The 92,487-nt window shown below is 68.3% G+C and carries 88 protein-coding genes and 4 tRNA genes; 56 read left to right on the plus strand and 36 right to left on the minus strand.

Annotated elements, in window-relative coordinates; genetic code table 11:
* The 3 genes from MQH31_RS00005 to MQH31_RS00015 all read left to right on the plus strand — a co-directional run.
* A partial coding sequence (locus MQH31_RS00005; protein ID WP_243010473.1) for a response regulator occupies positions 1 to 1,446 on the plus strand: 1,446 nt, incomplete at its 5' end.
* Positions 1,447 to 1,632: 186 nt separating this feature from the next.
* Positions 1,633 to 3,165, plus strand: coding sequence for an alkaline phosphatase (locus MQH31_RS00010; protein ID WP_243010474.1), 1,533 nt, complete (start codon positions 1,633 to 1,635; stop codon positions 3,163 to 3,165).
* 11 nt (positions 3,166 to 3,176) lie between these two features.
* The gene (locus MQH31_RS00015; RefSeq protein WP_243010475.1) at positions 3,177 to 3,725 is read left to right on the plus strand and encodes a hypothetical protein; all 549 of its coding nucleotides are present in this window, start codon (positions 3,177 to 3,179) and stop codon (positions 3,723 to 3,725) included.
* 223 nt (positions 3,726 to 3,948) lie between these two features.
* Here MQH31_RS00015 and MQH31_RS00020 read toward each other — a convergent pair whose 3' ends face one another.
* The 4 genes from MQH31_RS00020 to MQH31_RS00035 form a co-directional block, all read right to left on the minus strand.
* Positions 3,949 to 5,778, minus strand: a complete 1,830-nt coding sequence (locus MQH31_RS00020; RefSeq protein ID WP_243010476.1) for an HNH endonuclease signature motif containing protein — start codon at positions 5,776 to 5,778, stop codon at positions 3,949 to 3,951.
* Positions 5,779 to 5,888: 110 nt separating this feature from the next.
* Positions 5,889 to 7,673 (minus strand): APC family permease, encoded by a 1,785-nt coding sequence (locus MQH31_RS00025; RefSeq protein ID WP_243010477.1) that lies wholly within the window; start codon positions 7,671 to 7,673, stop codon positions 5,889 to 5,891.
* A gap of 174 nt (positions 7,674 to 7,847) precedes the next feature.
* The gene (locus tag MQH31_RS00030) at positions 7,848 to 9,467 is read right to left on the minus strand and encodes a carboxylesterase/lipase family protein (protein ID WP_243010478.1); all 1,620 of its coding nucleotides are present in this window, start codon (positions 9,465 to 9,467) and stop codon (positions 7,848 to 7,850) included.
* A 62-nt stretch (positions 9,468 to 9,529) separates the two neighbouring features.
* Positions 9,530 to 10,267, minus strand: coding sequence for a flavodoxin family protein (locus MQH31_RS00035; RefSeq protein ID WP_243010479.1), 738 nt, complete (start codon positions 10,265 to 10,267; stop codon positions 9,530 to 9,532).
* 83 nt (positions 10,268 to 10,350) lie between these two features.
* Here MQH31_RS00035 and MQH31_RS00040 point away from each other — a divergent pair, with 83 nt between their 5' ends.
* The 3 genes from MQH31_RS00040 to MQH31_RS20780 all read left to right on the plus strand — a co-directional run bounded on the left by MQH31_RS00040 (position 10,351) and on the right by MQH31_RS20780 (position 14,617).
* The gene (locus MQH31_RS00040; RefSeq protein WP_243010480.1) at positions 10,351 to 11,736 is read left to right on the plus strand and encodes an MFS transporter; all 1,386 of its coding nucleotides are present in this window, start codon (positions 10,351 to 10,353) and stop codon (positions 11,734 to 11,736) included.
* A 101-nt stretch (positions 11,737 to 11,837) separates the two neighbouring features.
* Positions 11,838 to 11,910: transfer RNA gene (locus MQH31_RS00045), tRNA-Arg, on the plus strand.
* 211 nt (positions 11,911 to 12,121) lie between these two features.
* Positions 12,122 to 14,617 (plus strand): bifunctional lysylphosphatidylglycerol flippase/synthetase MprF, encoded by a 2,496-nt coding sequence (locus tag MQH31_RS20780; protein WP_243010481.1) that lies wholly within the window; start codon positions 12,122 to 12,124, stop codon positions 14,615 to 14,617.
* 18 nt (positions 14,618 to 14,635) lie between these two features.
* Here the strand turns inward: MQH31_RS20780 and MQH31_RS00055 are convergent, their stop codons facing one another.
* A complete protein-coding gene (locus tag MQH31_RS00055) occupies positions 14,636 to 15,241 on the minus strand; it encodes a helix-turn-helix domain-containing protein (RefSeq protein WP_174775063.1) in 606 nt (201 codons plus the stop codon).
* A gap of 78 nt (positions 15,242 to 15,319) precedes the next feature.
* Between MQH31_RS00055 and MQH31_RS00060 the strand changes: the two genes are divergently transcribed.
* Positions 15,320 to 15,979 (plus strand): class I SAM-dependent methyltransferase, encoded by a 660-nt coding sequence (locus tag MQH31_RS00060; protein WP_243010482.1) that lies wholly within the window; start codon positions 15,320 to 15,322, stop codon positions 15,977 to 15,979.
* Here MQH31_RS00060 and MQH31_RS00065 read toward each other — a convergent pair.
* The 3 genes from MQH31_RS00065 to MQH31_RS00075 form a co-directional block, all read right to left on the minus strand.
* Positions 15,957 to 17,063: a DNA alkylation repair protein gene (locus tag MQH31_RS00065; RefSeq protein ID WP_243010483.1), complete on the minus strand. Its 1,107-nt coding sequence runs from the start codon at positions 17,061 to 17,063 to the stop codon at positions 15,957 to 15,959. The two genes, MQH31_RS00060 and MQH31_RS00065, sit on opposite strands and share 23 nt — an antisense overlap.
* 203 nt (positions 17,064 to 17,266) lie before the next feature.
* Positions 17,267 to 20,059, minus strand: coding sequence for a cation-translocating P-type ATPase (locus tag MQH31_RS00070; RefSeq protein ID WP_243010484.1), 2,793 nt, complete (start codon positions 20,057 to 20,059; stop codon positions 17,267 to 17,269).
* 65 nt (positions 20,060 to 20,124) lie between these two features.
* Positions 20,125 to 20,523: a DUF7882 family protein gene (locus tag MQH31_RS00075; RefSeq protein WP_243010485.1), complete on the minus strand. Its 399-nt coding sequence runs from the start codon at positions 20,521 to 20,523 to the stop codon at positions 20,125 to 20,127.
* A gap of 229 nt (positions 20,524 to 20,752) precedes the next feature.
* On the opposite strand from MQH31_RS00075, the gene MQH31_RS00080 reads away from it, so the two are divergent.
* Positions 20,753 to 21,199 (plus strand): PLD nuclease N-terminal domain-containing protein, encoded by a 447-nt coding sequence (locus MQH31_RS00080; RefSeq protein ID WP_243010486.1) that lies wholly within the window; start codon positions 20,753 to 20,755, stop codon positions 21,197 to 21,199.
* Here the strand turns inward: MQH31_RS00080 and MQH31_RS00085 are convergent.
* The 6 genes from MQH31_RS00085 to upp all read right to left on the minus strand — a co-directional run bounded on the left by MQH31_RS00085 (position 21,143) and on the right by upp (position 25,641).
* On the minus strand, positions 21,143 to 22,177 hold the full coding sequence (locus tag MQH31_RS00085) for a DNA-3-methyladenine glycosylase family protein (protein ID WP_243010487.1): 1,035 nt from the start codon (positions 22,175 to 22,177) through the stop codon (positions 21,143 to 21,145). The genes MQH31_RS00080 and MQH31_RS00085 overlap by 57 nt on opposite strands.
* Before the next feature lie 124 nt (positions 22,178 to 22,301).
* On the minus strand, positions 22,302 to 22,472 hold the full coding sequence (locus tag MQH31_RS00090) for a hypothetical protein (RefSeq protein ID WP_166792595.1): 171 nt from the start codon (positions 22,470 to 22,472) through the stop codon (positions 22,302 to 22,304).
* 169 nt (positions 22,473 to 22,641) lie between these two features.
* Complete coding sequence (locus MQH31_RS00095; protein ID WP_134534475.1) at positions 22,642 to 22,833, minus strand: DUF1918 domain-containing protein; 192 nt, start codon at positions 22,831 to 22,833, stop codon at positions 22,642 to 22,644.
* Between the two features lie 45 nt (positions 22,834 to 22,878).
* Positions 22,879 to 23,346 (minus strand): MarR family winged helix-turn-helix transcriptional regulator, encoded by a 468-nt coding sequence (locus MQH31_RS00100; RefSeq protein ID WP_243010488.1) that lies wholly within the window; start codon positions 23,344 to 23,346, stop codon positions 22,879 to 22,881.
* A 408-nt stretch (positions 23,347 to 23,754) separates the two neighbouring features.
* Positions 23,755 to 24,456, minus strand: coding sequence for a winged helix-turn-helix domain-containing protein (locus MQH31_RS00105; RefSeq protein WP_134534474.1), 702 nt, complete (start codon positions 24,454 to 24,456; stop codon positions 23,755 to 23,757).
* A 552-nt stretch (positions 24,457 to 25,008) separates the two neighbouring features.
* Positions 25,009 to 25,641, minus strand: a complete 633-nt coding sequence (gene upp / locus MQH31_RS00110) for a uracil phosphoribosyltransferase (protein WP_243010489.1) — start codon at positions 25,639 to 25,641, stop codon at positions 25,009 to 25,011.
* A gap of 33 nt (positions 25,642 to 25,674) precedes the next feature.
* Here upp and tadA point away from each other — a divergent pair, with 33 nt between their 5' ends.
* Positions 25,675 to 26,154 (plus strand): tRNA adenosine(34) deaminase TadA, encoded by a 480-nt coding sequence (gene tadA, locus MQH31_RS00115; protein WP_243010490.1) that lies wholly within the window; start codon positions 25,675 to 25,677, stop codon positions 26,152 to 26,154.
* On the opposite strand, the gene MQH31_RS00120 is transcribed toward tadA, so the two are convergent.
* Together MQH31_RS00120 and MQH31_RS00125 are read right to left on the minus strand one after the other, a co-directional pair.
* Entirely contained in the window at positions 26,123 to 26,869 is a 747-nt protein-coding gene (locus MQH31_RS00120; RefSeq protein ID WP_243010491.1) for a glutamine amidotransferase, read from the minus strand. The genes tadA and MQH31_RS00120 overlap by 32 nt on opposite strands.
* Positions 26,866 to 27,828, minus strand: a complete 963-nt coding sequence (locus tag MQH31_RS00125; protein ID WP_134534471.1) for a cation diffusion facilitator family transporter — start codon at positions 27,826 to 27,828, stop codon at positions 26,866 to 26,868. The genes MQH31_RS00120 and MQH31_RS00125 overlap by 4 nt, the downstream gene beginning before the upstream one ends.
* A gap of 58 nt (positions 27,829 to 27,886) precedes the next feature.
* On the opposite strand from MQH31_RS00125, the gene proC reads away from it, so the two are divergent.
* The 3 genes from proC (at position 27,887) to MQH31_RS00140 (ending at position 29,629) form a co-directional block, all read left to right on the plus strand.
* Positions 27,887 to 28,756, plus strand: coding sequence for a pyrroline-5-carboxylate reductase (gene proC, locus MQH31_RS00130; RefSeq protein ID WP_243010492.1), 870 nt, complete (start codon positions 27,887 to 27,889; stop codon positions 28,754 to 28,756).
* A gap of 204 nt (positions 28,757 to 28,960) precedes the next feature.
* On the plus strand, positions 28,961 to 29,410 hold the full coding sequence (locus tag MQH31_RS00135) for an ArsR/SmtB family transcription factor (protein WP_134534469.1): 450 nt from the start codon (positions 28,961 to 28,963) through the stop codon (positions 29,408 to 29,410).
* 120 nt (positions 29,411 to 29,530) lie between these two features.
* A complete protein-coding gene (locus tag MQH31_RS00140) occupies positions 29,531 to 29,629 on the plus strand; it encodes a 30S ribosomal protein bS22 (protein WP_003792170.1) in 99 nt (32 codons plus the stop codon).
* Positions 29,630 to 29,675: 46 nt separating this feature from the next.
* Here MQH31_RS00140 and MQH31_RS00145 read toward each other — a convergent pair whose 3' ends face one another.
* On the minus strand, positions 29,676 to 30,413 hold the full coding sequence (locus MQH31_RS00145) for an HAD family hydrolase (protein WP_243010493.1): 738 nt from the start codon (positions 30,411 to 30,413) through the stop codon (positions 29,676 to 29,678).
* A 53-nt stretch (positions 30,414 to 30,466) separates the two neighbouring features.
* Here MQH31_RS00145 and MQH31_RS00150 point away from each other — a divergent pair, with 53 nt between their 5' ends.
* Positions 30,467 to 30,736 (plus strand): glutaredoxin family protein, encoded by a 270-nt coding sequence (locus MQH31_RS00150; protein WP_134534467.1) that lies wholly within the window; start codon positions 30,467 to 30,469, stop codon positions 30,734 to 30,736.
* Between the two features lie 8 nt (positions 30,737 to 30,744).
* Positions 30,745 to 31,029, plus strand: coding sequence for a Dabb family protein (locus MQH31_RS00155; protein ID WP_243010494.1), 285 nt, complete (start codon positions 30,745 to 30,747; stop codon positions 31,027 to 31,029).
* Between the two features lie 127 nt (positions 31,030 to 31,156).
* On the opposite strand, the gene aspS is transcribed toward MQH31_RS00155, so the two are convergent.
* Entirely contained in the window at positions 31,157 to 32,485 is a 1,329-nt protein-coding gene (gene aspS, locus MQH31_RS00160; protein WP_166792594.1) for an aspartate--tRNA(Asn) ligase, read from the minus strand.
* Positions 32,486 to 32,549: 64 nt separating this feature from the next.
* Here aspS and MQH31_RS00165 point away from each other — a divergent pair, with 64 nt between their 5' ends.
* From MQH31_RS00165 to ccsB, 5 genes are read left to right on the plus strand one after another with little or no spacing between them, the layout of a single operon-like run.
* Positions 32,550 to 33,194, plus strand: coding sequence for a histidine phosphatase family protein (locus MQH31_RS00165; RefSeq protein WP_243010495.1), 645 nt, complete (start codon positions 32,550 to 32,552; stop codon positions 33,192 to 33,194).
* Complete coding sequence (locus MQH31_RS00170) at positions 33,191 to 33,832, plus strand: TlpA family protein disulfide reductase (protein WP_243010496.1); 642 nt, start codon at positions 33,191 to 33,193, stop codon at positions 33,830 to 33,832. The genes MQH31_RS00165 and MQH31_RS00170 overlap by 4 nt, the downstream gene beginning before the upstream one ends.
* A complete protein-coding gene (locus MQH31_RS00175; protein ID WP_243010497.1) occupies positions 33,829 to 34,590 on the plus strand; it encodes a cytochrome c biogenesis CcdA family protein in 762 nt (253 codons plus the stop codon). The genes MQH31_RS00170 and MQH31_RS00175 overlap by 4 nt, the downstream gene beginning before the upstream one ends.
* Positions 34,574 to 36,265: a cytochrome c biogenesis protein ResB gene (gene resB / locus MQH31_RS00180; RefSeq protein WP_134534463.1), complete on the plus strand. Its 1,692-nt coding sequence runs from the start codon at positions 34,574 to 34,576 to the stop codon at positions 36,263 to 36,265. Before MQH31_RS00175 ends, resB begins: the two co-directional genes overlap by 17 nt.
* 51 nt (positions 36,266 to 36,316) lie before the next feature.
* Positions 36,317 to 37,321: a c-type cytochrome biogenesis protein CcsB gene (gene ccsB / locus MQH31_RS00185; RefSeq protein WP_243011638.1), complete on the plus strand. Its 1,005-nt coding sequence runs from the start codon at positions 36,317 to 36,319 to the stop codon at positions 37,319 to 37,321.
* A 38-nt stretch (positions 37,322 to 37,359) separates the two neighbouring features.
* Here the strand turns inward: ccsB and MQH31_RS00190 are convergent, their stop codons facing one another.
* The 4 genes from MQH31_RS00190 to MQH31_RS00205 form a co-directional block, all read right to left on the minus strand.
* Entirely contained in the window at positions 37,360 to 38,379 is a 1,020-nt protein-coding gene (locus tag MQH31_RS00190; protein WP_243010498.1) for an o-succinylbenzoate synthase, read from the minus strand.
* A 176-nt stretch (positions 38,380 to 38,555) separates the two neighbouring features.
* The gene (locus tag MQH31_RS00195; RefSeq protein ID WP_243010499.1) at positions 38,556 to 38,819 is read right to left on the minus strand and encodes a hypothetical protein; all 264 of its coding nucleotides are present in this window, start codon (positions 38,817 to 38,819) and stop codon (positions 38,556 to 38,558) included.
* Positions 38,816 to 39,148: a DUF7882 family protein gene (locus MQH31_RS00200; protein WP_243010500.1), complete on the minus strand. Its 333-nt coding sequence runs from the start codon at positions 39,146 to 39,148 to the stop codon at positions 38,816 to 38,818. Before MQH31_RS00200 ends, MQH31_RS00195 begins: the two co-directional genes overlap by 4 nt.
* 168 nt (positions 39,149 to 39,316) lie before the next feature.
* A complete protein-coding gene (locus MQH31_RS00205) occupies positions 39,317 to 40,354 on the minus strand; it encodes a sigma-70 family RNA polymerase sigma factor (protein ID WP_372488087.1) in 1,038 nt (345 codons plus the stop codon).
* Positions 40,355 to 40,734: 380 nt separating this feature from the next.
* Between MQH31_RS00205 and MQH31_RS00210 the strand changes: the two genes are divergently transcribed.
* The 3 genes from MQH31_RS00210 (at position 40,735) to MQH31_RS00220 (ending at position 44,213) form a co-directional block, all read left to right on the plus strand.
* A complete protein-coding gene (locus MQH31_RS00210) occupies positions 40,735 to 41,646 on the plus strand; it encodes a 1,4-dihydroxy-2-naphthoyl-CoA synthase (RefSeq protein ID WP_243010501.1) in 912 nt (303 codons plus the stop codon).
* A 16-nt stretch (positions 41,647 to 41,662) separates the two neighbouring features.
* A complete protein-coding gene (locus tag MQH31_RS00215) occupies positions 41,663 to 43,078 on the plus strand; it encodes an AMP-binding protein (protein ID WP_243011639.1) in 1,416 nt (471 codons plus the stop codon).
* 85 nt (positions 43,079 to 43,163) lie between these two features.
* Entirely contained in the window at positions 43,164 to 44,213 is a 1,050-nt protein-coding gene (locus MQH31_RS00220) for a 1,4-dihydroxy-2-naphthoate polyprenyltransferase (protein WP_372488122.1), read from the plus strand.
* On the opposite strand, the gene MQH31_RS00225 is transcribed toward MQH31_RS00220, so the two are convergent.
* Complete coding sequence (locus MQH31_RS00225) at positions 44,187 to 44,630, minus strand: DUF4229 domain-containing protein (protein ID WP_243010502.1); 444 nt, start codon at positions 44,628 to 44,630, stop codon at positions 44,187 to 44,189. The genes MQH31_RS00220 and MQH31_RS00225 overlap by 27 nt on opposite strands.
* A gap of 90 nt (positions 44,631 to 44,720) precedes the next feature.
* Between MQH31_RS00225 and MQH31_RS00230 the strand changes: the two genes are divergently transcribed.
* The 3 genes from MQH31_RS00230 to MQH31_RS00240 all read left to right on the plus strand — a co-directional run bounded on the left by MQH31_RS00230 (position 44,721) and on the right by MQH31_RS00240 (position 48,200).
* The gene (locus MQH31_RS00230; RefSeq protein ID WP_243010503.1) at positions 44,721 to 45,206 is read left to right on the plus strand and encodes a PLDc N-terminal domain-containing protein; all 486 of its coding nucleotides are present in this window, start codon (positions 44,721 to 44,723) and stop codon (positions 45,204 to 45,206) included.
* A complete protein-coding gene (gene menD / locus MQH31_RS00235; RefSeq protein WP_243010504.1) occupies positions 45,199 to 47,250 on the plus strand; it encodes a 2-succinyl-5-enolpyruvyl-6-hydroxy-3-cyclohexene-1-carboxylic-acid synthase in 2,052 nt (683 codons plus the stop codon). Before MQH31_RS00230 ends, menD begins: the two co-directional genes overlap by 8 nt.
* Before the next feature lie 74 nt (positions 47,251 to 47,324).
* The gene (locus MQH31_RS00240; RefSeq protein ID WP_243010505.1) at positions 47,325 to 48,200 is read left to right on the plus strand and encodes a polyphosphate kinase 2 family protein; all 876 of its coding nucleotides are present in this window, start codon (positions 47,325 to 47,327) and stop codon (positions 48,198 to 48,200) included.
* 156 nt (positions 48,201 to 48,356) lie between these two features.
* Here MQH31_RS00240 and MQH31_RS00245 read toward each other — a convergent pair whose 3' ends face one another.
* Positions 48,357 to 49,583 (minus strand): isochorismate synthase, encoded by a 1,227-nt coding sequence (locus MQH31_RS00245; protein ID WP_372488123.1) that lies wholly within the window; start codon positions 49,581 to 49,583, stop codon positions 48,357 to 48,359.
* Between the two features lie 111 nt (positions 49,584 to 49,694).
* Here MQH31_RS00245 and ubiE point away from each other — a divergent pair, with 111 nt between their 5' ends.
* From ubiE to MQH31_RS00260, 3 genes are read left to right on the plus strand one after another with little or no spacing between them, the layout of a single operon-like run.
* Positions 49,695 to 50,420 carry a bifunctional demethylmenaquinone methyltransferase/2-methoxy-6-polyprenyl-1,4-benzoquinol methylase UbiE gene (gene ubiE, locus MQH31_RS00250; protein ID WP_166792593.1) on the plus strand — a complete coding sequence of 242 codons (726 nt, stop codon included), beginning with the start codon at positions 49,695 to 49,697 and terminating at the stop codon, positions 50,418 to 50,420.
* A 30-nt stretch (positions 50,421 to 50,450) separates the two neighbouring features.
* Positions 50,451 to 51,521, plus strand: a complete 1,071-nt coding sequence (locus MQH31_RS00255) for a polyprenyl synthetase family protein (protein WP_243010507.1) — start codon at positions 50,451 to 50,453, stop codon at positions 51,519 to 51,521.
* Between the two features lie 10 nt (positions 51,522 to 51,531).
* The gene (locus MQH31_RS00260) at positions 51,532 to 52,992 is read left to right on the plus strand and encodes an FAD-dependent oxidoreductase (protein WP_243010508.1); all 1,461 of its coding nucleotides are present in this window, start codon (positions 51,532 to 51,534) and stop codon (positions 52,990 to 52,992) included.
* A 123-nt stretch (positions 52,993 to 53,115) separates the two neighbouring features.
* On the opposite strand, the gene MQH31_RS00265 is transcribed toward MQH31_RS00260, so the two are convergent.
* Positions 53,116 to 53,604 carry a YajQ family cyclic di-GMP-binding protein gene (locus tag MQH31_RS00265; RefSeq protein ID WP_243010509.1) on the minus strand — a complete coding sequence of 163 codons (489 nt, stop codon included), beginning with the start codon at positions 53,602 to 53,604 and terminating at the stop codon, positions 53,116 to 53,118.
* Positions 53,605 to 53,795: 191 nt separating this feature from the next.
* On the opposite strand from MQH31_RS00265, the gene MQH31_RS00270 reads away from it, so the two are divergent.
* The 5 genes from MQH31_RS00270 (at position 53,796) to MQH31_RS00290 (ending at position 60,265) form a co-directional block, all read left to right on the plus strand.
* Positions 53,796 to 55,019, plus strand: a complete 1,224-nt coding sequence (locus tag MQH31_RS00270; RefSeq protein ID WP_243010510.1) for an efflux RND transporter periplasmic adaptor subunit — start codon at positions 53,796 to 53,798, stop codon at positions 55,017 to 55,019.
* Positions 55,012 to 55,740: an ABC transporter ATP-binding protein gene (locus tag MQH31_RS00275; protein WP_134534449.1), complete on the plus strand. Its 729-nt coding sequence runs from the start codon at positions 55,012 to 55,014 to the stop codon at positions 55,738 to 55,740. The genes MQH31_RS00270 and MQH31_RS00275 overlap by 8 nt, the downstream gene beginning before the upstream one ends.
* Complete coding sequence (locus tag MQH31_RS00280) at positions 55,737 to 56,969, plus strand: ABC transporter permease (RefSeq protein WP_134534448.1); 1,233 nt, start codon at positions 55,737 to 55,739, stop codon at positions 56,967 to 56,969. The genes MQH31_RS00275 and MQH31_RS00280 overlap by 4 nt, the downstream gene beginning before the upstream one ends.
* Positions 56,970 to 57,084: 115 nt before the next feature.
* The gene (locus MQH31_RS00285; protein ID WP_243010511.1) at positions 57,085 to 57,954 is read left to right on the plus strand and encodes a hypothetical protein; all 870 of its coding nucleotides are present in this window, start codon (positions 57,085 to 57,087) and stop codon (positions 57,952 to 57,954) included.
* Complete coding sequence (locus tag MQH31_RS00290) at positions 57,947 to 60,265, plus strand: RND family efflux transporter (RefSeq protein WP_243010512.1); 2,319 nt, start codon at positions 57,947 to 57,949, stop codon at positions 60,263 to 60,265. The genes MQH31_RS00285 and MQH31_RS00290 overlap by 8 nt, the downstream gene beginning before the upstream one ends.
* A 156-nt stretch (positions 60,266 to 60,421) precedes the next feature.
* On the opposite strand, the gene MQH31_RS00295 is transcribed toward MQH31_RS00290, so the two are convergent.
* Positions 60,422 to 61,441: a LacI family DNA-binding transcriptional regulator gene (locus tag MQH31_RS00295; RefSeq protein ID WP_134534445.1), complete on the minus strand. Its 1,020-nt coding sequence runs from the start codon at positions 61,439 to 61,441 to the stop codon at positions 60,422 to 60,424.
* 168 nt (positions 61,442 to 61,609) lie between these two features.
* On the opposite strand from MQH31_RS00295, the gene MQH31_RS00300 reads away from it, so the two are divergent.
* The 3 genes from MQH31_RS00300 (at position 61,610) to MQH31_RS20785 (ending at position 64,193) form a co-directional block, all read left to right on the plus strand.
* Positions 61,610 to 61,694 (plus strand) — tRNA-Tyr (locus MQH31_RS00300).
* Between the two features lie 81 nt (positions 61,695 to 61,775).
* A complete protein-coding gene (locus tag MQH31_RS00305; protein ID WP_243010513.1) occupies positions 61,776 to 62,606 on the plus strand; it encodes an inositol monophosphatase family protein in 831 nt (276 codons plus the stop codon).
* A 291-nt stretch (positions 62,607 to 62,897) separates the two neighbouring features.
* Positions 62,898 to 64,193 (plus strand): M23 family metallopeptidase, encoded by a 1,296-nt coding sequence (locus MQH31_RS20785; RefSeq protein ID WP_308196396.1) that lies wholly within the window; start codon positions 62,898 to 62,900, stop codon positions 64,191 to 64,193.
* 36 nt (positions 64,194 to 64,229) lie between these two features.
* Here the strand turns inward: MQH31_RS20785 and MQH31_RS00315 are convergent, their stop codons facing one another.
* Together MQH31_RS00315 and MQH31_RS00320 are read right to left on the minus strand one after the other, a co-directional pair.
* Positions 64,230 to 65,150, minus strand: a complete 921-nt coding sequence (locus tag MQH31_RS00315) for a GTP pyrophosphokinase (protein ID WP_308196397.1) — start codon at positions 65,148 to 65,150, stop codon at positions 64,230 to 64,232.
* A gap of 148 nt (positions 65,151 to 65,298) precedes the next feature.
* Positions 65,299 to 66,966 carry a glycoside hydrolase family 13 protein gene (locus MQH31_RS00320; RefSeq protein WP_241976193.1) on the minus strand — a complete coding sequence of 556 codons (1,668 nt, stop codon included), beginning with the start codon at positions 66,964 to 66,966 and terminating at the stop codon, positions 65,299 to 65,301.
* A 175-nt stretch (positions 66,967 to 67,141) separates the two neighbouring features.
* Here MQH31_RS00320 and MQH31_RS00325 point away from each other — a divergent pair, with 175 nt between their 5' ends.
* The 6 genes from MQH31_RS00325 to MQH31_RS00350 all read left to right on the plus strand — a co-directional run bounded on the left by MQH31_RS00325 (position 67,142) and on the right by MQH31_RS00350 (position 73,174).
* Positions 67,142 to 68,380 carry a sugar ABC transporter substrate-binding protein gene (locus MQH31_RS00325; protein WP_134534437.1) on the plus strand — a complete coding sequence of 413 codons (1,239 nt, stop codon included), beginning with the start codon at positions 67,142 to 67,144 and terminating at the stop codon, positions 68,378 to 68,380.
* 121 nt (positions 68,381 to 68,501) lie between these two features.
* A complete protein-coding gene (locus MQH31_RS00330) occupies positions 68,502 to 70,124 on the plus strand; it encodes an ABC transporter permease subunit (protein ID WP_243010514.1) in 1,623 nt (540 codons plus the stop codon).
* Between the two features lies 1 nt (position 70,125).
* Positions 70,126 to 71,034, plus strand: a complete 909-nt coding sequence (locus tag MQH31_RS00335; RefSeq protein ID WP_134534435.1) for a sugar ABC transporter permease — start codon at positions 70,126 to 70,128, stop codon at positions 71,032 to 71,034.
* 8 nt (positions 71,035 to 71,042) lie between these two features.
* Positions 71,043 to 72,914, plus strand: coding sequence for a glycoside hydrolase family 13 protein (locus MQH31_RS00340; RefSeq protein ID WP_243010515.1), 1,872 nt, complete (start codon positions 71,043 to 71,045; stop codon positions 72,912 to 72,914).
* 81 nt (positions 72,915 to 72,995) lie between these two features.
* A tRNA-Thr gene (locus MQH31_RS00345) sits at positions 72,996 to 73,067 on the plus strand.
* 33 nt (positions 73,068 to 73,100) lie between these two features.
* Positions 73,101 to 73,174: transfer RNA gene (locus MQH31_RS00350), tRNA-Met, on the plus strand.
* Between the two features lie 157 nt (positions 73,175 to 73,331).
* Here the strand turns inward: MQH31_RS00350 and MQH31_RS00355 are convergent.
* The 4 genes from MQH31_RS00355 to MQH31_RS00370 all read right to left on the minus strand — a co-directional run bounded on the left by MQH31_RS00355 (position 73,332) and on the right by MQH31_RS00370 (position 75,027).
* The gene (locus tag MQH31_RS00355) at positions 73,332 to 73,853 is read right to left on the minus strand and encodes a hypothetical protein (RefSeq protein ID WP_243010516.1); all 522 of its coding nucleotides are present in this window, start codon (positions 73,851 to 73,853) and stop codon (positions 73,332 to 73,334) included.
* Entirely contained in the window at positions 73,850 to 74,182 is a 333-nt protein-coding gene (locus MQH31_RS00360) for a PadR family transcriptional regulator (RefSeq protein WP_134534420.1), read from the minus strand. The genes MQH31_RS00355 and MQH31_RS00360 overlap by 4 nt, the downstream gene beginning before the upstream one ends.
* A 95-nt stretch (positions 74,183 to 74,277) precedes the next feature.
* The gene (locus MQH31_RS20945; protein ID WP_134534419.1) at positions 74,278 to 74,586 is read right to left on the minus strand and encodes a TFIIB-type zinc ribbon-containing protein; all 309 of its coding nucleotides are present in this window, start codon (positions 74,584 to 74,586) and stop codon (positions 74,278 to 74,280) included.
* A gap of 183 nt (positions 74,587 to 74,769) precedes the next feature.
* Positions 74,770 to 75,027 (minus strand): hypothetical protein, encoded by a 258-nt coding sequence (locus MQH31_RS00370; RefSeq protein ID WP_134534418.1) that lies wholly within the window; start codon positions 75,025 to 75,027, stop codon positions 74,770 to 74,772.
* 182 nt (positions 75,028 to 75,209) lie between these two features.
* Here MQH31_RS00370 and MQH31_RS00375 point away from each other — a divergent pair, with 182 nt between their 5' ends.
* From MQH31_RS00375 to MQH31_RS00395, 5 genes are all read left to right on the plus strand, one after another.
* Complete coding sequence (locus tag MQH31_RS00375; protein ID WP_243010517.1) at positions 75,210 to 75,575, plus strand: RNA polymerase sigma factor; 366 nt, start codon at positions 75,210 to 75,212, stop codon at positions 75,573 to 75,575.
* A 119-nt stretch (positions 75,576 to 75,694) separates the two neighbouring features.
* Positions 75,695 to 76,231, plus strand: coding sequence for a hypothetical protein (locus tag MQH31_RS00380; RefSeq protein ID WP_243010518.1), 537 nt, complete (start codon positions 75,695 to 75,697; stop codon positions 76,229 to 76,231).
* Between the two features lie 276 nt (positions 76,232 to 76,507).
* Positions 76,508 to 77,071: an RNA polymerase sigma factor gene (locus tag MQH31_RS00385; protein ID WP_243010519.1), complete on the plus strand. Its 564-nt coding sequence runs from the start codon at positions 76,508 to 76,510 to the stop codon at positions 77,069 to 77,071.
* Positions 77,061 to 77,861, plus strand: a complete 801-nt coding sequence (locus MQH31_RS00390; RefSeq protein ID WP_243010520.1) for a hypothetical protein — start codon at positions 77,061 to 77,063, stop codon at positions 77,859 to 77,861. Before MQH31_RS00385 ends, MQH31_RS00390 begins: the two co-directional genes overlap by 11 nt.
* Positions 77,862 to 78,029: 168 nt before the next feature.
* Complete coding sequence (locus MQH31_RS00395; protein WP_243010521.1) at positions 78,030 to 78,566, plus strand: hypothetical protein; 537 nt, start codon at positions 78,030 to 78,032, stop codon at positions 78,564 to 78,566.
* A 115-nt stretch (positions 78,567 to 78,681) separates the two neighbouring features.
* Here MQH31_RS00395 and MQH31_RS00400 read toward each other — a convergent pair whose 3' ends face one another.
* Positions 78,682 to 79,260 (minus strand): beta-class carbonic anhydrase, encoded by a 579-nt coding sequence (locus MQH31_RS00400; RefSeq protein ID WP_134534412.1) that lies wholly within the window; start codon positions 79,258 to 79,260, stop codon positions 78,682 to 78,684.
* A 319-nt stretch (positions 79,261 to 79,579) separates the two neighbouring features.
* The gene (gene deoC / locus MQH31_RS00405; protein WP_243010522.1) at positions 79,580 to 80,275 is read right to left on the minus strand and encodes a deoxyribose-phosphate aldolase; all 696 of its coding nucleotides are present in this window, start codon (positions 80,273 to 80,275) and stop codon (positions 79,580 to 79,582) included.
* A gap of 196 nt (positions 80,276 to 80,471) precedes the next feature.
* Here deoC and MQH31_RS00410 point away from each other — a divergent pair, with 196 nt between their 5' ends.
* Complete coding sequence (locus MQH31_RS00410; protein WP_243010523.1) at positions 80,472 to 81,086, plus strand: cation efflux transmembrane domain-containing protein; 615 nt, start codon at positions 80,472 to 80,474, stop codon at positions 81,084 to 81,086.
* 31 nt (positions 81,087 to 81,117) lie between these two features.
* On the opposite strand, the gene MQH31_RS00415 is transcribed toward MQH31_RS00410, so the two are convergent.
* Positions 81,118 to 82,581, minus strand: coding sequence for an HNH endonuclease signature motif containing protein (locus MQH31_RS00415; protein ID WP_243010524.1), 1,464 nt, complete (start codon positions 82,579 to 82,581; stop codon positions 81,118 to 81,120).
* Between the two features lie 170 nt (positions 82,582 to 82,751).
* Here MQH31_RS00415 and MQH31_RS00420 point away from each other — a divergent pair, with 170 nt between their 5' ends.
* Positions 82,752 to 83,825 carry a DMT family transporter gene (locus MQH31_RS00420; RefSeq protein WP_243010525.1) on the plus strand — a complete coding sequence of 358 codons (1,074 nt, stop codon included), beginning with the start codon at positions 82,752 to 82,754 and terminating at the stop codon, positions 83,823 to 83,825.
* Here the strand turns inward: MQH31_RS00420 and MQH31_RS00425 are convergent.
* Positions 83,773 to 84,039 carry a response regulator transcription factor gene (locus tag MQH31_RS00425; RefSeq protein WP_308196398.1) on the minus strand — a complete coding sequence of 89 codons (267 nt, stop codon included), beginning with the start codon at positions 84,037 to 84,039 and terminating at the stop codon, positions 83,773 to 83,775. The two genes, MQH31_RS00420 and MQH31_RS00425, sit on opposite strands and share 53 nt — an antisense overlap.
* Before the next feature lie 147 nt (positions 84,040 to 84,186).
* On the opposite strand from MQH31_RS00425, the gene MQH31_RS00430 reads away from it, so the two are divergent.
* The 7 genes from MQH31_RS00430 (at position 84,187) to MQH31_RS00455 (ending at position 92,382) form a co-directional block, all read left to right on the plus strand.
* Positions 84,187 to 84,858 carry a sulfocyanin-like copper-binding protein gene (locus tag MQH31_RS00430; RefSeq protein ID WP_243010526.1) on the plus strand — a complete coding sequence of 224 codons (672 nt, stop codon included), beginning with the start codon at positions 84,187 to 84,189 and terminating at the stop codon, positions 84,856 to 84,858.
* A 273-nt stretch (positions 84,859 to 85,131) separates the two neighbouring features.
* Complete coding sequence (locus tag MQH31_RS00435) at positions 85,132 to 87,111, plus strand: oxidoreductase (RefSeq protein WP_279238367.1); 1,980 nt, start codon at positions 85,132 to 85,134, stop codon at positions 87,109 to 87,111.
* A gap of 217 nt (positions 87,112 to 87,328) precedes the next feature.
* Positions 87,329 to 87,457 (plus strand): hypothetical protein, encoded by a 129-nt coding sequence (locus MQH31_RS20495; RefSeq protein WP_255454357.1) that lies wholly within the window; start codon positions 87,329 to 87,331, stop codon positions 87,455 to 87,457.
* Positions 87,457 to 89,139 (plus strand): mannitol dehydrogenase family protein, encoded by a 1,683-nt coding sequence (locus tag MQH31_RS00440; RefSeq protein WP_243010528.1) that lies wholly within the window; start codon positions 87,457 to 87,459, stop codon positions 89,137 to 89,139. The genes MQH31_RS20495 and MQH31_RS00440 overlap by 1 nt, the downstream gene beginning before the upstream one ends.
* Positions 89,136 to 90,206 carry a mannonate dehydratase gene (gene uxuA / locus MQH31_RS00445; protein ID WP_243010529.1) on the plus strand — a complete coding sequence of 357 codons (1,071 nt, stop codon included), beginning with the start codon at positions 89,136 to 89,138 and terminating at the stop codon, positions 90,204 to 90,206. The genes MQH31_RS00440 and uxuA overlap by 4 nt, the downstream gene beginning before the upstream one ends.
* 85 nt (positions 90,207 to 90,291) lie before the next feature.
* Entirely contained in the window at positions 90,292 to 91,002 is a 711-nt protein-coding gene (locus MQH31_RS00450) for a GntR family transcriptional regulator (RefSeq protein WP_243010530.1), read from the plus strand.
* Positions 91,003 to 91,248: 246 nt separating this feature from the next.
* On the plus strand, positions 91,249 to 92,382 hold the full coding sequence (locus MQH31_RS00455) for a metalloregulator ArsR/SmtB family transcription factor (RefSeq protein WP_243010531.1): 1,134 nt from the start codon (positions 91,249 to 91,251) through the stop codon (positions 92,380 to 92,382).
* Positions 92,383 to 92,487 lie beyond the last annotated feature (105 nt).

Here is a 92,487-nt window from a genome sequence, read left to right on the forward strand (position 1 = left end):
GACGCGTCGACGACGCGGGTGTATGGCGGGTCGGGTTTGGGCTTGGCGATCAGTCAGGCCCTGGTGGAGATCATGGGAGGCCGGATCGAGGTGACGAGCACGGTCGGGGTCGGCTCGACCTTCGCATTCACCATCGCCTGGCGGGAAAGCCCGTCTCCGGAGCGCCGCGTGACCGAAACAATCTCACTTGCGGGACTCCGCGCACTGATGGTGGACGACAACGAGGCCAACCGTCGGATCTTGTCCGGTCAGCTCTCCCGGTGGGGGATGAAATGTACCGTGACCGCGACATCCGATGAGATGATCGCGGACGCCAGGAACAGCCCGGTTCCCGATATCGCGATCCTGGATATGCAACTGCCGGGAATGGACGGCGCTGCCGTCGCCCGGGTTCTGCAGGACCTCCCGGGCTGGCAGGACACCCCGATGATCCTGCTCACGAGTATGAGCGCGACACTGAGCAAGGCGCGCAAGGCGCCGTTCGCCGCGGTCCTGACGAAGCCGGTGCGCAGCGCCCAGCTGCAACGCGTCGTGATCGAAGTGCTCTCCGGCCAGGTCGCTGCGGGTGACGAAACGCCCGCTCGTGCGGACGCCGTTTCCGGACTGCGGATCCTCCTGGCAGAGGACAACCTCGTCAATCAGAAGGTCGCGCAATTGATGCTTGCCAAGGGCGGCCACCGCGTCGACACCGTCAGTAACGGACTGGAAGCCGTTCACGCAGCTCAACTGGGCGACTTCGACGTCGTGTTGATGGACGTGCACATGCCGATCGTGGACGGCCTCGAGGCCACGCGGTTGATCCGGGTGCTGGGCGACAGCATCCGCCAGCCCATGATCATCGCCCTGACGGCGAGTGTGACGGCGGAAGCTCGCCGGGCCTGTCTCGATGCGGGCATGGACCAGTACCTGAGCAAACCGATCCGCGTCCAAGAACTCGCGGACGCCCTGGCCCTCACCCTCAGGGTTCCGGCACGTCAGTCCGTCCCGGCCGTGACCGTGGGCGCGTTCAGCGAGTGGAAAGACGACTCGGCGCCGGTGCCGAGTCCGACGCCGGAACCCGCAGCCAGCGTCCTCGCGACGCCGACGGCCGAGAGCGCGCCGGTGCTCGATCCCGAGTTGTACGGTTACCTCGACGAGATGGGCGCCGAGACCAAGGCCGTCCTGCTGCAGCACTTCCTCGACGAGAGCGGCGGCCACCTGGTGGCCCTTCGGGCCGAGCTCGACCGCGCCAACCTGGTTCAGGCAGCATTCGTCGCCCACCGGCTGCGCGGGAGCAGTGCCACGATCGGTGCCAGCGAACTGGCCGCCGTGTGCGGGGAGATCGAAGCGCGCGCCAACGAGGGCGGACGCATCACGGAGGACCAGCTGACCCGGTTGGAGGCGGCCATCGCCGAGGTGACGGCCGTGCTCGCGACCGACCTCGCGGCCACTCTCGACGCGGGGTGATCCTGCTCGTCGACCTGGACCGGCTGTTCTCCTGACCGCGCCGGGCCGGCCACCGTGGCCCGGCATCGGTCAGAGTCTGTTCACCGGGGTGACCCGTCGCTGTTACCGGCGCGCCATACGGTGTGAGCAGTGGCAACATGAGCTGCCGCTCCGAACGCTCCATCGCACAGCTTTGGGAGAATCCTCATGAAGAGACAGACCTCCGTTCTCACGTCGACCAGCCTCGTGACCGCACTCGTCGCGAGCGTCATCCTCACCGGACTCGGCGGTGCCGCGTTGACGGCCTCGGCCGATGACGGAAACGACAGGGCACGCGCCACCAACGTCATCTACCTCCTGGGCGATGGCATGGGCCGTACCCACGTCACGGCCGCCCGCGAACGCTATTACGGCGCCGCTGGGAAGCTGGCCATGGAGACCCTGCCTGCTCAGGGCTTCGTCAGCACCTACGCCGTCGAGAAGCTCTCCGGGCAGCCGGGCGCCGCCGACTTCAAGCCCAATCCCGTCACCGATTCGGCCTCCGCGGCGACGGCCTGGTCGTCCGGTGTCAAGACCTACAACGCGGCACTCGGCGTCGACGCCAAGGGTGCTGTCGTTCCCACGATGATGGAACTGGCCAAGAAGGCCGGCTACCGCACCGGCAACGTCTCGACCGCTGAGATCACGGATGCCACTCCCGCCGGCCAGATGAGCCACGCCCTCGCCAGGGGGTGCCAGGGCCCGGTGTACTCCGATGCGGCCTGCCAGGACCTGTCCATCACAGGAGTCGCCCTCCCGACGAGTGACATGCGGGTCACCCCCATCGCCGACCAGATCGCCCGCAACGGAACGGCCGACGTCATCCTGGGTGGTGGGCTCAGCCGGTTCGATGCCGCCGACGAGACGGCGCTCAAGGGACAGGGCTATTCGGTCCTCGGCTCCATCGCCGGCCAGTCGACCGCCACGAAGGCAGATCTGGCCGCCGCCTCCGGCGCCAAGGTCTTCGGACTCTTCAACAAGGGCAACCTGACCGTCGAGAAGACCAAACAGGACAACCCGTCTTCGGTCCAGGCACAGGAACCGACCCTGTCGGAGATGGCGAGCAAGGCCATCGACCTGTTGCAGAAGGGCAAGAGCAACGGAAACAAGGACGACCGGAGCGGAAAGGGCGGCAAGGGGTTCTACCTCCAGATCGAAGGCGCACTCATCGACAAGCGCTCACATGCCAACGATGCCGCCCAGACCCTCGGCGAAATGAAGGCGTTCGATGACGCGGTCGCGGTCGTCAAGGACTTCGCCAAGCGCGACGGAAACACCCTGGTCATTGTGACCGCGGACCACGAGTGCGCCGGATTCAACATCATCGAGAAGGGCACCTTCACGAACGCCGAGGCCGGGACCCCGCCGGCCAACGTCGACAGCGGGAACACCGCGAACAACTCCACCCCGACCCGGCCGTCCAATTCGAAGGATGCCGCGCGTTCAACGGGCATCGTGAACGGTGCCGGCGCTGCAGACCCGAAGAACTTCGGGCCGGCGACCTTCCGCACCCCCACGGATGCGGCGGGTGTCGTCGACGGATCTCCGGATGCCGGACTCTGGTTGACCTATCTCTCCGGTAACCACACCGGGGCGGATGTCCCGGTGTTCGCCACCGGACCGGGGTCGGAACAGCTCCAGGGCACGGTCGACAACACGGCGCTCTTCGGAATCGTCGGACGCGCGCTCCGCGTCGTGTAGTCGGACCCGGCATGAAGACCCGAACCGGAATCGCCGCGGCGCTGAGCGTCGTCGCCCTCTGTGCTGTCGTCGGAGTCACCGTGTATGCGGCGGCCGCCGGAGCAAACGGTGACGCGCGAACGGTCGCCGCGATGGAGGGACCCGTGACGCCGTTCACTCCCCAGGCGACGTTCGCCGGACTGACGCCGGCGACCGGGGACCCCGAGCTGGAGAGCCTGGTCCAGGTGCACCCGAGCCCGGGGGCGATCGTTGCGGCGGCCGGTCCGTTCGACGACCGGTTCGTGCTCGAGGACCTCGCCTTCGACGGGGGTTCGGTCTCGGGTGCCGTACGCGTGACGAGCGACGTGAGTGACGTGCTCGACCTCGAGGTGCTGGCCGGGTTCTATGACGCCAAGGGTGTTCTGGTCGGCAACGCGCGTTTCGTCCACCACCTGGTCGAGGACGCCACTCACGCGGAGCCACCCGAAGAGCGCCTGGAGTTCACAATCGCGGTACCCGCGGACGTGTCCGGTCGGGCCGTGGCTGCGTCGATCGGGGTCCCGGTCCTCGTCAACGAATGACCTGCGACCGAATGGCCTGCGACCGAATGACCCGCCACCGAACGACCCGCCACCGAACGACCCGTCACCGGATGGGTCGAGAGTAACCGAGTCGACTGCGAACGCTCCATCTACGAACGCGGCCGGGCCGGGTGCCTGTGCACCCGTTCCGGCCGTCGTCGTCGATTCTCGCAGCGTGCGTCCGCCTGGTGCCGTGGACCTGACGACGTGAGCTTGGCCAGGATCAGGGCTGGCCCTCCTCGGGCCGGATCGGGCTCGTGCTGGTGAGGAGGATGGGCGTCTGCTCGGGGTCGAGTCGGGGCGGCGGGGTGAGCCAGTAGCGGCCGGCGTCGTCGCGGGTGATGCGCCAGTGCTCGTTGTGGAGTCTGAGGTGGTCGGCCCGGCAGAGCAGGATGCCGTCGTCCAGGTTGGTTTGCCCGGTGTCGTCTTTCCAGTGTTGGATGTGGTGGGTTTCGGTCCAGGAAGGTGGTCGGTCGCAGCCGGGCCACATGCAGCCGCCATCGCGGATGGCGAGGGCGGCCCGTTGGGCGGGGCTGAAGGTGCGTTGCTCGCGGCCGAGGTCGAGGCCGTGTCCGTGGTCGTCGAAGGTGACGTCGAGGAGTCCGCTGTCGCAGAGGCTCCGCTCCATGGTCTCGGAGGAGACCGTGACCGCGGTCCCCTCGATCACGCCGGGCTGGAGCGTTGGCGTCGGGGCGCGGTGGCCTACTCCGGCATCGACGCTGGTATCGGTTGTGGGAGCGGCCGAGGGTTCGGGAGCTGGCCCGCTCGGTTCGGTCCCGGTGGCCGCGACCCCGGTGGATGTGGTCCCGGCCGACGTGGCCTCGGCGGGTGTGCTCCCGGCCGTCGGGCTGGTCGGTGAGGTCCCTGCGGGTGTGGTGCCGGTGGGGCGGATGGTGACCATGCGGACGGCGGGGTTGCGGCCGCCAGCGATGCGTTTCGGGTCGGCTTTCACGCCGAGTTTGGTCAGGGCGAGGAACGCGTCCGCGGTGAGCTGCTCGGTCGTGCGCGGGTCGTCCTGCACCCGTTTCGCCCACGCTGCCTGCTCCTTGTCCACGAACCTGACCCCGCCGCGGCGGGGGCTGGTGATGGCGTCGTAGGTGCTCATCAGGTATTCGCCGTCTTCTGGTGCGAACAGGCCGACCATGCGCACCTGGCCCGTGTGGAGGCGGTAGAACCGCAAGGACCGGTCGTCGTAGGCGGCTTTCTCGCGGGCGGCAATGCCGGCCTCATCGAGCACGTCCCGCACCCTCCGGGCCCGCTTGAACAGCTGGTCCGCGTTCAGGGTGCGCGCCTCGGTGAGGAGGCGGGTGAGGGCGGTGGCGAGTTTCTCGGGGGTGATCGCTCGGTCCAGATCGCCCAGGCCTTTCCGGAGCGCGTCGGCCTTCTCCACGCTGAGCCAGCCCTCGCCGAGGGCCCGGCCGATCGGGGCGTGCCAGGGTGGGACCGCGGCCGCCGGCAGCGGTGGCAGGTGCGGGGCTGTCCCGTCGAGGGGCGGCTGCCCGCCGTTCCCGTCGATCCCCTCGCTCCCGTCGTTCCCGTCGCTCCCGTAACGCCCGTCGATCCCGTCACGTCCGCCATGCCCGTCGAGTGTCGGGGTCCCGTCGAGTAGTTTGTGCGCCTCGGCGGCTTCCCGGGCGGCTTTCTCGGCGGCGTCGGTCTCGACGAGCAGCCGGCCCACGCCGAGCAGTTTGACCGCGTCGCTCTTGCTCGATCCGGAGGCGGCCTGCAGCAGGTCTTCCGGAGAACGGAACCCCTGCCGGGCCGCGAGACCTCGCCCGCCGAGCTCGGGCCGGGACCGCCGGGCCAGGGTCGCCGCGAACCACGCCGCCTGGGTGTCGAGCGCCCGCCGGGCACCGGCGATGAGCACCTGCCCCTCCAACACGGCCTCATCGGTGAGCGTGTCGACAGCGGCGGACGAGCCGCGCAACCCGGCGACGACATCCGCCATCGACCGCAACCCACCGAGCCCGTCGCCGTCCGCGACGTCGCCGCCGGGCACCCGGTCGCCCAGCTGCTGATCGGGTGACGCGGGCGATACCGGGAGGTTGGTCATGCCCCCACATTACGACCGACCACCGACACTCTCTGAGCATGGCTCAGGTCTGTGGAAACTCTCGGTGATCAGGTGTCTGTTGAGGACAAAACCGTTCGATCACCCGCCGGTTATTGGTCGTCGCTCTCGGCGCGCGGGTGCCGCTGGGTGTCGGTCGGGGGCAGTGCGCCGGGTCTGGTGACCTCTTCGCCGGTTTCGGCATTGACGGCCGTCTGGCCGGGCGGAAGGTTCGACAGGTCCGGCGCGATCATGGTCGGCATCAGCTTGGAATCCGGCAGGCCGAACCGTGGAATCGACTCCGCTTCGGTCGTGGCGAGCACGAGGTCGTCTGTCTGGCGCGGCAGGGTGCGGCCGCGGAAGAAATTCGGATTCATCGCCCACCAGACCAGCATCACGACCACACCGAGCACCAGCGCGCCGATCCCGACGACGGCGACGGCGCCGATGCCGAAGATCGTGACGTTGTCCCCGTTGTCGTCGGTGAGCCAGTCGACCGTGGCGTACTGCTGCAGTCCGTAGACGAAGGCCGCGGTCAGCATCAGGCCGCCGAGCAGGGGGAACAGGCCGCGCATGATCACGTTCCGGAACGACGACCACATCGTCTTGCGGTAGTACCAGACGCACGCGAATCCGGTGAGCCCGTAGTAGAAGGCGATCATCAGACCGACGGAACCGATCAGTGCGCCGAGCAGCTGGACGCTAATCAGGGTGAAGAGCAAATAGAAGCCGATCGAAACGCCGCCCATGGCGAGGGTGGCCCAGGTCGGGGTGAGGTACCGCGGGTGGATCTTCGCGAAGCGTGCGGGCAAAGCGCGATAGACGCCCATCGACAGGGCCGTGCGGGCGGTCGGCAGGATCGTGGTCTGCGTCGATGCGGAGGCCGAGGTGAGGATCGACGCCGAGAGGAGGAGCATCGCGAGGTTGCCGAGGGTGCTGTCACCGAACAGGGCCGGCCCGATCGCGGCGAAGACGTCCGCCGAGTTCGCGTCGTTGCCGAGGCCAACGCCGTCGGTGCCGACGCCGGCGAAGGCGACAGCTGCGACGGTCACGAGGGCGTAGGTGCCGAGCAGCAGCAGGGTGCTGATGATGGCGGCGCGGCCGGGGGTCTTGCTCGGGTCGGCCGTCTCCTCGTTGACCGAAACGGCCGTGTCCCAGCCCCAGTAGATGAACACGGCGGTCAGCACGGCCGGGGCGATCACACTGCCGAAGTCGAGCGTGAACGGGTTGAACCAGTCGAGCGTCGGGGTCAGCGAGTAGCTTTCCGCACTCCCGGTGTAGACGCGAATGAGCGCGAACACGGCGAACATGATCAGCACGACAACCTCGATGCCCAGGAGCACGTACTGGATGCGGGCCGAGAGCTCGATGCCGCGGTAGCAGATCCAGGTCATGATGACGATCCAGATCACCCCGGCGACCGTCGACCAGAACTGGTCGTTCGCGAGGTCGGCGACACCGGTCAGTCCGAGGTCGCCCATGAAGGTGAAGGAGTACGAGCCGGCGACCTGGGCGAGGTTGGCCATCACGATGACGTCCGCTGCGATGATGCCCCAGCCGCCGAGCCAGCCGGTGATCGGGCCGAACGCTCGGGTCGCCCACGTGAAGGTCGTCCCGCAGTCCGGCTCCGCCTTGTTGAGTTCCTGGTACGCGACGGCGATGAGGTACATCGGAACGAAGGCGAGCAACACGATGCCCGGTGCCTTGACACCCGCGAGGAGGGCGCCGCCGCTCGCGACGATGAACCCGAGGCTCGCGGCGAGGCTGTAGGCGGGGGCCGTCGACGCCATCCCGACGACCACGCTCGACAGCAGGCCGAGCGCTCCGCCTTTCAACCCCTTGCTGTCGACCTGGTCTGAACGTTTCTCGCCGGCGTGGGACGAAGCGCTATCGGTCATCAGTACTCCCCAGATGAGGGCCGACCGGGGCCGGCAACAGTGCGGAACAGGGCGAACGCGGTCCCTCAGCGGTGAGCGATCGTGATTGACACCGTTCTACCCCCGTTTCTCACGGCCCGCACCTGCAGAATGTTCCGGTTTCGCATGTCTTCGAGCCGCGGGCGGATCCCACGATCACCAGTCGGGCAGGAATTCCTGCCACACGGCACGCCGGTCCCCGCGGGGATCCGACTCGACGCGGTCCTCCGCGTCAATGATCAGGGTCAGTCGGTCGTCTTCGGTGTAGCGGGGCCAACCGGTATCGGGACGGCCGGTGACCGCGAAGTGCAGCCAGTGCCGGCGCATCCGCTCGCCCGCGTTGATGAAGGGCTCGCGACCGCCGAGCATGCTCATGATCCGCGCGACGGGCAGGTCCGCCTGATCGAACAGGGCGAAGAGCTCGATGCCGTGGGTCGCGCCGAAGCCGAGCATGTGCATCAGGCGCGGAGCGAGGTCGAAGCGGTAGACGTAGACCGGCGCGACCCGGGAGTGCAGCTCCCCGAGCTGCAGGCTCGGGTACCAGAACACGAAGTCGCTGCCGAAATCGACGGAGCCGCGCAGCGGTGACAACCCCGCGTATGCCGCACGCATCGCCTCGTGCGAGCTCTGCGGCGCCTGCTCGAAGATGGCGCTGATCCGGGGAGCCGAGCGCGGCAGGATGTCGACCCTGCCGCGGAAGAGGGTGCCTTCCCGCTCGTTGGAACCGATGATGAGCGGGACCCGGTGTTCGCGGCCGGCGCGGAAGGCGTCGACCGGTCGTTCCGGCAGGAAGTCGCCGTCGACGACCGGCACGAGGCAGAAGGTGCCCGGGTTCGAGTCCGGGGTCCGGGTCTGCACCGCGACGACGGCTTGGGAGATCACGTCGGCGGGCGCCAGAGCGAGCAGCTCGTCCGGAGAAAGGCCGACCGCTCCGGCGTCGGCTTCCGTGAGCGTCCGCACCTCCTCGAGGACCTCCTCGGCCCAGGCCTCCGTGAGTTCGCGCGAGAACGCGGCGTTGGACGGCGAGCTCTGGGCGATCGCACGCGCGAAGAGACCCTCGGCCGACGGTGTCGCCATCAGCGTGACGACCGCGTTCCCGCCGGCGGATTCCCCGAACACCGTCACGTTGTTCGGGTCGCCGCCGAAGGCACGGATGTTGTCCCGCACCCAACGGAGGGCGGCGACCTGGTCGCGCAACCCGAGATTGCTCTCGAAGGGGTGCTCGGGTGTCGAATACCTGGTGAAGTCGATGTAGCCGAGCGCACCCAGGCGGTAGTTGAAGCTGACGTAGACGACATGGCCGCTCCGCACGAAGCGCTCGCCGCGGCCCGTGAAGTCCTGCGAGGACCCCACGCTGTAGCCACCGCCGTGGATGAACACCATCACCGGCAGGCCAAGGCGGCGCCGGTGTACCGCGGCAGGGCGCATCACATTGATCGTGAGACAGTCTTCCCCCGAGGCACTGCGCGGCCCGTGGGCGCGAAACTGACCGCGATGCGGTTGCGAGGCGATCTTGCCGAACCTCGAGGCATCGCGGATACCCTCCCACGGTTCCACCGGACGCGGTGCCCGGAGCCGACCGTCACCGACCGGTGGTGCCGCATACGGGATCCCCCGCCAGGCCAGGATCCCGTCCTCGTGCACCCCGCGCACGACCCCGCCGGTGACGCGGACGTCGAGGCGACCGCGGGGGAGGGGAACGGAGCGGAGGGGTGCTCCCAGGCCGGGGTTGGGGCCTGGATGCGGCTCGTCGTCGAGGGTCACTGCTGTGGACATGCGGTCCTCCTCGTGGGAATCTTCTGGAGTTGTCTGGGTCCTTCGTCTGGCCGGCTGCCGGGTCAGCGGTATTCGGGATTGGGCTCGAAACCGAAACGCTCTCCGGTGTCCCACTCCTTGCGGAGATTCCCATAGGCGGGGAAGCCGCCGTTGGCCTTCAGGATCGCCGCGAGGTGCATCAGATTCCAGGTCATGAAGGTCGTGTTGCGATTGGTGAAGTCATTGTCGGGGCCGCCGGACCCGGAGTCCAGGTAGCTCGGCCCCGGCCCGATCTCACCGATCCAGCCCGCATCAGCGGCCGGCGGGATCGCGTAGCCGATGTGCTGCAGGCTGTAGAGGATGTTCGACGAGCAGTGCTTCACGCCGTCCTCGTTGCCGGTGATGATGGCACCGCCGACCTTGCCGTAGTAGACGTACTGGCCCTTCTCGTTGAATTCCCCGCTCATCGCGTAGAGCCGCTCGATCACGCGCTTCGTCACCGAACTGTTGTCGCCGAGCCAGATCGGGCCGCCGATGACGAGGATGTCCGCGGTCTGCACCTTGTCGAAGAGCGCCGGCCAGGCATCCGTCTTCCAGCCGTGCTCGGTCATGTCGGGATAGACACCGGTCGCGATGTCGTGGTCGACCGCCCGGATCGTCTCGGCGTAGACGCCCTGCTCGTGCATCAGGTTCATGCTCAGGTCGATGATCGCCTGGGTGTTGCTGGCTTCGGGGCTGCGCTTGAGCGTGCAGTTGATGAACAGCGCACGCAGTCCGGAGTAGTCGTATGAGGCCTGGGTGTTGCGGCTCGGCGGGGTCATGGCGCCAGTGTTGCACCCGCTCCGCGCACCGGCTACCCCGGGTTCGGGTTCACTTTGCCCCGGATCCGGGGTTGAATTGCCGGGTGACTCCTCGCGAACGCCGGATCCTGATCGTTGCCATCCTCTCCTCCTTCGTCGCGTTCCTCGACGGTTCGATCGTCAACGTCGCGCTCCCCGCGATCTCCCGCGAACTCGGCGGCGGCCTCACCCTGCAGCAGTGGGTCGTCGACGGTTACCTGCTCTCACTCGGCGCCCTGATCCTCGTTGCCGGCTCGCTCTCCGACACCTTCGGCCGGGTGCGCGTGCTGCGCGTCGGACTGATCTGGTTCGGGGTCACCTCGCTCGCCTGCGCCGTCGCACCCTGGGGCGCCGCGCTCGTCGTCGCGCGGATCCTGCAGGGCGCTGCAGCCGCCCTGCTCGTCCCGAGCTCCCTCGCCCTCATCACCTCGACGTTCACCGGACCGGCGCAGGGCCGCGCGATCGGAGCCTGGACCGGCTGGACCGGCATCGCGGGCATCGCCGGCCCCATCCTCGGCGGCGTCCTCGTCGACACGAGCAGCTGGCGACTCGTCTTCGCGATCAACGTGCTGCCGATCGCGGCGACGCTCATCGTGCTCGCCGGGGTCCGGGAACCGGAACGCACCGGTCCGACCGCCCGGATCGACGTCGCCGGGGCGTGCCTCGCCGTCGTCGGCCTCGGCGGTCCCGTCTTCGCGCTCATCGAGCAGGGCAGGCTCGGCTGGGGCAGTCCCATCGTCTACCTGCCCCTGATCGTCGGGCTGCTCTCCCTCGCCGCCTTCCTCTGGTGGGAGGCCCGCGCCCCGCACCCGATGATGCCCCTCGGCCTCTTCCGGGCGCGCAACTTCTGGGCGGGCAACCTCGCGACCGTCGGCATCTACGGCGCGCTGAGCCTCGGCTTCTTCATCTTCGCCGTCTACCTGCAACAGGTCGGCGGCCTCTCGGCGACGAGCGCGGGACTCGCGGGCATCCCGGCGACCCTGATGATGCTGTTCTTCTCGACCCTGTTCGGCGGGCTCGCGGCCCGGTTCGGCCCGCGGCTCTTCATGACTCTGGGCCCGATCGTGGCCGGCAGCGGCTTCCTCCTCCTCACCCTGGCCGTTCCCCCGGTGGATGTCTGGCGCACCGTGATCCCCGGCATCGCCGTCGTGGGTCTCGGGCTCTCGATCACGGTGGCGCCCCTGACCGGCGCCGTGCTCGGTTCCATCCACCCCGAGCAGGCCGGAATCGGCTCGGCGATCAACAACGCCGTCTCCCGGGTCGCCGGCCTCATCATGATCGCGCTCGCCGGCACGATCGCGGGCGAACAGCTCGGTGTCGCCGGGTTCCAGCGGGTCCTGGTGGTCACCGCCGCGCTCATGTTCGCCGGCGCCCTCGTCTCCTGGCTCGGCATCCGCACCCCGAAGAGCATGACGGATGCCGGGACCCCGGCGGCCGGAGAGCGCACCTGAGCGCAGCATCCGTGTGTCTCTCGCAAGCCCTCGAACGGGAGGGCCCCGGAAATCTGTTATAGTTTCTAAGTTGTCTTCGCGAAGGATTTCGCCTGGCACATGCGCTCGTAGCTCAACGGATAGAGCATCTGACTACGGATCAGAAGGTTGGGGGTTCGAATCCCTTCGGGCGCACAGTACAAAAGCCCCGTGCAGAGGAGAAATCCTGTTCACGGGGCTTTTTGCATGTCCAGCCACCGGTCGGGAGCGCCTTCGAGCTCTCAGGGAATCCTTGTACGCTGAACCCCGTCATCAGGACTGTGATCGTACCGGGGGGAAGTGTGTTGGACGTCTGCAGGTTGTGCGTTCGGGTCGGCGGTTGTTGTGCCCGTTCCGGGGACGAGACGTGAAGCACGCTCGGCGTTACGTCGGCCGTTATCTGATGTCGATGCCGGTGAGTCTGCTGTTCCTGTGCTCTGTTCTTGTCGCATCCGGAATCGCGGGCACACTGTTCGGTCCCCTCTCCCCGATTACGGCGCAGTCGTGGGGCGCCGACGCGGATTCGACGATCGGCTCCGGTCGTTGGTGGTCGATCGTCTCATCACTCGTCATGGTGGACAGCCCGGCCCAACTCATCGTCGTCGTCTTCGCGTGCCTCGTGATCCTGCCCCAGGCTGAGCGTTCCCTTGGCCATGCCCGACTACTGCTGGCCATGACGGTCACGGGTCTCCTCGGTGTCGGTCTCGGGGTGCTCCTCCAGTGGGGCGGCGGACGCATCGGCGAGTGGTGGTCGACTGACATGAACTTCGCGGCGACTCTGGACCCCGTGATCCCGATCGCGGGAGCAGCGTTGGCCGCGAGCGCCTTCGCAGGGCCGCTGGTGCGGAGGAGGATTCGTGTCTGGGGTTTCGCGACTCTTCTCGTCCTGGCGCTGTACGGGGGAACCTCCGCCGACGCCTATCGGCTGATCGCCGCCGTTCTCGGACTCTTCCTCGGCGAGATCCTGCACGAGCGTCGGGCGCGGTTCAATCTCCACAGGAGCACGCACACGGAGACCAGGACTCTGGTTTCCCTGGCGGTGGCGATCAGTGCGATCGGACCCGCAATCTCAGCGGCGTCGAACGGCTCAGGGGTGTTGTCCCTGTTCGGCTGGATTTTCGGCGACCCGTTCCCCGCGATCGAGGACGTCCGCGATGCCTGTGCACAGGAGACCGTGCTGGCCTGCGCGCACGACCAGGCCTTTCTGGCGATTCACAGCCCCGGATCCGTCGTCATGCTCTTCGTTCCCCTCGTCCTGCTGCTCGTGTCCGCCTATGGTCTCCGGCAGGGGAAGCGGGCGGCGTGGTGGCTCGCGATCATCATGAATGTCGTCCTCGCCGTCCTCTCGACCGTTTATGTGGCCAGCGCCCTGGATCAGGGGGATGGGTCGGCGACCGCGTCCTCCATCGACATCGTCGAGATCATCGTCTGGATCGGCGGCCCGATCCTTATCCCGGTCAGCGTGGCGGTTGTGCTCATCGTCACGCGCCGGAACTTCCGCCTGGTCTCGACTTCGCGTCGAATCGGTCAGTTCTGGGTTGTGAGCGGGGCGGCACTCGTCGCGCTCTCGGCGAGCTATTTCGTGGTGGCCCGCGCCACCATCGACAGCTTCGCGCCCGCACTCGAACCCGGGAACCTCGCCCTCGGCATCCCCCTTCGATTCGTACCGGTGAACTTCGTCCTCTCACGCGACGTGTTCTTCATGTCGAGGGACCCCCTCACCCAGTTCGTGTCCCAGTGGATGGGACCGGTCTTCTGGGCCATCGTGTGTGTCTGCCTCATTCGCCTGCTGATCTCGACCGTCGTCCCTGCGGATGCGACGATGGGGCAGGACACGATCCGTCGCTTCATCAGGCGCGGGGCCGGCACCTACGGATTCATGGCCACGTGGGACGGCAACCGCTACTGGTTCAGCGACACAACCGACTCCGCCGTCGCCTACCGACTCGTCGGGGGAGTGGCGATCACGGTGTCCGACCCGCTCTGCGCCAGCGGAACGGAACGAGACGCCATCCTCGAATTCATCGCGTATTGCGACAGCCAGAACTGGGTCGTGGCCTTCTACAGCATTCACGAGGAGTATCTCTCCTACTTCGACGAACTCGGGTGGTCCTCGGTGCCCGTCGGCGTGGAGACGCTCATCGATCCACTCACCCTCTCCCTCACGGGCAAGTCGTGGCAGAACGTGCGAACACCGCTCAATCGCGCACTGAAGCAGGGCATCACGGCGCAGTGGGTGACTTACGCCGACCTCTCCAGCGACTCGCAAACCCAGGTGCGGGCGATCTCAGAGCAGTGGGTGAGCGAGAAGGCGCTCCCGGAGATGGGCTTCACCCTGGGCGGTCTGGAGCAGCTCAAGGACCCGGACGTGCGGCTCATGCTCGCCGTCGACGCAGACCATCGCATCCAGGCGATCACGAGTTGGCTGCCGGTCTACCGGGATGGCGCACCAGTCGGATGGACGCTCGACTTCATGCGGCGCGCGGACGACAGCATGCCCGGAATCATGGAATTCCTGATCGCCTCCGCCGCCCTGCGCATGCAGAAGGACGGTCTCGCGACCCTCAGCCTCTCCGGCGCACCGCTCGCGACCATGCCGCCGTCGGCTGGGGAGGAACCCGGTACGCCGACCCCGTTGGCCGATTTCATGAACCTGGTGTCGCGGATGCTGGAGCCCTCCTACGGATTCGCCTCCCTGTTCAGATACAAGTCGAAGTTCCACCCGTCCTACCGGAGTCTCCACCTGGCGTATCGTGACCCGCTCACGCTCCCCCTCATCGGCCGTTCCCTGGCCAACGCCTACCTTCCTGACCTGACAACGGCCCAGACAATGGATTTGCTGCGCAACACCGGGGCGCGGTGAGAGGCTCGCGGCCGCGAGTCACTCGCCCAGGCGTCCGGGCGGAGCCGCGCGCACGTGCATCCGCTCGCCCTGCCGGCCGAAGAGGGTGAGGAACTCGACGTCGCCCGGCCCGACCCGGCCGAACCAATGCGGCGTGCGGGTGTCGAACTCGGCGGCCTCCCCAGCCGGGAGCACGAGGTCGTGCGCGCCGAGCACGAGGCGCAGGCGGCCGCGCAGCACGTAGATCCACTCGTACCCCTCGTGCACCCTCGGATCCGGCTCCCGCTCCGCCACCGAGGCGGGGATCAGGTGCTTGAAGGCCTGCGGTCCGCCGCTGCTACCGCGGGACAGCGGCACGATCGTCTGGTCGCGGTGCCGCGTCGGCCGCAAGTGGATGCGCGGGTCACCCGTCTCCGGCGCCCCGACCAGTTCGTCGAGCGGAACGGCATACGCCCGGGCCAGCGGCAGGAGCAGCTCGAGCGCGGGACGCCGCTGCCCGGATTCGAGCCGCGACAGCGTGCTGACCGAGATGCCCGTGATGCCGGACAGCTCGGCGAGTGTCATGCCTTGTTCGGTGCGCCGGGCCCGCAGGAGCGGGCCGACGGCCGCGAGCATCGATTCGGTCGAAGCGGACGTGTCTTCCATGGGTCGATCTTGCCACTTCGGCAAACGGGCTTGGCGATTCCGTTTCTCCTGGCCGAGCATCGGAGCAGGAGGTCTGCCATGACACACGAGGAACACCCGTTCGGCCGCGACTACTGGGAGGACCGCTACGCCGCCCCCGGGCTGGCGTGGAGCGGCGACCCGAATCCCGTGCTGGTGTCGGACGTCACCCCGCTCGCACCGGGCCGGGCCCTCGACATCGGCAGCGGGGAGGGCGGTGACGCGCTCTGGCTGGCGCTGCGCGGGTGGCACGTCACCGGCGTGGACATCTCCACGAACGCGCTCGAGAAGGCGCGCGCCCGGGCGGAGTCCGTCGACGGACCGGCCGCGGCGCGCATCCGCTGGGAACAGCACGACCTGACCGCCTGGTCGCCTCAGCCCCGCTCATTCGACCTCGTCACGTCGCAGTTCATGCACCTGCCCGGCTCCGCCAGGAGCCAGCTGTTCCGGGCGCTCGCGGCGGCCGTCGCGCCGGGCGGCACCCTGCTCATCGTCGGCCATGACGTCTCAGAAGCCGATGTCGGCGAACACCGGGCGCACTTCCGCGAGCTGATGTTCGGGGTCGACGACGTGCTTGCCGCGATCGCCGGCGAGGACCTCGAGGTCGAGGTCGCCGAATCGCGCGGACGGGCGGCGCCCGCCGCCCACGACGACGCGACCCCCGTGCGCGACGTCGTGGTCAGGGCGATCCGGCCGGTCAGGCCTCCGGCAGCAGGGTGAAGGGGGTCTTGCCCGACGGCACGCCGTTCACCTGCAGTTCGACGGCGTGCTCTCCGGGGTAGTACCTGCGCGTGGTGATCGCCCGCAGCGAGTGCCCCTTGGTCAGGAGCACGACCTCGCCGGGCTCCAGGGTCAGGGTCGTGAGCTTGAACGTCTTGCCGCTGAGGCTGCCGTTCGCCTTCTGGTGGTGCATGACATAGTCGACCACCAGGCGGGTGGTGACCCGGGCATCGTTGCGGATGCTGGCGGTGAAGTTCACCGTTCCGCCGAACGGCACGTTCGTCTCGTCCAGCACCGGGCCGGCCACCGTCACGTCGGCGGCATGGAAACCGAGCTGTGCGAGCGCGGCCGGGTTGCCCCGCTTCACGAGGGTGCGCAGCGCGTGTCGCACGAGCCGGGCGGTGTTCGCGTCCGGGTCGGCGAGCCAGGCGGCCGTCGTGGCGACCACGAGCTCCGGCTGCTGCCTGCTGAGGTCGTTGAGGTGGTTGGCGACGGACCGGCGCACGACCTCGTCCTCGTCGCGGTACAGCGCGTGCAGGATCGGCAGCGTCGCGGTCGGCTCGGCGAGGATGCCCGGCACCCGGCGTGCCCACGGCAGGAACGGCCGGGTGCCCTCCGACGCCAGCCGGCGCACGTCGGCGTCGCTCGAGGCGGTCCAGCCCAGCACGACCGGGAGCGCCCGGTCGAGGTCGTGTTCGAGCAGGATCCGGATCGCGAATTCGGAGCTGAGCCGGCCGGTGAGCTCGGCGAGCATACCCAGGGCGTCGTCGAAGGCGGCATCCGTGCCCGCCTCGATGCCCTTGACCGCGATCGCGGTCGACACCGGCCAGATCAGCCAGCCCGTGAACGGCGCGGGTCCCGACGCGGCGGCGCGGATGGTCGCGGCGAACGAGGTGTAGTCGCCGGGCAGGTCGGCCAGCAGGGCGTCGCGCAGCAGGTCGCTCCGCTCACGAAGCGAGAAGGGGGCGAGCATCCCGGTGGCTTCGTGCAGGGCGGTAAGCGGCGCGTGCGGCGTGACGGCCTGGATCGCCGTGGTGAGGGCGACCGCGGTCGGCACTCCGATGAGTTGGTCGGCGAAAGGCATGGAACTCCTGGTGCTGGTGCTGGTGCTGGTGCAGCGGTGTACCCCTCCAGCGTGCCAGATCGCGGCCGGGACCGACACCGCACCGGTTTCGGCAGGGCGCGCCCGAAACGGCGGGCGCGGTGTGCGGAAACCGGCGCGGGCGCGGTCGCGGGCCGCCGAAACCGGCGCGGGCGCGGTGCCGGCCCCGGTGCGAAGCGGATGCTTCAGGCCCGGAGGACGGGTACGCTCGCGCGGCGGCGCCGAAGGGCCGCACCACCCTCACGGATGCCGAGGAACACGACGGCGGTGCAGAGGACGAAGAACCAGTCGAGGACACCGAGCCCGCTCGTGCCGAAGAAGCCCGCGACCAGCGGCACGTACACGATGACGAGCATGATCGTGAGCGCGAGCGCGATGGCGTACCAGAACGAGGCGTTGGTGAACTGATACCTCGTGAAGAACCCGTGCACGCTGCGGCGCTGGATGATGCTGACGAGCTGGCAGACCATGATCGTGACGTAGGTGATCGACATCGCCTGGGCGAGCGGCACGGCGGGCACCGCCTGGCTGAACGGGTCGATTCCGTTCCGGGTGAAGAAGGCCAGGTAGTTGACCATGGCGAAGGCGCCGATCAGCGACCCGCACCAGACCACGTCGACGATCGACCGCCCGTTCAGGATCCGCGCGCGGGAATCCCGGGGCGGGTCCTTCATCGTCTCCCCTTCCGCGGGGTCCTTGCCGAGCGCCGCGATCGGGAAGATCTCCCCGAGCAGGTCGATCGCGAGGATCTGCAGCACGTTCAGGGCGAGGGGCACGCCGAACAGGGAGGCCAGGGCCAGGCTCGCGGTGTTCACCACGAACTCGGCGATGTTCGAGGTCAGGCAGCTCAGCACGCCCTTGGTGATGTTGCGGTAGATCGTCCGGCCCTCGGCGATCGCGTTGACGAGGGTCGCGAAGCTGTCGTCGAGCAGCACGATCTCGGCGGCCTGCTTGGCCACATCCGTGCCGGAGGCGCCCATCGCGACCCCGATGTTCGCGTGCCGCAACGCCGGCGCATCGTTGATGCCGTCGCCGGTGACGGCGACGATGTGGCCGGAGGCCTTGACGAGGTCGACGATGCGCACCTTGTCCTCCGGTGCGACCCTGCTGAACACGGTGCCGCCGCCGAGTGCGTGACGGAGCACCTCGGCATCGGGCATCTCCGCGAGCTCGGCGCCGGTGACGATGCTGAGACCGTCGTCGCCCGACAGTCCGGCCTGGTGCGCGATGGCTTCGGCCGTGAGGGAGAAGTCGCCCGTGACGATGTTGACTTTCACCCCGGCGGCGAGCACGGTCGTCATGGCGGCGGGGACGGCGTCGCGGATCGGGTCCTGCATCGAGACGAGGCCCAGGACGGTCAGATCGCGTTCGATGACGGTGATGTCGCCACTGACGGCATCCGCTTCGGTGAGCACCCGCGTCGCGAAGACGAGGTTGCGCAGCGCGCGGCTCGCCTTCTCGGTGTGCCGGGCGAGCAGGGCGGAACGGTCGGCGTCCGTGAGCGAGCGGACGGAGCTGCCGTCGTCGATCAGGGTGGCCCGGGCGAGGAGGCTCTCCGGGGCGCCCTTCGAGTATGCGGTGACGGCTCCGTCCGGGCCCCGGCGGATGCTGGTCATCAGTTTCCGGGTGGAATCGAACGGCAACTCGCTGATTTCGGGGGAGCCGGCGCGCAGGGCCTCGAGGTCGATTCCGGCCTTGCCTGCCGCGACCAGGAGGGCGCCTTCCGTCGGGTCGCCGAGGATTCGCCAGTCGTCGTCTCCGGTCGGGGCGACCAGCCGGGCGTTGTTCGCAAAGACCCCCGCGGTGAGGAACGCGCGCAGCCGGTCCGTTGCCGCGCCGCTCCGCGGCTCCGGCTCGAAGACGCCGAGCGGCGCGTAGCCGATTCCGGTGACCCGGTAGTCGGCGCCGCCGACGACGAGCTCGCTGACCGTCATCTCGTTCTTGGTGAGCGTGCCGGTCTTGTCGGTGCAGATCACGTGCGTCGCCCCGAGCGTCTCCACCGAGCTGAGCTTCTTGACAAGGGCATTCTGTCGGGCGAGGGTGCCTGCGGCCGCGGCGAGGGCGGTGTTGACCTCCGCGGGCAGCCCCTGGGGGATGAGGGCGCAGGCGAATCCGACGGCGAAGAGCATCGCTTCGCGGAGCGGAAGTTCGGACTGCACGGCGATGACGAGCACGACGAGAGACACCACGGCGACGCCGTACGTGACGTACTTCGCGATCTTGCCCGTCTCGACCTGCAGCGGGCTCCGGGTCTGCGGGGCCGACTGGCTGAGCCGGGCGATCCGCCCCAGCTCGGTGTGCATCCCGGTGGCGGTGACGAGGCCGAGCGCCTCGCCGGTCGCAACGCTGGTGCCCGCGAACGCCAGGTTGTGGCGGTCCGCGAGCGGAACCTCGTGTGGGATCGGCCGGGCGAACTTCCTGGTCGGGTCGCTCTCGCCGGTCAGGGCGAAGTCGTTGGTGGAGAAGGCGGTGGTGTCGACCAGCCGCACGTCGGCGGGCACGGAGGCGCCTTCGGTGAGTCGCACTACGTCGCCTGGCACGAGTGCACGGGACTCGATCTCGGTCAGGACGCCGTCCCGATAGACCTGGGTGGTCGGGTCGACGAGCCTCTCGAGCGCCTCCATGGTCTTCTCCGCGCGGTTCTCCTGCACGAAACCGATCAGGGTGTTGAAGCCGACGAGGGCGACGAGGACGCCCGCGGTGCCCAGGTCGCCGAGGAACCCCGTGATGGCGGCGCTCGCGAGGAGCAACACGATCATCCAGTCCGCGAACTGGCGCAGGTAGCGCCTCAGCGTGGACTCCTTCTTGAGGGCGACGATCGCGTTGCTGCCCGAGCGGATGCGCCGCTCGTCCGCCGCGCCGGTCGTCAGCCCTGAGCGCGAGCTGCCGAATGCGCTGAGCACCTCATCAGCCGTTTCCCGATAGATCGACGCGACGGGGTCAGTGGAATCGGCAGGGTGGAGCTGCGGCAAGCTCATGGTTCAAGGCTACGCTTCGCCCCGGTCACCGAATTCCCGCGCCCACCGGCCAGAGGCATCCGCGCTCAGTCTCCGCGGGCGGTGATCTCCTGCGTCAGCGGGGCCGCGTGCTCGAGGTATCCCTCGGTGCGTCGGTGGGGAAAAGATGCCTGCCGTGGACCTGCAGCGAGGAGGGAGTCCTCTTCTCCGATCACGACCAGACCGGCGGAACTGTTCGCCGATTCGCTCAGGCAGTGCAGCCATCTCTCGTTGAGGCTCGGAGCGTGCCCACCACTGAACCGGAAGTAAAGCGGGATCGACGGGTGCAACCACGCCGAACTGTGACCGCCGGATTTCCCGGCATCGGGCCAGGAGAGCAGGAAACTCTCGCCCCTGCGGAGCTTCTGCACGATCACGATCTGCAGGTGAGCGAGAAGCCGATCGTCGAAATCGACGATCATCCCCTTGTACATCAGGTATCCCATGGCTCGCCATTCCCGATCGGCCTGAGGCTCAGCGCCATCGATGTCGCCTCGAAGCATATTGCCCAGTTATACGCGTGAGATTTTCTCAATACAACCAATCAAGCGAGCTTCTAAGCAACCTGCGGATCACGGGGATGTCGGCCTGGCAGGGCGTGCGGGCGGGGCCGGCGGACCGGGCGTACGCTGTGGTCGTCGGCTGCCGCAGAGGGCGGCACCGGGGGAGGATCGTATGACATCGGCCAGGAAGACCATCTCGAAGCGATCGGCGCGGAAACGGGCCTGGAGCGACCTCAGTCCCCGGGAGCAGACCGGCGTCCTCGTCGCCGGATCGGTGCAGCTGGCGCTCGCCGCGACCGCGTGGGCGGACCTGGCGAAGCGGCCCGCCGCACTCGTCAACGGACCCAAGCTCCTGTGGGCCGCCGTCATCGGACTGAACTTCGTGGGGCCGATCACCTACTTCGTCTGCGGAAGGCGGAAGGCGCCCGCGGCAGGCGCTGTGCCGGCAGCGGTGACCACGCCCTCGGCGCCCGCGGAGCCCGAAGTGGCTCCAGCGCCCGCAGCGCCGCCGGCAACCGAAGTGTCTCCAGCATCGGCAGCGGCTGCAGAACCCGGGTCCGCCTCAGTGACCCCTGTGGTCGACGAAGGCGAGCCGGGGCCCGTGACGGGGCTTGCCTAGGGTCCCGGAGGCCTCGAGCAGGCGGACGACCCGGTAGCGGTGCGGCTGCCAGATGCGCATCGCGGCGACCATGAGCGCGTCGTCGAAATCCGCGTCGAACAGGGTGTGGCCGATCGCCCCGGCGAGATGATAGTCGCCGACCGAGAGCGCATCGGCGTCACCGAAGGCCCGCTGGGCGACTTCCGCCGCCGTCCATTCGCCGATCCCCGGCACCGCGCGCAACCGTGCGCTCGCCTCGGCCGCCGTCAGGTCGCTCGCCGCTTCCAGCTGCCGCGTCACGGCAAGGCAGACCATCACCGTGCGGGACCGCTGCGGGTCGACACCGGCCCGATGCCATTCCCAGGAGGGGATGAGCTGCCAGGCCCTGGCCGACGGCGGCACGCGCATCCCCGCAGGTGCTGGACCGGGCGCCGGCGTTCCATGCGCGCGGACGAGGGCGCGGAACGAGGCCGTCGCTTGCAGGCTGATGACCTTCTGTTCGAGGATCGCGGGGATGAGCGATTCGATGACCCGCCCGGTGCGGGGGATCCGCAGGCCGGGCCAGCGCCGGTGCGCGTCTCGCACGAGCGGATGCTGCGCGACGAACCCCGAGGGATCGTCGCGTTCCCCGAGAAGGTCCGGAGCGCCTTCGAGGGCCTCCCGCGCGCCCTCGCCCCACGCCTCGCAGCGTAGCTCGGTCAGGCCGGACTGGGTGAGGCGGAGGGTCGCCGGCCCGGACCGGGTGAGCGTAGTGCGCCACACGGCACCGTCCTGGCTCACCTGGAAGGTGGGGTCTGACCGGCCTCGGCGCAGGCGCGAGAGGGTGAGACCGACATCCGTCGGATGGGCCGGCCGCCACCGGCTCGAGCAGTCCGGGGACGGCGCGCGTTCCGGCGCCTCCCGCTGCGTCAGGTCCGGCGCGACTGCGGGCATGCCGGGCCCTGCGGGCGCGGCGATTGACGGCGCCGTTCCCTCGTCACTCCCTGCAGCTGTTCCCACCCTGACAGCCTAGGGAGTGCGTCCGACAGGGCGGACACATCCGCACGATCACGACCGGATGCTCAGGGCGCTTCGGGTGCGCTTCGAGCCTCGGGTCCTGGACCGTCGTACACCGGGTTCCGGGTCAGTGCGCCCCGACCGTGAGGTGCTGCTTGCGAACCGGCTCGATCCGCACACTCGTGCGTTCGCAGCCCGAGCACTTGAGCACGTAGAGCGGCAGGGTGATCTGCTTCGCGTGCGCGGCGTTCGGCGTGAGCTGCGCCGGCGAATGACAGAACGGACACGTGATCAGCATGGTTAGGTCCCCTAATCCTCTTACCCGCCACGGTTTGTAACGTGTACTTCAACGCTAACTCTCGAAACCCGTCGCGGTACCCCCTAGACGGATGTGTCGAAGTATGTATCCGTACAGGAAAGGAACCCCGCCGCCGGTCGTGCCCGCCGGTGGTCCGCCGTCAGGGGCGTCAGTCCGTGTCGGAGCGCTCGACGACGAAATCGGCGCCGGGGTAGACGACACTCTGGTGGCCCTCGCCGAAGCGGACCAGGTACGGCGGCTCACCGTCGGGCCCGCGCACCTCGACGATCTCCCCGTGTTTGTCCGGTGTCTCGACCGTCCGGCCGCGAATGATGATCCTGTCGCCGATGATTGCGCGCATGTCCACGCACCTCCTGCGGTTCAAGCTACGCCCGGGCCGCCGTTCTCAACAGGGCAGGTCTTCCGGCGGCGGGCAACCCGCCGGCCCGATCCTGAGCCGGTCGCAGAGGGCGGTGAGCTGCTCGAGTTCCTCGTTGGAGAGGGCGTCGCCGAACCGGGCGGAGATCGAGCCCATGTGATCGACCGCGACACTGCGGAACAACGCGTACCCGGAATCCGTCAGCTCGACGATGGCACCGCGCCCGTCGTTCGGGTCGGTGACCTTGTGGATGTACCCACGCGAGGCCAGGCGGTCGATCAGCCGGCTCACGCTCGGCTGGGTGAGTAGAACGTGCTGGTTCAGGTCGCGTAGGCGGATGCGCCGATCCGGCTCCCTGGACAGGTTGAAGAGCACGTCGTACTCGTTGAAGGAAATCTCGCGGGAGGGAAAGTCGCTCGCGAGGCTGCGCATGATCGCCACTTGCGCGCGAAACAGCGATTCCCAGGCGGATACTGCGGCCGCTCGATCCGTCACCGGTCCTCCTCAGTCGTGTCTCTCCAGACTAGAGAATCTACGCCAGCCCTCGCTGCACGGCTCTTGGCGAATTCGCAGAAAGAATACAGCCGCACAGCTAGCTTTCCGTTACCGGTTCGTTATATATTCGTTGTGCGTCAACCGTTTGCTGTGGCGGAAGACGCGAAATGTGATTGCAGGACACTCTTGGTGCAAGGGAAGAGGGTCGGTCGTTAAGCCTCTACGACCGGCCCTCAATCACGTTAACGCGCGGTCCGCGTCACGAATCCGCCCACGCCCGCGCAGAGGCCTCGGGCATTCTCAGTTGCGGTGAAGACACGTTCGTGCGCGCGGCGACGGCGCTGTGTCCGCAACTCACTGCGGATGAGAGTCGGTGCGGGGCCCGGGGCCCGGGGTACGGGGGAGAACCTAGAAGACGTCGGGGCTCGGCGTCGTCGACTGGCGGATCGAGACATCCGCGTGACGGTCGAAGCGGTAGCCGACGCCGCGCACGGTACGCACGATGTCTTCGTAGCGGCCGAGCTTGGCGCGCAGGCGGCGCACGTGCACGTCGATGGTGCGCTCGTTGGGGGCGTCCTCTTCGTCGGCGGCGTCCCAGAGCTTTTCGATGAGCTCGGCACGCTCGATGGTGCGGCCTTCACGCAGCACGAGGTACTGCAGGAGTTCGAATTCCTTGTAGGTCAAGGCCGCGGTCTCGTTGTCGAGCACCACGCGCTTGCGGGAGATGTCCACGACCACGCCGCCGGCGGCACGGTCCGGGTCGGCCACCGTGCGGTGGCGGGCCAGGGCGGCCGGGTCCTGGAGGGCGAGGCGCACGACGTCGACGTCGCGGCCGCCTGCCCCCGCCGGGGCGAGTGCCACTGCGGCGTGGGTCTCTGCGTTCGGGGCCAGTTCCTCGGTGAGGGCCTTGAGCGCCTCGACGATGCGGTGCAGCGAGGTGCCGGCGGCGGCGGCCTTGGCCTCGTCGATGCCGACGTAGAGCACGAAGCCTCTGGCCTCTGTGCCCTCCGGCACGGCGCGGATGCGGGGAGCGGCGGGGGCCGGTGCCAGGGCGAGTGCCGGGCGGGCGTTGTGGATGGAGCGGGCGGTGTCAATGTGTGCGAGCGACATGGCAGGAGTCCTTGGGGGTGATGATGCTGGGGTGAACCCGGCGCTCTGCGCGGTTGCGGGTTCGGCAATGGTCGTTGTGACCGGGTACGGAGCGTTGGAGAGGCTCCGGGAGTTCAACCGACCGACTCAGAACCGCGGGGTGCTACTGCACGGGGTTCTGAGGCGAGAGGGGAGCTCGGCGAGGGTGTCGCGGTTCAGCGGCACATTCGGCAACACTCGGCGCGCATGCCGGGCATCATCATGCCGGCAGTCCCAAGGGCCTCGAGGGAGGTCAGGGGGCGGTGAGTGGTTGTCATAACTGTGAGTAAAGCCCACTGTTACGGCGTGTGTCAACTTTGTGACGCAGGAAGCCGGGAGGCCTGCTGCATCACGTTCGGCCCGGTCGGGTCGAACGGGAGGATCCGTGCCCGATGGGCACTTCGTCACATGTTCCTCGATGAAAAGGCACTTCATCAAAGATTCGTGAACCTACTGCGCTGCAACGCTCGATGGTCGCAGGACCTGCGCGTTCCGCCGGCGTGGTATCAACCGGCGGAACGGGCGGAGTGTGTTCTAGACGAGTCCGTAGAGACGGTCGCCGGCGTCGCCGAGTCCGGGAACGATGTAACCGATCTCGTTGAGGCGTTCGTCGACGGCGCCGAGGATGATCGAGACCTCACGACCGGGGAACGCCGCCTCGACGGCGGCGAGGCCCTCGGGCGCCGCCAGGATGCAGATGGCCGTGACGTCGACGGCGCCGCGGTCGAAGAGGAACTGGATGGCCGCGATCAACGAGCCGCCGGTGGCGAGCATCGGGTCGAGCACGAAGCACTGGCGGTCGGAGAGATCGTCGGGCAGGCGCTCCGCGTACGTGGTCGGCTGGAGGGTCTCCTCGTTGCGGGCCATGCCGAGGAATCCGACCTCTGCGGTCGGCAGTAACTTGACCATGCCCTCGAGCATGCCGAGACCGGCGCGCAGGATCGGCACGACGAGCGGCTTCGGGTCGCTGATCTGCACCCCGTGGGCCAGCCCGACCGGGGTCTCGACGGTAATGTCTTCGACCCGTACCCCGCGGGTTCCCTCGTAGGCGAGGAGCGTCATCAGCTCCTCCACGAGGGACCGGAAGAGCGGTGAGGAGGTGCGTTTGTCCCGCAGAACCGTCAGTTTATGGGTGATGAGCGGATGGTCGGCTACATGGACTCGCATAGGCTCAATCTACTAGCTGGGGGAGGTATCCGGATGGGCGAGCAGGATCGCGAGCACCGCGAATGGATGCGGCTTGCCCTCCGGGAGGCCCGCGCGGCCCTCGAGACGGGCGATGTCCCGGTCGGCGCGGTCGTGCTCGATCCCGACGGCGTCGTCATCGGCCGCGGCCGGAACGACAGGGAGGCACGGCAGGATCCGACCGGTCACGCCGAGATCGTCGCCATCCGGGCAGCGGCTGCCGCCCTCGGCGACTGGCACCTGACCGGCTGCACTCTGGTCGTCACGCTCGAGCCCTGCGTGATGTGCGCCGGTGCGATCCTCGCCGCACGGATCCCGGTCGTCGTCTTCGGCGCCTGGGACGAGAAGGCGGGCGCAGCGGGTTCCGTCTACGACGTGCTGCGCGACCGCAGGCTCAACCATCGCGCCGAGGTGTACGCGGAGGTCGACGCCGAGGAGTGCGGCGCCCTGCTCCGGGAATTCTTCAGCGATCCAGCCCGTCGAGCCATTCGCTGAACAAGGCGCGGGAGGCATCCTGCATCGAACCGGCGTAGAGGTCGCGCTCGGCGCGCAGGGTTTCCGGGTCGAGGCCTGCCTCGGTGAGTTCCGCGGCGGATGCGCGCAGCCAGACCTCGTGCATGGCCGGTGTCACCTCGGGGTGGAACTGCACCGCGAGCGCCCAGTCGCCGATGCCGAACGCCTCGTTACCGTACTGCGGCGAACCGGCCAGGCGCGTCACGCCCTCCGGAAGGTCGAAGGTGTCGCTGTGCCACTGCAGCACCGGGACGCCGGCCACATGGCGGAGCGGCCCGGTGGCGCCGAGACCCGTCGGTTCAACCGTGCGGAAGCCGATCTCGTTCGTCGGCCCGGGGTAGACCCTGGCGCCGAGCGCGTTGGCCATCAGCTGGGCGCCGAGGCACACGCCGAACACCGGTCGTTCGGCCGCGAGCCGGTTCCGCAGGATCGAGATCTCGTCGGCGAGGGCGGGGAAGGCCTCGGTCTCGTACGCGCCCATCTCCCCGCCGAGCACGACGACGAGGTCGGCGGCGGTCGGGTCGATCGTGCCGAGGTCGTCGCTGAGGATCTCGACGTAGTCCACGGTGTAGCCGTGCTCGCGGAGCACGGGTTCGAGGTTGCCGAGGTGGATGGTGGCGTCGTGGCGCAGCACGAGCGCCGTCTTCACCGCGACCGGCGCGGCATCCGTGGCCGGTACGGCCTGGACTGCGCTCATTCCCGGCCCCGGATGATGATGGTGTCCGTGAGCGGGCCGGGCTGGCTCGGGTCGTGGAACACGTCGGGCTCGAGGTAGATCGCGCGGGCGCTCGGCATCGCCGCCCGCACGCGTTCCTCGATCACGTCGATGGACGCCGCGACGTCGGAGAAGGGCAACTCGGCGTCGAAGGCGAGCTTCGCGGCCACGAGCAGTTCGTCCGGTCCGAGGTAGAGCGTCTTCATGTGGATGATGCGCTGCGTCTCCGGGCCGTCCAGGATCGCGCGCTGGATCGTCGCGGTGTCAGCCGGTCGGGCGCCCTCGCCGACGAGGAGGCTCTTCGTCTCGACGCCGAGCACGATCGCGACGAGCACGAGGAGGACACCGATGCAGATGGTCCCGATCGCGTCCCAGATCGGGTCGCCGGTCACGATGGTCAGGCCGACGCCGAGGAACGCGAGCACGAGCCCACTGAGTGCCGCGACGTCCTCGAGCAGCACGACGGGCAGCTCCGGAGCCTTCGCGTGCCGGATGAACTGCACCCAGGTCTCCCCGCCCCTGGTGTGGTTCGATTCCTTGATCGCGGTGCGGAGCGAGAACGATTCGAGGGCCATCGCGACGAGCAGCACGAGGATCGGCAGCCACGGCACGTCGAGGTGATGCGGGTCCTGCAGCTTCTGCACCCCTTCATAGAGGGAGAAGACGCCACCGATGGAGAACAGGATGATCGAGACCACGAAGGCGTAGACGTAACGCTCGCGGCCGTAGCCGAACGGATGCTCGGTGTCGGCGTCCTTCCGCGACTTGCGGCCCCCGAGGAGCAGCAGCAACTGGTTGCCCGAATCGGCGAGGGAGTGCACTCCCTCAGCGAGCATCGAGGACGAACCCGAGAGCCCCCAGGCGATCAGTTTTGTCGCGGCGATGCCCAGGTTCGCCCCGAGTGCCGCGATGATGGCCTTGTTCCCCGACGATGCGCTCATGGAGCAATTGTAGAAGGCCCCCGAGACTCCGAAACGCCCCGAAAAGTAGACTGGCCGCATGACCGAGACTGCCGCCACTGCGGCGACCCCCACCGTCCTGCCCACCATCGCGTTCCTCGGAGCCGGATCGATGGCGCGTGCCGTCCTGACCGGGCTGCTGACCCCCGCCGTCACGGTCGAGGGCGGCATCCGGGCCACCAACCGCACCGCGGAGAAGGCCGCGGAGCTGCGCGACCTTCCCGGCGTCACCGCGTGGGCCACCGCGATCGATCCGGACGCCAACCGCACCGCGGTCACCGGGGCCCGCATCGTCGTCGTCGCGGTGAAGCCGGCCATGGTGCCCGACCTGCTCCGCGAGATCGCGCCGTCCCTCGAACCGGGCACCCTCGTGGTGAGCGTCGCGGCCGGCGTCACGATCGCCACCTTCGAGGCGCTGCTGCCGGCATCCGTCGCCGTGATCCGGTCGATGCCCAACACCCCCGCCCTCGTCGGCAAGGCCGTGACCGGCCTGAGCGCAGGCACCCGCTCCACTCCGGCCGACCTCGATCTGGCCCAGGCCCTGTTCGGCACCGTGGGCTCGGTGCTCGTCGTCCCGGAGGACAAGCTCGACGCCCTGAGCACGATCAGCGGCTCCGGCCCGGCCTACGTGTTCTACCTGATCGAGGAGTTCACCCGCACGGCCATCGACAAGGGCTTCACACCTGAGGAGGCCGCCGTGCTCGTCAACGGGACCTTCCTCGGCGCGAGCACCCTCCTCGAGGCAAGCCCGCTGTCGCCCGGTGAACTCCGCCGCCAGGTCACGAGCCCACACGGCACCACCGAGCGCGCGGTCTGGGAACTCGAGAAGGGCGGTCTCAAAGACCTGTTCGACCGGGCGACGGATGCCGCACTCGCCCGCGCCCGCGAACTCGCCGCCCCCACCGACTGACCCTGTTCCGAATTCAGGAGTTGAGCCCGGTTCGGGGCGGCCAAGACGGATGTGCCGCACTGTTCCGGGGGACGGGCTGCGGCCGCGGGGGCAACTCCTGAATTCGGAACCACGCGGGGTAGCGCAGGGCCCGGGCGCTGCGGGTGCCGGGCCGGTATGTCGGTCGTCGTAGTATCCCTTCGCGGGAATGACTAGCCTAAAGGTATGGCAGACATCTTCGGCGTGGTGGCGGACTCGACTCGACGCGAAATATTACGCATTCTCCTCGAGCGATACAACCAGTCCGGGGCGGTCGGCGGCGAGCTCAGCGTGTCTGACATCGTCGTGCAACTCGGCCTCAGCCAGCCGACCGTCTCCAAGCACCTCAAGGTGTTGCGCGAGGCTGGACTCGTCGGCGTACGTGAAGCAGGGCAGCACCGTTATTACCATCTCGACTATGCCCCCCTGGAGGAGATCGAAGACTGGCTGATTCCCTTCCTGAGCGTCGATTTCGACGCCGCAACGGAGGAGGAAGCCGAAGAGGCCGAGGGCCTCAAGGAAGAACAGCGGGCGTTCGCGACCGCGATCGGCAAGGTCTTCGCCGACACCTCATTCCAGGTCGCGCATGCGGTCAAAGACGTTAAACCGCGCAAATGGCGGAAGAACGAACAGTAGAACCAGCAGTACTCGACCGGCAACCGCCGGCCGAGCGTCGAGCGTCGCGCTTATCCGCTAGACTGGCACTTTCGTGTCTGTCGCGAATCTCGCGGCGAAATCAAATCTTGTGAGGTCCGTGTGGGTTCTGTAATTAAGAAGCGACGCAAGCGTATGGCGAAGAAGAAGCACCGCAAGCTGCTTCGTAAGACCCGCCATCAGCGTCGCAACAAGAAGTAGGACGGCTTAGCCCGTCCCCAAGCGTGAGCGTTAGGTCCTTTCGGGCCTAGCGCTTTTTGCTTGTGTGGACCCGGTTCGCGCGCGCCGCCCGGCGGATGCTCGCACGCTTCATCCGCATCACGGGCCAGTCGCGCGCCGCCGCGTATCGCGCGAGCGCGGCATCCGGGTTCACCACGACCGGGTGGCCGACCAGCTCGAGCAGCGGAATGTCGTTGTGCGAGTCCGAGTACGCCCAGCAGTCGGCGAGGTCTACCCCGCTCGCCTCCGCGCGTGCACGGGCCGCGTCGGACTTGAGCGCGCCGTGACAGACGCCGGCGGTCAGCCGACCTGTGAAGATGCCGTCGTCCGCCTCGAGCACGGTTCCGACCGCGCCCGTGAAGCCCAGGCGCGCGGCGATGACGTCGGCGACCTCCTGCACGCTCGCGGTGAGCAGCCAGACCTCGTGGCCGGTCTCGAGGTGCCGTCTGGCCACCGCGACCGTCTCCGGCCAGAGCCGACGGGTGAGCTTCGTGTCGAAGATCTCCTCGCTCAAGCGGATGAGCTCGGCCTGCTCGAACCCGACGGCCACTTCGAGGGCGCGCAGCAGCACGGTGGAGAGGTGGTCGCGGTTCTCGCCGACCGCGAGGAACCGGGCCTGCTTCCAGCCGAACGAGGTGATGTCGCGCCGGGTGATCAGGCCGCATCGCCACGCGGCGACGCCCAGATGATAGAGGCTGGCCCCTCGCATCAGGGTGTTGTCGACATCGAAGAACGCGATGGCGCGCGGGGGAGTGGCTTGGAACATCTCCCTTGGAGTCTAGTTGGGTCACCATGCCGTGCCCGGCTTAGGGTGGGAGCATGGCCACTGCACTCCTCACCCTGATCGGCAAGCCCGGTTGTCACCTCTGCGACGATGCACGTGAGGTCGTGACGGGCGTCGTCCGCACCTTGGACGGAACGCCGGGAGCGCCCGAGATGGCGATCGAGGAGCGTTCGATCCTGGACGACGCGGCCCTCAGCGACCTGTATCTGGAGGACATTCCCGTGCTGATGATCAACGGCACGGTGCACAACTACTGGCGGATCGATCCCGACCGGCTCCGCACGGCGCTTCTGGCCGTGAAATGATTCGGCACGTGGTGTCGTGGCGGCTCGCCGCGACCGAGCCCGCCGCCCGTGCGGCCGATGCGGCCGCCATCGTCGAGCGCCTCGAGTCCCTCGTCGGCGTCGTCCCCGAGATCCGCACCCTGCAGGTCGGCACGGATGTCGTCGGGAACCCTAACTGGGACGTCGTGCTGATCGCGGACTACGAAGACCTCGACGCGCTCGCGCGCTACCAGGTGCACCCGGCCCACGAGGCCGTCGGCGCGTTCATCCGCTCCGTCGTCGCCGAGAAGTCCACCGTCGACGTGCAGTTCTGAGCCTTCCGGAACCACACAACGGAGGAGATCCGGGCTGCTGAGGCTGGGTGAGCCTCAGGGCGCCGGATCTCCTCCGTCTATCGAGCTATCGAGCTATCGAGCTATCGAGCTATCGAGTGGGACTGGCCTACGGCTCGAGGCGGGTCGGGCCGCGGAACAGGTAGGTGACCTCGCGGATGCTGGCCTGGTGCAGCATCAGCATCAGCACCCGGGCGAGGCCCATGCCGAAGCCGCCGTGGGCGGGAACGCCGTAGCGGAAGAAGTCGAGGTACCCGCCGAGCTCTTCCGGGTCGAGGCCCTTCTCGATCGCCTGGGCGGTGAGCACGTCGATGCGGTGCTCGCGCTGCGCGCCGGTCGAGATCTCGGTGCCGTTGAAGATCAGGTCGTAGCTGTTGGTGATGGTCTGGTCGTTCTCCGGGCGCATGTGGTAGAACGGGCGGATGCTCGCGGCGTAGTCGGTGAGGAACACGAACTCGTGCCCGTAGGTCTCGAGCACATACGCGGCGATCTGGCGCTCGCCCTCCGGGTCCATGTCGTCGTCGTCGCGCGGCACCTCATAGCCGCGGCTCTTGACGATTTCCTTGGCCTCGGCGAGGGGGATGCGCGGGAACGGCTGCGTCGGAACGGTAACCTCGACTCCGAACAGGGCCAGAACTTCCTCGCCGTGCTTGGCCTTGACGGCTGTGAAGCCGGCGACGAGGAGCTCCTCGTGCAGCTGCATGACGTCTTCGTGGCTGTCGATCCAGCTGATCTCGGCGTCGACGCTCGTGAACTCGGTCGCGTGGCGGCTCGTGAAGGAGGGGTCGGCGCGGAACGCCGGTCCGACCTCGAAGACCTTGCCGAAGCCGGCTGACTGCGCCATCTGCTTGAAGAACTGCGGGCTCTGCGCGAGGTAGGCCTTGGTGTCGAAGTAGTCGACCTCGAAGAGCTCTGCGCGGGACTCGCTCGCGCTCGCCATCAGCTTCGGGGTGTGCAGCTCGATGAAGTCGTGCTCGATCCAGTAGGTGCGCAGCGCGTGCTCGAAGGTGGTCTGGATGCGGAAGATCAGGTTCTGCTTCGGCTGGCGCAGGTCGAGGAAGCGCCAGTCGAGGCGCTTGTCGAGGCTCGAGTCCGCGGCGATCGGCGTCTCGGGGATGGCGGCGGTGACGACGGTGAGGCTCGCGAGCTTGATCTCGATGCCGCCGAGCTTGACCCGCTCGTCGTGCTTGAGTTCACCGGTCACGGTGATGAAGCTGCCCTGGGCGAGCGCGGAGATCGTGGTGGCCGGCTCGTCGGCGACGACGGCACCGTCGGCATCCGTCGTGCGGGGGTTCACGAGCTGCACCGCACCCGACTCGTCGCGCAGCACGACGAACTGCACCTTCTTCTGGTCGCGCACCGTATCGACCCACCCCGAGACCGTCACGGTTCCGTTGGAGAGGGCGGCCAGGTTCTTGATCAATACGCGCGAAGTCACCGCATAAGTTTAGCTGCACCGGCTCTCGGCTAATTCATGGGCACCTCCTCCGTAGAATGAGCGGGTGGTAGCCAGCCAGATCCATCTCGTCCGTCACGGTGAAGTGTTCAATCCCGAGCGCGTTCTGTACGGCAGGCTGCCCGAATTCCGGCTCTCCGACCTCGGCTCGGCTATGGCCGCGACCGCCGCCGTCGACCTCGTGGAGCGCGGCCGGCCGGTGCGTCGCGTCATCGCCTCCCCTCTCCAGCGCACGCGCGAGTCCGCGGCTCCGATCGCCGCGGCCTTCGGCCTGCCCGTCGAAATCGACGAGCGCATCATCGAACCGACCAACAGGTTCGAGGGCAAACGGATGTCCGGCGAGCACAGCGCCCTCCGCGACCCCCGCAACTGGCCGGCCATGCTCAACCCGCTGCGACCGAGCTGGGGCGAACCGTACCGGGCGATCTCCGCACGGATGCTCGCCGCCATCGACGAGGCCTACAACTCCGTGACCGACGGCGACGTCGTGCTCGTCAGCCACCAGCTGCCGATCTGGATGGTGCACCGCGCCCTCGCCGGCGAACGGCTCGCCCATGACCCGCGCGGCCGCCGCTGCGCCCTGTCCAGCATCACCACACTGTCCTGGCGGGGTGAGGGGCTCGTGGAGATCAGCTACGCGAACCCGGCAGCCGACCTGCAGGCCGGTGCCACGGACGTAGGAGCGGTGTGAAGGCCGGTCCGGGAATCGAAACGCGCCCGCGGCGGCGCCGCGCCGCCGGTCTGACGGGCCTGGTCGGTCTGCTCGCGCTCGCCCTGGTGCTCACCGGCTGCTCGACCGACCCCCTCGCCGACCAGTACCGCGCCGGCAGCAACAAGGGCTTCATCGCCGGAGACGGCAGTGTCACGGAGATCGCAGCCGCTGAACGCGGAGCCGCCGTGGCGTGGAACGGTCTCGACGAGACCGGCGCCGCCGTGTCGGACACCGACTATGCCGGAAAAGTACTCGTGCTCAACTTCTGGTACGCGAGCTGCGCACCCTGCCGGGTCGAGGCCCCTGCCCTGCAGAAGCTCAACGCCGAGTTCTCCGGGACGGGAGCCGAGTGGCTCGGCGTGAACGTGCGCGACCAGGCCGCGAACGCGATCGCGTTCAACCAGAGCTACGGCATCACCTATCCCTCGATCATGGATGTCGACGGCGGGGCCATGCAGCTCGCCTTCAGCGGCAGCATCCCGCCGAACGCGGTGCCGACCACGCTCGTGCTCGACAAGAGCGGCCGGGTCGCTGCGCGCATCCTCGGTGCCCTGTCGACGCCGTCGATCCTCGAGACCATTGTGCGCGACGCCATCGCCGAGGTCCCCGCGGCGTGAACAATCCCTTCGGCGAAATCGTCTTCAGCGGCCAGCTCCTGTTTGCGATTCCCATCGCGGTACTCGCCGGGCTCGTCTCGTTCGCGTCCCCGTGCATCCTGCCGCTCGTGCCCGGCTATCTGGCCTACATCGGCGGGTTCACCGACGGTCGGTCGACGGCCGGGCGCGGCGACCGGCGCGGCCGGAACCGGCTCCTGGCCGGCGTCGGCCTCTTCGTGCTCGGTTTCACCCTCGTCTTCGTGCTGACCGGGGTCGTCTTCGGCGCGGCCGGCTTCTGGCTCAACCAGTACCGCGACCTCGTCACCCGGGTCGCCGGCGTTGTCGTGATCCTGCTCGGGCTGGTCTTCGTCGGCCAGTTCGCCGCCCTGCAGCGCACGGTGAAGACGAGCTGGCGCCCGCGCGCCGGGCTGGCCGGCGCCCCCGTGCTCGGCGCGGTCTTCGCGGTCGGCTGGACACCGTGCACCGGTCCGACCCTCACCGCGATCAACTCGCTCAGCCTCACCACGGGCTCCCCGTGGCAGGGCGGCATCCTCGCGTTGTTCTACGCCCTCGGCCTCGGCATCCCGTTCCTGCTCATCGCGCTCGGCCTCAACTGGGCGACCGGGGCGGTGTCGTTCCTGAAGCGGCACGTCCGCGCGATCAATCTGTTCGGGGGCGTGCTCCTCGTCGTCATCGGCGTCCTCATGGTGACCGGCGTCTGGAATGCCTGGCTCCTCGACCTGCAAGGAGTGATCGGCAGTTATGTCCCGGCCATCTGACCACTACGATTCCCCCGCGCCGGCCCCGGCGTCCGACGATGTCACCCAGCCCAGGCTCGGCCTGATCGGCTGGCTGCGCTGGTTCTGGCGCCAGCTCACCAACATGCGCACCGCCCTGTTCCTGCTGCTCCTGCTCGCGATCGCCGCCGTGCCCGGCTCGCTCGTTCCCCAGCGCAGCTCGGACCCGAACGGCGTCACCCAGTACTTCGCGGACAACCCCGACCTCGCTCCCGTGCTCGACAAGATCCAGGCCTTCGACGTCTACTCCTCGGCGTGGTTCTCCGCGATCTACCTCCTCCTCTTCATCTCGCTCATCGGCTGCGTGATCCCGCGCACGAAGCACCACTTCCAGGCACTCAGGGCCCAGCCGCCGCGCACACCCGCGCGGCTCGTCCGGCTGGCCGGCTTCACCGAGCGCACCGCTCCGGCGGGCACGGATGCCGCGGCCGCGGTCGACTCCGCGCGCTCGCTCCTGAAGAAGAGCGGCTACCGCGTCGCCCTGTTCGACAGCGCGCCGCGCGGCGGTTCCAGGGAATTCTCGGCCTCCGCCGAGCGCGGCTACCTGCGCGAGACCGGCAACCTGGTGTTCCACTTCGCGCTCGTCGGCATCCTGATCACGGTCGGCTTCGGCAGCGGTTTCGGCTTCAGCGGCCAGCGGGTGCTCGTCGAGGGCCAGACCTTCGTGAACACCCTGCTCGCCTACGACTCGTTCAGCCCCGGCCGGTTCTTCACCGACTCGAGCCTCGAGCCGTACAAACTCACCCTCGACGACTTCAGCGTCACCTACGAAACCCAGAACCTCAAGGCGTACGGCCAGGCGATCGACTACTCCGCCGCCGTGAGCGTCACCCGCCGCGGCGAGGCCCTCCAGACCGGCGTCGTCAAGGTGAACGCCCCGATGCGCACCGGCGGCACCGACGTCTACCTGCTCGGCAATGGCTACGCGCCCTCGATCACCGTCAAGGACCCCAACGGGGTCGTCGTCTTCACCGACGCGGTTCCGTTCCTGCCGCAGGATGCGAACCTCACCTCGCTCGGCGTGATCAAGGTTCCGGACGGCCTCAGCGAACAGCTCGGCATGATCGGCTTCTTCTACCCGACCCAGGCGGCGAGTTCGACGGGCGCCTTCTACTCCTCGTACCCGGACCTCGAGTACCCGATGCTCACCCTGAACATCTACTCGGGCGACCTCGGGCTGAATGCCGGGGTGCCGACATCCGTCTACTCGCTCAACACCGACAAGATGACCCGGCTCACCGGCGGCAAGACCGGCGTGAAATCGCTCGAGCTGAAGCCGGGGGAGACCCAGCAGCTGCCGAACGGACTCGGCTCGGTCACGTTCAACGACGCGCACCCCGGCGCCGCCGCGAACGACTTCTCCGGGTCGGTGCTGCGCTTCGCGTCCTTCGACATCCACCACGACCCGACCCAGGTCTGGGTGCTGTCCTTCGCGGTCCTCGCGCTGCTCGGGCTCCTCACGAGTCTCTTCGTGCCGCGGCGCCGGGTCTGGGTCAAGGCGATCGAGCACGACGACGGGACACTGACCCTCGAGTACGCGGGGCTCGCCCGCGGCGAGGACCCCGCTCTCGAAGCCGCCGTGACCGACATCGCAGACCGTCATGGGCGACTGCTGGTATCCTCCACATCAGCCGTCCCGGCGACCGAACAGAATTAGGCTGACCACGTGAATCTCAACGAGCTCTCGATCCTGAGCCTGTACTCGGCGATGGCCGTCTATGCGCTCGCCTTCATTTCCTTCGCGTTCGACCTCGCCAAGCGGTCAGCGGCCGTGAAGACCGCCGACGAGGCCGCGGGCCTCGCGGCGCTCAGCGCCGTTCCGGTCGGTGTCGGCGCGGTCAACGGGATGCAGACGGCGGGCTCGACCGGAACCCTCGATTCGGGGAAGCCCGCGGGCACGATCGTCAACCGCATCAGCGCCCGGATCGCTAACGACGCGGCCACGCCGTACGGCCGCTCGAAGAGCCTGCGGATCGGAGTCTCGCTGACCGTCCTGGCCTGGGCGATCCACCTGATGGCGGACGTGCTGCGCGGCTTCGCCGCCGGCCGGGTGCCGTGGGCGAATATGTACGAGTTCGCGATGACGGGCACGCTGCTCATCGTCACGGTGTTCCTGATCGTGCTCACCCGCGCGGACCTGCGCTTCCTCGGCACCTTCGTGACCGGCATGGTGCTCGTGCTGCTCGGCATCGCGGCGCTGCGCTTCTACGTCGAGGTCGCCCCGCTGCCGCCGGCGCTCCAGTCCGCGTGGCTCGTGATCCACGTCTTCGTCGCCTCGCTCGGCACCGGGTTCTTCGCGCTCGGCTTCGCCCTCTCCGTGGTGCAACTGCTGCAGTTCCGGCGGGAGGCGCTCGTCGCGACCGCCGGCCGCGTGCGGCTGCGCTTCCTCGCGACGCTGCCCTCGGCCGCGACACTCGAGAACCTGGCGTACCGGGTGCACATCATCGGCTTCATCCTCTGGACGTTCACCCTGATGGCCGGCTCGATCTGGGCGGAGAAGGCCTGGGGCCGTTACTGGGGCTGGGACACCAAGGAAGTCTGGACCTTCATCATCTGGACCATCTACGCCGGGTACATCCACGCGCGGGCCACCCGCGGCTGGCGCGGCTCACGCTCGGCGTGGCTCGCGATCGTCGGGTTCAGCGCCGTCATGTTCAACTTCGGCGTCGTCAACGTCTTCTTCAAGGGACTGCACGCCTACTCCGGCCTCTAGCCCGGCATCCGCCCGCCTCGTCTCGCCCGACCGGCCCGTCAGTCGGCGAGCGGGGTTTCGGGGGTCTCTGCGGGCTCCGCGGCGAGCAGGGCGTGGCAGCGGGTGAGGCGGGCGAGCCACCAGTCGCGCCGTTCGGCGGATGCCTCGTAGCGGTCGAGCAGGTCGGCGTCCGGTACGACGCGGCGCACCGGGATGCGGCCGTCGACGGGGAGAAGCGGATCGTGGGTGACGTCGGCCGCGAGCAGCGAGGCCGTGCCGAGGCCGCAGTCGAACTCGAGGCCGGGGATCGCGGCGGCGAGGTAGGCGCCCATCGCGATGCCGACCGAGGTGTCGAGGGCGCTCGAGACCACGACGGGCAGGCCGGCCTGCGCGACGAGGTCGAGTGCGACGTGGATTCCGCCGAGCGGCGCCGCCTTGATCACGAGGATGTCGGCGGAGCCGGTCGTCGCGACGAGCAGCGGGTCCTCCGCGCGACGCACGCTCTCGTCGGCGGCGACGGGGATGCCGAGGTAGTCGGCGGAACGGCGGCGGATCTCCGCGAGTTCTTCGATGCTCGCGCACGGCTGCTCGACGTACTCGAGGTCGAACTCGCCGAGGGCGTTCAGGGCGTGTTCGGCCTCGTCGAGGTTCCAGAGACCGTTCGCGTCCACGCGGATGCGGCCCTCCGGGCCCAGCACCCGGCGCACCGCGCGCACGCGGGCGACGTCGTCCGCGAGGGTCTGCCCGGGGGCGGCGACCTTCACCTTGGCCGTGCGGCACCCGGGGAAGCGGGCGAGGACATCCGCGACGAGCTCGGCGTCGATCGCAGGCACGGTCGCGTTGACCGGGATGCTGTCGCGCAAGAGCGCGGGGGTGGGCGTCCAGCCGAAGTCGATCGCGGCGCGCAGCCAGGCGACGGACTCGGCGTCGTCGTACTCGGCGAACGGCGCGAACTCCGTCCAGCCCTCCGGACCGCGGAGGAGGAGTGCCTCGCGGGTGTCGATTCCGCGGAATCGGGTGATGAGCGGCAACGCGACAATGCGGGCCGTTCCGAGCAACTCTGCGAGTGGGGGAAGCATGGTTCCAGTCTGCCAGCCGGGCGCGGGTGCGGCCGACCGGTCGCGACGCGGGCGTGGAGCCGCGCAGTGCGTCGCGCGCCAGATCCGCCGGTCCGCGCCAGGCATACCAGGCGCGAAGCGGCGCACGTGGTGCGCGGCCGGATCGCCGAGGCGGGCGGTGAGCCGGGTACGCGCGGTTAGAGAGAGTCGTGGTTGAAGGCGCCGTCGACCTCGAGGTCGAGGTCGTCCCCGTTGGTGGGTTTGACATCGAGGACTGCGAACGCGATGCCGGGCGCGATCAGGAGGTACGCTTCCTCGAAGCGGCCGCCGCCGCTGTTGACGGACAGCCAGTACGGCTGCCCGGACGTGACGGCCGCGCTGATCTCGTTCCGGACGGACTCGGCCGACCGCCCGCCGAGGGAGTACTGCTGGCCGCCATAGACGATGTCGATGCGAATCATGGTTCGTCCTTCGTCGCGAGCACGGATGTCGGCCGGTGCGGCTCCGGGACCAGCTGCAGGCCGCCCGAGGAGTTGGCGGTGAGCATGAGAGCCTCGACCCAGTCGCGGTTGAGGCTCGGCGAGCGTCCGCCGAAGTATTTGAAGGCGAGCGGGATGGCCGGATGCAGCCAGATCGTGCTTCGGCCGTCGCCTCCGGACGGGTCGTCCCTCCACGTGAAGTAGAAGCACTCTCCCCGGCGCAGCTTCGCTCCGATGACAACCTGGATGTGCGCCAGGATGCGATCATCAAAGTCGGCCGTCACCGTCGAGTTATAGGTGAGCTTTCCCATGATTCCCTCGTTGGCGCGTCATACAGAATTATCACTAATAATCGAGTCGCTGCCAACGCTCAATTCGGGGGGTACTGGAGAGCCGTGGAGTGGGTTCGGTCACGCGCGTGCCGACTGTCCGGGTGCTCCCGCACACAACAGTCGGCACGCGCGCATCTGTGCGCGGGTCTAGTCGCGCAAGTACCGCTCGAGCCTGGGCACGTGCAGGAGGGCCAGCGCGCGCTTCTCGATCTGGCGGACCCGCTCCCGGGTGACGCCCTGGATGACGGCGATCTGGTCGAGGGTGCGCGGCTCGTCGCCGTCGAGCCCGAACCGGGCCTTCAGGATCGACCGCTCCCGCGGCGGCAGGGCGTCGAGGTAGAAGCAGATGTCCGCGGCACGCAGCGTGACCGTCGCGTACTCGTCGGGCTGGGGCAGGTCGTCGTCGATGATGAGTTCCGAGATGTCCCCGACGCCGTCGCCGACCGGGGAGTGCAGGGAGATCGGCTCGTTGTCGTACTGCAGCAGCCGCGAGACGTCGCGGATGGGGATCTGTGCGGCCTCGGAGAGCTCCTTGAGCGAGGGGTCCCTGTCGAGGGTGCTCGTGAGGTCGCGGCGGATGCGCTTGATCTTGTTGAGCTTCTCCGCGGTGTGCACGGGGATGCGGATCATCCGGGACTTGTCTGCCATGCCGCGGTGGATCGCCTGGCGGATCCACCAGGTCGCGTAGGTGGAGAACTTGTAGCCGGTCATGAAGTCGTACTTCTCGACCGCTCGCACGAGGCCGATGTTGCCGTCCTGGACGAGGTCCATGATCGGCACGCCGCGGCCGGAGTAGTGCTTCGCGATGCTGACGACGAGGCGAAGGTTGGCTTCGATGAAGTGGTTCTTCGCCCGGCCGCCATCGTGGGCGAGCCAGGCCAGTTCCCGGGAGAGCTCCGGGTCGTCGATCCCGTGCGCGAGCTTCTCGGCGGCGAACAGGCCGACCTCGATGCGCCTGGCGAGGTTGACTTCGTCCTCTGCGCTCAGGAGCGGACCCTTGCCGATGCGACGCAGGTAGTCGCCGAAAGCGTCCGTGGACGCCCGGCTATAGCGGGAGGCTGCGGTGCTGCCGGCCGAACGCGCAGACGAGCCGGCCGGGTTGATCGAGGGAAGTGGGGCGCGGTAGGAGTCGGGGGAGTCGAAGTGTTCGTGGGTCGGTGCGGACGTGTGCATGGTCACGGTCATGAGTGCACCGCCGTTCCGAGGGCATTCGGGCGTTTTCTGGTCTCATCTGCCGGGGTCGTGCGGATGTCGGTGGTGCTGCGGGTTCGGGTTGCCACGTCGTTGTGGAGTGGCAGGTCGTTCAGGGCTCTTGACGGTGTGTCTAGATCTTTCATGACTACCTCCGGGTCTCACTCAGATCACAAGTACACATGGTGAAAATGGGGCGCTCAAGGGGGTTGACTTTGCCTCCACAAAAGGGGTATTTCTCATTTTTACCGGCGTGTCGCGTGATTTTCCGGGTTCCGGTATGTGAGAGCGCGGCCATCAGGGCTCGCGCCGTAGCTGCGCCCGCGCATCCGCCCCGGAACGCCCACGCAGGGTGCGCCGCGTAGGCTTGCTGCATGATCGAACAGGTGTCTGAAATCTTCGACCCGAGCCAGTGGCAACTCGTACCGGGCTTCGAGGCCCTGACCGACGTGACGTACCACCACGACCTCACCGGGCAGATTGCGCGCGTCGCTTTCAACCGGCCGGAGGTGCGCAACGCCTTCCGGCCGCACACCGTCGACGAGCTGCAGGACACCCTCGAAGACGCCAGGATGAACCCGCGCATCGGAGTCGTGCTCCTCACCGGGAACGGCCCGAGCCCGCGGGACGGCGGCTGGGCGTTCTGCTCGGGAGGCGACCAGCGCATCCGTGGCCGCGACGGCTACAAGTACGCGGAGGGCGACACCGCAACCGGCATCGACAAGGCCCGTGGCGGTCGACTGCACATCCTCGAGATCCAGCGTCTGATCCGCTTCATGCCCAAGGTCGTCATCGCCGTCATCCCCGGCTGGGCCGCGGGTGGCGGCCACTCCCTGCACGTGGTCTGCGACCTCAGTATCGCGAGCGCCGAGCACGCCAAGTTCAAGCAGACGGATGCCAATGTCGGTTCCTTCGACGCCGGTTACGGCAGCGCATACTTCGCCCGTCAGGTCGGGCAGAAGGCCGCGCGCGAGGTCTTCTTCCTCGCCCGTGAGTACTCCGCCCAGCGCGCCCTCGAGATGGGCGCGATCAACGCTGTCGTCCCGCACGCGGATCTCGAGAACGAAGCCATCGACTGGGCCCGCACGATCCTGACCAAGTCGCCCACCGCCATCCGCATGCTCAAGTTCGCCTTCAATGCCGTCGACGACGGTCTGGTCGGCCAGCAGGTCTTCGCGGGAGAGGCGACGCGCCTCGCCTACGGCACCGACGAGGCCGTCGAGGGGCGCGACGCGTTCCTGCAGAAACGCGATCCCGACTGGGGTCCGTACGACTGGCAGTTCTAGTCCCGCTGTGACACGGATGCTCCGGGTCGTCCCCGTCGATCGGCCGCTCGACCTGCTCGACCTGCTCCGCGAGGCCCTCTCCGGGCGCGGCGACGCCCTGCTGCCCGTGCCCGTGCTCACGCCGACCCTGCCCGAAACCGACGCCTCGCGCGCCAGCAGTGCCGAATCCGATGCTTCCCGCGCCAGTTTCGCCGGTACGCACCAGGCACGTCTGGCGCGAAACGGCGCAACGGGAGCGCGCGTCCCCGTTTCTGCTTCGCTGCCCGTGACCTCGCCAGTGCCCGGGACCGTTCCGGACGGCACGGTCGTCGTCATCGAGACGAGCGGCTCGACCGGCGTGCCCAAGCGGGTTCTGCTCGGCGCGCCCGCCCTTCGCGCGAGCGCCGCGGCGTCGAGTGCGGCGCTCGGAGGACCGGGCCAGTGGCTACTCGCCCTGCCCGCCCACTATGTCGCGGGCGTCCAGGTGCTCATCCGCTCGCTCGAGGCGGGGACGACGCCGGTCGTACTCGCGCCGGGACACTTCGACCCGGCCGAGTTCTTGGCCGCGGCGACCCGGCTGACCGCGCCGCTGCGCTACACCTCCCTTGTTCCCGTGCAGCTCGCGCGCCTGCTCGACGCGGTCGACGCCGCCGCTGCTGACGCGGCGCCGCACGACGGTGGTGCCGTCGGCGCCGCGGACGAGGCCGCGGGACCCCTCGCGCTCCTGCGCCGCTTCACGGCGATCCTCGTCGGCGGCCAGGCCGTGCCTCCCGAACTCATTGCACGTTCCGCCGCCCACGGCATCACGGTCGTGCGCACCTACGGCTCCTCGGAAACGGCCGGCGGATGCTGCTACAACGGTCGCCCGATCGGCGACACGGTCGTGCGGGTCGTCGCCGGCGAACTCGAGATCTCCGGCTCCGTGCTCGCCGACGGGTACCTCGACGACCCGCTGCGCACCCACGACCGCTTCACCGAGGAGAACGGCGTGCGCTGGTACCGCACCGGCGACCTCGGCGAGGTCGACGCCGTGACCGGCCTCGTGCGCGTGCTCGGCCGCGCGGACAACGTGATCATCTCCGGCGGCGAGAAGGTCTCCCTCGACGCCGTCGAACGCGTGGTGCGCGCGCTGCCTGGTTTCGCCGACGCGGTTGTGATCGGGGCGACGGATGCCCGGTGGGGCCAGGTCCCGGTCGTCGCTGTCCCGGGGTCGCACGCCGAGGCGCCGACCCGGTCGGCGGTCGAGGACTCGCCCGCGTCGTGGGCCGCAGCTCCGTCCGTCTCCCCGGAGACGTCTGCGACGCAACTCGCGGTTGTGAAGGACGCCGTCGCATCCGTGCTCGGCAAGGCGGCCCGGCCCGCCCAACTGCTCCTCGTCGCCGAGATCCCCGTGCTTGCCTCCGGCAAGCCGGACCGGCGCGCCCTGCAGCGCCTCGCAGAGACCGGCAGCTGAACCCTCGCGCACTCGCGGCATCCTCTGATCAAGCGCCCGGTAACATGAAAACGTGGCACAGGGAGCGCGGCCGGTCAGGCCCAAAATGCAGCGATTGAATCCTTCGGAGACCCTCGGGGCGGCGGCGTCCGGCGGACAGCCGACCGGAAAGCAGACGGGGAAGCCCGCGGGCAAGCCCGCCGGCACCGGTCGATCGGGCAACCCCGCGAAGCGGAACGCCCCACAGGCGCACGGCCGTTCCGGATCGGCGACGGGATCGGCGACGGCCGGCGACTGGATCTCCGGCGCGCGCCTCCGCACCCTTCCCCTCGCGATCGCCCCGGTCGCCCTCGGCACCGGCGCGGCCATCGTCGCGAGCGAGCCCGGAGTCTTCCACCCGGTGCGCGCCCTGCTCGCGCTCATCGTGGCACTCTGCCTGCAGATCGGCGTGAACTACGCGAACGACTACTCCGACGGCATCCGCGGCACCGACGCCTATCGCGTCGGCCCGGCCAGGCTCACCGGCGGCGGAGCGGCCAGGCCCCGGTCCGTGCTCACGGTCGCGCTCGCGTTCTTCGCGCTCGCCGCGCTCGCCGGACTCGTGCTCGTGGTCCTGAGCGGCCAGTGGTGGCTGCTGCTCGTCGGCGCGGCCGCGATCGTCGCCGCCTGGTTCTACACCGGCGGCAAGCGCCCGTACGGCTACTTCGGCCTCGGCGAGCTCTTCGTGTTCGTGTTCTTCGGACTCGTCGCAACCGCGGGCACGACCTTCGTGCAGGTCGGAACGGTGAACCTCGAGAGCTGGCTCGGCGGGGTCGCGATCGGCCTGATCGCCTGCGCCGTACTCATGGTCAACAACCTCCGAGACATCGTCCCGGACAAGGCCTCCGGCAAGCGCACCCTCGCGGTGCTGATCGGCAACCTGCCCGGCCGCATCGTTTTCTGCGTGCTGCTGCTCGTGCCGTTCCTGATCGCGGCCTTCTTCGCGCTGTTCTACCCGCTGGCCTGGTTCGTGCTCTTCGTGCTCCTGCTCGCCCTTCCGGCGTGCCTGATCACCGTCACGGCGAAGACCGCCGCCGAGCTCATCCTGGCGCTCAAGCTCACGAGCTTCAGCGCGCTCCTGTACGGCCTGCTACTGGGCGCTGCCTTCGCGTTCTGAGGCCGGTGACGTTGCTGCCGGCACGGACGTTGCTGACGCGGCGGTCGTGACGGGCGCAGCGGATGCCGCGGCCGGCGTCGTCGCCTGGCCGGCGGCATCCGCTGCCTCGGCAGACTCTGCGATCTCTGCGGCCTCTGCTGCCTCCGCGGCGTCTGCTGCGCGGTCGATGGCGGCGTCTTCCGACTCCGCGTCCGGGTGCACGACCTCAGCGGTCGGGTGCCGAGCCGTGTAGAGGTCGCGGGCGACCTGCTCCCGGGGCGTCCGCAGGAAGATGTACGACAGGCAGAGGCCGATCAGTGCCGCGACGATGGCGGAGATCCACCAGACGATCGAAAGCATCAGCAGCACCGCGAGCGGGACTGCGAACATGAGGATGCGGTAGACCGAGTAGCTCAGCCAGGACGGGACAGCTTTCATGCTTTCAGCATAGATTGTGGTTCCGATCGTCAGATTTACCGACATCTGCGTACTCACCGATCTCTCGGGTGACATACGTAGAATGAGCGGATGGTAAAGGTGTGGCTTGTCGTAGGAATTGCGGTCATTCTCGTGACCGTCTATGCGCTCGTCGAGTGTGTCACCTTCGACCGCAGCCGGATCCGCGGTTTGCCGCGCTGGGTCTGGGTTTTTGTGATCGTCCTGGTCCCCGTCGTCGGCGCCCTGCTCTGGCTGTTCATCGGCCGCGGCAGCAACCAGCGTGCGGCGCCCGGTCGCGGCGCAACGCGGCAGCTCGCCCCCGATGACGATCCCGACTTCCTGAAGAGCCTCGGCCGTGACCGTCTCCAGGAGGAGCGCATCCGCCAGCTGGAGCAGGAGCTCGCCGACCTCGACAAGCCTGACCCGAGTGACAAGCCCGATCGACCGGGCAAGGGCCAGAGCTCCGGTCCCGGCAAGGGGCAGGCCGCCGGTCCGGCGAAGGGTCCTGCCGCAGCGGAGCCGAAGAAGACGACCGACCCTGGCGAGGGCGAACTGCCTGGCCGCCGGGATGCCTGACCCGATCCTGACCGACACCGCGGCCGTGGGCGGCACCGTGCTGCCGGGTGGCCCCGTGTCCTCGGGTGCCTCGGCGCCGCCGGACGGCACTGTACCCTCGGGTGCCTCGGCGCCAGCGGATACCTCCGCGTCCTTCAGCGATCCCGGGCCTTCCGGCAGTCCGGCGACCGATTTCAGCGTCGCCCTCCTCCGCGCGTTCGTGAGCCTCGGCATCCGTGACATCGTCGTGAGCCCCGGGTCCCGCTCGCAGGCGCTCGCGCTGGTCGCCGCGGAACTCGAACGCCTCGGACTGGTCCGCCTGCACGTGCGCATCGACGAACGCGGCGCCGGCTTCCTCGCGCTCGGCCTCGCGGTCGAGACCGGCGTTCCCGCCCTCGTGATCTGCACCTCCGGAACCGCCGTCGCCAACCTGCACCCCGCGGTGCTCGAGGCCCATCACTCCGGGGTGCCCGTCATCGTGCTGACGGCCGATCGTCCCGTCGAGCTCCGCGGCATCCGCTCGAACCAGACCACCGTGCAGACCGGACTCTTCGGCGTCGCGACCCGACTCTGCCTCGACGTGCCCGCCCCCGGTGCTGCCGCTGACGCCAGCCCCGCTGCTGCCACTGCGGTTCGCACTGCCGACTCCGTCCGCGCCGGTGAACTGGCCATCCGGGCGATGGCTGCCGCGACCGGCGTCCGCTCGCTCGACCCCGGTCCCGTGCAGCTCAACCTCGCTTTCCGGGAGCCCCTCTCCGCCCCCGTGACCCTCGAGCGCTCCGCCGCCCCGCTCGCGACAGCCGGTGAGCCGTCGGTCGACGGCGGCCAGTCCGACGACGCGCCGACATTCGCGGCGTCGGGCAACGACGCGGCTGCGGGTGCTGCCGCTGTGGGCGACACTGCTCTGGGCGCTGCCACCCCAGCCGCCGCCGCGAACGTTGCGGGTTCGAGCTCCGTTGCGTCGGGCACTGCGGTGGTGGGCGACGCGGCCGTTCTCGTTGTCGACGCGGGACCGCGCACCGTTGTGGTCGCCGGCACGGGCGCGGGGAGCGCCGCAGAGGAGTTCGCGCGGGCCGGCGGCTGGCCGCTGCTCGCCGAGGTGTCGAGCAACGCCCGCTTCGGGCCGAACCTCGTGGCCGCCTACCGCGAGCTGCTGCAGGACGAGGACTTCGGCGGGCGGGTCGAACGCGTGATCGTGTTCGGGCATCCGTCGCTGAGCCGGGAGATCCCGGCCCTCATCCAGCGTGAGGACGTCGAGACGATCGTCGTCGCCCCGACCGGCGCCGAGTGGTACAACCCGGGGCACCGGGTGCGCACGTTCGCCCGCGCGGCGCGCGTCGGCGCATCCGCAACGGCTGCGGCGGAGACCCGCGACGGCCGGGCCTGGCTCGGCAGCTGGGTGATGACGAGTCGGCGGGTTCTCGACGCCGCGACCGACGAAGCGGATGTCCCCTTCGGTGCCCACGGGATGACCCGCGCCGAATTCGCCGCACTCCGCGCGCCCGTCACCCGGAGCATGCTCGTCGACGCCGTCTGGCGGGCTTCGTGGCCGCACGACCGGCTCGTGCTCGGCGCGTCCCGGCTGGTCCGCGAGGCGGACCGGCGCGTGCCGGGCAAGAAGATCTCCGTGCACGCGAACCGCGGTCTCGCGGGCATCGACGGCACGATCGCGACCGCGACGGGCATCGCGCTCGCGAGCCAGGCGTTCCTGGACGGCAGCGAGCCGCGCTCGACCGGCACGACCCGGCTGCTCCTCGGCGACCTCGCCCTGCTGCACGACGCGGGGTCGATGCTCCTGGTCCCGGGTGAGGCCCGGGCGCGGCTGCAGGTCATCGTCGGCAACGACGGCGGCGGAACCATTTTCGACGGGCTCGAGGTCGCGGCATCCGCCCCCGCAGACCAGATCAGCAGGGTGCTCTACACGCCGCAGAGTGTCGACCTTTCCGCGCTCGCCGCGGCGTACGGCTGGGAGTACGGCCGGGCAGCGACCCGGAGCGAGCTCGAGCGGGCGCTCACCGCACCGCCGCTCGGCCCGAGCCTGCTCGAGGTGCCGCTCACGCGATAGGTTTTTCGGTGGGACCCCGCGCGGGTCCGGCTGGAGAGTGTCTGTTTCCTGCAGTTTCCGACGAAGGGTGCATCATGAGCGGACTCAACCGAAAGTTCTGGGATTCCGACCCGATCGAGAAGCTCCGGGTCGGACCGGGATTCCGGCTCGCCGCCGTCGACCCGGACGCGACGCCCGGCTTCGACGGCGTCGTGAAGAAGAACGCCGACGAGGCGCTCGCCTCCGGCGTGGGTCTGCTCGATTCGCTGCAGGAGAAGCTCTACGCCAACAGCAAAGCCGCGGCGGCCGACGGCGGCGGACGCAAGGTGCTCCTCGTCCTGCAGGCCATGGACACCGCGGGCAAGGGCGGCATCGTGCGGCACGTCGTCGGGTCCGTCGATCCCCAGGGCGTGCGCCTCACCGCGTTCAAGGCGCCCACGCCCGAGGAACGCGCGCACGACTTCCTCTGGCGGGTGCGCAGTCGCGTGCCGGGTCCCGGCCTGATCGGAGTATTCGACCGCTCGCACTACGAGGACGTGCTGATCGCCCGCGTGCACGAGCTCGCCCCCGCCGAGGAGATCGAGGCCCGGTACGGGCAGATCCGCCAGTTCGAGCAGGACCTCGTCGACGACGGCACCACGATCGTCAAGGTCATGCTGCAGATCAGCTCGGCCGACCAGAAGGAGCGCCTGCTCGACCGCCTCGACCGCCCGGACAAGCACTGGAAGTACAACCCGGGCGACGTCGACGAGCGGATGCGCTGGGCCGACTACCAGACGGCCTACCAGATCGCCCTCGAACGCACCTCGACCCCCGACGCACCGTGGTTCGTCGTTCCCGCCGGCAAGAAGTGGTACGCGCGCCTGGCCGTGCAGCACCTGCTGATCGACGCCCTCGAGCGCCTGAATCTCGACTGGCCGCCCGCCGCCTTCGACGTCGCCGCCGAAAAGCTGCGCCTCGCCGCCACCTGACCCGCCTCATCCGTGCGCCCCGCCCCAGCCCCGCCCGCTCCTCCCGTTCTGCCCGCGAGAGTACGAAATCGGCCCTTATGGAGCCGTTTTAAGGGCCATAATCGTGCTCTCGCGGTTCACAGCGCTGAGCGCTGAGCGAAGCGGAAGGGGTGGGGACTAGCCGAAGGCCTCGACGATGGGGCGGAACTTCATCCGGGTTTCGGCGAGCTCGCGGTCGGGTTCGGAGCCGAGCACGATGCCGCAGCCGGCGTATGCCGTGACGTCGCCGGTCGGCGTGACCTGGGCGCAGCGCAGCGCGATCGCCCATTCGCCGTCGCCATCCGCGCCGACCCAGCCGACCGGTCCGGCGTACCGGCCGCGGTCGAAGGGCTCGAGTTCGCGGATCAGCGCGAGTGCGGCCTGTGTCGGCGTTCCCGCGACCGCCGCGGTCGGGTGCATGGCGGCGATGAGGTCGAGGGAGGTCGATCCGTCGGAGAGGGTGCCCTCGACATCCGTTGCGAGGTGCCAGAGGTTCGGGAGCTTGACGGTGAACGGCAGCTCGCTCGTGAGCAGGTGCGAGGTGTGCGGGCGCAGCGAGGCGAGCACGCTCTGCACGGCGAAGGCGTGTTCGTCGCCGTCCTTCGCACTCGTCGCGAGCGCGGCTGCGGCCTCGAGGTCCGCGGCGGCGTCGGCACCCCGGGAGACGGTCCCGGCGAGCACCCGGGCGTTGACCTCGCCGTGGTCCGCCCGGATCAGGGTTTCAGGGCTCGACCCGACGAGGCCGTCGACGGCGTAGGTCCAGCAGTCCGGGTAGCCGAGTGCGAGCTCGCTGATCGTGCGGCGCAGGTCCGACTTCGCCGGAAGGTGCCCGCGCAGGTCGCGGGCGAGCACGACCTTGTTCACCTCCCCGGCGGAGAGCCGAACGACCGCCTCATCGACGGCCGCCTTGTAGGCCTCGGGCCGCAGCGTGCCCGAGAGCAGCGAGATGCGGTATTCCGTGCCGAGCGGATGCAGCGCCACGGGAATTTCCGGAGGGGTTCCGCCGGTCGGCCAGATCCGGGTGACCCAGCAGAGTCCGTCCTCACGCCCGACGATGACCTCAGGTACGAGCAGCACGCTCGTCTCGGCGGATTCGTCGTCGAAGGCGAAGGTTCCGAACGCCAACAGGCCGGTGCCCGTTCGCGCGAGCGGGTCGGTCACCGTCGCGGCGGCGACCACGTCCCGCCACGCGGTCGCGGCATCCGTCATGCGGGTCGGGCCGGAGAATTCGAGCCGCAGCGCCGAGCCGAGGCCGGCGAGGCCCTGATTGCGGCGCATCCAGAGCAGCGGCTTCTGGGCGTCGAGAAGAAGGACCAGTTGTCGAATGTCGGCAATGGGAGTGGTTTCAACCGTTAGGGCCTGCACATTCACTTGCCCAGCCTATGCCAGCCGCCGCGTGCACCCGCTTCCGGGGCCAGAACGGCGCTATCACCGGCTTCGCAGGATGACCGGGGAGCGGCAACCTAGACTGTTGGAGTGAACAGAGCAGACCTCAGTAAGCAGCCGGAGCAGGTCGCTGCCATGTTCGATCAGGTGTCGACGCATTACGACCGCACGAACGCGGTGCTTTCGGTCGGAAACGCCGCCCTGTGGCGGCTCCAGGCGACCCGTGCCGTCAACCCGCAGGCGGGCGAGCGCATCCTCGACATCGCCGCGGGCACCGGCACCTCGAGCGTCGCGCTGACCCACACCGGCGCCCACGTCGTCGCCGCCGACTTCTCCGCCGGCATGATCAAGGTCGGCCGCGAACGCCACGCCGGCAACCCGCTCATTGAGTTCGTCCAGGCCGACGCGACAGCGCTGCCCTTCGCCGACAACGAATTCGACGCCGTCACCATTTCCTTCGGCCTCCGCAACGTCGTGGAACCGCGCAAGGCGCTCGCCGAGTTCTTCCGGGTCACCAAGCCCGGCGGCAGGGTCGTCATCTGCGAGTTCTCCACCCCGCCGAACCCGGTCATCCGCGGCGCATATTTCGCCTACCTCAACCAGGTGATGCCCCGGGTGGTCAAGCTCGCCTCCTCGAACGCCGAGGCGTACGACTACCTCGGCGAATCGATCGCCGCCTGGCCGACCCAGCCCGTGCTGAGCGGATGGCTCCGCGACGTCGGGTACGAGTCCGTTGCCTACAAGAACCTCACCCTCGGAATCGTGGCGCTGCACCGCGGCGTCAAGGCCGCCCCTGCGGCAGTCCCCGCCGACTGAAACTCCCCACCCAATGGATAGGCTGTCAGAGTGAAACCGAGCGTTCCCCTGTTCCGGCGCGGCTCCTCCGTGACGAGCCAGATCGGCCTCAGCGATCGAATCTTCTCGACAGCGGATGACCGGGGCCTGGCCGCCGGCATCGACGCCGGTCTCGAGCGGGTCGAGGCGAGCCTCTTCGCCGAGATCGTCTTCGCCGACGAGATCGCGAGCGTCACCACCCGGTATCTGCTCGAAGCCGGCGGCAAGCGGGTTCGCCCGATGCTCGCCCTCCTCACCGCCCACCTCGGCAGCGGTGGGATCACCGACGTCGTGACCGCGTCGACAGCCATCGAGATCACCCACCTCGCCTCGCTCTACCACGACGACGTCATGGACGACTCCGGTCAGCGTCGCGGAGTGCCGAGCGCCCAGACGGTCTGGGGAAACTCGGTCGCGATCCTCACCGGCGACCTGTTGTTCGCCCGGGCGAGCCAGCTGATGGCCAAACTCGGCGAGCGGGCCATTCGCCTGCAGGCGGACACCTTCGAACGCCTCGTCATGGGGCAGCTTCACGAAACCGTCGGCCCGCACGCGGGCGACGACCCGATCGAGCACTACATCTCGGTGCTCGCCGACAAAACGGGTTCGCTCATTGCGGCGGCGGCCCAGGCCGGCATCATCTTCTCGGATGCGCCCGACGAATTCGAACAGCCGCTCGTGAGCTTCGGCGAGAAGATCGGCGTCGCGTTCCAGCTCATCGACGACGTGCTCGACCTGTCCCCGCAGCCCGAGGCGACCGGGAAGGTCCCCGGAACCGACCTGCGCGCCGGGGTTGCGACCCTGCCCGTGCTCAGGCTCCGCGAGCGCGCCGGCGACGACCCGGCATCCGCCGCCCTGCTCGAACGCCTCGAACGCGACGTCATGAGCAGCCAGGGCACCCGGTCGGAAGCGGCCGACTCCGCGATCGCCGCGCTCCGCGACCACGACGTGACCGCGCAGACCCTCTCCGAAGCGCACGGCTGGGCACACGACGCCGTCGCCTCACTCGACCCCCTCCCAGACGGGTCCGTCAAGAAGGCGCTGACCCGATTCGCCGACACGATCGTCGAGCGATCAAGTTAGAAAGGTCGTCATGACCGAGAAGCGCCCCACCGACCAGCGACCCGCGAAGCTGCGCCTGGCGATCGTCGGCGCAGGACCCGCCGGAATCTACGCCGCGGACATCCTGCTCAAGGCGGAACGCAACTTCGACGTCTCGATCGACCTGTTCGACCACCTTCCCGCGCCGTACGGGCTCGTGCGCTACGGCGTCGCACCCGACCACCCGCGGATCAAGGGCATCATCTCCGCCCTGCGCGACGTGCTCGACCGCGGCGACATCCGCATCTTCGGCAACGTGCGCTTCGGGGTCGATATCACCCTCGACGACCTTCGGAAGCACTACAACGCCGTCATCTTCGCGACCGGCGCCGTGCGCGACGCCGACCTGAGGATTCCCGGCATCGACCTCGTCGGCTCCTACGGCGCCGCCCGGTTCGTCAGCTGGTTCGACGGCCACCCCGACTACCCGCGCACCTGGCCCCTCGAGGCGAAGCAGGTCGCCGTGATCGGCAACGGGAACGTCGCCCTCGACGTCGCGCGGATCCTCGCGAAGCACGCTGACGACCTGCTGCCCACGGAGATCCCGGCGAACGTCTACGACGGGCTCAAGGCCTCGCCCGTGACCGACGTGCACATCTTCGGACGCCGCGGACCGACATCCGTGAAGTTCACCCCCCTCGAACTGCGCGAGCTCGGCGAACTGCCCGACGTCGACATCGTCGTCTACGACGAGGACTTCGACTACGACGACGCCGCGCGCGCGGCCGTGGCCAGCAACAAGCAGGTCTTCGTGATCGACAAGGTGCTCGGCAAGTGGCGCGAACGCGCGCACAAGCTCGCCGAGGACCCGCAGGCCGGTGCGAGCCGCCGGCTGCACCTGCACTTCTTCGCCAAGCCCCTCGAACTGATCGACGACGGCACCGGCCGGGTCGGCGGCATCCGCTACGAACGCACCGCGCCGGACGGCCAGGGCGGCGTCGTGGGCACCGGGGAGATCCGCGAGCTGCCGGTGCAGGCCGTGTACCGTGCGGTCGGGTATTTCGGCTCGCCGCTGCCCGGAGTGCCGTTCGACAAGAAGCACGGCGTGATCCCGAACCGCGAAGGGCAGGTGCTCTCCAAGGGCGACCCGTCGTCCGGTGCGGGCAGCGCCAACCAGCAGCTCTACGGCGTGTACGCGACCGGGTGGATCAAGCGCGGGCCGGTCGGCCTGATCGGGCACACCAAGTCCGACGCGATGGAGACCGTGCGGCACCTGATCAACGACCTCGGCAACTGGTGGCGGCCGGAATCCCCGTCGGAAGAGAGCATCGTCGCGCTCCTCGACGAACGCGGCGTCGAATACACGAACCTCGACGGCTGGCACCGCCTCGACCAGCACGAGCAGGCGCTCGGTGCGGCCGAGGGCCGGGTGCGGATCAAGGTCGTGCCCCGCGACGAGATGGTCGCCATTTCCCGCGCCGTCGCGCCGGCAGCAGCGGCCGCCTCCGCCTAGGACGCGAGGAGTTCGCCGACCGCCTCGCCGAACATGGTGAGGCGGCCGTCGGCGTCCGCAGTAGTGGTGTCCGGGCTCTGCAGCGCCATGGTGTGGAACGGCGTCACGAGGATGCCCGGATGCCTACCGGAAGTTGACGAACTGCAGGGCGACGTCGAGGTCCTTGCCCTTGAGCAGCGCCATCGTGGCCTGCAGGTCGTCGCGGCTCTTCGAGCTCACCCGGAGCTCGTCGCCCTGGATCTGGCTCTTGACGCCCTTGGGGCCTTCGTCGCGGATGATCTTGCCGATCTTTTTCGCGTTCTCCTGGTCGATGCCGGCCTTCATCGAGGCCTCGATCCGGAATTCCTTGCCCGAGGCGTACGGGTCGCCCGCATCGAGGCTGCGCAGCGAGATGCCGCGCTTGATGAGCTTGGATTCGAAGACCTCGAGGATCGCCTTGACGCGCTCCTCCGAGCTCGCCTTCATGAGCACCTTTTCGCCGCTCATCTCGATCGAGGCGCTGACATTCTTGAAGTCGTAGCGCTGCGCGACTTCCTTGTGGGCCTGGTTGAGGGCGTTGTCGACCTCCATCGGGTCGACCTTGCTGACGATGTCGAACGTTGAGTCTGCCATGACAGCAATGTTATCGGCGGATGCTTCGCCCGGCATCCGCGCCCGGCTCGCGCGCGACCCGTGCCTCGCTCCTCAGCCCGCTCCGGGGCTCATCGGGAACTGATAGCCGGTGGATGCCGGGGCCATAGCCGTCCTGCGTACCGTTGCCGACGCGGCAGTCGAAAGGCCGCGCACGAGCTATCGAGGAGACCATGAAACGGCCACAGTTTCTCACGCACATCCGCCCACGAACCTGGGTGGTTGTCGGCGTCGTCGTGCTCGCCCTCGCGGGCGGCAGCATCTACTGGTTCGGTTTCGCCGTCCCCGCGAACACCAAGACCACGGTCGCCGCTCCGATCACCGTCGCCGCGAGCCTCACGACCATGCAGCAGACCGTCGACAGCGACGGCACCGCGACCCCGACCGTGAACGACTCGGTCAGCTTCGCCGTGTCCGGCACCGTCACGGCCGTCCCGGTCGTGGCGGGGACCACCGTGACCGCCGGCCAGGTGCTCGCGACGGTCGACACGCTCAGCCTCGACGCCGCCGTGCTCGAAGCGCAGGCGACGCTCGCGACCGCCCGGGCCAAACTCGCGTCGAGCGTGAGCGACAGTGACGGCACCTCGGCCGCCGTCGCGCAGATCGCGGCCCAGACGGCATCCGTCGCCGTGGATGAGGCGGCCGTCGTGACCGCGCAGGCCGCGGTCGCCGGTGCGACCCTCACCGCCCCGTCGGCCGGCCTCGTCACCGCGGTCAACGTCGCCGTCGGCGACGTGATCTCCTCGGGCAGCTCGGGCAGTGCAGGGGCCGGTGGCGGCGCAACCGCCTCGACCGCCTCGACCTCGTCCAGCTCCTCGACGAGCACCGCCGACTTCAGCATCGTCGGCACCGACTCGTGGTCGCTGTCCCTCGACATCGGCGAGTCGGACATCGCCCAGGTCGCGGTCAACGACCAGGTCGAGCTCGCCCTCGACGACGGCACCGCGTTCTTCGGGACCGTACAGTCCGTCGGCATCCTGCCGTCCACCACCTCCGGCGCGGTCACCTACCCCGTCGTCGTCGCCGTCACCGGCGATCCGGACGGACTCTACGACGGAGTGGCCGTCACGGCCAAGATCGTCTACGAGCGCCGCACCAACGTGCTCACGATTCCGAGCGCCGCGGTCACGACCGCGGACGGCGTGTCGACCGTGAAGACCCTCGACGCCGCCGGCACCGCCGTCGCGACGACCGTCACGGTCGGCGAGACCGTCGGCAACCTCACCGAGATCCTCACCGGGATCGCGGAGGGCGACGACGTCGTGGTCGTGACGTTCACCCCGGGCTCCGGCAACAGCGGCTCGACGACCAACCGGCAGAGCGGCGGCAGCGGCGGATTCCCGACCGGCGGCCCGCCCGCCGGGTTCACCCAGGGAAGCGGGTCGAACGGTGGTTGAGCCGCTCACGAACCCGCTCGAAGCGGATGCCCCGGGCCCCGTGATCGAGCTCATCGACGCAGGGAAGACCTATACCTCGGGCACCATCGAATTCGAAGCGCTGAAAGGGATCAACCTCGCCATCCACGAGGGCGAATACGTCGCCATCATGGGGCCGTCCGGCTCCGGGAAATCCACCATCATGAACATCCTCGGCTGCCTCGACACCCTCACCCGCGGCCAGTACCGCCTCGGCGGCACCGACGTCGAGGAGCTCGACGAGATCGAACTCGCGAGCGTGCGCAACCAGCAGATCGGCTTCGTCTTCCAGGGCTTCAACCTGCTGTCCTCGCTCCCGGCCTGGCGCAACGTCGAGCTTCCCCTCGTCTATGGGCACGTGCCGCGCGAGGAGCGCAAGAAGCGCGCGAGCCGCGCCCTCGAACGCGTCGGCCTCGGCGACCGCCTCGACAACAAACCGGGAGAGATGAGCGGCGGCCAGCAGCAGCGCGTCGCCGTGGCGAGGGCCCTCGTCGGGGAACCGACGATGATCCTCGCCGACGAACCGACCGGAAACCTGGACTCGGTGTCGACCCGCGACGTGCTCAGCCTGTTCGACGAGCTCAACAACCTGGGCCGCACGATCGTCCTGATCACCCACGAACTCGAGGTCGCCCAGCGCGCCCGCCGGATCGTCTGGGTCAAGGACGGCGCCATCGTCAGGGACGAGGTGAACGCAGCATGACCTGGATGGAGAGTTTCCGCACCAGTTGGAGTGCCGTCTACTCCCACGCCCTGCGCTCGATGCTCACGATCCTCGGCATCCTGATCGGCATCGCCGCGGTCATCCTGACCGTCGGCCTCGGCCTCGGTACCCAGCTCGACGTGAGCGCCCAGATCAGCTCCCTCGGCAGCAACCTGCTGATCGTCGCCCCCGGCAGCAGCACGAGCACCACGGGAGCCCGCGGCGGTTTCGGCACGAGTGCGACGCTGACGATCAAGGATGCCGAGGCGCTCACGTCAACGGTGAACGCTCCCGACATCTCCGGGGTCGCCCCGGAGAGCACCACCTCGCTGTCACTCACGGCCAACGACACCAACTGGACGACGACCGTCACGGGAACGACGACCGCGTGGACATCCGTGCGGCAGCGCACCCTCGCCCGCGGGGCCTTCTTCACCCAGGCCCAAGCGGATGCCTCCGCCGCGGTCGTCGTGCTCGGCTCGGAGACCGCAAACGAACTCTTCGGCACTCAGAACGTGGTTGGCCAGTCCGTCGTGATCAGCGACAAGACCTTCCAGGTGGTCGGAGTGCTTGCCACGGCGGGGTCGGACTCGTCGAGCAACCTCGACGACGTGGCCATCGTGCCCTTCAGCACGGCGGCCACCGACCTCGTCGGCGGCACCGCGAGCAACGCGGTGTCGACGATCTACCTGCAGGCCGCCTCGGACACCCAGCTCTCCGCGGCCTACCAGGAGGCCGACGCGCTCCTGCTCAACCTGCACTCGATCTCCTCGACGGACGACGCCGACTTCACGATCAGCAGCCAGGACGCCCTGGTCAGCACCGCCACAGCGGTCTACCAGACCCTGACGATCCTGCTCACCGGTGTGGCCGGGCTGTCGCTCCTCGTCGGCGGCATCGGCGTGATGAACATCATGCTCGTCTCGGTTTCCGAACGCACCAGGGAGATCGGGCTCCGCAAGGCGCTCGGCGCCCCGCCGTGGGCGATCCGGCGCCAGTTCCTGATCGAGGCGGCCATCCTCGGGCTGTCCGGCGGGATCCTCGGCGCCGTGATCGGCGTCGTCGCGGCCCTGACCCTGCCCGCGGTGATCGGCAGCTCGATCGTGGTGTCCCCGCTCGCGGTCGGACTGTCCATCGGGGTGGCGATCGCCATCGGCATCGTCTTCGGGGTCTACCCGGCCACCCGGGCGGCCAAGCTCGCGCCGATCGATGCGCTCAGGAGCGAGTAGCCGTGCGCGTCACCCGAACCCTCGCCCAGCACGCCTCGCCCGGCGGCCAGAACCCGCCGCGGACATCCGCTTCAGCCACCGTTTCACGTCCTGTTCCACGTCCATTGGAGACCTCATGACCCGCACTCGACCGACCACCCGTTTCGCCACCAACTTCGGAGTCCTGCTCGCCCTCGGCGGGGTGTTGCTCCTGACCGGGTGCGCCGCGGGGGCGAGCACGGCAGCGGTCCCGGCCGCGTCGTCTGCCCCGGCGGCATCGGCAGGCGGGCAGGGCGACGGGGGCATCAACGGCACCATCGCCTCGGTGGCCGCCGGCATCCTGCAGGTGCAGGACTCCAGCACCCAGACCGCCGTGTCCTACACGGCGGCGACGACGATCACCGCGACCGTGACCGGCGCGCTGACGGATGTCTCCGTCGGCCGCTGCGTCACCGTCTCCGGCTTCACCGCGGCGAGCGGAACGACCGTGGCCACCGCCGCGACGACCGTGACCGTGACCGACGCTGTGGACGGTGCCTGCACGACGGGCAACCGCGGCGGCGGCGCAGGAGGGATGGGCGGGGCGGACGGCACGATGCCGAGCGGTGCCCCCGACGGAACTGCACCGACCGACATGCCGACCGATATGCCGACCGACGCCGCCACCGGCGCTCCGGGCGGGATGGCCGGCGGCTTCCCGGTCAGCGGACTCGTCACCGCGGTTGCCGCTGACTCGATCACCGTCGACGCAGCAGGCATGGGCAGCACGGACACGACCTCGACCGCGGTCACCGTCGCGTCCACGACCACCTACCTCAATACGGTCGCCTCCGACTCGAGCGCCCTCGTCGTCGGCGCGTGCGCCGTGGCAACCGGCGCCTCCGACACGAGCGGCGGCTTCGCCGCGACAGCCCTGAAGATCTCGACCGCCACCGCGGACGGCTGCGTCTCGCGGTCGGGTTTCGGCGGCGGCACCCGCCCGGGTGGGAGCACCTCCCATGAGTAGGACTCCCTTCGGCGCCTCTCGCAGGGCGGCCCGCGCCGAGGCCGCAGCGGCAGCCGCGGCCGCAGCGGCGCTGTCGACCGCATCGGCACTCGTCGCCGAAGATGCCCAGCAGGATGCGACGGAGCCGGCACGCGAGTACCTGGCGGCGCCGGCCGCGTCCGGCGCGTCGCCCACGAACGCGAAGTCCGCCACGACGGCCCGGTCGGCCAAGGCCGTCGCGACACGCCTGACGGAGCCGGCAAGCGCATCCTTGGCGACACCGGCCGAGTCCGGCGCGTCGCCCATGACCGCGGAGTCCGCCACGACGGCTCGGTCGGCCAAGGCCGTTGCGAAGCGCCGCCGGCGCCTGATCGCCCTCGGCGCGGTCACCGCGGTGCTGTGCGCCTCGGGCGGCGGGGTCGTCTACGCGATGAACCGCACGGACAGCGGTAACTTCCGCACCGTCATCGCCGCGACGGGGACGGTCAGTCAGTCCCTCGCCGTGACCGGCACCGTCGCGCCGACCACGAGGAAAGACACCGCCTTCTCCGTCGCCGGGACCGTCGCTACCGTTGAGGTCGCCGCCGGGGCAACCGTGGCAGCAGGCCAGACCCTCGCAACGCTCGACGCGACCGACCTGGCCGCCGCCGTCACGAAGGCGGAGGAGACCGTCACGAACGCCGAGCAGGCCCTCACCGACGACCTCGACTCCCAGACCGCCACCACCACGACGTCGTCGACCTCAACGACCGCCACGACCGGGTCGACAGGGACGACGTCGACCGGCTCGTCGACCGGAACGACCGCGGCAACCGGCACGGGCACGACGACCGGTTCGACAGGCTCGACCTCGACCGTTCCCAACGCGGCGATAATGTCCGCCGTGACCGCGGTCACCGCGGCCCAGGCCGCGCTGCTCGCGAGATACACTGACGCGCAGGCCGCGCTCGCCGCGAGCGACGCGACCCTGGCCTCGACCGACGCGACCTGCAAGCCGTTCATCGACGCGGCCCTCGATGACGCCGCGACGATCGATGCGAACGCAACCGGTACCAACTTGACCGGCACGAGCGCCGGCACGACGGATGCCGCGGCCACGCCGACCGAAACCGCGACCCCCACCCCGACGGCGACCGCGGATCCGACGACCACAGCCGAGCGACTCGCCGCAGCTAAGGCCGACCTGGCCGCCTGCCAGACCGCGATCACCGCGGTTCTCTCCGGCCAGAAGACCGTCGACACGGCCCAGCAGGACGTGCTGACCCTCGTGACCGCGTTGAACACAGCCATCACCGGCCTCACCGACGCCGTCACCGCCGCGAACGCCGCACCGACGACCGGCACGACCGGCACGACCGGTGGTTCGACCGGGACCACGGGGGCCACCGGCACGAGTACCGGCGCAACAGGCGCAACAGGCACGACAACCGGTTCCGCCGCAGCAACCACGGGCAGCACGTCCGGGACCACGACGGGGACGGCATCCGCCGTCACGGGCGCGACCGGGACTGCCGTCGGCAACGCCGGCACCGGTACCGGGTCGACGGCGACGACAACGGTCGCGTCCGCTGAGACGATCGTCGCCGACCGGGCCGACATCGCCGCGGCGGAGGCCCAGCTCGCCATCGCCCAGAAGCAGGCCACCCTCGCCACCCTCACGGCCCCCTATGCCGGAACCGTCGCCGCGGTCTCGATCGTCGCCGGCGACACCGTCTCGGCGGCGTCGAGCACCGCCGTGATCACGATCCTCGGTAACGACGGCTACGTCGTCGACTCGACCGTGTCCCTCGCGAGCGTCGCGAGCCTCGCCGTCGGCCAGACCGCGACGATCGAACTTGCCACGACAAAAACGGAACTGACCGGGGTCGTCAGCTCCATCGGCATCCTGAACGTCTCGACGTCATCGACGCCGAAGTATGCGGTCACCCTCGCCGTCGACTCGACGGACGCCACGATCCTGACCGGAGCCTCCGCCCAGGTCACGGTCGCGATCGAGAGCACGGATGCCGTGCTCACCGTGCCGACCTCGGCCGTGCATCGCGACGGGTCGGCGTACACCGTCGACCTGCTCGTGAACGGGGTCTCGACCTCGACGACCGTCACGGTCGGCGCCGTCGGCGCCGAGCTCACCGAGATCGCCTCCGGCCTCGCGGCCGGCGACGTCGTGATCCTCGCCGACCTGAGCGACGCGATCCCGGGGACCGCGGCCGACACGAGCTCGAGCCTTACCAACCTCGGCGGTTCGAGCAACGGAAGCAGCGCCGATTTCCAGGGCGGCCCGCCCTCCGGCGACTTCAGCGGGTTCAGCGGCGGCACCCCGCCCCAGGGCTGATCCCGCGTTCCGAATTCAGGAGACGGCCTCGGAAACCGGTCCGGAACCGGTCAGAAAACCGGTTCAGCCTGGCGCAACTCCTGAATTCGGAACGGGTACGGCGGCGGAGTCGACGCGGGGCGAGCCGGGGGGAGTAGGGGGAAGTGGGGGCGAGAGTCAGCCCTGGGGCGGACGGGCGGTGCTGGAGCGCACGATCAGGTCGAACGGGATGGCGGTGTCGAGCCCGACCGGGTCGTGCTTGCCCGGCTGCAGCTCGTCGAGGAGGATCTCGACGGCCTTCTCGCCCTGCCACTGCGGGAACTGGGCGATCGTGGTGAGCCCGAAGAAGTCCGCGAGATCGTGGTCGTCCGTGCCGACGACGGACACGTCCCGCGGCACGACCAGCCCGAGGTCGCGTGCGGCGAGAATGCTGCCGATCGCCATCTCGTCCGACGCGGCGAAGATCGCACTCGGCCGCTCGTGCGGGTTGCCGAGCAATTGCTTCGCGGCCTGGTACCCGCCGCGCACAGTGAAGTCCGCCGCCTGGAACAGGGCGGGGGAGGGCGCGATGCCCGCGGCGGACAGCGCGAGCTCGTAGCCGAGGCGCCGGTTCGTCGGCAGGTGGAAGTCGAGGTCGAGCTCGAGGTTGCCGCCGATGTGCGCGATCCGGGTGTGCCCGAGCGCGAGCAGGTGCTCCGTCGCGAGGCGGGCGACGGCGACGTCGTCGATCGTGAGGGTCCGCACCCCGGCGATCGGGCCGCCGATGCCGACGAGCGGCTTCTTGAGCGCGTGCAACCGGGCCACCTCGTCCGGGTTCAGTTCGAGGGAGACCGCGATGACGGCATCCACTCTCTGGCGCAGCAGGAAGTGCTCGAACACGCTGCGGCGTTCGTCGTCGTCGCCGGCGAGGCTGTAGAGGGTGAGGTCGAAGCCGCCGCGGAGGAGGGCCTTCTGGGCTCCTTCGACGACATTGGAGAAGAACCACCGGTCGAGGAACGGAACGACGACGCCGATGTTCTTCATGCGACCGGATGCGAGGCTCGAGGCGTTCGAGGACACGACGTAGCCGAGTTCCCCCGCAACGGCCTCGACCCGCAGCCGGGTGGCCGGGGAGACGTGGCCGTTGCCGCTCAGGGCGCGGGAGACCGTCGCTGTGGACACGCCCGCCTGGCGGGCGACGTCGTCGATGCCGACCATGCGGCTCCTCACAAGTCAGGGGGAAATGGCCCTTCTGCGATCATATCGAGCGGGCGCATCCGCCAGCCGACACCGGCGGTTCCGGACGCAATTTCGCACGGGGGCAATTCCCTTGTATTCTGTCTGAGCGTCTCCGGTCAGGTGGTTTCACATGGTCGGGTGCGCAATGGCAAGTTACCCAAGTGGCCAAAGGGATCTGACTGTAAATCAGCCGTCGTAGACTTCGGGGGTTCGAATCCCTCACTTGCCACCACACGAGAACCCCGGAAGCCCTGGCTTCCGGGGTTTTTGCGTCTCCTCTCCTGCTGTCTCCCGCATCCTCTAGCGTGGAAGCATGACTGTTCCCGCACCGACCGAACTGCTCCGCCTCGCCCAGGACACCGCGCTCGTCGCGGGGGAGCTGGCCGCCCGGCGACGCGCCGAGGGCGTCGAGGTCGCCGCGTCCAAGTCCTCACCGGAGGACATCGTCACCTTCGCCGACCGGGAGACCGAAAACCTGATCCGGGCGCTGCTCGCCGAGGCGCGGCCGAATGACGGCTTCTTCGGGGAGGAGTCCGCGGCGACCCCCGGCACCTCCGGCCTGACCTGGGTCGTCGACCCGATCGACGGCACCGTCAACTTCCTCTACGGCATTCCCGCCTGGGGCGTCAGCATCGCCGTCGTCGAGGGCGACGACCCCGCGACCTGGACCACCCTGGCCGGTGCGGTCTTCAATCCCGCGCTCGGCGAACTCTTCACCGCCTCCACGGGCGGCGGCTCGCACCTCAACGGCACCAGGCTCCAGGTGGCGACCGGCGTTCCGCTCAACCTCGCGCTGGTCGGCACCGGCTTCTCCTACCGCGCGGCCGTGCGGCTGCGGCAGGCGAACGTCGTGCACGGCCTGATCGACCGGGTGCGGGACATCCGCCGGATCGGTTCGGCCGCGCTCGACCTCTGTTCCGTTGCCGCCGGTCGCCTTGACCTCTATTACGAACGCGGGCTCAACCCCTGGGACCAGGCCGCGGGTGCGCTCGTCGCCCGCGAGGCCGGCGCGCGCGTCGGAGCCTTCGGCGAGGACCGGGAGGGAATCGACCTCCTCATCGCCGGGGCACCCGACCTGTACGCCGACTTCGAGCCGATCCTGGCGCCGCTCTTCACCCAATTTATGAGTTCTCAGGAACGGTAGCCCTGCGGTGGCCGAGCCCCCGCCGATGCCGGGGTGACAGCGGAAATCCGGCCGTGACGGTGCCCCCAGTATTGACGGCAAAATACCCCGTTTTGGGGTGTCATTACGTGCAAAGGAATGGAATATTCGGGTCTCCCGGGCTAGCCTGTAGTGATTCGTTACTTTGGCCAGGCCAAGACGACCACGCTCGCCACTGTCAGCCGCGCCGAAAGAATCCACCCGACTTTGTCATCTCACTCCTCCACACCGCGCGATCGTGCGCGTGCCGCGAGTGACTCCGAAAGCCCGGTAGTGAGCGATTCTTCTACTCCGGTCCAGCCCGCCCAGAGTGCTGTGCCCGTGCATCCGGCCGCCCTCACCCGCCGCGAACTGCGCGAGCAGGAACGCCTCGCCGCGGCACCCCTGGCGGCAGCGCACCGCGCCGCAGCAGCCGACGTGACCGACGTGCCCGCCGTTCCCAGTGCTTCCCGACCGATCGAACTCAGCACGGACGCCGTGCAGGTTCTCGCCGATGAACTCGCCGGACCCGCGCTTGAGACAGTGACGGTCAACGATTCCGACCGTCTCATCGCGGCCCCCGCCGCCGAAGACGCACCGCTCACCGACCTCGACCGGCTTCAGACGGATGCCGCGGCACCGCTCGCGTCGAGCCCGCTGCCGAGCAGGTCCCGGGTTCGCGCCTCGAAGCCCGGTTCCCACGGCTCTGCCCGTGCCGCCCGGGCGATCCGCGCCCTGGACGAAGCCGGACAGCCGGTTCGCCCATCGCGCACCGAAGCGCGGAACGCGTCACGCGCCCTCCGCAGCGGCACGATGAAGCAGCCGTCCCAGCGTCCCGCCACCGCCCAGACGGCGTCCCCGCGGCCTGCCCCGAAGTTCCGTCGCCTCGCGACAACGGGCGTCACGGTCGTCGCGATGGCCTTCGTCGCCCTGATGGCCGTGTCCACCTCGCTTCCCGCGGAAGCGCTGCTCTCCTCGGCCGACGTGCAGGCCGCAGCCCGGCTCTCCACGCAGACCTCGCAGGTCGAACCGGCGCAGACGCTCAGCATGGACGGCGGCACCGACACGATCTCCGTGACACGTGACGGCTTCGAATCGAAGTCGATCGCCGAGGTCGCCGCGGCGAGCGGCATCCGCATGGAAGCGACCTTCACCAACAACCCGAACGGCACGATCCAGTGGCCGTTCGCGGTCGGCGTGCACATCGGCGACCGGTTCGGTTATCGCAACTGCGCCGGCTGTTCCGCCGACCACCAGGGTCAGGACTTCAACCCCGGCATCGGCGCCCCGATCCAGTCCGTCGCCGACGGCGTCGTGAGCTTCACCGAAGACGGCGAAGGCAGTCTCGGTGTTCACATGATCATCGACCACGTGATCGACGGCAAGGTCGTCTCAAGCGTCTATGCGCACATGATCCACGGCTCGATGCTCTTCAAGACCGGCGACGTCGTCAAGGTCGGCCAGGTCATCGGCAAGGTCGGTAATACCGGAATGTCCACCGGCCCGCATTTGCACTTCGAAATCCGCCTCGGCGGCAAGGACGGCGTCCACGTCGACCCGCTCGTCTGGCTCCGCGCCAACACGAACTAGCGCGATCGCTAGTCGCTAGTCGCTAGTCGCTAGTCGCTAGTCGGTGACGTCGCTCGCACGGCCGCGATCGATGGCCTCGAGCAGACTCGTCGGCACGGCGAACGGGGTCAGCCCCGCGATGCTCAGCAGGTCGTCCCCTGCCCGCGCGGCGGGTTCGAGGGCGACGACCTGGTTGTGCAGGCGCTCCATCTGGATGTCCAGGCGATTGGCGACATCCGCCGCCTCTTTGAGTTCGGCGACGAGGTTCGCCGGCACGACCCCGCGGTACTTGTAGAAGATTTTGTGCTCGAGGCTCGCCCAGAAGTCCATCGCCACGGTGCGGATCTGGATCTCGACGGTGACGGGTTCGACCCGGTCGGACATGAACACCGGTATCGCGACGATCAGGTGCAGGCTCTTGTAGCCGTTCGACTTCGGGTTGGTGACGTAGTCCTTGACCTCGAGGACGGTGACGTCCTCCTGGCTCGTGAGCATGTCGAGCACCCGGTAGGTGTCGGAGATGAAGCTGCACGTGACCCGGATGCCCGCGATGTCCTGGATCTGCCGGCGGATGTCTTCGAGGTCGAGCGGGCAGCCCTTGCGCAGAGCCTTGTTGAGGATCCCCTCCGGCGACTTGATCCGCGAGCTGACGTGCTCGATCGGGCTGTAGTCGTGGATGGACGCGAACTCTTCCTTGAGGATGTTGATCTTCGTCATCATCTCGTCGGTCGCGAACTTGTACGACATCATGAAGCGCGTGAGCTCGGTCTTGATCTCGTGGTGGCGCGCCTTCTCGGCGTCGCTCTCGGCCTGGAGTTCGGACGGTGTCGCGTCGTGGGCAACGGTGCGGGTGTCGCTGTAGTTCCCTGAACCGGGTTCGACCACGACGAGGTCGGTATCGGTGCTCTCCTGCGCGACCACGTCGGTATCCGTGCTCTGCTGGGTGCCGGCGACGCTGTCGGTCTGTGGGGCGGTCACGGTGTGCTCCTTCTGCGGGCGCCGAATCGGCGCCGCTCCCTCAATCCTCCCACTTCGGGCTGAAAGGCAGCCGCTGAGGTGCCGCACATCGACGTTCGCGCGGGTTGCGAACAGCGATCTGCGACACCTCAGCGGAGGGTCGGTGGCGCTAGGCGCGCAACCAGGCCGTGGTGTCGCCGGGCAGGGTGCGTCCGGTGAGCGGTTCGCTCGCGAGCAGCACCTCGCCGGCGGGCAGGGTGATGGATGCCGCCCCCGTGTTCGCGACGACGGTCACGCTGCCGTTCGTGAACGCGACGACCGCGTCACCGAGCCCGTTCAGCCAGGACACGGACCCGAGTCCGAGGCCGTGCTCCCGCCGGAGCCGCAGGGCGAGCTTGTAGAGCTCGAGGGTCGAGGTCGGCACGCCCTCCTGCACGTCTCGGGCGAGTTCGCCCCAGATGGCCGGCTGCGGCAACCAGCTGGCCGCGGTCGGCCCGAAGCCGTAGGACGGCGCAGAGCCGACCCAGGGCAGCGGCACGCGGCATCCGTCTCGGCCATAGCGCTCGCCGTTCGTGCGGAACCAGGTCGGGTCCTCGCGGGCGGAGTCCGGCAGGTCGACGACCTCGGGCAATCCGAGTTCCTCGCCCTGGTACAGGTAGCTCGAGCCGGGCAGGGCGAGCATGAGAGCGGATGCCGCCCGTGCGCGGCGCAGGCCGACGACGGCATCGGGAAGGCCGACCGTCTTCGGGCCGATGCCGTGGCCCTGCAGGTTGTCGCCCGTGAGCGCGAGGCGCGAGGCGTGCCGGACGACGTCGTGGTTGGAGAGCACCCAGGTGCTCGGCGCCCCGACGGCGCTGAACGCGGCGAGGGAGTCGTCGATCACGCGGCGGAGGGCCGGGCCACCCCAGAGGGTCTCGAGGTAGGCGAAGTTGAACGCCTGGTGCATCTCGTCGGGACGCACCCACTCGGCGACGTGGCTGAGCGGGTCGACCCAGGCCTCCGCGGCCAGGATCCGGTCGCCGGGGTACTCGTCGAGCACGAGCCGCCAGTCGCGGTAGATCTCGTGCACTCCGGGCTGCGCCCAGTACGGGGCGGTCGCGGCGGGGTCGGCGACGACGCCCGGCTCGAGAACCGTTGCCCCGCCCATGCTGCCGCCATCGGCGGGCGGGGTGTAGTCGGGGAGGCCTGCGGCCTTGATCATTCCGTGAGCGACATCGACCCGGAAGCCGTCTGCACCGCGGTCGAGCCAGAAACGCAGCACGTCGCGGAACTGTTCGCGCACCCACGGGCTCTGCCAGTCGAAGTCCGGCTGGCTCGAGTCGAAGAGGTGCAGGTACCACTGGCCGGGAGTGCCGTCGGCCTCCATGACGCGGGTCCACGCGAGGCCGCCGAAGACGGATTCCCAGTTGTTCGGCGGCAACTGCCCGTTGACGCCCTTGCCGTCCCGGAAGATGTAGTGTCCGCGCTCGGCGCTTCCGGGGCCGGCCGCGAGGGCGGCCTGGAACCACGGGTGGTCGCTCGAGGAGTGGTTGGGCACGAGATCGACGATGACCCGGATGCCGAGATTGTGTGCCGTTGCCTGCAGGCTGGCGAAATCGTCGAGGGTTCCGAAGAGCGGATCGACATCGCAGTAGTCGGCGACGTCGTACCCCGCGTCGCGCTGGGGCGACGTATAGAACGGTGAGAGCCAGATCGCATCGATGCCGAGATCGCGCAAGGCGGGGAGCCGGCTTTCGATTCCGGCGAGGTCGCCCATGCCGTCGCCGTTCGAGTCAGCGAACGAGCGCGGATAGATCTGGTAGATAACGGCGGTACGCCACCATTCGGAGCCTGTCATGACGAAAACTTTACTGCATGGAATACCAAATGAAAGCGCTTCCATAAATCTATGCTTAAACGATTCCGACAATCTTTCAAATACCTGCGCACTTTGAATTGCCAATCAACAATCCATCGGCTAGACATGTAAACGCTTGCACTTTTGATTTGTTCGTTCTACGAGAGGCACACCAATGATGGTGAAGAAGAAAGCCCTGCTTGCCGCCGGCGCCGTACTGGCGGCCGCGACACTGGTTCTGACCGGCTGTTCAGGCGGAGGAGCTGCCTCGACGGCGAGCGCAACCGCCGCCGCAGGGTCCGGGAGCCTGACCGTCTGGGTCGACGCCGACCGCGCGCCCGTGCTGAAGGATGCCGCCGCGGCGTTCACCCAGGAGACCGGCGTCGAGGTGAAGCTCGTGCAGAAAGACTTCACCAAGATCCAGGACGAATTCATCGCCCAGGTTCCGACCGACAAGGGTCCGGACATCACCATCGCCGCCCACGACTGGCTCGGCAACTTCGTCGCCAACGGCGTCGTGCAGCCGGTCGAACTCGGCGACACCGCCGCCAACTACCAGAAGGTCGCGGTCACGGCGATGAGCGTCGAGGGTAAGACCTATGGCGTGCCGTACTCGATCGAGAACATCGCGCTGCTCCGCAACACCGCGCTCGCGCCGACCGCTCCCGCCACCTACGACGACATGGTCGCAGCGGGCAAGGCAGCCGGCACCGAGTTCCCGTACCTCGTGCAGCTCGGCCCGGACGCCGACCCGTACCACCTGTACCCCTTCCAGACGTCCTTCGGCGCTCCGGTCTTCGGCACCAACGCCGACGGCAGCTACAACGCGAACGACCTGTCCATCGGCAACGCCGGCGGAGAGGGCTTCGCAACCTGGCTCGGTGCCCAGGGCGCAGCGGGCAACCTGAGCCTCAACGTCACGAGCGATATCGCCAAGGAGAAGTTCCTCGCCGGCGCCTCGCCCTTCCTGATCACCGGCCCGTGGAACGTCCCGGACGCCCAGAAGGCCGGCATCACCGTCGCGGTCGACCCGATCCCCTCGGCCGGTGGCCAGACCGCGCAGCCGTTCGTCGGCGTGCAGGGCTTCGTCGTGAGCGCCAAGAGCAAGAACGCCCTCGCCGCGAACGAATTCCTCGTCAACTACATCGGCAGCGAAAAGGTGCAGACCGCCCTCTACAAGGTCGGCGGGCGGGCTCCGGCCAACACCGCGGCCTTCGAGGCGGCCAGCTCCGACCCGATCACCGCCGGCTTCGGCAAGGTTGCGGCCACTGCCGTCCCGATGCCGAGCATCCCGCAGATGGGCAAGGTCTGGCAGTTCTGGGGCGTCACCGAAGCCGCGATCATCTCGCAGCAGGGTGACCCGGTCGGCCTGTGGCAGAAGATGACGGCCGACATCCAGACCGCCATCAAGTAACACCACAGCAGCACAGCAGCACAGCAGCACAGCACCACAGCACGACGGATGCCCGTCCCCGGCCCCCCGCGGACGGGCATCCGCTCACCAGCACCACCTGCACCCGAGAAAGCGGACGACGATGACCACACCACGCACCGAGCAGGACGCGGCGCAGCTCCGGCAGACGAAACGCTCCCGGCGGGCCGCCCGGGTCGCCGAGGCCGCCTCCGCCGGGGTCAAAGTGCTGCTCGTCAAGATCGTGCTGCTCGGCATCGTCGACGCGATCAGCGTCTATGCCCTCTTCGTGCTCGTGATGAAGCAGGACTGGGTCGTCACCGGCCTCGTCGCCTTCGTCACCCTGGTCGTCAACTGGATCTACTTCAGCCACCAGAAGCTCCCGGCCAAGTACCTCGCGCCCGGACTGATCTTCCTGCTCATCTTCCAGATCTTCGTGATCGGCTACTCCGGCTACATCGCGTTCACCAACTACGGTACCGGGCACAACAGCACCAAGGCCGACGCCGTGAACGCCCTGATCGTCTCCTCGCAGGAACGCGTCCCCGACTCGCCGAGCTACGGGCTCACCGTGCTCGAGCAGTCCGGGGAGTTCAGCTTCCTCGTCACCGACCCCGATGGCAGCGTCAGCGTCGGCTCGGCGACGAGCCCCCTCCGGGTCGTCACCGACGCGACGACGGATGCCGAGGGCAAGGCCACCGGCCTCGCCGGCTACACCTCGCTCCGCTTCGCCGACATCGTCGCCCAGCAGCAGGCCATCGCCGCCCTCTCCGTTCCGGTCTCGGACGACCCGAACGACGGGTCGCTCCGCACTCCGGACGGGTCGAGCGCCTACCTCTACGTCTCCGACCTCGTCTACTCCGCCGTCGACGGCACCATGACCAACACCAGCACCGGCGTCGTCTACAGCGACAACGGCAAGACCGGCTCCTTCGTGGCGCCGGGCGGAGAGGAGCTGCTCCCGGGCTGGAAGGTCGAGGTGGGCTTCGCGAACTTCGTGCACGCCTTCGGCTCCGAGTCGATCCGCGGCCCGCTGATCAGCGTCACCCTCTGGACCTTCGCCTTCGCACTGCTCTCGGTGCTGACCACCTTCGGGCTCGGCCTGTTCCTCGCGATCGTGTTCAACGACCTGCGGATGCGCGGACGGAACGTCTACCGGGTGGTGATGATCCTGCCATATGCCTTCCCGGCCTTCCTCTCGGCACTGGTCTGGGCGGGCATGCTCAACCCGCAGTTCGGCTTCGTGAACCAGGTGCTCTTCGGCGGGGCGGACATCCCGTGGCTGACCAACGAGTGGCTGGCCAAGTTCAGCATTATCTTCGTCAACCTCTGGCTCGGCTTCCCGTATATGTTCCTGGTCTGCACCGGCGCATTGCAATCCATCCCGACCGAGATCCAGGAAGCGGCGACCGTGGACGGGGCGAGACCCTGGCAGGTGTTCCGGCTGATCAAACTCCCGCTGCTGCTCGTGTCCGTCGCGCCGCTCCTGATCTCCTCGTTCGCGTTCAACTTCAACAACTTCAACCTGATCTACATGCTCACCGGCGGCGGTCCCCGCGACGTCACGGCCGGCGTGAACGTCGGGGCCACCGACATCCTGATCTCGATGGTCTACAAGGTCGCCTTCGTCGGCGCGAGCCGCGACTACGGCCTTGCGAGCGCGTTCTCGATCATCATCTTCCTGCTGGTCGCCCTCGTGTCGGTCATCAGCTTCAAACAGACCAAGGCGCTAGAGGAGTTGAACTGAGATGCGTATCGCAGCCCCCGAAACCAGCGACCAGTACATCCCGACCAAACGACCGTTCAACTTCGGCCGGTGGTTCTCCCGCACCGGCTGGCGGCACCTCGTCGGCGTGGTCATGGTCGTGTTCTCCGCCTTCCCGCTGCTCTACGTGCTGTCCGCGTCGCTGCACCCGGGCGGCACCCTGATCACCGCGAACGGCCTCTTCAACGAGATCGACCTCGGCAGCTACTCGACCCTGTTCAACCTGCCGCAGCAGCCCTACGCCGCCTGGTACGGCAACACGCTCCTGATCGGCACGATCACCTCGGTGTGCACCGTCTTCCTCGGAGCGCTCGCCGCATATTCCTTCTCCCGCATGCGCTTCCGCGGGCGTCGGGCGGGGCTGCTGATGCTCGTCCTCGTGCAGATGTTCCCGCAGTTGCTCGCGGTCGTGGCGATCTTCCTGCTGCTCAGCGGCATCTCGGACATCTTCCCCGCGATCGGCCTCGACACCCAGATCGGCCTGATCATGGTCTACCTCGGCGGCGCCCTCGGCGTGAACACCTACCTGATGTACGGCTTCTTCAATACGATCCCGGCCTCGATCGACGAGGCGGCCAAGATCGACGGGGCCGGGCATGCCCGGATCTTCTTCACGATCATCCTGCGGCTCGTCGCTCCGATCCTCGCGGTCGTCGGCCTCCTCTCCTTCGTCGGCACGACCAACGAGTTCGTGATCGCGAGCATCGTGCTCATCACGCCCGAGAAGCAGACGCTCGCCGTCGGCCTCTACCAGTTCGTGTCCCAGGAATTCTCAAGCAACTACTCGGTGTTCGCCGCCGGGGCCGTGCTCGCTGCTCTCCCGGTGATGGCACTGTTCCTCTTCCTGCAGAAGTACATCGTCGGCGGCTTGACCGCCGGGTCGGTCAAGTAACCGGCACGATGCGCCCGCAGTCCTACGCCGAGCTCTACGCCGAGCCCCATCACGACGGGTCGCCGCTCTACGTCTCCACGCAGACTCCCGCGCTCGGGGACAGGGTGCGGGTGCGCGTGCGCGTCCCCCGGCAGTTCGGCACCGTCGTTGCCGTGTACGCGCGGTCCAACCCCGACCGGGAGCCGCGGTTCAGTCCCGCGCGTCTGCTCGGCACCGTCGACGACGCCCAGTGGTGGGAGGCCGAGGTGCTCGTGGAGAATCCGGTGCACGGTTACCGGTTTCTCCTCACGCTCGGCGACGGCGGCCACGCCTGGCTGAACGCGAGCGGTGTGCATTCCATCGAGACACTCGACTCGGAGGACTTCAAGCTCGTCACGTACGCACCGCCGCCCGAGTGGGCGCGGTCGACCGTGATGTATCAGGTCTTCCCGGACCGGTTCGGCCGGTCCGCCGCGGCGGACGAGCGGGAGGCGCCCGCGTGGGCCATTCCGGCGGACTGGAGCGACGACGTCGACCGGGACCAGCCCGGTCGGTCGCACCAGTTCTTCGGCGGTGACCTCGATGGTGTGATCGAGCACCTCGACCACCTCATCCGGCTCGGTGTCACCCTGCTCTACCTGACCCCGGTCTTCCCCGGCGCCTCCAACCACCGCTACGACGCCGCGAGCTTCACCGAGGTCGATCCCCTGCTCGGCGGAAACGAGGCCCTGGTCAGGCTTGTCGGTGCCGCGCACGCGCGCGGCCTCCGGGTGATCGGCGACCTCACCACCAACCACTCCGGCGACCGGCACGAGTGGTTCCGGGCCGCGCACCGCACCCCGAAGGCACCCGAGAGTGCCTTCTACTACTGGCTCGACGACGAGCAGCAGGACTACGCCTCCTGGCTCGGCGCCCGCAGCCTGCCCAAGTTCAACTGGGCCTCGGCAGAGCTCCGCAGGCGGTTCATCGAGGGCCCGGACTCCGTCGTCGCGCACTGGCTCGAACCGCCGTACAGCCTCGACGGCTGGCGCATCGACGTCGCCAACATGACCGGGCGGATGCTCGGCGACGACCTCAACGCCGAGGTGCGCCAGACGATCCGCCGCACCATGATCGACGTCAACCCCGACACGATCCTGCTCGGCGAGAGCACCAACGACGCCGCGAGCGACTTCCAGGGCGACGCGTGGCACGGCGCGATGACGTACACCCACTTCACCCGACCGCTCTGGGGCTGGCTCTCAAAACCGAACAGTCCGTCCTCGTTCTTCGGCCTGCCCTACGGCACGATCCCGCAATACACCGGGCCGCAGTTCTTCGAGGCGCACCGCAGGTTCGCCGCCGGATTCCCGTGGCGCACCCGCCTCGCCACGATGAACGCCCTCGACACTCACGACACGCCCCGGTTCCGCACCCACGCCCTGTACGGAACCGTGCCGGTGGCCTTCGGCCTGTCGGTGACGTTGCCGGGCATCCCGGTGGTCTTCGCCGGGGACGAGTTCGGCCTCATGGGGGACGACGGCGAGCACTCGCGCACGCCGATGCCCTGGGCGAGCACGGGGGAGCCGGCGGTCGCCGAGACGATCGACCTCTACGCGGCCCTGATCCACCTGCGCACCGGTCACCCGGCCCTCAACGGTGGCTCGATGCGCTGGCTGCACGTGGACGATGACGTGCTCGTCTTCGTGCGCGAAACGGCCGACGAGTCCGTGCTCGTGCTGGCGGCGCGGGCGTCCGGTGCGGTGTCCCTGCCAGCCGGAACGCTGGCGGGGGCGGTTGCCGCGGCAAGGCTGATCGGTGACGCCGAACTCATCGGCGCGGCCGCCGGCATCCGCCTGGAAGCACCCGGCCCGTCGTTCACGGCGTGGGCCCTTCCCGGGGTGCTCGTGCCGGTTGGCTGAAACGGTCACGGGGAGGGCGGCGGAGATGATAATGTTTACCGGTTGCCGAAATTCAGGGCGCAACTTCTGAAGAGAAGTTCTGCCCCCTTAGCTCATTGGTAGAGCACTTCCTTGGTAAGGAAGAGGTAGTGGGTCCGATTCCCACAGGGGGCTCAGGCTTGGGCGGTCGTGAGGCCGGCAGGTCGTGGCGGGGTAGCTCAGTTGGTTAGAGCACACGGCTCATAATCGTGGTGTCGCGGGTTCAATTCCCGCTCCCGCTACACGGTATTCATCAACATCACCCCGGGCTTCCACGGAAGTCCGGGGTTTTTTCTTGCCTTCCAGAGGCCCAACCCGCAGGAACCCTGCGTTGCGACCGGCTCCTGAAAAGCACCGTGGCAATCTGCGCGCCGGGAGGAGTCGGCCTCCTGGCGTCAGCTACTGCGAGAGTGACGCGGTGCTGCGGATGAGGAGCCGCCAGGGCTGTGCGGCAACGATGAAGGAGACGAGTCCGACGGCCAGGCAAACCCAGCCGAAGTTGATCGAGAGGCTGAAGCCGTCGGCGGATGGGCTGTAGGCGAGGCTCGACCCCGGGAAGAACGTCAGCGATCCGGCAACCGGGCTTTCGGGAGTTGCAGCCCGTGCGCCGTCGAGCCAGCTCAATGCTGCGAGTGTCTCGGCTAACACCGAGAGTCCAAAAAGGCTCATGCCGATCGTGAATGCTACCGTCCAGTGTGGGCGCGTGGGATCTGGGGCGCTTGCAGCTGCGGCCATCGCGCGGGTGCTGCCCAAACCGCGGACGGCCTCGCGTGACCCGACGAGCGCGGCGGCGTCACTCAGGTTGGCCCTGAGCTCACGCCTCAGATCGCGTCGTCTCCGGCCCGGGACGCCAGCGAAGTCAAGCCACGCGTCGTAGGACAGGGTGGCGCGAATGATGCGGGCGTGGTCGAGGAGGTTCATGGTGCATTCCTTCCGTCAAGGACATGGTCAACGGTGGCCGTGAGTAGGGTCCACGAGTCGAGCGCGCGAGCCGCCTCTGCCTCACCAGCCGCCGTGAGCGTGTAATACTTTCGAGCCGGTCCGGAGGTGGACCGCACGAGGTGCGAATCAAGCAGCCCGGCAGACTCGAGACGAGTCAGTGCGGGATAGACGGTGCCCTCTGCCAGCTCCGTGAACCCGGCCACTCGAAGACGAACCACGAGAGCGTATCCGTAGTCGTCATGGTCCCCGACAAGGCGCAGCAGGAGGAGGGAGAGGACCCCTTTGAGCATCTGCGCATCGTGTGACATGGCGTCAGCATATGACCTAGTACTGGGCATACACAAGTACCAAGTTCGTTGACACGCCCGTCGCAGTTTGCCTTCTGGGCCGGCCGTGCTTTCGGTCAGGTCGTCCGGTCGAGGGGTGGCGGGGTTTCCGCGAACAGGTCCGCCAACCGGTTCTCGCCTCGCGGGGTGTCCTCTTTCACTGTGCCGACGAGTGGGGTGTCCATATCTTCGCTGGCGGAATTTCTCGCTCGCAGCGGGGGTAGAGACGGTGGTCGGCCTGGACGACGGCGGGTATCCGCGAGGGCGATGACCTTATCCAGTTCCCCGCGGTCCAGCCACACCCCCTTGCAGATTGGACAAACATCGATCTCGATGCCGGTGCGGTTAGCGACCACCAGCACGGCTCCGTCTTGAGGGCAGTTCATGCGTGCTCCTTCCCGTGGTTGAAGAACACGTACGCGGGCGATGCGGGCGAAGACCCCAATACCGTTCGTGGAGCTCGACTGGCTCTCCGCGCTGTCTGGGGATCAGAGGCCAGGGTCACCGAGGGGTCACGAAATGGGATGTCGTTCCTCGCCAGCGAATTGACGTCAACTCGATGTTCTGGCTTATTCCGGACTTCTCGCAGTGTGACGTAGCCCGAGCATCCAGCCGGCGCCGAAGGCCAGCACCACCAGCCCGACGATGAGCACCACTATCCCGATCTGACTGTGTGGCGAGAGCAGCCCGCCTGGCGGGAGGAATGTCGAATCGCTGAGTGGTGCATACGCGAACCAGCCGAAGCTCGCTTGATTGCCCGGCAGGAGAAGAAGCACGATTCCGATGAGGGCTGCCACGGCGCCGAGGATGACCAGGGACACGCTCACCCGACGCGAGACGGTTGAGTGTGAACCTCCGCTGTGCCCAGCCTCTATCTCGCCCATGTGGCCATGCTAGGGGACCGATCCCGGGCGTCGATCTCGGCCGTCGACTCTGCCGATGCGGATGGTGGATCACCGGTCGTGTCATGAACTGGCCGGGAGTGACATTCAATAGGTAGGGGGTGGAAGTGGATTCTGCAGAGGATGCCGACTGGGACTTGGTCCGACGGGCGGCGGCGGGGGATCGCCGCGCCTTTGGTGTGCTCTTCGATCGTCACTCTCGAGCAGTCACTCGCTACGTCTGGGTGCTGCTTTCCGATCAGATGGATGTCGAGGAAGTCGTTCAGGACACGTTCGTGACGGCGTGGGCGAAAGCCGGCAAGGTCCAGGGCTACGTGCTGCGCTCTGATGCCGCGACCCCTGAGCTCTTCCCCGCGGGCGGTTGGACCGCCTGGCTGGCCCAGGTGCACGCGCGGTATCCGAACGGGCAGCCACTGCCGCTGTACAGCAGCACTGGAACGACCGTCCTGGGCACATTCACCCTTTACCGCTGAATCGAGAGGCCACCATGAAGAAACTGATGAATACCGCGGCGCTGGTTGCTGCCGTCCTCCTGACCAGCGGATGCGCCCAAACGCCCGGTGGACAAGCCGGACCAATCACGCTGCCAACAATGGACAGTTTCACCAACGCAGAACTCGCAGCGCTGGCCGCCCAGGATCAAGCCAGAACCCTCCAGGACCTGGTCGGAGAGTTCCCCGACGCGATCGTCCCGGCCGTCGAGCGAGCGCGGTTCATCGAACCCGAGGAGATCGCGACGGTCATGGCCGCTTGCTACACCGACCATGGATTCCCCTCGGTCGCATCCGCGGACGGGGGCTGGAGCGGCGGCCACCTCGACTCTGATGCAGAGGATTTCGCTCTCGTCAGTTACACGTGCAGGACCAGGTTCCCGACCAACCCTGCGTATTCGGTCCCGTTGAACGATTCCCAGATCACCTACATCTACGACTACCAAACCCAGGTCCTCACTCCCTGTCTCGAGGATGCCGGCTACGCAGTCGACACGCCTCCATCACGTGAGGACTTCCTGGCCCGCTACCGAAGCGACGGCGGTAGCTGGTTCCCCTACGAGCACGTGACCGGCAGCGACCTTGCGATCAGCATCACCGTGCAATGCCCGCAGATGCCCGACCACCTCTATGGATAGTGCGCTCCGACGTGGGGGTCGAAAGGAATGCTTGTTCGCGTGCTCGGAAGTGACCCCAATGACCGTGAGCCGCTTCAGATCGCCTCTCGTAAGCGGGTAGGTGGCTGCCCTCGTGGAGAGGGGCCCACACTATTTCGGGGCGGGTCCGGCCGCTGTGAGCTCCTGGATAAAGGACGGCGATGACCGGCGTCGACCCGTGCACAATTTTGGACCCGATCAGGGGCAATTTGTCATGATTCGCCCGCGGGTGACATTCAATAGACAAGGGGGGCGATCGTGGACAGTGTGGGGGAGCCAGACCGGGTGCTGGTGCACAGGTCCGCGACGGGCGACCGACGAGCGTTCGCAGCGCTCTTCGACCGGCATTCGCGAGCGGTCACGCGCTATGCCTGGGCGCTGGTCTCGGACCGGTTGGATGTGCAGGAAATCGTGCAGGACACGTTTACGACGGCGTGGAGCAAGGCTGGCTCGGTAACGATCGCAGAGTCCTCCGCGTTGCCCTGGCTGTTGGTGACCTGCCGCAACCACGCACTGAACCGCCGACGGAAGAAGGGGCCTCACCGCGCCGAGCCTCTCCCGGAGGGTCTCGCGGGTCTGGCGGATGTTGCGGCGAACGAGGACCGCGCCCTCGCGGTACAGCGTCTGCGCTGGGTGCAGACGGACATCGAGGCTCTCGACGGTCTGGACCGACGCATCTGCGAGTTGTGCCTGGTCGAGGGTCGTTCCTACGCGGAGGCGGCCGCCATCGTGGGGGCGAGCGTGGGAGCGATGGGCACACGACGCGCGAGTGCCCGAAACCGAAACCGAGTCAGAAGGGCGGTGAGCAATCATGATGAGTGAACCCGGCATCCGTCGCGCGCACCCGGTGGAACCGCCCGTCGGTGCAGAGCTCGACGCGTTCGTCGCCGAGATGAAGGCCACGGTGCTCACGCGCATTGAGCGAACACCGCGCAGGCGATTCGGTCTCGGTCGCGGCGGCACGATCGCCGTGATCGTCACGCTGCTCGGTGTGGGTACCGCGGCGGGCACGGCGGTCGCGACCGGTGTGCTGAATACCGGTGAACCGAGCTCCGGGCCGGCCACCATCCCCCTCACGGCTCCCGACTTCCCCGCGAACGCGCTGCGAGTCACGTTCACCACGTTGTCCGCGGGCAGCTTTACCCTGACCGTGCCGGGACTGCCCGGGGCGGAGATGACGATGAAGTACCAGGAGGGGTCAGGCGCAGGTCTCACGACCCAGACGGCCGAATTCCCGCTGGTCGACGCGGCGGTGCCGAGGGAACTCGTGATCACGGCGACCCCCGGCGGCAAGTATGCGGTGGACGCCAACTACGTCAACCACGTCCCCACCGACTACCCCACCAACGGCCGAGGCCAGACCTTCGGCACGCCGGGTGCAGAGGCCACGAACCTGCCCGACCTGCTCTTCGCCGTCGGCGACGACAACGGCCAGCCGGTCTACGGGTACGTGGCGCGAACGACACTCACCGCGACCCCGAGCGACCTCAGAGGTGCTGCCGTGCTCGACTGGCTCATCGCCTTCCGGGCCAGATACCCCACCGGGCAGCCGTTTCCGCTCTATGGCAGCGACGGCACCACCATCCTCGGCACCTTCCACCTCTACCTCTGACAGGAGACAACCGTCATTACGTCACACGTCACACGCGCACGACGCCCGCTGCCGACGGCCGCGAAGTGTCTCGCGCTTGCCCTGGGCCTCCTTCTGCTGAGCGGATGCGCCGCCGCACCAGTTCTCGCACCGACGGCCACGCCCATCCCGGCACCCACCCCGCCGGTGATGACCGCGGCCGCACTTCAGGAGCTGGCCGATCAGGCCCAAACGGCCTTACGCGACGGATTCGTCGCCAGCTATCCCGACGTGGCCGTGCCGACGGCAACGCGGGAACGATTCGTGAGTCTGGAGGAGCTCCCGCCGGTGATCGCGGCCTGCCTGACCGAGGCAGGAGTCCCCGCATCCGCCACCGCGGACGGCGGCATCGAGACCTTCGTGGCGAAGGGCGACGAAGAGCGCCATGCGATCGCGGACTATGTCTGCAACACCCGTTTCCCCAGTGACCCGACGAACTCGGTGCCGCTGAACGAGTCTCAGCTCACCTACCTGTACGAGTATCAGACGACGGTGCTCATGCGGTGCCTCGAAGCCGCCCACATCCCGGTCGATCCGCCGCCCACGCTCGGATCGTTCATGGGCAACTACACCGGCCAGGGCCCGGCCACTGTCGCGTGGCAGCCCTACGCGCACGTGGACCCCGGACCCCTTGGCCAGGGCATCTACAAACAGTGCCCACAAACGCCGGAGCACCTCTATGGCTGACGACATGACGGATGATTCCCGCCGACCCACACGGATCATCGTCCCGGACGCGACCCGGTGAACACACGCGAGGATTCGTCTGCTCACCCCCGCTGGTCATCGCGAGGTGACCGGGCTATCGGACCGAACCGGCCGTTGTCGCCGCGGGCACCTCGACCAGGCGGCCGGTGGCCACGTCGTAGATGAAACCGTAGACCGGGATTCCCGAGGGCACGAGCGGATGCGCCTTGATGCGTTCGACGTCCTCCAGCACGCTCGACGCCTGGTCGGAGATCGTCAACCAGTCGATGTACTTCGCCTCCGCTGAGCCCGGGCCCGTGCCGACGTCGTAGAAGCCCGCTTCGCCGAGGGCCGCGGTCTCCAGACTGTTGGCGAGCAGGCCGCGCATGACCTCGTCCGTGAAGAACTCCATGCCGCAGTTGGTGTGGTGGATCACGAACCACTCCCTGGTGCCCAGCAACTTGTAGGAGATCACGAGCGAGCGGATCGCGTCGTCGGAGGCGCGCCCGCCGGCGTTGCGGATCACGTGCGCGTCGCCTTCGCTCAGCCCCGCGTACTTGGCCGGATCCAGACGCGCGTCCATGCAGGTGAGGATCGCAAAGCCTCTGGCCGGTGGCAGGGCAAGGGCCGATTTGTCGCCGAATGCTGCGGCGTAGGCGTCGTTTGCGGACAGGACTTCTTCGAGCACGGTCATGGATGCGTCCTTCACGATGGGGGTAAGCGGCCTCGGCTGGCGGACTTTTCGAAAAGCGTAGTCAGCGACGCCCGAGTGGGGAACCTATGTTGCGCTTTGTTCCGTCGACTTCATCGTCTTCATCGTCTGGACAGTGGGCGCCGGCTCCGGTCGTCCGGTGGTCCGGTGTCGATCGTCGAGTGCGCGCCGAGGCCGCGCCAGGTGCGGTTGTGATAAACGGGCGGGCGGATGCCTCAGCGTCCTCAGTGATCCTGGACTCCAGGGCGTGACGGAGCCCGGACGTCCCTGGACGTCCGGGCTCTGTCGACCTCGAGGTGGGTCAGTACGCCTCGGCTGCTCCGGTCGGGGTGGCGCCGGCGAGCAGCGCCGCGCTGCCGGAGACGCCGAGGCGGCTCGCGCCCGCTTCGATCATGGCGAGGGCATCGTCGAAGCTGCGGACTCCGCCCGACGCCTTCACCTGCGCCCGGTCGCCGACCGTCTGCTTCATCAGTCGCACCGCATGCACAGTGGCGCCGCCGGCGGGGTGGAAGCCGGTCGAGGTCTTGACGAAGTCAGCGCCCGCGGATACCGCGGCTTCGCACACGGCGACGATCTCGGCATCGGTCAGGGCGGCAGATTCGATGATGACCTTGAGCACCTTCGGCGCGGGGACGCTCGCTCGCACGGCGGAGATATCGGCCTGGACGTCGGCGAAGCGGCCCTCCTTGGCGGAGCCGATGTCGATGACCATATCGACCTCGTCGGCGCCTTGCGCGATGGAGAGGGCGGCCTCGGCGGCCTTGATGATGCTGTGGTGCTTTCCGCTGGGGAAACCGCAGACGACCGCGACCTTGAGGTCGGCACCGGCGGGAATGGTGAGCGGCAGCATCGAGGGGGAGACGCAGACCGAGTAGGTGCCGAGCGCGATGGCCTCGGTGACGAGAGCGGCGACGTCCGCGGTGGTGGCCTCGGGCTTGAGCAGGGTGTGGTCGATGTAGCTGGCGATGCTGACGGTGTCAACGAGGGGCGTGGTCATGGATGGGTCCTTAGCTGGTGACGAGTTCGGGGGAGCCGTGTGACCAGGCATCACCCCGACCGGCCTCGATGGCGATCTGGGAGCGGAATGCTGTGTGCAGAACCGACGCCCCCAGTCGGTGGTCCGCTCAGGCATCCACTCTACGCCGGGCGTCGCACAGGTGCCGGGAATTGGCGGGTGCTGAAAGAATGACGGCATGCGTTCAACCCATGCCGTCGATACCCCGGCGGCTCTCCTCCGGCGAGGACGGCTGCTCGAATACATCACCCTGGGCTGGAATGTGGTCGGGGTCGTCGTCCTGGCCGTTCTCGCCGCGATGGCGTCGTCCGTCGCCCTCCTCGGGTTCGGCCTGGACAGCCTCATCGAGATCGGTGCCAGCACGGTCGTGCTCTGGGAGCTCTCCGGCACCGGCGAGGACCGGCAGCACCGGGCGCTGCGGTGGATCGGTATCGCGTTCGTCGCGCTCGCCGCGTACCTCTCCGTGCAATCGACCGTGGCCCTGGTGTCCCGGCAGCACGCATCGCCCAGTGTCGCCGGAATCGCCTGGACGGGCGTCACTGCCGTCGTCATGTTCGCGCTGGCATTCGGGAAGGCCCGCACCGGACGCGCCCTGGGAAATCCGGTTCTGGTCACGGAAGGGCGGGTGACGTTCATCGACGGCTTGCTCGCCGTTGCCGTGCTCGGCGGACTCGTGCTTGACCTGGTTCTCGGCTGGTGGTGGGCCGATCCCCTTGCCGGGTATGTGATCGTCTACTACGCGGTGCGCGAAGCGATCCACATCTTCCGGCCGGAAGCGCGGCCGCAGCCATGACCTCAGCCATGACCTCGGCCAGTCGACCCGTTCAGAAGGGTGTCGGGTCGTCGGGGTCGTTGGGTTCGGGGTCGAGGTTCCAGACGTCGACGATCGGGGTCGGGGGTTTGGGCTGCGGTTGGGGTGTCCGGGGTGGTCGCATGTCGGCGGAGGGTTCGACGATGTAGCGGTACCCGGCCGGGGAGGTCCACTCGATGCGACCGTCGCCGAGGTGTCTTGGTGTCCATCTCGTGTAGCTCTTGACCGCGTGGTGATACGGGCACAGGTGGGCGAGATTCATCGCGTCCGTCTGCCCGCCGTGTTGCCATTCGACGCTGTGGTCCACGTCGGAGCGTTTCGCGGAGCGGCGGCAGCCGGGGAAGGTGCAGGTTTCATCCCGCACCTCCAGCCACCTCTTCAAAGCGGCCGGGACCTTGTAGGTGTCGCGGCCCATCGAGAGCACGACCCCGGTCTCGGGGTGAGTGAGTAGCCGGGTGAAACTCGGCGCCCCCGCCGCCAGACGCCGGGCGGTGTCGGGGTCGATCGGCCCGTACCCGGCGAGGTACCCGGGTTCTTCACTCTTCCCGAGGAGGGTGAGGACGGGGACGGTGACGTTCACCTGAGCGGCGACCCCGGCACCGGTCCCGTCCGGGGTGACTCCGCCGATCAACATATCCGTGAGTACGTCTGCGGCGAGTTGGGTCAGGGTGCGGGTTTCGTCTGGGCCCTGCAGGGTGAGGGCGGTGTCGAGGGTGCGGTGGTAGGCGGCCTGGATCTTCTCGGCGTCGCCGGTCACATACAGGGACGCCATGCTGTCGTTGAGTGCCTGGAACACTACGTGTCGGTCCTCGACGCTTTTCTGGTGCCGGGCGGTGATGGTTTCCGGGTGGGTGCGTTCCCGGACCCTCCGGGCCCGGTCGGCGAGCTTCGCCACGGTCAGCACTTCCGCGTCGGGCACGAGGACGTCTTCGAACACGGCCCGGGCCCGGGCGGCCGAAACGGGGTCATCCCCCATACGGATGCCCCAGGCCTGGTCCATGATCACCTGGGCGTGCCGGTAACTGATCGCCCCGGTTGCAAGGGCTTCCCGGGTTGCAGGGAGTTCTTCGGCGAGGGTGCGGCTGGCCTCGATCAGGGTCTCCGTCGTGCGCCGCGGCAGCCGGAGCAGGGCGCCGACCTCGCAGGTGAACTCTTCCTTCGTGGCCTCCTCCGGCGACCACGGCGGGCGCCGCCCACCCGCCTGCACGGCGGCCTCGGCTCGGGCCCGCCCGACGTCGATGAGTACCCGCTGCGCGGCGTAGATCGCCGCCGCCCGGCGAGCGGCGGCTCGGTTCATCTCCCGGTCCGCCTCCTTGATCGCGTCATAGACCTCGGCCAGGGACTGTTCCACGAGGTTCAGGGGCGGGGCGTTGAGGTAGCTATCAGGAGGGACGTCAGGAGGGGGTTCCGCAGCGCTGTTCACACTGCTGTCCGCGGGGCTGTCCAGGTGAGATTCTGAGGGTTCTTCAGCTGTCATGTCGGTTACTCTACGGACCACCACCGACATTCCACCGGCATCCGGACGCCCACAGCTGGCCTGTGGAAAACCCGGTCAGATGAACTTTGTTGAGGACAGGCGCGCTGAAACCGTGCGTGCGCAGTGTGCTGCCGATGCACGTTCGCGCCGTCTTCTGGGACACTGTGTCGATGACGACACGATCGAATTCGAGCGGCTCGAGGGCGGGCGCCCTCGCTAACCGCGGGGTCCAGGCGGCTCTGGTGTCGGCGGTGTTGTTCGGTGCGGGTACGCCTCTGGCCAAGGTGCTCCTCGGTGAGGTCAGCCCGTGGATGCTGGCCGGCCTGCTGTACTGCGGGTCCGGGATCGGCCTCGGCCTGATCCGGCTCATTCGCCGCTCGCCCCGGGTGCGGCTCAGCCGGGTCGAGTGGGTGCCGCTGTCCGGTGCGATCCTCTTCGGCGGGATCTTCGGCCCGGTCCTCCTGATGCTCGGGCTCTCGAACATGCCGGCATCGGGCGCATCGCTGCTGCTGAACGCCGAAGGCGTCTTCACCGCGGTACTGGCGTGGTTCGTCTTCAAGGAGAATTTCGACCGGCGCATCGCCCTCGGAATGCTGGCGATCGTCGCAGGTGCTGTCATCCTGAGCACTCCCGGCGGCGCGAACTTCGGCAGCGCCTGGCCGTCCCTGGCCATCCTGGGCGCGTGCCTGTGCTGGGGACTCGACAACAACCTCACGCGCAAGATCGCGCTGACGGATGCGACGTGGCTCGCCGCGATCAAGGGTTCCGTCGCCGGGCCGGTCAACCTGGCCCTCGCCTTCCTCCTCGGTGCACAGCTCCCGGCGGCCGGCAACATCGCCGCGGCACTCGTCGTCGGGTTCTTCGCCTACGGCATCAGCCTGGTCTTGTTCATCGTGGCCATGCGCCACGTCGGTACGGCGCGGGCCGGGGCGTACTTCTCGGTCGCCCCGTTCTTCGGTGCCGTGCTCGCCATCATTCTCGGCGACGCCGTGACCTGGCCCCTCGTCATCGCCGGCCTCCTGATGGCAGTCGGGATCTGGCTTCACCTCACCGAACGCCATGAGCACGAACACACCCACGAACCGATCACGCACGACCATTGGCACACTCACGACGAGCATCACCAGCACGAGCATGCCGAACCGGTGTCATCGGGGACCTGGCACAAGCACGAACACACCCACGAAGCCCTCACCCACACGCACGAGCACTACCCCGACATGCACCACCGCCACGAGCACTGAGCTGACGCGACCCGCCGTGCCGGTGGAGCACGGCCTGCAGGCGCAGCACCACTTCGTGGGGGTTGAACGGCTTCGTCACATGATCGTCGGCGCCGAGTTCCAGCCCCTGGATTCGGTCCTCCGTCGTGCGTGGGGCCGTGAGGACGATCACCGGGAGAGTACCGAGAGCGTGGATTTCCCTGAGGATGTCACGCGCGTCCTCGACGACCAGCACTGGGGGATTACCTCACCCTAACGCCGGTGTTTCCGGGGCGTTGACCTCCCGCCAAACCTCCACACCGTCTCCACATGCCCGCCAGCCGGCCTGCACACCGGGCACGCAGAGTAGTGACCATCAACCACTCGCTGGAGGAGAAACATCGTGCGCAGGAACACACTCATCGCCACCGCGATCGTCGGCGCAGTCGCTACGATCATCGGTCTTACCGGGCTGTCGGTCGGTGCCGTCACAGCCGTCACCGCCATGAACGGGAATGACGCCGACGGCACCAGCCGAGCCGGATCGTCGTGCACGCCGCCTCAACTGGCAGGAGCAGTAGTGAACGTGTCCCTGCGGAATATGGGCGGCACCAGGATGGGCGGCACCCACGCGATGATGGGCAATGACGCACGGCGGCCAGGGAACAGTCGCGACCATATGCCGGGAAACGGCCAGGGAATGATGTTCGGTAACGGAACCGGGACGATGCCCAGCGGGGCCATGGGCCTGACCATCGACCGATCCAGCGTCCACTCCGGAACAGTCTCCTTTGTCGCGACCAATGACGGCAGCATCACCCACGAGCTCGTCGTTCTTCCGCTGGCGGGGACCCAGGCCGCAGGCAGCCGCCCGATCTCGAGCGACAACGAGATCGACGAAACCGAAAGTCTCGGCGAAGCATCGGCCACCTGCGCGGCCGGTGCGGGATCCGGGATCACTTCGGGTGCCGCCGGCTGGGTAACGCTCACCCTCGCGCCCGGACGCTACGAGGTCGTCTGCAACCTGCCGGGACACTACGCAGCCGGGATGTACCGGGAACTGACCGTCTTCTAGAGCGGATGCCGCAGGGACGGGCCGACGACGGCATCCGCCGGTGGGGCGTTTCCTCGGGCTCCCTCGCTGTGCCGAGCGTACCGTGGGGAGGGAGGGACCGTCGCGGCTTCTCCGAAGAAGTCGCACCCTTGACAACGATGTTGGCGGATCCACTCAACCAAGGAGGATACCGCTACGTCAATCCTGACTGTCCCAACGATTAAGACTGCACCACCAGCATCCGCTGCACCCACCTCTCCGGCGCCGCCCCGCGCGTCCGTTCGGTATCGCCGGCTGTTCGAGCCGACGAACATCGGGTCGATGGAGCTCAAGAACCGCTTCGCGATGGCGCCGATGGGGCCCCTCGGTTTCTCCGATGCGGAGGGCGGCTGGAATTCGCGCGGCATCGAGTACTACGTCGCGCGAGCCCGCGGGGGCGTGGGTCTCATCATCACGGGGATTACGCCCGTCACCAACCCGGCGGAGAAGTTTCCGAACGGCAGCGTGCCGATGCCGATGCGGAACCCCGGTGCGTTCCTGCGTACGAGCCGCGAACTCGTCGAACGGGTTCACGCCTACGACGCGAAGATCATGCTCCAGCTCGGCGCCGGCTTCGGGCGGGTCATCATGACCTCCTTCCTGCAGGGCGGCGCGCAGCCCGTCGCGCCGTCGCCGATCAAGCATCGCTGGTCGGAAGCCATCTGCCGGGAGATGACGGTCGAGGAGATCCATGCGACGGTACGCAGCATGGGAGATTCCGCGGTTCTCGCCCAGCGCGCCGGATTCGACGGCATACAGATCCACGCCGTGCACGAGGGCTACCTGCTCGACCAGTTCGCAACGTCGTTCTATAACCAGCGCACCGACGAGTACGGCGGAAGCCTCGACAACCGGCTGCGCTTCGCCCGCGAGATCGTCGACGAGATCAAGGAACGCTGCGGCTCCGACTACCCGGTGACGCTGCGATTCAGCCCCAAGTCGTTCGTGAAGGACTGGCGAGAGGGCGGCCTTCCCGGAGAGGACTTCGTCGAGAAGGGCCGCGATCTCCCGGAGGGCCTGGATGCCGCGCGCCTCTTCGAGGAGTACGGCTACGACGCCCTCGACATCGATGTGGGCACGTACGACTCCTGGTTCTGGAACCACCCGCCGATGTACCAGAAGAAGGGTCTCTACGTGCCCTTCGCCAAGGCGGTCAGCGACGCGGTCGGCATCAAGGTCATCTGCGCCGGTCGGATGGACGACCCGGACATCGCGCTCGCCGCGGTCGAGGACGGTGCGACGGACATTGTCTCGCTCGGCCGCCCGCTGCTCGCCGACGCCGACTACGTCAACAAGCTGCACAGCGGGCACCAGAACCTGATTCGCCCATGCCTCTCCTGCCAGGAGGGCTGCATGGGCCGGATCGAAGCGTTCGCTGCCATCAACTGCGCGGTCAACCCGCAGTGCGGACGCGAGGCCGAGTGGCGCCTGCACCCGGCCCTGCGATCGAAGACCGTGATGATCGTCGGCGGCGGAGTCGCCGGTTGCGAGGCGGCCAGGGTGCTCGCGCTCCGCGGGCACGTTCCCGTCATCTATGAGGCCTCGGCGGCGCTCGGCGGAAACCTGATCCCCGGCGGTGTCCCTGATTTCAAGGAGGACGACCTCGCGCTGATCCGCTGGTACGAGGCGACGCTGGCCGACCTTGGAGTCGAGGTGCACCTGAATTCACCGGTCGACGAGAAGGTGATCGCGGCATCCGCTGCGGACGAGATCATCGTCGCAACCGGTTCGGTACCACGTCTCTTCGCGCTTCCGGGCGGTGTCCCGGTGTTCTCTGCCGCCGATGTGCTCGAGGGGGTCTCGGACCCGGGCGCGAGGACGGTGATCGTCGGCGGCGGTCTCGTCGGGTGCGAGCTCGCCCTGCACCTCGCCGACCACGGGGTGAACGTCACGATCGTCGAGCAGGCCGAGGACATCCTCGAGGTGTCCGGTCCACTGTGTGAGGCGAACCACATGATGTTGCACGAGCTGATGCCGTTCAAAGGAATCGCGACGGTGACCTCCGCCACGGTGCTGCGCGCGACACCGCGCGGTGTCGTCGTGGCCGTCGGCGGCAGCGAGCGGGAGATCGCGAGCGAATCGGTGATCCTCTCGGTCGGCTACACCTCGAACAGGACGCTCTATGAGGCCGTCCGTGATTCGGGCAAGGAACTCCACTTGCTCGGAGATGCGCGGAAGGTGTCGAACATCATGTACGGGATCTGGGACGCCTTCGAGGTGGCGTCCGGCCTGTAGTCGGCGACCGTCGCGCACCGAGCGCGGGTATTGCGCCGTTCCGCTGGTGGTCCGCCACCCGCGCTGCGGCGCACCACCCGCGCTCGCCGTCGTTGTGGCCGCCGCGCGTTGTCCAGAAATGGAGTGCAGCTGCGTGAGAACACTAGTATGGTAGTAGTCAACGTAACCAAGGGCCATCCGTCCCCGGACGAGCTCCATCCCCAGGAAGGTGGCGACAATGACCGTCGCACACGCACCAGCACAACCCCAAGCACACGCCGGCACGTACAAGCTCGTCCCGGAGAATAAGGGCAAGACGCTCGAGCAGATCCAGGTCGAACTGACAACGGCGGGAGCCAAGAACTGATGCTGACGCTCACGACTGAAACCATGCAGAACCTCGCGGCGTTCGAAGCGGCCGGCATCGACGTGCCGCGTTTCGACCGCGCCGCGGTCACGCGAGCCACCACGGCGAACCCGGCCTGGATCCACTTCGGCGGCGGGAACCTGTTCCGCTGCCTGCACGCCTCGCTGCAGCAGCGACTGCTCAACGAGGGTGAGAGCGACACCGGAATCGTCGTCGTCGACACCTACGACGATGAATTGATCGAGACGATCTACCAGGGTCGCGACAACCTCTCGCTGACCGTCGTGATGAAGGCGAACGGTGCCATCGAAAAGGAACTGATCGCGAGCATCACCGAGAGCCAGTACCTCGCGGAATCGAACCCGGCAGGCACCGCACGGGTCAGGGCGATCTTCGCGAACCCGAGCCTGCAGCTCGCCACTGTCACGATCACCGAGAAGGGCTACAACCTCAAGGGCCCGGACGGTGAACTCTCCGGGCTGGTGCTGGGAGACATCGAGGCAGGCCCGGACCACGCGCGGCACACCATGGCGCACCTCGCCTCGCTCCTCCTCGAGCGCTATCGGGCCGGCGCGGCCCCGATCGCGATGGTCAGCACCGACAACTTCTCCCACAACGGCGAGAAGCTCCGCGACGCGATCGTCGTGGTCGCCCGCGCCTGGAAAGGCCGCGGCTTCGTCGACGACGGGTTCCTCGGCTACCTCACCGACCCGGCCAAGGTCGCCTTCCCCTGGAGCATGATCGACCGGATCACACCGAGCCCGTCTGCCTCCGTCGCCGGCGAGCTGCGGGCAGCGGGATTCGGCGACACCGAGATCCTGGTCACGCAGAAGCACACCACGACGGCGCCCTTCGTGAACACCGAGGAGGTCAACTACCTCGTCATCGAAGACACCTTCCCGAACGGCCGGCCGCCGCTCGAGAAGGCCGGCGTGTACTTCACCGACCGGGACACCGTCAACAAGGTGGAACGCATGAAGGTGTGCACGTGCCTCAACCCGCTGCACACGGCCATGGCGATCTACGGATGCCTGCTGGGCTTCACCTCGATCGCCGACGAAACCGCAGATGCCGACATTTCGGCCCTGATCAACGGGATCGGCTATGCCGAGGGACTTCCCGTCGTGACGAACCCCGGCATCATCGATCCGAAGAGCTTCCTCGACCAGGTCGTCGGGGAACGGCTGCCGAACAAGCGCATCCCGGACACCCCGCAGAGGATCGCCTCCGACACCTCGCAGAAGGTCGGCATCCGCTTCGGCGAGACGATCAAGCTCTACCGCAACAGCGACACCGTCGACGAGCTGACGTTCATCCCGCTCGCGATCGCCGGCTGGTGCCGCTACCTGCTCGGGCTCGACGACAACGGAGAGCCGTTCGAACTGAGCCCCGACCCGATGAACGAGCACCTGCGCCGGTACGTGAGCGATATCCGTCTCGGCGACCCGGCGAGCGTCGGCAGGCGTCTGCACCCGATCCTCTCCAACCGGGACATCTTCGGGCTGAACCTGTACGACACCGCACTCGGCGCGCGGATCGAGGGGTACGTCGAAGAACTCGTCGCGGGCCCCGGGGCAGTTCGCAACACGCTGCACAAGTACGCGAGCACCACGAGCACGAACACGAGCACCACAAGCAACGGCACCACAAGCAAGACAGAGGAGACAGCATCATGCAAATGACATTCCGGTGGTTCGGACCCGATGACGACAAGATCACGCTCGGGCAGGTCCGGCAGATTCCGGGCGTCCAGGGTGTCGTCGGCGCCCTCTACGACGTCCCGGTCGGCGAGGTCTGGCCGAAGGCCAAGATCGCTGGACTGAAAGCCCAGATCGAAGACGCCGGGATGAGCCTCGAGGTGATCGAGAGCGTCAACATCCACGACGACATCAAGATCGGGCTCCCGAGCCGCGACCAGTACATCGAGAACTACAAGGAGACCATCAGGAACCTCTCCGAGTTCGGGATCAAGGTCATCTGCTACAACTTCATGCCGGTCTTCGACTGGGTGCGCACCGAGCTGGCCAGGGAGCTTCCCGACGGTTCGACGACGATGGCCTACGACCAGTCGATCGTGGACACCATGGACCCCGAGGGCATGGCCGCGTCGGTCGAGGGCGACTCGAACGGCTACGTCATGCCGGGCTGGGAGCCCGAGCGCATGAAGGGCCTCAAGGCACTCTTCGCCCAGTACGCGGACGTCGACGAGAAGAAGCTCTCCGACAACCTGCGCTACTTCCTCGAGGCGATCATCCCGACGTGCGAGCAGTACGACGTGAAGATGGCGATCCACCCGGACGACCCGCCCCGCCCGATCTTCGGCCTGCCCCGGATCGTGAAGAATTTCGACGACCTCAAGGCCATCGTCGAGATGGTGGACAGCCCGCACAACGCGCTGACCCTCTGCACCGGCAGCCTCGGTGAGAATCCGGAGAACGACGTTCCCGCGCTCATCCGCTACTTCGCCGGACGCGACCGGGTGCCGTTCGCCCACGTGCGCAACATCAAGCACCTCGGAAACGACAACTTCGAGGAGGCCGCGCACCTCTCCGAGATGGGCTCGCTCGACATCTACGAGATCATGAAGGCCTTCCACGACGTCGGCTTCGACGGGTACATCCGTCCCGACCACGGCCGGATGATCTGGGGCGAGACTGGCCGCCCGGGCTACGGCCTGTACGACCGTGCGCTCGGAATCGCGTACCTGAACGGGCTGTGGGAAGCCATCGACAAGGGCTCCAAGGCCTGAATCGCCTGATGGGGCGGGCCCGCACCTCCGGGCCCGCCCCACTGCGCTGTACCATGCAACAACACCAGCGCCCCATACTAGAAAGATGACGATGGATTCGGGAGCGTTGCGGGCCAGGCCCGCGGCCACACGGCGCAACGCCCGCACGCACGCACTCGAGATCATTCGCCAGAAGATCATCACCCTCGAGCTGGCGCCTGGTACCCGGCTGTCCGAGAACGAGCTCGCCGGCCAGCTCGGGCTATCCCGCACTCCGATCCGCGAGAGCCTCATCCTCCTCGCCGAGGAGCAGCTCGTCTTCGTAGTTCCCCAGGTCGGAACTCTCGTCGCGCCGATCCTGCTCTCGGAGATCGAGACGGCCCAGTTCGTTCGGGAATCCCTCGAGCTCGCGGCCCTGAGCGAGTCCGTGGCCCGGGCGACGCCGGACGACATCGCCGAGCTGAACGCGATCATCGACGCGCAGCGGATCGCGGACAGCCGCAAGACCCAGGCCGGGTTCTTCACCCTCGACGAGGAGTTCCACGCGACCCTGATGGGCATCAGTGGCCACGGCTCCGCCTGGCGCACCGTCGCCCAGGCCAAGGCCCACCTCGACCGGGCGCGGCACCTGTCGCTCTCCTTCACCGGAATGAGCGTGCTGATCGACCAGCATCAGGTCATCACCGACTCGCTCGCCGCGGGCAACGGGGATGCTGCCGCGAGCGCCATGCGGGAACACCTGCGTCGCGTCTTCAACGACATCGCCGCGGTGCGGCAGACCAACCCGGAGCTGTTCACCCTCGACCCGTCCCAGTAGGGCTCGGCCTGCCCGGGGAATCCACCCGGCCGCGCGCCCCCCGGGTCGCGCGCCTCCCGGGTCGCGCGCCCCTTGCGCCGCTTCGCGCCAGGCATGCCTGGCGCGAAGCGGCGGACATGGCGCGTGGGCTGGTGAGGCGGTGGCGCAGCGGGCGCGAAGCGGCGGAACTGGCGTGCTCGACAGCGGGCAGGTGGCGCACCCGGCCTGCCTGGGGCATCCCCTGCCCGGTCGCATAGACTCGCGTCTATGCGAACCAACCGTGCCGACACACCTGAGGTTGAGCTGCGGCCGCTCGACCGCGCGGCAGCCGAGGAGATCGCCCGGAGCCTGCGCGCGATGGCCGACCCGACCCGGGTGCAGCTGCTCGGGATGATCGTCGGCAGGCCGGACGGCCGCGCACTCGTCGGCGAGCTCGCCACGGCGCTCGGGCTGAGCCAGCCGACCGTCAGCCACCACATGCGCATCATGACCGAGGAAGGCCTGCTCGCGAGGAACCAGATCGGGCGCCAGGTCTGGTACTCGGTCGTGCCCGAGCGAGTCGGGGATGTACTCGAGACGACCGGGAACGGCAGCGACCCGATCGCGGCCGTCGTGGCTGCGCCCGTGCTCGCACGCATCACCGACGACCTCGCGACCCGGTTCCGCGGCACGTTTTCGCACGAAACCGTCGCACGGTACGTGCAGGAGAGCTACGAACTCCTCGCCCGGCAGGCGAAGATCACCCGTTACCTCCCGTCGTTCACGGCGCGCTTCGCCGGCGACAGGCTACGGTCGCTCGCCGCGGCAAACGACCGGAGCCCGACGGCCGGCCGGTTCGGGACTGGCGCGTCGCGCAGTCCGGGTGTCCCCGCCGCTCTGAACGTTCCGGACGAACCGGACGCTGCGAACGTTCCGAACGTTCCGAACGCCCCGGACGCAGCGAACGTTCCGGACGAACCGGACGCTGCGAAGGTTCCGAACGCACCGGACGTTCCGGAGGTGCTGTTCGTCTGTGTTCAGAACGCGGGGCGATCCCAGATGGCCTCGGCGATTCTGCGGTCGCTCGCCGGGGACCGCGTACGGGTCCTGACGGCAGGGTCAGCCCCGGCCGGCCGGGTCAATCCGATGGTCGTCGCCGCGCTCGACGAGATCGGCGTTCCTCTCGCCGGCGAGTACCCGAAGCCGTTGACGGACGAGGTCGTCCGGGCGGCGGACTACGTGATCACGATGGGCTGCGGCGACGCGTGCCCGGTGTATCCCGGCCGCACGTACCTCGACTGGGACCTCGCCGACCCGGTCGGGCTCCCGGTGGAGGGCGTCCGGGCGATTCGCGACGAGATCGAGGCGCGGGTCCGCGCTCTCCTCGCCGACCTCGACCGGATGCGGCGACCCACGACCTGAGGGTGAGGCGCCCTCCTGGGCGCTCGGGCGTCCGCGCGCTGGGTCGATCGTCGCAATGTCGGAGTTTTTCGCGACACGCCGTGATCCGGGGCGGCGGATGCCGCG

This window comes from Cryobacterium zhongshanensis (assembly GCF_022760445.1).
GTDB classification, from domain to species: Bacteria; Actinomycetota; Actinomycetes; order Actinomycetales; family Microbacteriaceae; genus Cryobacterium; species Cryobacterium algoricola.

Excerpts from the sequence above, each read along its gene's own strand:
- MQH31_RS00010 (WP_243010474.1), top strand. The coding sequence starts at position 1,633 with ATGAAGAGACAGACCTCCGTTCTCACGTCGACCAGCCTCGTGACCGCA.
- MQH31_RS00015 (WP_243010475.1), top strand. The coding sequence starts at position 3,177 with ATGAAGACCCGAACCGGAATCGCCGCGGCGCTGAGCGTCGTCGCCCTC.
- MQH31_RS00020 (WP_243010476.1), bottom strand. The coding sequence starts at position 5,778 with ATGACCAACCTCCCGGTATCGCCCGCGTCACCCGATCAGCAGCTGGGC.
- MQH31_RS00025 (WP_243010477.1), bottom strand. The coding sequence starts at position 7,673 with ATGACCGATAGCGCTTCGTCCCACGCCGGCGAGAAACGTTCAGACCAG.
- MQH31_RS00030 (WP_243010478.1), bottom strand. The coding sequence starts at position 9,467 with ATGTCCACAGCAGTGACCCTCGACGACGAGCCGCATCCAGGCCCCAAC.
- MQH31_RS00035 (WP_243010479.1), bottom strand. The coding sequence starts at position 10,267 with ATGACCCCGCCGAGCCGCAACACCCAGGCCTCATACGACTACTCCGGA.
- MQH31_RS00055 (WP_174775063.1), bottom strand. The coding sequence starts at position 15,241 with ATGGAAGACACGTCCGCTTCGACCGAATCGATGCTCGCGGCCGTCGGC.
- MQH31_RS00060 (WP_243010482.1), top strand. The coding sequence starts at position 15,320 with ATGACACACGAGGAACACCCGTTCGGCCGCGACTACTGGGAGGACCGC.
- MQH31_RS00065 (WP_243010483.1), bottom strand. The coding sequence starts at position 17,063 with ATGCCTTTCGCCGACCAACTCATCGGAGTGCCGACCGCGGTCGCCCTC.
- MQH31_RS00070 (WP_243010484.1), bottom strand. The coding sequence starts at position 20,059 with ATGAGCTTGCCGCAGCTCCACCCTGCCGATTCCACTGACCCCGTCGCG.
- MQH31_RS00075 (WP_243010485.1), bottom strand. The coding sequence starts at position 20,523 with ATGGGATACCTGATGTACAAGGGGATGATCGTCGATTTCGACGATCGG.
- MQH31_RS00080 (WP_243010486.1), top strand. The coding sequence starts at position 20,753 with ATGACATCGGCCAGGAAGACCATCTCGAAGCGATCGGCGCGGAAACGG.
- MQH31_RS00090 (WP_166792595.1), bottom strand. The coding sequence starts at position 22,472 with ATGCTGATCACGTGTCCGTTCTGTCATTCGCCGGCGCAGCTCACGCCG.
- MQH31_RS00095 (WP_134534475.1), bottom strand. The coding sequence starts at position 22,833 with ATGCGCGCAATCATCGGCGACAGGATCATCATTCGCGGCCGGACGGTC.
- MQH31_RS00105 (WP_134534474.1), bottom strand. The coding sequence starts at position 24,456 with ATGTCGCTCGCACACATTGACACCGCCCGCTCCATCCACAACGCCCGC.
- upp (WP_243010489.1), bottom strand. The coding sequence starts at position 25,641 with ATGCGAGTCCATGTAGCCGACCATCCGCTCATCACCCATAAACTGACG.
- tadA (WP_243010490.1), top strand. The coding sequence starts at position 25,675 with ATGGGCGAGCAGGATCGCGAGCACCGCGAATGGATGCGGCTTGCCCTC.
- MQH31_RS00120 (WP_243010491.1), bottom strand. The coding sequence starts at position 26,869 with ATGAGCGCAGTCCAGGCCGTACCGGCCACGGATGCCGCGCCGGTCGCG.
- MQH31_RS00125 (WP_134534471.1), bottom strand. The coding sequence starts at position 27,828 with ATGAGCGCATCGTCGGGGAACAAGGCCATCATCGCGGCACTCGGGGCG.
- proC (WP_243010492.1), top strand. The coding sequence starts at position 27,887 with ATGACCGAGACTGCCGCCACTGCGGCGACCCCCACCGTCCTGCCCACC.
- MQH31_RS00135 (WP_134534469.1), top strand. The coding sequence starts at position 28,961 with ATGGCAGACATCTTCGGCGTGGTGGCGGACTCGACTCGACGCGAAATA.
- MQH31_RS00145 (WP_243010493.1), bottom strand. The coding sequence starts at position 30,413 with ATGTTCCAAGCCACTCCCCCGCGCGCCATCGCGTTCTTCGATGTCGAC.
- MQH31_RS00150 (WP_134534467.1), top strand. The coding sequence starts at position 30,467 with ATGGCCACTGCACTCCTCACCCTGATCGGCAAGCCCGGTTGTCACCTC.
- resB (WP_134534463.1), top strand. The coding sequence starts at position 34,574 with ATGTCCCGGCCATCTGACCACTACGATTCCCCCGCGCCGGCCCCGGCG.
- ccsB (WP_243011638.1), top strand. The coding sequence starts at position 36,317 with ATGGCCGTCTATGCGCTCGCCTTCATTTCCTTCGCGTTCGACCTCGCC.
- MQH31_RS00190 (WP_243010498.1), bottom strand. The coding sequence starts at position 38,379 with ATGCTTCCCCCACTCGCAGAGTTGCTCGGAACGGCCCGCATTGTCGCG.
- MQH31_RS00195 (WP_243010499.1), bottom strand. The coding sequence starts at position 38,819 with ATGATTCGCATCGACATCGTCTATGGCGGCCAGCAGTACTCCCTCGGC.
- MQH31_RS00200 (WP_243010500.1), bottom strand. The coding sequence starts at position 39,148 with ATGGGAAAGCTCACCTATAACTCGACGGTGACGGCCGACTTTGATGAT.
- MQH31_RS00205 (WP_372488087.1), bottom strand. The coding sequence starts at position 40,354 with ATGACCGTGACCATGCACACGTCCGCACCGACCCACGAACACTTCGAC.
- MQH31_RS00210 (WP_243010501.1), top strand. The coding sequence starts at position 40,735 with ATGATCGAACAGGTGTCTGAAATCTTCGACCCGAGCCAGTGGCAACTC.
- MQH31_RS00215 (WP_243011639.1), top strand. The coding sequence starts at position 41,663 with ATGCTCCGGGTCGTCCCCGTCGATCGGCCGCTCGACCTGCTCGACCTG.
- MQH31_RS00220 (WP_372488122.1), top strand. The coding sequence starts at position 43,164 with ATGCAGCGATTGAATCCTTCGGAGACCCTCGGGGCGGCGGCGTCCGGC.
- MQH31_RS00225 (WP_243010502.1), bottom strand. The coding sequence starts at position 44,630 with ATGAAAGCTGTCCCGTCCTGGCTGAGCTACTCGGTCTACCGCATCCTC.
- MQH31_RS00230 (WP_243010503.1), top strand. The coding sequence starts at position 44,721 with ATGGTAAAGGTGTGGCTTGTCGTAGGAATTGCGGTCATTCTCGTGACC.
- menD (WP_243010504.1), top strand. The coding sequence starts at position 45,199 with ATGCCTGACCCGATCCTGACCGACACCGCGGCCGTGGGCGGCACCGTG.
- MQH31_RS00240 (WP_243010505.1), top strand. The coding sequence starts at position 47,325 with ATGAGCGGACTCAACCGAAAGTTCTGGGATTCCGACCCGATCGAGAAG.
- MQH31_RS00260 (WP_243010508.1), top strand. The coding sequence starts at position 51,532 with ATGACCGAGAAGCGCCCCACCGACCAGCGACCCGCGAAGCTGCGCCTG.
- MQH31_RS00265 (WP_243010509.1), bottom strand. The coding sequence starts at position 53,604 with ATGGCAGACTCAACGTTCGACATCGTCAGCAAGGTCGACCCGATGGAG.
- MQH31_RS00270 (WP_243010510.1), top strand. The coding sequence starts at position 53,796 with ATGAAACGGCCACAGTTTCTCACGCACATCCGCCCACGAACCTGGGTG.
- MQH31_RS00280 (WP_134534448.1), top strand. The coding sequence starts at position 55,737 with ATGACCTGGATGGAGAGTTTCCGCACCAGTTGGAGTGCCGTCTACTCC.
- MQH31_RS00285 (WP_243010511.1), top strand. The coding sequence starts at position 57,085 with ATGACCCGCACTCGACCGACCACCCGTTTCGCCACCAACTTCGGAGTC.
- MQH31_RS00290 (WP_243010512.1), top strand. The coding sequence starts at position 57,947 with ATGAGTAGGACTCCCTTCGGCGCCTCTCGCAGGGCGGCCCGCGCCGAG.
- MQH31_RS00295 (WP_134534445.1), bottom strand. The coding sequence starts at position 61,441 with ATGGTCGGCATCGACGACGTCGCCCGCCAGGCGGGCGTGTCCACAGCG.
- MQH31_RS00305 (WP_243010513.1), top strand. The coding sequence starts at position 61,776 with ATGACTGTTCCCGCACCGACCGAACTGCTCCGCCTCGCCCAGGACACC.
- MQH31_RS00320 (WP_241976193.1), bottom strand. The coding sequence starts at position 66,966 with ATGACAGGCTCCGAATGGTGGCGTACCGCCGTTATCTACCAGATCTAT.
- MQH31_RS00325 (WP_134534437.1), top strand. The coding sequence starts at position 67,142 with ATGATGGTGAAGAAGAAAGCCCTGCTTGCCGCCGGCGCCGTACTGGCG.
- MQH31_RS00330 (WP_243010514.1), top strand. The coding sequence starts at position 68,502 with ATGACCACACCACGCACCGAGCAGGACGCGGCGCAGCTCCGGCAGACG.
- MQH31_RS00335 (WP_134534435.1), top strand. The coding sequence starts at position 70,126 with ATGCGTATCGCAGCCCCCGAAACCAGCGACCAGTACATCCCGACCAAA.
- MQH31_RS00340 (WP_243010515.1), top strand. The coding sequence starts at position 71,043 with ATGCGCCCGCAGTCCTACGCCGAGCTCTACGCCGAGCCCCATCACGAC.
- MQH31_RS00355 (WP_243010516.1), bottom strand. The coding sequence starts at position 73,853 with ATGAACCTCCTCGACCACGCCCGCATCATTCGCGCCACCCTGTCCTAC.
- MQH31_RS00360 (WP_134534420.1), bottom strand. The coding sequence starts at position 74,182 with ATGTCACACGATGCGCAGATGCTCAAAGGGGTCCTCTCCCTCCTCCTG.
- MQH31_RS20945 (WP_134534419.1), bottom strand. The coding sequence starts at position 74,586 with ATGAACTGCCCTCAAGACGGAGCCGTGCTGGTGGTCGCTAACCGCACC.
- MQH31_RS00380 (WP_243010518.1), top strand. The coding sequence starts at position 75,695 with ATGGACAGTTTCACCAACGCAGAACTCGCAGCGCTGGCCGCCCAGGAT.
- MQH31_RS00390 (WP_243010520.1), top strand. The coding sequence starts at position 77,061 with ATGATGAGTGAACCCGGCATCCGTCGCGCGCACCCGGTGGAACCGCCC.
- MQH31_RS00395 (WP_243010521.1), top strand. The coding sequence starts at position 78,030 with ATGACCGCGGCCGCACTTCAGGAGCTGGCCGATCAGGCCCAAACGGCC.
- MQH31_RS00400 (WP_134534412.1), bottom strand. The coding sequence starts at position 79,260 with ATGACCGTGCTCGAAGAAGTCCTGTCCGCAAACGACGCCTACGCCGCA.
- deoC (WP_243010522.1), bottom strand. The coding sequence starts at position 80,275 with ATGACCACGCCCCTCGTTGACACCGTCAGCATCGCCAGCTACATCGAC.
- MQH31_RS00410 (WP_243010523.1), top strand. The coding sequence starts at position 80,472 with ATGCGTTCAACCCATGCCGTCGATACCCCGGCGGCTCTCCTCCGGCGA.
- MQH31_RS00415 (WP_243010524.1), bottom strand. The coding sequence starts at position 82,581 with ATGACAGCTGAAGAACCCTCAGAATCTCACCTGGACAGCCCCGCGGAC.
- MQH31_RS00420 (WP_243010525.1), top strand. The coding sequence starts at position 82,752 with ATGACGACACGATCGAATTCGAGCGGCTCGAGGGCGGGCGCCCTCGCT.
- MQH31_RS20495 (WP_255454357.1), top strand. The coding sequence starts at position 87,329 with ATGACCGTCGCACACGCACCAGCACAACCCCAAGCACACGCCGGCACG.
- MQH31_RS00440 (WP_243010528.1), top strand. The coding sequence starts at position 87,457 with ATGCTGACGCTCACGACTGAAACCATGCAGAACCTCGCGGCGTTCGAA.
- uxuA (WP_243010529.1), top strand. The coding sequence starts at position 89,136 with ATGACATTCCGGTGGTTCGGACCCGATGACGACAAGATCACGCTCGGG.
- MQH31_RS00450 (WP_243010530.1), top strand. The coding sequence starts at position 90,292 with ATGACGATGGATTCGGGAGCGTTGCGGGCCAGGCCCGCGGCCACACGG.
- MQH31_RS00455 (WP_243010531.1), top strand. The coding sequence starts at position 91,249 with ATGCGAACCAACCGTGCCGACACACCTGAGGTTGAGCTGCGGCCGCTC.